103 protein-coding genes, 2 pseudogenes and 1 riboswitch are annotated in these 113494 nt (G+C 65.5%); of the genes and pseudogenes, 53 read left to right on the top strand and 52 right to left on the bottom strand.

Features of this window, described 5'->3' with window-relative positions; translation table 11 throughout:
- Positions 1-342: 342 nt before the first annotated feature.
- Entirely contained in the window at positions 343-1395 is a 1053-nt protein-coding gene (gene cobW / locus RQI28_RS18245; protein WP_311223732.1) for a cobalamin biosynthesis protein CobW, read from the bottom strand.
- A gap of 163 nt (positions 1396-1558) precedes the next feature.
- A riboswitch (cobalamin riboswitch) is annotated at positions 1559-1873 on the bottom strand.
- Between the two features lie 232 nt (positions 1874-2105).
- Between cobW and RQI28_RS18240 the strand changes: the two genes are divergently transcribed.
- The gene (locus tag RQI28_RS18240) at positions 2106-3338 is read left to right on the top strand and encodes a multidrug effflux MFS transporter (protein WP_311223733.1); all 1233 of its coding nucleotides are present in this window, start codon (positions 2106-2108) and stop codon (positions 3336-3338) included.
- Positions 3339-3364: 26 nt separating this feature from the next.
- Here the strand turns inward: RQI28_RS18240 and RQI28_RS18235 are convergent, their stop codons facing one another.
- The 3 genes from RQI28_RS18235 to orn all read right to left on the bottom strand — a co-directional run bounded on the left by RQI28_RS18235 (position 3365) and on the right by orn (position 7825).
- Entirely contained in the window at positions 3365-4828 is a 1464-nt protein-coding gene (locus RQI28_RS18235; RefSeq protein ID WP_311223734.1) for a sensor domain-containing diguanylate cyclase, read from the bottom strand.
- A gap of 166 nt (positions 4829-4994) precedes the next feature.
- Positions 4995-6968, bottom strand: a complete 1974-nt coding sequence (locus RQI28_RS18230; protein ID WP_311223735.1) for a DEAD/DEAH box helicase — start codon at positions 6966-6968, stop codon at positions 4995-4997.
- A gap of 269 nt (positions 6969-7237) precedes the next feature.
- Positions 7238-7825 carry an oligoribonuclease gene (orn, locus tag RQI28_RS18225; RefSeq protein ID WP_311223736.1) on the bottom strand — a complete coding sequence of 196 codons (588 nt, stop codon included), beginning with the start codon at positions 7823-7825 and terminating at the stop codon, positions 7238-7240.
- Between the two features lie 97 nt (positions 7826-7922).
- On the opposite strand from orn, the gene RQI28_RS18220 reads away from it, so the two are divergent.
- The 3 genes from RQI28_RS18220 to rsgA are packed head-to-tail and all read left to right on the top strand — an operon-like array spanning position 7923 to position 10636.
- On the top strand, positions 7923-9260 hold the full coding sequence (locus RQI28_RS18220; RefSeq protein WP_311223737.1) for a M48 family metallopeptidase: 1338 nt from the start codon (positions 7923-7925) through the stop codon (positions 9258-9260).
- Positions 9257-9598 carry a 4a-hydroxytetrahydrobiopterin dehydratase gene (locus RQI28_RS18215; RefSeq protein WP_311223738.1) on the top strand — a complete coding sequence of 114 codons (342 nt, stop codon included), beginning with the start codon at positions 9257-9259 and terminating at the stop codon, positions 9596-9598. Before RQI28_RS18220 ends, RQI28_RS18215 begins: the two co-directional genes overlap by 4 nt.
- Before the next feature lie 30 nt (positions 9599-9628).
- Complete coding sequence (gene rsgA, locus RQI28_RS18210) at positions 9629-10636, top strand: ribosome small subunit-dependent GTPase A (RefSeq protein WP_311223739.1); 1008 nt, start codon at positions 9629-9631, stop codon at positions 10634-10636.
- Between the two features lie 107 nt (positions 10637-10743).
- Here the strand turns inward: rsgA and RQI28_RS18205 are convergent, their stop codons facing one another.
- The 6 genes from RQI28_RS18205 to rpsP all read right to left on the bottom strand — a co-directional run bounded on the left by RQI28_RS18205 (position 10744) and on the right by rpsP (position 14937).
- On the bottom strand, positions 10744-11745 hold the full coding sequence (locus RQI28_RS18205) for a CobD/CbiB family protein (protein ID WP_311223740.1): 1002 nt from the start codon (positions 11743-11745) through the stop codon (positions 10744-10746).
- A gap of 75 nt (positions 11746-11820) precedes the next feature.
- Positions 11821-12516, bottom strand: a complete 696-nt coding sequence (locus tag RQI28_RS18200) for a CoA pyrophosphatase (RefSeq protein ID WP_404976935.1) — start codon at positions 12514-12516, stop codon at positions 11821-11823.
- Between the two features lie 133 nt (positions 12517-12649).
- Complete coding sequence (gene rplS, locus RQI28_RS18195) at positions 12650-13060, bottom strand: 50S ribosomal protein L19 (RefSeq protein WP_311223741.1); 411 nt, start codon at positions 13058-13060, stop codon at positions 12650-12652.
- Between the two features lie 121 nt (positions 13061-13181).
- Positions 13182-13964 carry a tRNA (guanosine(37)-N1)-methyltransferase TrmD gene (gene trmD / locus RQI28_RS18190; RefSeq protein ID WP_311223742.1) on the bottom strand — a complete coding sequence of 261 codons (783 nt, stop codon included), beginning with the start codon at positions 13962-13964 and terminating at the stop codon, positions 13182-13184.
- Between the two features lie 41 nt (positions 13965-14005).
- Positions 14006-14578: a ribosome maturation factor RimM gene (gene rimM / locus RQI28_RS18185; RefSeq protein ID WP_311223743.1), complete on the bottom strand. Its 573-nt coding sequence runs from the start codon at positions 14576-14578 to the stop codon at positions 14006-14008.
- A gap of 104 nt (positions 14579-14682) precedes the next feature.
- Positions 14683-14937, bottom strand: a complete 255-nt coding sequence (rpsP, locus tag RQI28_RS18180) for a 30S ribosomal protein S16 (protein ID WP_311223744.1) — start codon at positions 14935-14937, stop codon at positions 14683-14685.
- A gap of 122 nt (positions 14938-15059) precedes the next feature.
- On the opposite strand from rpsP, the gene RQI28_RS18175 reads away from it, so the two are divergent.
- Together RQI28_RS18175 and RQI28_RS18170 are read left to right on the top strand one after the other, a co-directional pair.
- On the top strand, positions 15060-15614 hold the full coding sequence (locus RQI28_RS18175; protein WP_311223745.1) for an N-acetyltransferase family protein: 555 nt from the start codon (positions 15060-15062) through the stop codon (positions 15612-15614).
- Complete coding sequence (locus RQI28_RS18170) at positions 15611-16057, top strand: NINE protein (protein ID WP_311223746.1); 447 nt, start codon at positions 15611-15613, stop codon at positions 16055-16057. The genes RQI28_RS18175 and RQI28_RS18170 overlap by 4 nt, the downstream gene beginning before the upstream one ends.
- Before the next feature lie 114 nt (positions 16058-16171).
- Here RQI28_RS18170 and RQI28_RS18165 read toward each other — a convergent pair whose 3' ends face one another.
- A complete protein-coding gene (locus tag RQI28_RS18165; protein ID WP_311223747.1) occupies positions 16172-17182 on the bottom strand; it encodes an inorganic phosphate transporter in 1011 nt (336 codons plus the stop codon).
- A 28-nt stretch (positions 17183-17210) separates the two neighbouring features.
- Positions 17211-17858: a DUF47 domain-containing protein gene (locus tag RQI28_RS18160; RefSeq protein WP_311223748.1), complete on the bottom strand. Its 648-nt coding sequence runs from the start codon at positions 17856-17858 to the stop codon at positions 17211-17213.
- Between the two features lie 260 nt (positions 17859-18118).
- Between RQI28_RS18160 and RQI28_RS18155 the strand changes: the two genes are divergently transcribed.
- Positions 18119-18727 carry an outer membrane beta-barrel protein gene (locus tag RQI28_RS18155; RefSeq protein ID WP_311223749.1) on the top strand — a complete coding sequence of 203 codons (609 nt, stop codon included), beginning with the start codon at positions 18119-18121 and terminating at the stop codon, positions 18725-18727.
- Between the two features lie 76 nt (positions 18728-18803).
- On the opposite strand, the gene RQI28_RS18150 is transcribed toward RQI28_RS18155, so the two are convergent.
- The 6 genes from RQI28_RS18150 to RQI28_RS18125 form a co-directional block, all read right to left on the bottom strand.
- The gene (locus tag RQI28_RS18150; RefSeq protein ID WP_311223750.1) at positions 18804-19166 is read right to left on the bottom strand and encodes a DMT family protein; all 363 of its coding nucleotides are present in this window, start codon (positions 19164-19166) and stop codon (positions 18804-18806) included.
- A gap of 204 nt (positions 19167-19370) precedes the next feature.
- On the bottom strand, positions 19371-20099 hold the full coding sequence (locus RQI28_RS18145; protein WP_311223751.1) for an ABC transporter ATP-binding protein: 729 nt from the start codon (positions 20097-20099) through the stop codon (positions 19371-19373).
- Positions 20100-20101: 2 nt separating this feature from the next.
- On the bottom strand, positions 20102-20884 hold the full coding sequence (locus tag RQI28_RS18140) for an ABC transporter ATP-binding protein (RefSeq protein ID WP_311223752.1): 783 nt from the start codon (positions 20882-20884) through the stop codon (positions 20102-20104).
- 21 nt (positions 20885-20905) lie between these two features.
- Entirely contained in the window at positions 20906-21982 is a 1077-nt protein-coding gene (locus RQI28_RS18135; RefSeq protein ID WP_311223753.1) for an ABC transporter permease subunit, read from the bottom strand.
- 12 nt (positions 21983-21994) lie between these two features.
- A complete protein-coding gene (locus RQI28_RS18130) occupies positions 21995-22924 on the bottom strand; it encodes a branched-chain amino acid ABC transporter permease (RefSeq protein ID WP_311223754.1) in 930 nt (309 codons plus the stop codon).
- 282 nt (positions 22925-23206) lie between these two features.
- Positions 23207-24541: a replication-associated recombination protein A gene (locus RQI28_RS18125; protein ID WP_311223755.1), complete on the bottom strand. Its 1335-nt coding sequence runs from the start codon at positions 24539-24541 to the stop codon at positions 23207-23209.
- A 118-nt stretch (positions 24542-24659) separates the two neighbouring features.
- On the opposite strand from RQI28_RS18125, the gene RQI28_RS18120 reads away from it, so the two are divergent.
- Positions 24660-25025, top strand: coding sequence for a DUF1304 domain-containing protein (locus tag RQI28_RS18120; protein ID WP_404976934.1), 366 nt, complete (start codon positions 24660-24662; stop codon positions 25023-25025).
- Between the two features lie 11 nt (positions 25026-25036).
- Here RQI28_RS18120 and lolA read toward each other — a convergent pair whose 3' ends face one another.
- Entirely contained in the window at positions 25037-25651 is a 615-nt protein-coding gene (gene lolA, locus RQI28_RS18115) for an outer membrane lipoprotein chaperone LolA (RefSeq protein WP_311223832.1), read from the bottom strand.
- Positions 25652-25794: 143 nt separating this feature from the next.
- The gene (locus RQI28_RS18110) at positions 25795-28128 is read right to left on the bottom strand and encodes a DNA translocase FtsK 4TM domain-containing protein (protein WP_311223756.1); all 2334 of its coding nucleotides are present in this window, start codon (positions 28126-28128) and stop codon (positions 25795-25797) included.
- A 225-nt stretch (positions 28129-28353) separates the two neighbouring features.
- Between RQI28_RS18110 and trxB the strand changes: the two genes are divergently transcribed.
- From trxB to rpmG, 3 genes are all read left to right on the top strand, one after another.
- Positions 28354-29313 (top strand): thioredoxin-disulfide reductase, encoded by a 960-nt coding sequence (trxB, locus tag RQI28_RS18105; RefSeq protein ID WP_311223757.1) that lies wholly within the window; start codon positions 28354-28356, stop codon positions 29311-29313.
- A 183-nt stretch (positions 29314-29496) separates the two neighbouring features.
- Positions 29497-29730 (top strand): 50S ribosomal protein L28, encoded by a 234-nt coding sequence (gene rpmB, locus RQI28_RS18100; protein ID WP_056667014.1) that lies wholly within the window; start codon positions 29497-29499, stop codon positions 29728-29730.
- A gap of 15 nt (positions 29731-29745) precedes the next feature.
- Positions 29746-29916 (top strand): 50S ribosomal protein L33, encoded by a 171-nt coding sequence (rpmG, locus tag RQI28_RS18095; RefSeq protein WP_311223758.1) that lies wholly within the window; start codon positions 29746-29748, stop codon positions 29914-29916.
- Between the two features lie 63 nt (positions 29917-29979).
- Here rpmG and RQI28_RS18090 read toward each other — a convergent pair whose 3' ends face one another.
- Positions 29980-31509: a PLP-dependent aminotransferase family protein gene (locus tag RQI28_RS18090; protein WP_311223759.1), complete on the bottom strand. Its 1530-nt coding sequence runs from the start codon at positions 31507-31509 to the stop codon at positions 29980-29982.
- 211 nt (positions 31510-31720) lie between these two features.
- On the opposite strand from RQI28_RS18090, the gene RQI28_RS18085 reads away from it, so the two are divergent.
- Complete coding sequence (locus RQI28_RS18085) at positions 31721-32158, top strand: hypothetical protein (protein ID WP_311223760.1); 438 nt, start codon at positions 31721-31723, stop codon at positions 32156-32158.
- A 21-nt stretch (positions 32159-32179) separates the two neighbouring features.
- On the opposite strand, the gene RQI28_RS18080 is transcribed toward RQI28_RS18085, so the two are convergent.
- Both RQI28_RS18080 and RQI28_RS18075 read right to left on the bottom strand, forming a co-directional pair.
- Positions 32180-33394, bottom strand: a complete 1215-nt coding sequence (locus RQI28_RS18080; RefSeq protein WP_311223761.1) for a fatty acid desaturase — start codon at positions 33392-33394, stop codon at positions 32180-32182.
- Between the two features lie 70 nt (positions 33395-33464).
- Positions 33465-34739, bottom strand: coding sequence for an RsmB/NOP family class I SAM-dependent RNA methyltransferase (locus RQI28_RS18075; protein WP_311223762.1), 1275 nt, complete (start codon positions 34737-34739; stop codon positions 33465-33467).
- A 188-nt stretch (positions 34740-34927) separates the two neighbouring features.
- Here RQI28_RS18075 and RQI28_RS18070 point away from each other — a divergent pair, with 188 nt between their 5' ends.
- Entirely contained in the window at positions 34928-35176 is a 249-nt protein-coding gene (locus RQI28_RS18070) for a DUF1653 domain-containing protein (protein ID WP_311223763.1), read from the top strand.
- A gap of 250 nt (positions 35177-35426) precedes the next feature.
- Positions 35427-35882 carry a hypothetical protein gene (locus RQI28_RS18065; protein WP_311223764.1) on the top strand — a complete coding sequence of 152 codons (456 nt, stop codon included), beginning with the start codon at positions 35427-35429 and terminating at the stop codon, positions 35880-35882.
- A gap of 94 nt (positions 35883-35976) precedes the next feature.
- Here RQI28_RS18065 and purN read toward each other — a convergent pair whose 3' ends face one another.
- Positions 35977-36555 (bottom strand): phosphoribosylglycinamide formyltransferase, encoded by a 579-nt coding sequence (gene purN, locus RQI28_RS18060; protein ID WP_311223765.1) that lies wholly within the window; start codon positions 36553-36555, stop codon positions 35977-35979.
- A gap of 24 nt (positions 36556-36579) precedes the next feature.
- Between purN and RQI28_RS18055 the strand changes: the two genes are divergently transcribed.
- From RQI28_RS18055 to RQI28_RS18040, 4 genes are all read left to right on the top strand, one after another.
- On the top strand, positions 36580-37290 hold the full coding sequence (locus tag RQI28_RS18055; protein WP_311223766.1) for a YceH family protein: 711 nt from the start codon (positions 36580-36582) through the stop codon (positions 37288-37290).
- 66 nt (positions 37291-37356) lie between these two features.
- Entirely contained in the window at positions 37357-38562 is a 1206-nt protein-coding gene (locus RQI28_RS18050) for an acyl-CoA dehydrogenase family protein (RefSeq protein WP_311223767.1), read from the top strand.
- A gap of 36 nt (positions 38563-38598) precedes the next feature.
- The gene (locus RQI28_RS18045) at positions 38599-39714 is read left to right on the top strand and encodes an acyl-CoA dehydrogenase family protein (RefSeq protein WP_311223768.1); all 1116 of its coding nucleotides are present in this window, start codon (positions 38599-38601) and stop codon (positions 39712-39714) included.
- Positions 39715-39792: 78 nt separating this feature from the next.
- Positions 39793-41172, top strand: coding sequence for an alpha/beta fold hydrolase (locus tag RQI28_RS18040; RefSeq protein WP_311223769.1), 1380 nt, complete (start codon positions 39793-39795; stop codon positions 41170-41172).
- 109 nt (positions 41173-41281) lie between these two features.
- On the opposite strand, the gene RQI28_RS18035 is transcribed toward RQI28_RS18040, so the two are convergent.
- The 3 genes from RQI28_RS18035 to RQI28_RS18025 all read right to left on the bottom strand — a co-directional run bounded on the left by RQI28_RS18035 (position 41282) and on the right by RQI28_RS18025 (position 45646).
- The gene (locus RQI28_RS18035; RefSeq protein ID WP_311223770.1) at positions 41282-41821 is read right to left on the bottom strand and encodes a DUF3617 family protein; all 540 of its coding nucleotides are present in this window, start codon (positions 41819-41821) and stop codon (positions 41282-41284) included.
- Positions 41822-41916: 95 nt separating this feature from the next.
- Entirely contained in the window at positions 41917-44787 is a 2871-nt protein-coding gene (locus RQI28_RS18030; protein WP_311223771.1) for an IPTL-CTERM sorting domain-containing protein, read from the bottom strand.
- Between the two features lie 175 nt (positions 44788-44962).
- A complete protein-coding gene (locus tag RQI28_RS18025; protein WP_311223772.1) occupies positions 44963-45646 on the bottom strand; it encodes a response regulator transcription factor in 684 nt (227 codons plus the stop codon).
- 103 nt (positions 45647-45749) lie between these two features.
- Between RQI28_RS18025 and RQI28_RS18020 the strand changes: the two genes are divergently transcribed.
- The 3 genes and pseudogenes from RQI28_RS18020 to RQI28_RS18010 all read left to right on the top strand — a co-directional run.
- Positions 45750-47780, top strand: a complete 2031-nt coding sequence (locus RQI28_RS18020) for an ATP-binding protein (RefSeq protein ID WP_311223773.1) — start codon at positions 45750-45752, stop codon at positions 47778-47780.
- 84 nt (positions 47781-47864) lie between these two features.
- Positions 47865-49181, top strand: a complete 1317-nt coding sequence (locus RQI28_RS18015) for a tetratricopeptide repeat protein (RefSeq protein ID WP_311223774.1) — start codon at positions 47865-47867, stop codon at positions 49179-49181.
- A 258-nt stretch (positions 49182-49439) separates the two neighbouring features.
- Positions 49440-49649, top strand: a pseudogene (locus RQI28_RS18010) (transposase); the annotation flags it as partial.
- A gap of 226 nt (positions 49650-49875) precedes the next feature.
- Here the strand turns inward: RQI28_RS18010 and RQI28_RS18005 are convergent.
- The 5 genes from RQI28_RS18005 to RQI28_RS17985 all read right to left on the bottom strand — a co-directional run bounded on the left by RQI28_RS18005 (position 49876) and on the right by RQI28_RS17985 (position 54244).
- Positions 49876-50595, bottom strand: coding sequence for a bestrophin family protein (locus RQI28_RS18005; RefSeq protein WP_311223775.1), 720 nt, complete (start codon positions 50593-50595; stop codon positions 49876-49878).
- A gap of 22 nt (positions 50596-50617) precedes the next feature.
- The gene (locus RQI28_RS18000) at positions 50618-51901 is read right to left on the bottom strand and encodes a TRAP transporter large permease (protein ID WP_311223776.1); all 1284 of its coding nucleotides are present in this window, start codon (positions 51899-51901) and stop codon (positions 50618-50620) included.
- 24 nt (positions 51902-51925) lie between these two features.
- A complete protein-coding gene (locus tag RQI28_RS17995) occupies positions 51926-52441 on the bottom strand; it encodes a TRAP transporter small permease (protein WP_311223777.1) in 516 nt (171 codons plus the stop codon).
- Positions 52442-52522: 81 nt separating this feature from the next.
- A complete protein-coding gene (locus RQI28_RS17990; RefSeq protein ID WP_311223778.1) occupies positions 52523-53521 on the bottom strand; it encodes a TRAP transporter substrate-binding protein in 999 nt (332 codons plus the stop codon).
- Positions 53522-53686: 165 nt separating this feature from the next.
- Positions 53687-54244, bottom strand: a complete 558-nt coding sequence (locus RQI28_RS17985; RefSeq protein ID WP_311223779.1) for an HNH endonuclease — start codon at positions 54242-54244, stop codon at positions 53687-53689.
- Between the two features lie 156 nt (positions 54245-54400).
- Between RQI28_RS17985 and RQI28_RS17980 the strand changes: the two genes are divergently transcribed.
- The 5 genes from RQI28_RS17980 to RQI28_RS17960 all read left to right on the top strand — a co-directional run bounded on the left by RQI28_RS17980 (position 54401) and on the right by RQI28_RS17960 (position 61373).
- Entirely contained in the window at positions 54401-55456 is a 1056-nt protein-coding gene (locus tag RQI28_RS17980) for a bifunctional riboflavin kinase/FAD synthetase (protein ID WP_311223780.1), read from the top strand.
- Between the two features lie 129 nt (positions 55457-55585).
- Positions 55586-58465, top strand: a complete 2880-nt coding sequence (gene ileS, locus RQI28_RS17975; protein ID WP_311223781.1) for an isoleucine--tRNA ligase — start codon at positions 55586-55588, stop codon at positions 58463-58465.
- Complete coding sequence (gene lspA / locus RQI28_RS17970) at positions 58465-58974, top strand: signal peptidase II (RefSeq protein WP_311223782.1); 510 nt, start codon at positions 58465-58467, stop codon at positions 58972-58974. Before ileS ends, lspA begins: the two co-directional genes overlap by 1 nt.
- Before the next feature lie 327 nt (positions 58975-59301).
- The gene (locus RQI28_RS17965; RefSeq protein ID WP_311223783.1) at positions 59302-60972 is read left to right on the top strand and encodes a Na/Pi cotransporter family protein; all 1671 of its coding nucleotides are present in this window, start codon (positions 59302-59304) and stop codon (positions 60970-60972) included.
- A gap of 227 nt (positions 60973-61199) precedes the next feature.
- Positions 61200-61373, top strand: a complete 174-nt coding sequence (locus RQI28_RS17960; protein ID WP_311223784.1) for a hypothetical protein — start codon at positions 61200-61202, stop codon at positions 61371-61373.
- Between the two features lie 23 nt (positions 61374-61396).
- On the opposite strand, the gene RQI28_RS17955 is transcribed toward RQI28_RS17960, so the two are convergent.
- Positions 61397-62278 carry a LysR substrate-binding domain-containing protein gene (locus RQI28_RS17955; protein ID WP_311223785.1) on the bottom strand — a complete coding sequence of 294 codons (882 nt, stop codon included), beginning with the start codon at positions 62276-62278 and terminating at the stop codon, positions 61397-61399.
- A gap of 113 nt (positions 62279-62391) precedes the next feature.
- On the opposite strand from RQI28_RS17955, the gene RQI28_RS17950 reads away from it, so the two are divergent.
- Entirely contained in the window at positions 62392-62790 is a 399-nt protein-coding gene (locus tag RQI28_RS17950) for a 4-oxalocrotonate tautomerase (RefSeq protein ID WP_311223786.1), read from the top strand.
- A gap of 105 nt (positions 62791-62895) precedes the next feature.
- Complete coding sequence (locus tag RQI28_RS17945; protein ID WP_311223787.1) at positions 62896-63957, top strand: NAD(P)-dependent alcohol dehydrogenase; 1062 nt, start codon at positions 62896-62898, stop codon at positions 63955-63957.
- Positions 63958-63976: 19 nt separating this feature from the next.
- Here RQI28_RS17945 and RQI28_RS17940 read toward each other — a convergent pair whose 3' ends face one another.
- Positions 63977-65038, bottom strand: coding sequence for a bile acid:sodium symporter family protein (locus RQI28_RS17940; RefSeq protein ID WP_311223788.1), 1062 nt, complete (start codon positions 65036-65038; stop codon positions 63977-63979).
- Positions 65039-65136: 98 nt separating this feature from the next.
- On the opposite strand from RQI28_RS17940, the gene RQI28_RS17935 reads away from it, so the two are divergent.
- On the top strand, positions 65137-66054 hold the full coding sequence (locus RQI28_RS17935; protein WP_311223789.1) for a LysR family transcriptional regulator: 918 nt from the start codon (positions 65137-65139) through the stop codon (positions 66052-66054).
- 73 nt (positions 66055-66127) lie between these two features.
- Here the strand turns inward: RQI28_RS17935 and RQI28_RS17930 are convergent, their stop codons facing one another.
- Positions 66128-66991: an NUDIX domain-containing protein gene (locus tag RQI28_RS17930; RefSeq protein ID WP_311223790.1), complete on the bottom strand. Its 864-nt coding sequence runs from the start codon at positions 66989-66991 to the stop codon at positions 66128-66130.
- Positions 66988-67974: a quinone oxidoreductase gene (locus RQI28_RS17925; RefSeq protein ID WP_311223791.1), complete on the bottom strand. Its 987-nt coding sequence runs from the start codon at positions 67972-67974 to the stop codon at positions 66988-66990. Before RQI28_RS17925 ends, RQI28_RS17930 begins: the two co-directional genes overlap by 4 nt.
- 129 nt (positions 67975-68103) lie before the next feature.
- Here RQI28_RS17925 and RQI28_RS17920 point away from each other — a divergent pair, with 129 nt between their 5' ends.
- Complete coding sequence (locus RQI28_RS17920; RefSeq protein ID WP_311223792.1) at positions 68104-69003, top strand: DMT family transporter; 900 nt, start codon at positions 68104-68106, stop codon at positions 69001-69003.
- 79 nt (positions 69004-69082) lie between these two features.
- Here the strand turns inward: RQI28_RS17920 and RQI28_RS17915 are convergent, their stop codons facing one another.
- The 11 genes and pseudogenes from RQI28_RS17915 to RQI28_RS17865 all read right to left on the bottom strand — a co-directional run bounded on the left by RQI28_RS17915 (position 69083) and on the right by RQI28_RS17865 (position 81713).
- Entirely contained in the window at positions 69083-71785 is a 2703-nt protein-coding gene (locus RQI28_RS17915; protein ID WP_311223793.1) for an EAL domain-containing protein, read from the bottom strand.
- Entirely contained in the window at positions 71782-72987 is a 1206-nt protein-coding gene (locus RQI28_RS17910) for a TRAP transporter substrate-binding protein (protein ID WP_311223794.1), read from the bottom strand. Before RQI28_RS17910 ends, RQI28_RS17915 begins: the two co-directional genes overlap by 4 nt.
- A gap of 159 nt (positions 72988-73146) precedes the next feature.
- Positions 73147-73977, bottom strand: a complete 831-nt coding sequence (locus RQI28_RS17905) for an SDR family oxidoreductase (protein ID WP_311223795.1) — start codon at positions 73975-73977, stop codon at positions 73147-73149.
- A gap of 112 nt (positions 73978-74089) precedes the next feature.
- Complete coding sequence (locus tag RQI28_RS17900) at positions 74090-75019, bottom strand: DMT family transporter (protein WP_311223796.1); 930 nt, start codon at positions 75017-75019, stop codon at positions 74090-74092.
- Positions 75016-75126 (bottom strand): annotated as a pseudogene (locus RQI28_RS17895) (MYXO-CTERM sorting domain-containing protein); the annotation flags it as partial. The gene RQI28_RS17900 and the pseudogene RQI28_RS17895, both read right to left, overlap by 4 nt.
- 205 nt (positions 75127-75331) lie before the next feature.
- Entirely contained in the window at positions 75332-76843 is a 1512-nt protein-coding gene (locus RQI28_RS17890; protein ID WP_311223797.1) for a tripartite tricarboxylate transporter permease, read from the bottom strand.
- Positions 76844-76861: 18 nt separating this feature from the next.
- Positions 76862-77350, bottom strand: coding sequence for a tripartite tricarboxylate transporter TctB family protein (locus RQI28_RS17885; RefSeq protein ID WP_311223798.1), 489 nt, complete (start codon positions 77348-77350; stop codon positions 76862-76864).
- 177 nt (positions 77351-77527) lie between these two features.
- Positions 77528-79345, bottom strand: coding sequence for an ATPase, T2SS/T4P/T4SS family (locus RQI28_RS17880; protein ID WP_311223799.1), 1818 nt, complete (start codon positions 79343-79345; stop codon positions 77528-77530).
- Between the two features lie 30 nt (positions 79346-79375).
- Positions 79376-80107, bottom strand: coding sequence for a spermidine synthase (locus RQI28_RS17875; RefSeq protein WP_311223833.1), 732 nt, complete (start codon positions 80105-80107; stop codon positions 79376-79378).
- Between the two features lie 104 nt (positions 80108-80211).
- Positions 80212-80802: a DNA-deoxyinosine glycosylase gene (locus tag RQI28_RS17870; RefSeq protein ID WP_311223800.1), complete on the bottom strand. Its 591-nt coding sequence runs from the start codon at positions 80800-80802 to the stop codon at positions 80212-80214.
- A gap of 65 nt (positions 80803-80867) precedes the next feature.
- Positions 80868-81713, bottom strand: a complete 846-nt coding sequence (locus RQI28_RS17865; RefSeq protein WP_311223801.1) for a TatD family hydrolase — start codon at positions 81711-81713, stop codon at positions 80868-80870.
- A 138-nt stretch (positions 81714-81851) separates the two neighbouring features.
- Between RQI28_RS17865 and RQI28_RS17860 the strand changes: the two genes are divergently transcribed.
- From RQI28_RS17860 to RQI28_RS17825, 8 genes are all read left to right on the top strand, one after another.
- Positions 81852-82787, top strand: coding sequence for a trypsin-like peptidase domain-containing protein (locus RQI28_RS17860; RefSeq protein ID WP_311223802.1), 936 nt, complete (start codon positions 81852-81854; stop codon positions 82785-82787).
- A 25-nt stretch (positions 82788-82812) separates the two neighbouring features.
- Positions 82813-83850, top strand: a complete 1038-nt coding sequence (locus RQI28_RS17855; RefSeq protein ID WP_311223803.1) for a MoxR family ATPase — start codon at positions 82813-82815, stop codon at positions 83848-83850.
- Positions 83843-84823 (top strand): DUF58 domain-containing protein, encoded by a 981-nt coding sequence (locus RQI28_RS17850; protein WP_311223804.1) that lies wholly within the window; start codon positions 83843-83845, stop codon positions 84821-84823. Before RQI28_RS17855 ends, RQI28_RS17850 begins: the two co-directional genes overlap by 8 nt.
- Positions 84824-84849: 26 nt before the next feature.
- Positions 84850-85908: a VWA domain-containing protein gene (locus RQI28_RS17845; protein ID WP_311223805.1), complete on the top strand. Its 1059-nt coding sequence runs from the start codon at positions 84850-84852 to the stop codon at positions 85906-85908.
- A gap of 257 nt (positions 85909-86165) precedes the next feature.
- Positions 86166-86543 carry a DUF3649 domain-containing protein gene (locus RQI28_RS17840; RefSeq protein WP_311223806.1) on the top strand — a complete coding sequence of 126 codons (378 nt, stop codon included), beginning with the start codon at positions 86166-86168 and terminating at the stop codon, positions 86541-86543.
- On the top strand, positions 86540-88246 hold the full coding sequence (locus tag RQI28_RS17835) for a PepSY-associated TM helix domain-containing protein (protein WP_311223807.1): 1707 nt from the start codon (positions 86540-86542) through the stop codon (positions 88244-88246). The genes RQI28_RS17840 and RQI28_RS17835 overlap by 4 nt, the downstream gene beginning before the upstream one ends.
- Complete coding sequence (locus tag RQI28_RS17830; RefSeq protein ID WP_311223808.1) at positions 88243-88599, top strand: DUF3325 domain-containing protein; 357 nt, start codon at positions 88243-88245, stop codon at positions 88597-88599. Before RQI28_RS17835 ends, RQI28_RS17830 begins: the two co-directional genes overlap by 4 nt.
- A gap of 140 nt (positions 88600-88739) precedes the next feature.
- Positions 88740-89018, top strand: coding sequence for a DUF3606 domain-containing protein (locus tag RQI28_RS17825; RefSeq protein WP_311223809.1), 279 nt, complete (start codon positions 88740-88742; stop codon positions 89016-89018).
- Between the two features lie 147 nt (positions 89019-89165).
- On the opposite strand, the gene lolD is transcribed toward RQI28_RS17825, so the two are convergent.
- Both lolD and RQI28_RS17815 read right to left on the bottom strand, forming a co-directional pair.
- Positions 89166-89885, bottom strand: a complete 720-nt coding sequence (lolD, locus tag RQI28_RS17820; protein WP_311223810.1) for a lipoprotein-releasing ABC transporter ATP-binding protein LolD — start codon at positions 89883-89885, stop codon at positions 89166-89168.
- 4 nt (positions 89886-89889) lie between these two features.
- The gene (locus tag RQI28_RS17815; RefSeq protein ID WP_311223811.1) at positions 89890-91143 is read right to left on the bottom strand and encodes a lipoprotein-releasing ABC transporter permease subunit; all 1254 of its coding nucleotides are present in this window, start codon (positions 91141-91143) and stop codon (positions 89890-89892) included.
- Between the two features lie 80 nt (positions 91144-91223).
- On the opposite strand from RQI28_RS17815, the gene RQI28_RS17810 reads away from it, so the two are divergent.
- The 5 genes from RQI28_RS17810 (at position 91224) to RQI28_RS17790 (ending at position 95731) form a co-directional block, all read left to right on the top strand.
- On the top strand, positions 91224-92183 hold the full coding sequence (locus RQI28_RS17810) for a phosphoglycerate mutase (RefSeq protein ID WP_311223812.1): 960 nt from the start codon (positions 91224-91226) through the stop codon (positions 92181-92183).
- Entirely contained in the window at positions 92180-93895 is a 1716-nt protein-coding gene (gene recJ / locus RQI28_RS17805) for a single-stranded-DNA-specific exonuclease RecJ (protein ID WP_311223813.1), read from the top strand. The genes RQI28_RS17810 and recJ overlap by 4 nt, the downstream gene beginning before the upstream one ends.
- A 135-nt stretch (positions 93896-94030) precedes the next feature.
- Positions 94031-94702 (top strand): CsgG/HfaB family protein, encoded by a 672-nt coding sequence (locus RQI28_RS17800; protein ID WP_311223814.1) that lies wholly within the window; start codon positions 94031-94033, stop codon positions 94700-94702.
- Positions 94699-95076, top strand: coding sequence for a DUF4810 domain-containing protein (locus RQI28_RS17795; protein WP_311223815.1), 378 nt, complete (start codon positions 94699-94701; stop codon positions 95074-95076). Before RQI28_RS17800 ends, RQI28_RS17795 begins: the two co-directional genes overlap by 4 nt.
- Before the next feature lie 13 nt (positions 95077-95089).
- Positions 95090-95731: a DUF799 domain-containing protein gene (locus tag RQI28_RS17790; protein WP_404976933.1), complete on the top strand. Its 642-nt coding sequence runs from the start codon at positions 95090-95092 to the stop codon at positions 95729-95731.
- 255 nt (positions 95732-95986) lie between these two features.
- Here the strand turns inward: RQI28_RS17790 and RQI28_RS17785 are convergent, their stop codons facing one another.
- Positions 95987-97846: a methyl-accepting chemotaxis protein gene (locus tag RQI28_RS17785; protein WP_311223817.1), complete on the bottom strand. Its 1860-nt coding sequence runs from the start codon at positions 97844-97846 to the stop codon at positions 95987-95989.
- Positions 97847-98047: 201 nt separating this feature from the next.
- Here RQI28_RS17785 and RQI28_RS17780 point away from each other — a divergent pair, with 201 nt between their 5' ends.
- Positions 98048-98911 (top strand): 3',5'-nucleoside bisphosphate phosphatase, encoded by an 864-nt coding sequence (locus RQI28_RS17780; RefSeq protein ID WP_311223818.1) that lies wholly within the window; start codon positions 98048-98050, stop codon positions 98909-98911.
- A gap of 23 nt (positions 98912-98934) precedes the next feature.
- The gene (locus RQI28_RS17775; RefSeq protein WP_311223819.1) at positions 98935-99570 is read left to right on the top strand and encodes an L-threonylcarbamoyladenylate synthase; all 636 of its coding nucleotides are present in this window, start codon (positions 98935-98937) and stop codon (positions 99568-99570) included.
- A gap of 77 nt (positions 99571-99647) precedes the next feature.
- Here RQI28_RS17775 and RQI28_RS17770 read toward each other — a convergent pair whose 3' ends face one another.
- A complete protein-coding gene (locus RQI28_RS17770; RefSeq protein ID WP_311223820.1) occupies positions 99648-100850 on the bottom strand; it encodes a methyl-accepting chemotaxis protein in 1203 nt (400 codons plus the stop codon).
- Between the two features lie 176 nt (positions 100851-101026).
- Between RQI28_RS17770 and RQI28_RS17765 the strand changes: the two genes are divergently transcribed.
- The 8 genes from RQI28_RS17765 to RQI28_RS17730 all read left to right on the top strand — a co-directional run bounded on the left by RQI28_RS17765 (position 101027) and on the right by RQI28_RS17730 (position 112759).
- Positions 101027-101695, top strand: a complete 669-nt coding sequence (locus RQI28_RS17765; RefSeq protein ID WP_311223821.1) for a site-2 protease family protein — start codon at positions 101027-101029, stop codon at positions 101693-101695.
- Between the two features lie 52 nt (positions 101696-101747).
- The gene (locus RQI28_RS17760; RefSeq protein ID WP_311223822.1) at positions 101748-103055 is read left to right on the top strand and encodes a tryptophan--tRNA ligase; all 1308 of its coding nucleotides are present in this window, start codon (positions 101748-101750) and stop codon (positions 103053-103055) included.
- A 269-nt stretch (positions 103056-103324) separates the two neighbouring features.
- Positions 103325-104071, top strand: coding sequence for a response regulator transcription factor (locus RQI28_RS17755; RefSeq protein ID WP_311223823.1), 747 nt, complete (start codon positions 103325-103327; stop codon positions 104069-104071).
- A complete protein-coding gene (locus RQI28_RS17750; RefSeq protein WP_311223824.1) occupies positions 104068-105819 on the top strand; it encodes a FecR domain-containing protein in 1752 nt (583 codons plus the stop codon). Before RQI28_RS17755 ends, RQI28_RS17750 begins: the two co-directional genes overlap by 4 nt.
- 28 nt (positions 105820-105847) lie before the next feature.
- Complete coding sequence (locus tag RQI28_RS17745; protein WP_311223825.1) at positions 105848-108205, top strand: CHASE2 domain-containing protein; 2358 nt, start codon at positions 105848-105850, stop codon at positions 108203-108205.
- 89 nt (positions 108206-108294) lie between these two features.
- Complete coding sequence (locus RQI28_RS17740) at positions 108295-109293, top strand: SdiA-regulated domain-containing protein (RefSeq protein ID WP_311223826.1); 999 nt, start codon at positions 108295-108297, stop codon at positions 109291-109293.
- Positions 109294-109419: 126 nt separating this feature from the next.
- The gene (locus RQI28_RS17735) at positions 109420-111831 is read left to right on the top strand and encodes a catalase (RefSeq protein ID WP_311223827.1); all 2412 of its coding nucleotides are present in this window, start codon (positions 109420-109422) and stop codon (positions 111829-111831) included.
- A gap of 370 nt (positions 111832-112201) precedes the next feature.
- Positions 112202-112759: a hypothetical protein gene (locus RQI28_RS17730; RefSeq protein WP_311223828.1), complete on the top strand. Its 558-nt coding sequence runs from the start codon at positions 112202-112204 to the stop codon at positions 112757-112759.
- 22 nt (positions 112760-112781) lie between these two features.
- On the opposite strand, the gene RQI28_RS17725 is transcribed toward RQI28_RS17730, so the two are convergent.
- On the bottom strand, positions 112782-113147 hold the full coding sequence (locus RQI28_RS17725; RefSeq protein ID WP_311223829.1) for a hypothetical protein: 366 nt from the start codon (positions 113145-113147) through the stop codon (positions 112782-112784).
- Positions 113148-113494: the final 347 nt, after the last annotated feature.

The following is a 113494-nucleotide window of genomic DNA, read 5'->3' as shown; positions in this document are numbered from 1 at the left end:
CTGTGTCGGGCAGGGCGTGGGGTGGCGCGTGCGCCGCAGGACGCACCCGCATCGTTGTCTAGCTCGCCGCGGCTGTCTGAACGTAGCTGCAAAGCAGCGCAGTGAGTTCCGCGGCGCACCCCGCGCCCTGCCCGACACAGGTTGCCCCGCTCGCCGCAGGCGAAGGGGTCGCAGACAGTCGGGTCGCCTTTTCTTTGCCTACTTTCTTTTGGCGAAGCAAAAGAAAGCAGGTGCGCCGCCGGGCGCACATCCCGGCCCCGGAAAACAACCAACCAGCAACCATCAAAAAAGATAGCTACCAGCGCTTACACAACAAGCGCTAGAGCCAAAAAACACCAAAAATCAGGCAGCAACCCCACCCAACCCCGCCCTCAAAACCCCCTCATCCAACCCCTGCCCAATAAACACCAACCGCGTCCCCCGCACCTCCCCCTCGCGCCAAGCCCGATCAAAGTGATGATCAAACCTGCGCCCCACCCCCTGCAGCAACCACCGCATTGGCTTGCCCGGAATCTCCGCAAACCCCTTCACCCGCAAGATCGCATGGTCGGCCACCAGACGCTGCAACGCCGCCAGCAGGCGATCCCGATCCACCGCCGGCAGGTCGATCACCAGCGCATCGAACGCATCATGGTCATGGTCCTCATCGTGGTCGTGGTGGCTCACCCGCTGGTCGATGGTGGATTCGGCAGCGCGCGAGAGGCCCAGCAACACGTTCAGCGGCAGGCGCCCCTGCTCGGACTGCACGATCTTCACCGACGCCGGAATCTCCTCGCGCACCAGCGCCTGCACCTTCGCCAGCGCGGCGGCGTCTACCAGATCGGTCTTGTTCAGCACCACCAGGTCGGCCGCAGAGAGCTGGTCTTCGAACAATTCGTGCAGCGGCGATTCATGGTCCAGGTTCGGGTCGGCGCGGCGCTGCTCGTCGACGGCGACGGGGTTGGCCGCAAACTGCCCGCTGGCCGCAGCCGGCGTGTCCACCACCGTCACCACGGCATCCACCGTGAACACGTTGGCGATCTCGGGCCACTGGAAGGCCTGCACCAGCGGCTTGGGCAGCGCCAGGCCCGAAGTCTCGATCAGCACCGCATCGATCTGGTCGCGCCGCGCGGCCAGCTGCTGCATGACGGGAAAGAACTCTTCCTGCACGGTGCAGCACATGCAGCCGTTGGCCAGTTCATACAGCGCGCCTTCGCGCTCGTTGCCATCGTCGTCGCAGCCGACGCCGCAGCCTTTGAGGATCTCTCCGTCGATGCCCAGCTCGCCGAATTCATTGACGATGACGGCGATGCGCAGGCCATTCGCGTTGTCGAGGATGTGGCGCAGCAGCGTCGTCTTGCCGCTGCCGAGGAAGCCGGTGACGATGGTGGCGGGAATCTTGGCGGTCGTTTGCATGCAGGTGCCTTTCTGGCAAAGCGGCGCCCCGCACTCCCGCAGGGCACCAACACAGGAACATCATCATCATCATCACAACGCTCCGGTGCACGCACCTGCGGGCAGCCTGCAGCCATTGGTCAACGGTTGCGCAGCATGCCCGGACGTGTGCACTCCCGCAGCGTCTGGAGGCGGTTGCGAAGGCCGGTATCCGGGCTTGCGGATGGCACGCGAAGCACGACGATCCGGCTGGTGGATCCACCGGCAGATACGTCGCTCCTTGAATGCCGAAGATCCTCGCCTTCCCATGCACCGCAGGTGCACAGTGGCTGCCGACACATCCCAGTGCGCCGGACATGAGGTTCTTGCGATCCGCTGACCGTTGCGGGGGCAGCGCAGGACTGGCTGGGCCCGACCCATGGTCTGGCTTTCAAGCGCACCTGCTTCCCGTTGAACCCACGCCCATCAAGGCGGGGGCACCTTCGAACCGGGAACGGATGGAATGCCACGGCAGCCCATCTGTCCCGCAGCCATTATCCGTGCCCCATGCGCCGGCGCACCGGCTAGCCGACGGCCGGGCGGGGGCATCCATGCAGCGCGCTCAAGCAAAGCGCTGCACGCAAGCCGGCGCGAAAGCCTTCCACCATAATCAGCAGACGAGCCGTGCCCCTCTCATCGGTGACCTCTCATTCGCGCACCGACCCTTGCAGGGCGATCTCTTCCCCTTCCCCATGAATCCACAAGCCACCGAACTCTGGCGCGGCCCGCGCTGGACCCTTGCTGTCCTCCTCGCGCTGCTGGGCATGCTCGGGCCGTTTTCCATCGACACCTACATTCCGGCTTTTTCAGGCATTGGCGCGGCGCTGGGCGCTACGCCGGTCGAGATGCAGCAGACGCTGTCGGCCTACCTGTTCGGCTTTGCGTTCATGACGCTGTTTCATGGCGCGCTGTCGGACAGCGTGGGCCGCCGCCCGGTGGTGCTGTGGGGCATCGCGGTGTTCACCATCGCCTCGGCCGGATGCGCGCTGTCGCAGAACATCGGCCAGCTGGTGCTGTTCCGCGCGCTGCAGGGGCTGTCGGCGGGTGCGGGCATCGTGGTGTCCCGCGCGGTGATCCGCGACATGTTTCCGCCGGCGCAGGCACAGCAGGTGATGAGCCAGGTCACCATTTACTTCGGCGTGGCGCCGGCGATCGCGCCCATCGTGGGCGGCTGGCTGTTCGTGCACCTGGGCTGGCACAGCATTTTCTGGTTCCTGACGGGCGTGGGCCTGTTTCTGTGGATCGCCAATTTCCGCTTGCTGCCCGAGACGCTGCATGCCAGCCAGCGCCAGCCGTTCAACGCCCGGCACCTGATGCAAGGCTACTGGCAGCTGGGCTCCAGCCCGCGCTTTCTGCTGCTGGCGCTGGCCAGCGGCGTTCCATTCAACGGCATGTTCCTTTACGTGCTGGCTGCGCCGGCATTCCTGGGCGACCATCTGCAACTAGCTCCCACGCATTTCTTCTGGTTCTTCATCCTGACCATCTCCGGCATCATGGGCGGAGCATGGCTCAGTGGCCGACTGGCCGGGCACATCGCGCCCAAGCGGCAGATCCGGCATGGCTTTCTGATCATGTTCGCCGTGGCCCTGGTCAACCTGGCGGCCAATGCCCTGTTCCCGGTGCACGTGGCGTGGGCGCTGCTGCCCATCGCAGTGTTTGCTTTTGGCTGGGCGCTAATGGTGCCGGTGGTCACCCTGCTGGTGCTCGATCTCTACCCCGCGCGGCGCGGCATGGCCTCATCGCTGCAGGCCTTCGTGGGCTCGACCGCCAACGGCATCGTGGCCGGCGTGATCGCCCCGCTGGTGATGCACTCCACCTTGCTGCTGGCAGGTGCGTCGCTGGCCATGCTGTGCGTCGGCCTGGTGGCCTGGGTGTATCTGCACCACCGCTGGCCGGAAGTGGGTCGCACGGCCACGGTGGCCTGATGCGCTTTGGAGCCAACAAACGCTGATCAGACTCGGCGGCGCTCGACACCCATTTCTTCGTAGTAACGCGCCTTCTCCGCATACATCGCCTGGTCAGCACGGTTCACGGCCGCCTCGATCTGGTCGCCCGTCGCCGCAATGGCCATGCCCATCGACAGGCTCAGCGGCTTGCCCGGGTAGAACTGGTTGTTCAGCTCCAGCAGCGAGGCGATGCGATCGATGACTGCCTGCGCACCGCGATCCTCTGCTGCGGGCAGCAGCACCGAGAACTCGTCGCCACCGATACGGGCCGCGCAGGCCGGCGCATCCACCGCCTTGGCCAGCACCTCGCCCACGCGCCGCAGCATCGCATCCCCAGCGGCGTGGCCCGATTCGTCGTTGATGGCCTTCAGGCCATTCATGTCGATCACGATCACCGCCACCGGCCACGGCCCCTTGCGGGTCAGGCGGTTGAGCTCTTCCACATAGAAGGCCCGGTTGCGCAACTGGGTCAGCACGTCGTGCTTGCCGAGGTACTCGAGATACGCCTCGGCCTTCTTGCGGGCGGTGATGTCCACCAGCGACAGCAGCACCATCGACCAGTCGTGGCGGTGTTCTTCCAGGATGGAGAACTGCATGTGTATGTTGACCGCCTCGCCCGACAGGCTGTAGTTCACCACCTCGCGCTGCTGGAACAGCTTGCCGTCCCACAGGTCGAGCAACTGTTCGGTAAATGACTCGTGCATCTCGCCCCGGAACACCTTGCCGATCTGGTTGAGCAACTGCTCTTTGCTGTCCGCACCGAACATGTACAGCGTCTGCTGGTTTACGTCGATGACGCGGATCTCGTGCATGCAGCGGGTAACAAACTCCGGATGCACTTTCAGAAAAGTCTTGAAGTCGCGAATGCCCTGCCCGCGCACATCGTCGAGCAGCCGCCTCACCGCGCTGAAATCTTCCACCCACAACGACACGGGCGAATGCTCGAACAGACCGCGCGCGTAATGCTCGCTGCGCTGCAGTTGCGCGCGGCTGCTCATCTGGGGCGTATTGTCTTCCAATGAAACCAGTACACGATCCCAAAGCGCCTCATGACCAGGCAGGATGCGGCCACGGATGTGCACGTCCAGGCGTCGCCCATCCAGCGCGTAATTGACCGTCTGGTTTGAAAACTCCAGCGAGCCGGACCAGAGCTGTCGCAACTCCTGAATCGCCTGCTCGTGCATGTCGCCCCGGAACACCTGCCCCAGCGACGCCACCAGCGTCGCCTGATCAGGTGCCGCGAACAATTCGAGCGTGCGCTGATTCACCTTCAGCACCTTGAGCGATGCGCCGTACTGCTGCATGCGTGCCGGGTCGGCCCGCACGAAGGCCTCGATATCGACCACGCCCTCGGCGCGCCAGCCGTCGAGCAAGACTTTCAGTGCACTGAAATCTTCCAGCCACAGAGAGACAGGGGCGATGTCGAACATGTGCTCGAAATCGTTGTCCAGCGAAGGAATAGAAGACATCCGAAGAACTCCAATCATGCGTGCTCGCAAGGGCCACACGGCCTCACGCGGCAATGCCGAATTATTGCCCGGCCGAACCGGCGCGCCACTGGGGCCCCTAAAAGCCGCCCACAAAAAAGCCAGCCTCAAGGGCTGGCTCTTTCAGGAGCGAAGTTCGCGAACGAGCTTAGCGTGCGGGGCGCGCAGGACGCTTGCGTGCGTCATGGGGTGCAAAAGGCTTGGCACCGCCGCCCACGCCGGGCTTGGCGAAAGCAGGCTTGCGTGGTGCGAAATCGCCGCCGCCACGGTTTGCGCCTTCAGGGCGGCCACCACCGAAACCACCGCGTGGCTGCTGGTCGCCGAAACCGCCGCGTGCGGGTTCGCCGAAGCCTGGCTTGCGGCCGTAGCCTTCGCCGTCGCGACGGGCACCGCCGCCGAAGCCGCCGCGCTGGTCGTCACCACGTGGGGCAAACTGGCCGCCACCAAAGCCACCGCCATCGCGGGCTGCTGGAGCACCGCGGCCGAAACGGTCGCCGCCGCCATTGCGGTCGCCGCCACGATCACGGTCGCCGAAGCCACCGCCAAAGCCGCCACGGCCTGCGCCGCCGCCCGCTGGGCGACGATCGCCACCACGGAAACCACCACCGTCACGCGCACCGCCACGGCCACCGAACTCGGGGCGTGCCTGAGGCGCGCGTTGCTGGGGTTCCAGGCCTGGGACCACTTCCGACTTGAACTGCTGCTTGCTGTAGCCTTCGATGTCGAAGATCTTGCGGCGATCACGGAACTCGGCGAACGTGACGGCCAGGCCGTCGCGGCCGGCGCGGCCCGTACGGCCGATACGGTGGGTGTAATCCTCGGCCTTCATCGGCAGGCCGTAGTTGAATACGTGGGTGATGGTGGGCACGTCGATACCGCGCGCTGCCACATCGGTCGCCACCAGAATCTGCACCTGGCCGCTGCGCAGGGCCATCAGGCGGCGGTTGCGCAGGCCCTGGCTCAGGGCGCCGTGCAATGCCACGGCCGAGAAGCCTTCTTGCTGCAGGTCGGCGGCAAGGCCGTCGCACTCCACTTGCGTGCTGGCGAACACGATGGCCTGGTTGATCGTCGTGTCACGCAGCCAGTGGTCCAACAGCTTGCGCTTGTGCTGGGCGTTGTCCGCCCAGAACAGCACTTGCTTGATGTTGACGTGCTTTTCCTGCGGGTTGTCGATCTGCACCTTTTGCACTTGCGAGCCACCGTCGTGCATCACTCGCATGGCGAGCTGCTGGATGCGCGGCGCGAACGTGGCGCTGAACATCATGGTCTGCTGGCGTTGGCTGGTCATCTGGTTGATGTCGGCCAGGTCGTCGGAGAAGCCCAGATCGAGCATGCGGTCGGCCTCGTCGACCACCAGGAATTTCACCTGGTCGAGCTTGATCTGCATCGAGCGTTGCAGATCCAGCAGACGGCCTGGCGTTGCAACCACCAGATTGGCGTTTTGCAGCTTGGCGATCTGCAGTTGGTACGGAATACCGCCCACTACGTTGGCCACGCGCAGGCCGCGGCAATGCTTGACCAGTTCGATCGCGTCGTGTGCAACCTGCTGCGCGAGTTCGCGCGTCGGGCACAGGATCAGCGCGCCAGGGGTGGCGGCCTTGAAGTTGCGGCTGTTGGTGGGGTCCTTGCGCTTGGGGCGCTTCGGAGCGGCTTCGCCACGTGCCACGGCCTCAGCGGCCGCTTGTTCAAATTCGACGCGGGCCGCTTCTTCGGCAGCGGCTTGTTCACGAACCAGCGTGTGCAGCACAGGCAGCAGGAAGGCCGCGGTCTTGCCGCTGCCGGTCTGGCTGGAAACCATCAAATCGATGAAGCGCGTGGACTCGGCGCCAGAACCCATGGCCAGAGGAATGGCGCGGGCCTGCACTTGCGTCGGCTGCGTGTAGCCGAGGTCGGCCACGGCTTGCACCAGCTCGGCGGCAAGGCCCAGTTCGACGAAACCATTGGGTTCGGCGGGAGCGGCTTCTTCCGATGCCACGGTATCGGCGGCTTCGGTCAAGTCGGCCACGGCAGCGGCTTCAGCCACAGGAGCGGTTTCAACCACGTACGACACGACGGTGTCAGCAGCGGCAACGGAAGTATCAGCAGGCGCGAATTCGCCCTGCACTTGGAGAGTGTCAGTCATATTTTTTCTCACACGAAAACAGCCGCAGGCGTGGCCTGCGGAGGCTTCGTTTATGGTTAAAAAACATCAACCATCAAACGAAACCAGCGCTGCGAGGAGCAGAGCAGGTGGGCATTTTTGCGGTGTGCGGTTGAAGGACTCAACCGCCCGCAGGCCCAGTGTGTGAAGGGAGATGCACAAGCTGCGTGAAACCAACAGGTCATTTCACGCAAGCCGCCGATTATTGCACGCTTCGGGTTTTCCCGCAATCACCTTGCGGGTATCGAACGTCAGATCGCCAGAAAGTGCGTGCGGTAGTGGGCCATTTCGTCGATCGACTCATGCACGTCGGCCAGCGCGGTATGTCGCTGCGCCTTCTTGAACGACGAGTACGCCTCAGGCTTCCAGCGCTTGGCCAGCTCTTTGAGCGTGCTGACGTCCACGTTGCGATAGTGGAAGAAGGCCTCCAGCTTGGGCATGTAGCGCACCAGAAAGCGCCGATCCTGCCCGATGCTGTTGCCGCACATGGGCGCCGTGCCCTTGGGAACATGGCGCGCTAGAAATTCGATGACCTGCCGCTCGGCCTCGGCCTCGGTGATAGTCGAGGCGCGCACCTTGTCGATCAGACCACTGCGGCCGTGGGTGCCCTTGTTCCAAGCGTCCATGCCACCCAACAGCGTATCGGACTGGTGAATGGCAAAAACAGGCCCCTCGATGCGCGGCTCCAGGTTCGGGCCGGTGACGACCACTGCGATCTCCAGCAGGCGGTCGGTTTCCGGGTTCAGGCCGGTCATTTCACAATCGAGCCAGATCAGGTTCTGGTCGGACTTGGACAATACGGGCACCGCAGGCGGGGGAGTTACATCGATCTCGGACATGGTGCGAATTGTCGCCGATGGGTGCACCTCGCCTGGCCAGGCCCGCCATTCCTGCGCAGCCTGCAGTGCAATCCACAGGCCCTACACTCCATCGCACATGCCCTCCTCCACGCCCGCCCTTTCATTCCAGCCCCCGTTCCTGTCGCCGTCCGTGCTGCTGACACTGGTGTTCGCCGCCTTGCTGCTCGCGGGACTGGCGCTGCGCTTTTGGCTGGCGTCGCGCCAGATACGCCACGTGGCGCAGCACCGTGGCGCCGTGCCGGCCGCTTTCGCAGGGCGCATTCCGCTGGCGGCCCACCAGAAGGCGGCCGACTACACCATCGCCAAGGCCCGTTTTGGCCTGCTGGAAATGGCGCTGGCCGCCGCTGTGCTGCTGGGCTGGACGCTGCTGGGCGGCCTGGACCTGCTGAACCGCGCGCTGCTGTCCTGGCTGGGCGGCGGCATGGTGCAGCAACTAGCGCTGCTGGGCGCTTTCGCGCTCATCAGCGGCCTGATCGATCTGCCCGCCACGCTGTACCAGACCTTCGTGATCGAGCAGCGCTTCGGCTTCAACAAGATGACGCCGCGCCTGTGGGTGGCGGACTTGGCCAAGTCCACCGTGATGGGCGCCGCCATCGGCCTGCCCATCGCAGCGCTCATTCTGTGGCTGATGGGTGCGGCAGGCCCGCTGTGGTGGCTGTGGGCGTGGGGCGCCTGGATGGGTTTCAACCTGCTGCTGATGGTGATCTACCCGCTCTTCATCGCGCCATTCTTCAATAAGTTCAAACCGCTGGAAGACGAGTCGCTGAAGGCGCGCGTGAAGGCGCTGATGCAGCGCTGTGGCTTTGCAGCCAAGGGCCTGTTCGTGATGGACGGCAGCCGCCGCAGCGCGCACGCCAATGCGTATTTCACCGGCTTCGGCGCGGCCAAGCGCGTGGTGTTCTACGACACGCTGCTGCGCCAGCTGAACCCGGGCGAGGTCGAGGCCGTGCTGGCGCACGAGCTCGGCCATTTCAAGCACCGCCACATCATCAAACGCATCGTGAGCCTATTCGCGCTGAGCCTGGCCGGTTTCGCGCTGCTGGGCTGGCTGAGCACCCAAGGCTGGTTCTACACCGGCCTGGGCGTGGCGCCCAATCTGATGCTCGATGGCGTCGCCGGCTCGGCGCCCAACGATGCGCTGGCGCTGCTGCTCTTTTTGCTGGCCGTGCCGGTGTTCACGGTGTTCATTTCGCCGGTGTTCGCGCAACTCTCGCGCCGCCATGAATTTGAAGCCGACGCCTACGCCATGGCCCAGGCCAGCGGGCACGACCTGGCCACCGCCCTGCTCAAGCTGTACGAAGACAACGCCTCCACGCTGACGCCTGACCCGGTGTACGTGAAGTTCTACTATTCGCATCCGCCCGCCATCGAGCGGCTGGCGCGCATGCCCATCGCCAACGCATCGCCCACATGACGACTTCCATGCTCCCGAAAAAAGACTGGTCCCAACAAGCACGCCGCGCGCTGACCGCGACCGAAGTCGTCGCCCGCCTGGCCGACCTGCAAGGCTGGACGCTGAGCGGCGACGGTGACGCGGTGGCCATCGAAAAGACCTACCACTTCGCCAATTACTACGAGACGATCTCGTTCGTGAACGCGGTGGCTTTCATCGCCAACGCGCAAGATCACCACCCCGACCTGTCGGTGCACTACAACCGCTGCGTGGTGCGGCTGAACACGCACGACGTGCATGGCATCTCGGCCACCGACATCGACTGCGCAACGCGCTTCGACGCGCTGCTGGCCGCATGACACGCACCGCCGCAACATCGCCGCCACACCATGGCTGAGCGCAGCGCCCTGTACGAAGGCCTGGTGGTTGCCAGCCACGGCCGCCACTGCCTGGTCGAATCGCCCGACGGCGCTCGGCGCATCTGCCACCCGCGCGGCAAGAAAAGCCAGTCGGTGGTGGGCGACCGCGTGCTCTGGCAAATGCCGGCGCCGGGGCAAGGCGATGAGGGCACCATCGAGCGCGTGCACGAGCGGCGCAACCTCTTCTACCGCCAGGACGAGATCCGCACCAAGTCGTTCGCGGCCAATCTGGATCAGGTGCTGATCCTCATCGCCGCCGAGCCTGTCTTTTCCGAAAGCCAGCTGGCGCGCGCGTTGATCGCGGCAGAGGCTGCACGTATCCACCCGATCATCGCGCTGAACAAGAGCGACCTGGTCGAGCCGTTCGCCCGCGCGTGGGGCCGCCTCTTGCCGTATCGGCACATGGGCAGCAAAGGCACCGGCGAAGGCACTGAGAACGGGGCCGATCAAGCCGCCCACCATTACGGCGTGCTGCCGCTATCGCTCACGCTGTCCGCAGAGGTCGACCGGCAGGCGCTGCTGGAGCATCTGCGCGGCAAGACAACCCTGGTGCTGGGCCCGTCGGGCTCGGGCAAAAGCACGCTGATCAACCTGCTGGTGCCCGGCGCCACGGTGCTCACCGGCGAGATCTCGCAGGCGCTCAACTCCGGCAAGCACACCACGACCAGCACCAGCCTGTACTGGGTCGACAAGGACGAGCGCACCACGGCGCTGATCGACTCACCCGGGTTCCAGGAATTCGGCCTCAACCACATCGGCCCAGCGGACCTGCCCCGCTACATGCCCGACATCGGCCAGCACGCAGAGCACTGCAAGTTCTACAACTGCACGCATCTGCACGAGCCCGGCTGCGTGGTGATGGACCATGTGGATGGCTTGCAGGGCAAATCGCGCACCGGCCCAGGCGCCATCAGCGCCAGCCGCTACCAGATCTATTCCAATCTGTTTGCCGAGCTGAGCGAGACGCGGCGCTGGTGACCGGCGGCTTCATCGGCCGACCCGCCAGATTCAAGCATCAAATCAGGCTCTCGCGCTTATCCACCAAGCGCAAGCAGCTATGATTATTATAGCAATATGGCTATAACCTAGCCAAGCAGGCGCGCCAGGGTCAGAAGTGCCAGCAGCAGCATCCAGACCACCACCGACCGCCAGACCAAGCCCACCACGCTGCGCAGGTGGCCAATCTCTGGGGCCCGGCCGGGGGTGCTGTCGCTATCGGCATCGGCCTCTGCGGCGTCGGCTGCCGCGAAGTCGACCACTGCGACCTGCGGGTCGATGCGCGCGCGCAGTGCCTCGCCGCCCAGGCGCACGTTGATCGCACCGGCGGTGGCGGCCAGCACCACGCCATCGTTGTCGTTGGGAAAACGCTGCGCGTGAAACCGCCAGCCTTCGATGGCCTCTTCAAAGCTGCCCACGGCCGCAAAGCTCAGCGCCGTCATGCGGGCCGGCAGCCAATCGATGACCATCCAGGCCCGTGCGGCTGCACCTTGCAACGCCGGGCTGGGTGGATGGGCGCTCACAACGATTGAGCGCTCGCCCCAGTGGCGCGACACGAATTCCGCCAGCCGATAGAGCACGGCGCCCGCAGGCCCCAGGCCCAGCGCGGCCAGTACCGAGAACCAGCCGAGCACGCCGAACACATGGCGGTGGGCCGCGATGACGGAGTATTCGATGACGTGGCGCACGATCTCGCTGCGCGGCAGATCCCGCGCATCCACCTGCTGCCAGGCGGCCAGTTGCGTGCGCGCGCGGCTCTCGTCGCCCTCTTCCAGCGCATCGCGAATACCGGTGAAATGGTGGCTGAACTGCCGAAAGCCCAGCGTGACGTACAGCACCGCCACGTTCCAGAGCATGGCCACCGGCCAGCCCACCCATCGCATCAGCGCCCAATGCACAGCCAGCGCCACCAGCGTGGGCACCAGCACCGCCAGGCCCCAGGCCACCCAGCCATGGCGCACGCCGCCAGCGTCGAAGTTGCGACGCACCGACAGCGCCCAGGCGCGCACGCCGGCGTGGATGGTGTTGGTTCGGGCCAGCGGGCGGGCCTGCTCGATGAGCAGCGCGAACAAGATGGCGAAGAAACTCATGGGGAGCAATGATAGCGAGGCAGGGGGCCAGGGCAGCACCCCGCAGCGCATGCGTCTCGCCCGGGCAGCCGCGCACTACGCGATCAGAAACCGATAGAAGTTGCGCAGCATGCCGGCGGTTGCGCCCCAGATGTAGCGCTCTTTGGCGCCGTCGGTGTAAGGCATGGCGAACCATTCGCGCTGCGCGCCCTCCCATTCGAGCCGGTGGCGCTGGTGATGCGCCGGGTCGAGCAGGAAGTCGAGCGGCACCTCGAAGACGTCGGCCACCTCGTACGGGTTGGGCTTCAGCACGCAGTCGGGCTGCACCAGCGCCACGACAGGCGTGATGATGAAGGCGCTGCCGGTCACATAGGTCGGCAGCGCGCCCAGCACTTCTACAAAGCGGGCTTCCAGCCCCACCTCTTCCCACGCCTCGCGCAACGCGGTGGCAGCAGCGTCTGCATCTTCCGGGTCGGCCCGCCCACCCGGAAACGCCACTTGGCCCGAATGCTGGGACAGGTGCACGGTGCGTTCGGTCAACAACACCGTGGGACGATCGCGCAGCACGATGGGCACGAGCACGGCGGCGTGCGAGGGTGCCCGGTCGGTGAATGGCCGCTCCAGCACCACTTCAGGCGTCCACACGGGCGACTGGGCGAAACGCTGGCGCAGCGCGGCAGGCGTCTGCGCTGCCAGCGGCACGGCGGGCAGGTGCGCGTCGGTGCCGACAACCGGCACGGTGCGCGGATCGAACGTTGGCAGCCGGGCCGCCGGCGGAATGACGGACGACACGGACACGACGGGCGGCAGCGGAGTGGAAGGCGGCAAGGTCACGTGTTGAGCATCCAACAAAAAGCCGCTACGGCTTGCGCGGTAGCGGCTGAAGGCCAATCACTGGCGAAGGGCCTTGCAGCCCCAGGGCCGATCAGGCGGCCGTTGCCGGCGCTGCTGCTGCTGCAGCAGCCGCTTGCTTGTTGACGCGCGAAGGCAGCTTTTCCTTGATACGAGCCGACTTGCCACTACGGTCACGCAGGTAGTACAGCTTGGCACGGCGCACGTCGCCACGGCGCTTGACTTCAATACCGGCGATCAGCGGGCTGTAGGTCTGGAACGTACGTTCCACGCCTTCACCGCTGGAGATCTTGCGCACGGTGAAGCCGCTGTTGAGGCCACGGTTGCGCTTGGCGATCACGACGCCTTCGTAAGCCTGCACCCGCTTGCGGGTACCTTCGACCACGTTCACGCTCACGATGACGGTGTCACCGGGGGCGAATACGGGAATGGTCTTGTTCAAGCGGGCAATTTCTTCCTGCTCGAGAGTCTGGATCAGATTCATGTTGATTCACCTGCGATCATGTCCGCGCCAGGATTGGCAGGGGCGCCACGATTGGCGCCTAAAGGCTGCAGGAACGTTGCGGTTGCGCAGCGGCCGGCCAGAGGATCGAAAGAGCCCGCGATTATAGCAAGCCAACCTGCTGCGCGACAACTGCTTCATCGGCGTGGCTCAGCAGGCCTTGTTGGCGTGCGTTGTCGATGAGGTCGGGGCGGTGGCGCGCGGTGAGCGCCAGGCGCTGATCGCGGCGCCAACGCTCGATCTGCGCATGGTGGCCCGACATCAAAGGCGTGGGCACTGAGCGACCGGCCCACTCTTCGGGGCGGGTGTAGTGCGGGCAGTCGAGCAGGCCGTCGAGCGCGGGGTTGAAGCTGTCCAGTTGGTGACTTCCCTCGTCGCCCAGCACGCCGGGCTGCAGGCGCGCGACCGCGTCGATCAGCGCCATCGCGGGAATCTCGCCACCAGACAGCACGAAGTCGCCCAGACTGAGCTGCACATCGACATGCGCATCGATGAAGCGCTGATCGATCCCCTCATAGCGCCCGCACAACAAGATGGCGCCAGGCCCGGCGGCCCAGTCAGCCACGCCCGCATGATTCAAAGCGCGGCCGATGGGCGAGAACAGCACCAACGGCACCGCCGCAGCAGCCGAGCCATCGGCCGAAGCGGCTGCGTGCTCAGCGCGAATGGCGACCAGGCAGCGCGCCAAAGGCTCGGCCATCATCACCATGCCCGGGCCGCCGCCGAAGGAGCGGTCGTCGATGCGCCGGTAATTGCCCTCGGCGTAGTCGCGCGGATTCCACAGCCGCACGTCGACCTGGCCGCTGGCGTAGGCACGCCGCGTCACGCCGCTCACCAGGAAGGGCGCGAACAGTTCGGGAAACAGGGTGATGATGTCAAAACGCATGGACTGTGCACGCCGGCGGCCATGCCGCCGGCAGAGCCATCTCAGTAATCGGGTTGCCAGTCGACGGTGATGCGCCGCTCGGGCAACTCCACCTTGTCGATGAAGGCCGACACGAACGGGATCATGCGCTCCAGCGTCTTGCCTTCATGTTCGTAGGCCAGCACCAGGGTGGTCTGCGGGCCGGTGGCCAGCAACTCGCGCACGGCGCCCAGCGCCACGCCTTCGCGATTGACCACGTCCAGGCCGATCAAATCGACCCAGTAGAACTCGTCCTCGGCCGCCACAGGAAAGCCCGAGCGCGGCACGAAGATGCGCGCACCACGCAGGGCCTCGGCCGCATCGCGATCGGCCACGCCGTCCGCCATGGCCACCACCGAGTCGGAATGCTCACGCGCCTGGCGCACGGCCAACACCACCGTGCTGGTGAAGAAACTCTTGGCGCCCTTTTCGGCAGGCTGCAAATACCAGCGCTTGGCCGACAGAAGCGCCTCGGGCGAAGCGCTGTAGGGCATGACCTTGAACCAACCCTTCACGCCCCACGCATCGGCAATGCGCCCGACCTCGACCGCGTCGGCGGGCAGTTCTGCAGCTTCAAGAACGGGCAACTGGGGCATGGCTAGACCACTGAAATTAGATGAATGACGGAGCACAAAGAAAAAGGGCGGGACCCGTCAGCAGAACCAACGGAGCCCGCCCCTTTTACAGGAGTGCAGATCGATCAGGCAGCTTGCTTGGAAGCAGCTTGCTTGATCAGGCGATCCACGGTAGGGGATGCCTGGGCACCCACGCTCTTCCAATACGTCAGGCGGTCCTGAGCGATGCGCAGGCCTTCTTCGCTTTCCTTGGCCGTGGGATTGTAGAAACCCAGGCGTTCGATGAAGCGGCCGTCGCGTCGCACGCGCTTGTCGGCAACGACGATGTTGAAAAACGGACGGCCTTTGGAGCCTCCGCGGGAGAGCCGAATCACGACCATAATGAATCCTTCGGGTGGTCGCAGCGTAACGCTGCTGAAATTTTGCTGCGTTTGAGACACGCGACATGGCCACCCGGCCAGCGACACGCTGCAAAGTCCGCGATTATATCCAGTTCCTGCCCATGCCTCTTATCCGATTGAGCCGCGACGAAGACATCGTTGCCATTACAGCCATTTATGCCCACCACGTGCTGCACGGCACGGGCACTTTCGAGACCACTCCGCCCACCGAAGCCGACATGAGCGCGCGGCGCGCCGACGTGCTGGCGCGCGGCCTGCCCTATCTGGTGGCCGAGCAGGGCGGCCAGGTGCTCGGCTTCGCGTACTGCAACTGGTTCAAGCCACGCCCGGCCTATCGCTTTTCGGCGGAAGACTCGATCTACGTGGCCGATGCCGCACGCGGCATGGGGCTGGGCCGCAAGCTGCTGGCGGCGTTGTGCGATGCGGCCGAAAGCGCCGGCGTGCGCAAGCTGCTGGCAGTGATCGGCGATTCGGCCAATGGGGGCTCGGTGGGCGTGCACCGTTCTGCGGGCTTTACCGACATCGGCGTGATGCGCTCGGTGGGCTGGAAGTTCGGCGCCTGGCGCGACGTGGTCTTGATGGAAAAGACCCTGGGCGAAGGCGACACCACGCCGCCCGAACCTGTCGATGCAGCAGCCGGCGCCGCAGCCGCATGAAGAACAAATCCGTCGCCGCCTGGCTGGCCTTTGTGGGCGGGCCGCTGGGGCTACACCGTTTTTACCTGCACGGCCTGGGCGATTGGCTGGGTTGGCTGCTGCCCGTTCCCACTGCGCTGGGGGTCTATGGCATTCAGCGGGTGCAGGCGATGGGGCAGGACGATCACATCAGCTGGATGCTCATTCCGCTGCTGGGCTTCACGATCGCGGGCTGCGCGCTGCGCGGCATTCTGTACGGCCTGATGACGCCGGAAAAGTGGAACGCCCGCTTCAATCCGTCCGCGGAGCCAGATGCCGCACCGGGCCGCACGAACTGGTTCACCATCTTCGCCATCGCGCTGTCACTGCTGGTGGGCACGGCGGTGCTGATGGCCAGCCTGGCCTTCAGCTTTCAGCGGTATTTCGAATACCAGATCGAGGAAGCGCGCAAAATTTCACAATAGTGCGCCGCCCGCCCTCAATCATGGTGTTTTAGGCCTCTAGCGCTTATCCATCAAGCGCTGATAGCTATTAAAACAATAGCAAACGACCATCCTGACACCTGCCAGGGCGATCACTTAGAAGATGTGCAGGCTGACCCAGTAGGCGATGGCCGCGACGAATGCGCTGGCCGGAATGGTCAGCACCCAGGCCCAGACGATGTTGCCCGCCACGCCCCAGCGCACGGCACTTGCGCGCTGCGTGGAGCCCACGCCGACAATGGCGCCGGTGATGGTGTGGGTGGTGGACACCGGAATGCCCATTGCCGTTGCGACGAACAGCGTCATCGCGCCGCCGGTTTCCGCGCAGAAGCCGCCCACGGGCTTGAGCTTGGTGATCTTCTGGCCCATGGTCTTGACGATGCGCCAGCCACCGAACATCGTGCCCAAGCCGATGGCCGCATAGCAGGCAATGATGGTCCAGGTCGGCGGAGCTGCATCGCCAGCTGACGCGTAGCCGGTGGCAATCAGCAACAGCCAGATGATGCCGATAGTCTTTTGCGCATCGTTGCCGCCGTGGCCCAGGCTGTACGCCCCGGCCGACACCAGCTGCAGGCGGCGAAACCACTTGTCCACCCGGCCCGGCCGCGCGCGGCGAAAGATCCACGCCACGGCCACCATCATCAGTGAGCCGAGCAAAAAGCCCAGCAGCGGCGACACGAAGATGAATGCCACCGTCTTCATGATGCCGCTGGATATCAGCGCGCTGGCGCCGGCCTTGGCGATCACCGCGCCCACGATGCCGCCAATGAGCGCATGCGACGAGCTGCTGGGAATGCCGTAATACCAGGTGATCAGGTTCCAGCTGATGGCGCCCACAAGCGCACCGAAGATCACGTGCGTGTCGACCACGCCCGGCTGCACGATGCCCTTGCCGATGGTGGCCGCCACGCTGAGGTGGAAAACGAAGATGGCGATGAAGTTGAAGAAAGCGGCGAATACCACGGCCTGCCCGGGCTTGAGCACGCCGGTGGACACGACGGTGGCGATGGAGTTGGCCGCGTCGTGGAACCCGTTCATGAAGTCGAACAGAATGGCCAGCGCGACGAGCAGCATCACGACCCAGAGGGCGGTTTGTACGGTTTCCATGGTGACTTGAAAGCGGAGCCGCTGCGCCTTAAGAGTTCTCGAGGATGATGCCCTCGATGTGGTTGGCGACGTCTTCGCACTTGTCGGTGATGGTTTCCAGCAGCTCGTAGATGGCCTTGAGCTTGATCACCTCGCGCACATCGGGCTCTTCGCGAAAGAGCTTGCTCATGGCGGCTCGCATCACGCGGTCGGCATCGGATTCAAGTTTGTCGATCTCTTCGCAGGTCTTGAGGGCCGCTTCGGCCACGGCGGGATCGGCGATCTTGTCGAGCAGCTTGACGGCGTCACGCACGCGCTCGCAGCATTTCAGGCTGATGTCGGTCAGGCGCGTGATCTCTTCGGTCATGTGCCGCACGTCGTACAGCGCCATGGTTTCCGCCGAATCCTGAATCAGGTCTGCCACGTCGTCCATCGTGTTGATCAGCGAGTGGATCTGCTCGCGGTCAATGGGCGTGATGAAGGTCTTGTGCAGCGTGCGGTTGACCTCGTGCGTCACACGGTCGGCCGCGCGTTCGGCGTTGTCCACATCCTGGTTGTACTTGTCGCGCAGGTGCGGGTCGTTGTAGTTGGCAACCAGTTGGGAGAAGGCGCGCGCCGCCTCCACGATGCGATCCGCATGCTGATTGAACATCTCGAAAAAATTGCCCTCGCGGGGCAACAGCTTTCCAAACAACATGCGGACTCCTGAGCAGATCGGGGGGCTTGAAAGCCACCGAAAACATGACGCCGCCGTGACACTTTCGTGACGATACCGGCGAAAGGCGGCAGTGTACCTGCCGCACCCGCTGTCATCCCGGGACTACAGCCCGGCGCCGCTGGTGCCCACACCCCACACACGGAGGGGAGCGCTAAATTGGGGCGTGCGCGCTCATCCACATCGATGGGACGCAATCGCGGCCTGCCCCTCTCGCCATTTTCTCCACCAGGATCTCCACCATGAAAGCCTCGCTTCGCCTCATACCGTGCCTCGTCGCCATCGCCTGCGTCGCAGGCACCGCGCACGCCCAGATGCGCACCACCAGTGCGGGTACGCCCACCCAGCGCTCGTATCTTCCCGGTACGACGGAAGGCTACGTCGGCCTGAACGTCGGCCAGTCGAAATACGACCTGCGCAGCGGCACTGGCGGCTTCGGCTTCGACGACAACGACACGAGTTTCAAGATCTACACGGGTGGGTACTTCCACCCCAACCTGGGCGTTGAAATCGGCTACCTGAACATGGGTTCGGCCGACCGGATCGGGGGCCGGACCAAGGCCCAGGGCGTGAACCTGAGCCTGATCGGCCGCGCACCGCTGAGCGAGCAGTTCGACGTGTTCGGCAAGGTTGGCACGACCTACGGCCGCACGCGCACCAACGGCTTTCAAGGCTTTGACGTGGCCACGGGCAAAGACGATGGGTTTGGCCTGTCATACGGCCTGGGCGTGCGATGGAACTTCACGCCGCAGTGGTCCGCCGTGCTGGAATGGGAGCGCCACCGCTTCCACTTCGCCGACGGCCGCAACGATGTGGACCTGACGTCGGTGGGTGTGCAATACCGCTTCTGACGTTGAGGGGCAGGCGGGGCGGCATGACAACCGCCTCTGCCTGCCGCATTTGGTATCTATCTTCCAACGCCAGGCATCAGGCGCTGCGAAAGATGAAATACACCGCACCGACCAGGCACAGCCCGGCCCACAAATAGTCGAGTTTGAGCGGCTCATTCATGTAGAACACCGCGAACGGCACGAACACCGTGAGCGTGATCACTTCCTGCATGATCTTGAGCTGACCCACGCTGAACATGGTGTGGCCGATGCGGTTGGCCGGTACCTGCAGCGCATATTCGAACAGCGCGATGCCCCAGCTGACCGCTGCGGCGATGTACCAGGGCGAGGTCGCCAGATTCTTCAGGTGGCCGTACCACGCGAAGGTCATGAAAACGTTGCTGGCGACCAGCAACAGGATGGTCTGCAACGGAATCGGCAGGGACTGCAGGGCGGTCATGAGGGGACGGGCGGATGCGCCGCGAGTTGAAGCGAAATCGCACTCTAGCGCTTTTGCACCGGGCGCATGGCGCTCATAAAAACATAGCGCAATCCGCCTACAGTGGCGCCAGCCACTTCAGGCACAAAAACGACAAAGGCACCCCGAAAGGTGCCTTTGCTGCCATGCCCGGCCGCGATGGGGCCGAGTTCGATTGCCGGACCTTTACTCGCCCAGGTAAGCGGCACGTACGCGCGGATCGCTCAGCAGGTCCTGGCCAGCGCCAGTCATGCCGATCAGGCCCGACTCCATCACGTAACCCCGGTCGGCAATCGCCAACGCGCGGCTGGCGTTCTGCTCGACCAGCAAGATGGTCACGCCCAGCGCATACACATCGCGCACCACCTCGAAAATCTTGTCGACCATGATGGGCGACAGACCCATGGAGGGCTCGTCCAGCAGCAGCACCTTGGGCTGGCTCATCAGCGCGCGGCCCATGGCCAGCATCTGCTGTTCGCCGCCGGACATGGTGCCGGCCAGTTGGTCCTTGCGTTCGCGCAGGCGCGGGAAGATGTTGAACATCTTCTCGACGTCCGCGGCGATGCCGGCCTTGTCGTTGCGAATGTAGGCGCCCATCAGCAGGTTTTCGGTGATGGTCATGCGCGCAAACACGCCTCGGCCTTCCGGCACCATGACCAACCCCTTCTTGACCAGATCCCAGGCGCCCTGGCCCTTGATGCTCTGGCCCAGGTATTCGATGTCGCCATCGGCAAAAGGCAGCGTGCCGGTAATCGCCTTCATGGTGGTGGTCTTGCCGGCACCGTTGGAGCCGATCAGCGAGACCAGCTCGCCTTCGCGCACCTCAAAGTCCACACCCTTGACGGCCTGGATGCCGCCATAAGCAACCTTCAGCCCCTTGATGGCCAGCAATACGTTGTTCGATTTCGCCACCATGCTCAATGTCCTCCGGTGCCCAGATAGGCCTCGATCACTTTTTCGTTCTTCTGCACATCGGCCGGGTGGCCTTCGGCAATCTGCTTGCCATAGTCGAGCACGGTCACACGGTCGCACAGGCCCATCACCAGCTTCACGTCGTGTTCGATCAGCAAGATGGTGCGGTTGTCGCGGCGGATGCGGTCGATCAGCTCGCGCAGCTGTACCTTCTCGGTGGCGTTCATGCCGGCGGCGGGTTCATCCAGCGCGATGAGCTGAGGGTCGGTGGCCAGGGCGCGTGCGATTTCCAGGCGACGCTGATCGCCGTAGCTCAGCGTGCGCGCCTTGTAGTCGGCGAACTTGCCGATGCCGACATAGTCCAGCAGCTCTTGCGAACGGGCGCGGATTTCCAGCTCTTCCTGCTTGAACTTTTTGGTACGAAAGACCGCGCCCAGCAGGCCCGACTGGGTGCGAATGTGGCGGCCGACCATCACGTTCTCCAGCGCCGTCATGTCGGCAAAGAGCCGAATGTTCTGGAACGTGCGGGCAATGCCCGCCTTGGCCACTTCATGCACCGCCGTGGGTTCATAGGGCTTGCCAGCCAGCGCGAAGCTGCCGCTGTCAGGCGTGTACAGCCCGGTAATCACGTTGAAGAAGGTGGTCTTGCCGGCGCCGTTCGGGCCGATCAGGCCGTAGACCTGACCGCGCTGGATGGTGATGCCTACGTCGGACAGGGCTTGCAGCCCGCCGAAGCGCTTGGAAATGCCGGCGACCTTCAGCACCACATCGTTGGAATTTTCTGCCATTGCTAACTTTCCGTGGTGTTCTCAGATCTTCTGCGTCAGGCTCTTGCCATGTTCAGGCGCGGGCCAGAGGCCACGGGGGCGCAGCAGCATGATGATGATCATGGCCAGTGCGATGAGCAGCTGGCGCAGGATGGCCGAGTCGAGCCGCCCGTCCGTCATGGACTGTAGCGGGCCCGCCACGTAGCGCAGCACTTCGGGCAGGGCCGACAGCAGCACAGCACCCAGGATCACGCCCGGGATGTGGCCGATACCGCCCAGCACCACCATGGCGACGATCATGACCGACTCCATCAGGCTGAACGATTCGGGCGAGACAAAGCCTTGGAACGCGCCGAACATGCTACCCGCCACGCCGCCGAACGAAGCGCCCATGCCGAAGGCCAGCAGCTTCATGTTGCGGGTGTTGATGCCCATGGCCTTGGCGGCGATTTCGTCTTCACGAATGGCCATCCAGGCACGCCCGATGCGCGAGTCTTGCAGGCGATAGCAGATGACCACGCTGACGACGACCAGCAACAGGAACAGGTAGTAGTACAGCGTGACGGAATTGATGTCGAAGCCGAACAGCTCCAGGCGCTTGCCCAGGTCCAGGCCGAAGATCTTGACCGAATCGATCTGGCCGATGCCCTTGGGGCCGTTGGTCAGGTTGACGGGGTGGTCCAGGTTGTTCAGGAAGATGCGGATGATTTCGCCAAAGCCCAGCGTGACGATGGCCAGGTAGTCACCGCGCAGCTTGAGAGTCGGCGCACCCAGCACCGCCCCGAATATCGCGGCGACCAGCGCCGCGAGCGGTATGACGATCCAGAGCGAAGTGTGCAGCCCGTTCGGGAACATCGCGGCAAAGCCGGCGAAGGTGTCGGACAGATGCGGCGATGCCATCAAGGCGAAGAGGTACGCCCCCACGGCATAGAAAGCCACGTAACCCAGGTCGAGCAGGCCGGCATAGCCGACGACGATGTTCAGGCCAAGAGCCAGCAGCACGTAGAGCAGGGCCAGGTCGGCGATACGCACCCAGGCGTTGCCGAACGATTGCAGGATCAGCGGCAGGATCAGCAGCGCGAGGGCGCCAAGAATCCATTGGACTTTGGTGTTCTTCATGGTGGAAGTCCTTTAGGCGCGGTCTGCCACACGCTCGCCCAGCAGGCCCGATGGGCGCAGGGTGAGGATGATGATCAGCACGATGAACGCGAAGATGTCGGTGTAATGGCTGCCCAGCAGGCCGCCCGTCAGGGTGCCGATGTATCCCGAGCCGATGGCTTCGATCAGCCCCAGCAGGATGCCGCCCACCACGGCGCCGGCCAGGTTGCCGATGCCGCCAAACACAGCCGCCGTGAAGGCCTTCAGACCCGGCAAAAAGCCCATGGTGTGCTGGGCCGTACCGTAGTTGGACGCATACATGATGCCGGCGATGGCCGCCAGCACCGCGCCGATGATGAAGGTGGCAGAAATCACCATGTCGGGCTTGACGCCCATCAGCGAGGCAACGCGCGGATTCTCTGCGGTGGCACGCATCGCGCGGCCCAGCTTGGTGTAGTTCACCAGGTACATCAGCGAGGCCAGGGCCACCACCGTCACGCCCAGGATCAGGATCTGCGTGGAGGTGATCACCGCGCCGCCGACGTTGAACGGTGCGGCAGGCAGCAGCGTGGGATACGGCTTGTAGTTGGGCTTCCAGATGATCATCGCCAGCGTTTGCAGCAAGATGGACATGCCGATGGCGGTGATGAGCGGGGCCAGCCGGGGGCTGCTACGCAGCGGCCTGTAGGCCACCTTTTCGATCACGAAGTTGAGTGCGGCCGCCACAATGCAGGCAATGATCGTGGCGAGCAGCAGGATGACCCAGCCAGGCGCGCCGGGCATGGCCCCTTGCATGAGGCCGATACAACTCCAACTCGTGAGAGCGCCGATCATGAGCACCTCGCCGTGGGCGAAATTGATCAGCTGAATGATGCCGTACACCATCGTATAGCCCAGGGCTATCAATGCGTACATGCTGCCGAGTACCAGACCATTGATGATCTGTTGCAGCAAGATATCCATAAGAAAAGGTCCTTCGTTTGTGACGCACCCAACATGCAGGCACCGACTTTGGTGCAGCCTTGTGGGCCAACTGCCATCTAGCAAAAAACCCGCCAGGACAAATGCTGTGCGGGTTTAGGTGGCGGGATTGTAGCCAGTTGCTTCCCGCGCTCGGCGCCGCGCCGGCCGGGGTTTTCCCTTGAAAACGCGAGCCATCAGCGGCGCGATTGAGTCATTAGCAATTCTGATGACACACCCAGCAGCCGAGGCCGGACTTATGCATGGGCAGCGCTGCAACCGGATTCAGTCGCTGCCGCCCTCGGGTGGGGCCATTGCGTCGTTACGGGCGCGCAATTCGTCCATCTTTTGCGCGATCTTGATCTCCAGACCGCGCGCCACAGGCTGATAGAAATTGGGAGGCTCCATCCCATCGGGCAAGTAGGTCTCCCCCGCTGCAAAGCCGCCTTCCTCGTCGTGCGCGTATCGGTAGCCCTTCCCGTAATCGAGCTGTTTCATCAGCTTGGTCGGAGCATTGCGCAAATGCATGGGCACAGGCTGGGTGCCCTCTTTCTTGATGTGGGCGCGAACCGCGTTGTAGGCCTTGTAGACGGCGTTGGACTTGGGCGCCACCGCCAGGTAGATCACGCATTCGGCCAGCGCCAGCTCGCCCTCGGGCGTGCCCAGACGCTCGTACACCTCGGCCGCGTCCAGCGCAAGGCGCAGGGCGCGCGGGTCGGCCAGGCCGATATCTTCGCTGGCCATACGCACCAGGCGCCGCGCCATGTAGCGTGGGTCGGCGCCGCCGTCGAGCATGCGCACGAACCAGTAGAGCGCGGCGTCCGGGTCAGAGCCGCGCACCGACTTGTGCAGTGCGCTGATGGTGTCGTAGAACTGCTCGCCGCCCTTGTCGTAGCGGCGCATGCGCTCGCCCAGCACCTTGAGCACCCAGTCGTCGGCAATGGCCTCCATGCCCTCTTGCGCGGCGGCCATGGCCAAGGTTTCCAGCGTGTTGAGCAGGCGCCGGGCGTCGCCGTCGGCATAAGCCACCAAACGGTCTATTGCTACATCTTCGATAGCTGGAAGCGCTTTATCCGCTTGCGCTAGAGCCACAATTTGCTTCAAATCGTCAACAGACAAGGGCTGCAGCACATAGACCGCCGCCCGCGACAGCAGCGCTGAGTTCACTTCGAACGACGGGTTCTCGGTGGTGGCGCCGATGAAAGTAAACAGCCCCGATTCGACGTGCGGCAAGAAGGCGTCCTGCTGGCTTTTGTTGAAGCGGTGCACCTCGTCCACGAAGACGATGGTGCGCTGCTGCATCAGCCCGTCGCGGGCGGATTCGGCCCGCTCTACCGCCTCGCGGATGTCCTTCACACCACCCAGCACCGCGCTGATGCTGATGAACTGCGCGTCGAACGCATCGGCCATCAGCCGAGCGATGGTGGTCTTGCCCACGCCCGGTGGCCCCCAGAGGATGCAGCTGTGCGGCCGACCTGATTCGAATGCCAGGCGCAGCGGCATGCCCGGCCCCAGCACATGCTGCTGGCCGATGACCTCGCCCAGCGTGTGCGGGCGCAAGCGTTCGGCCAAGGGCTGATGGGCAGGCGCTGCGGAGGAAGCGGAGGTTCTGGCGTTCATGTTGCGAGGAAGGAATCGATCGGTCGGGCGTGGTACCGCGGCATCACCGCACGCGGGCGACAGAGCGGCGCAGCGCTGACCCGCTATGCTGCCAGCCCTTTACTGCCCAGGAGGCTCCATGCTGTCCACTGCCGCCACCATCGTTGTTGCGCTGATCGGCCTGCTCCACATCTATATCTTGGTATTGGAGGTATTCCTGTGGGACAAGCCCGCCGGTCTGCGCGCCTTCGGCATGAGCCAGGAAAAGGCCACCGCCACCAAGGTACTGGGTGCGAACCAGGGGATCTACAACGGTTTTCTGGCGGCCGGGCTGCTGTGGGGCTTGTGGCTGGGCGACGACTTCGGCCGGCAGGTACAGGTCTTCTTCCTGCTGTGCGTTCTGGTGGCCGGCGTTTTTGGCGCCCTGACGGCCAGCCGCAAGATTTTGTTCATTCAAGCGGTGCCGGCCACCGTCGCGCTGCTGCTGGTGGCCATGGCGAAGTAGCGCCAGCGCTTTTACTGCTTGACCACATCGGCGCCCGCCGGCGCCTTGAACTGGAAGGTGGATGCGGGCAGCGCTGCGTTGGCCTGCATGGACGCGAACCGGATCTGCGAGCGCTGGCCAAAGCTGTCGAGAATGTCCAGCGCGGCCAGGTTGTCACCCTGAAAACCCACACGCACGCTCTTCAACTGCCCATCGGCTGCCTTGGGCGTGGCGACCACCCACTGCAGGTTGTCCTGCTCAGGCGCGGCCTCCAGCGCGAAGTCTTTCTGCAGGGCCTTCAAGTCGGGGGCAGAGGCTAGCAACGCGGCAGGCGTGGAGCCCAGAGCCTGGTCCTGCGCACGCTGGGTGACCTGGTTCAGATCCGCGTCATACAGCCACAGCGTCTTGCCGTCGGCCACGATGGTCTGCTCGAACGGCTTCTTGTAAGCGAACTTGAACCGCCCGGGGCGCTGAAATTCAAAGGTGCCCGTGGACGTCTTCACGCGCGGAGCCTGCCCGTCCTTGGGCGGTGAGGTGACTGTCTGCGTGAAGTCGGCCCGGCCGGACTGCGCGCCACGCATGAACGATTCAAGGCTTTTCAGGCCGTCAGCGCTTGCAGACTGGGCGCCAGCAGCTATTAAAAACATAGCAATCCACTGTTTCACGGAATCTCCTCGAACGAACGGCGTATAGCTTCAAGTGGGGCGCCGGGCGGGCCATTCAAGTCGCCAGGCGGGTGGCGGGCCCGGTGCGCCTTGCAAAAGGCTAGGCCAGCCGGATTGCCACCGCCCTACTCGCCGCCCCGGTGCGGCACCAGCACCTCGCGCTGACCGCTGGTCGTCAGCGCGCTCACCAGGCCGGCTTTTTCCATGTCTTCCAGCAGGCGCGCGGATCGGTTGTAGCCAATGCGCAGCTTGCGCTGCACATACGAGATGCTGGCCTTGCGGTCCTTCAGCACCACCTCCACCGCCTGGTCGTACATGGGGTCTTTTTCGCCGCCAGCATCGCCGTCGCCCAGCGGCCCGTCTTCGCCATCGACCGTGCCGCCTTCCAGCACGCCCTCGATGTAGTCGGGCTCGCCTTGGCTCTTGAGGTAGTTCACCACGCGGTGCACTTCTTCATCGGACACGAAAGCGCCGTGCACGCGAATCGGCAGGCCCGTGCCGCTGGCCATGTAGAGCATGTCGCCCATGCCGAGCAACGCTTCGGCGCCCATCTGGTCCAGGATGGTGCGGCTGTCGATCTTGGAGCCCACCGAGAACGCAATGCGGGTGGGAATGTTGGCCTTGATCAGGCCGGTGATCACATCCACGCTGGGGCGCTGGGTCGCCAAAATAAGGTGGATGCCGGCCGCGCGCGCCTTCTGCGCCAGGCGGGCGATCAGCTCTTCGATCTTCTTGCCCACCACCATCATCAGGTCGGCCAGCTCGTCGATGATGACCACGATGTGCGGCAGGCGCTGCAGCGGCTCGGGCTCTTCGGGCGTCAGGCTGAACGGGTTGTAGATGAACTCTTCGCGCGCCTTGGCCTCGTCGATCTTGACGTTGTAGCCTGCCAGGTTACGCACGCCCAGCTTGGACATCAGCTTGTAGCGGCGCTCCATCTCGGCCACGCACCAGTTCAGGCCGTGCGCCGCCTGCTTCATGTCGGTGACCACGGGCGCCAGCAGGTGCGGAATGCCTTCGTAGACCGACATTTCCAGCATCTTGGGGTCGATCATCAACAGGCGCACGTCGCGCGCCTCGGCCTTGTAGAGCAGCGACAGGATCATCGCGTTGATCCCCACCGACTTGCCCGAGCCCGTGGTACCGGCCACCAGCACATGCGGCATCTTGCCCAGGTCGGCCACCACCGGGTTGCCCACGATGTCTTTCCCCAAGCCCATGGTGAGCATGCTCTTGGCCTCGTGGTAGACCTGCGAGCCCAGAATCTCTGACAGGCGAATCGACTGGCGCTTGGCGTTAGGCAACTCCAGCGCCATGAAATTCTTGCCCGGAATCGTCTCAACCACGCGGATGGACACCAGCGACAGCGAGCGTGCCAAGTCCTTGGCCAGGCCCACGATCTGCGAGCCCTTCACGCCCGTGGCAGGCTCGATCTCATAGCGCGTGATCACCGGGCCGGGCATGGCGGCCACCACGCGCACCTCCACGCCGAAGTCCTTGAGCTTTTTCTCGATGAGACGGCTGGTCATCTCCAGCGTCTCGGGCGCCACGGTTTCCTGGCGCTGCAGCGGGCCGTCCAACAAGTCCACCAGTGGCAGCTTGCTGTCGGGCATTTCGGTGAACAACGGCTTCTGGCGCTCTTTCACCACCCGGGTGCTTTGCTGCACATCGTTGAACACGGGCTCGATGATCTGAACCGGCTGCGGGTGGTGTTCTTCGATGTCGTGGCGCCCTTCCTGGAGCACCTCTTCGCGCTCGCGTGCCGCCCGCTTGCCCACGGCCACGTCTCGCGCCTTCTCGCGCTTGGCGCGCCCCAACTGCACCATGGCGTCGATGCGCCCACCCAGGCGCTCTGCCAAGTGCCCCCAAGAAAAGCGGAACACCAGCGCCGCGCCCAGCACCACCAGCATCACGCCTAGCAGGCCAGACCCGGTAAAGCCCAGCCACTTCACGCCCATCGGCCCGATCGCGTGACCCAGTACGCCGCCGGCCTTGCCGGGCAACAGGCCTTCAAAGCGATACAGACGCGACCACTCCAGCCCGGTGCTCGCGCACAGCAAGATCGCCAGGCCGCCCCAGAACAGCAGGCGCCGCACCCAAGGGCCGCGCGCACCGTCACCGCCCGACTCGCCCCCACCCATCCACCGGGCCAGCGATGACAGCCAGGCGCGCACACCTGCCGCCACGCACCACCATACGGAAAAGCCGAGCGCGAAGTAACTGCAGTCCGCCAGCCACGCGCCGAAGCGGCCCGCCCAGTTGCCCATGACACGGCCGTCATTCGCCCCGGAGGTGGACCAGGCCGCGTCCTGCCCCGAATAGCTGGCCAGCGCAAGCAGCCAGAAAACCAGGGCCAGCAGGCCCAGCACCAGGCCAATTTCATGGCCAAAGCGCGCCGCTCCGGTACGGGGAGCGGACTTTGCAGACGAAGCGTTGAGGGTATTGAGGGAATAGGTCATAGAGAATGCGCGGCCGAGCTTACCCCATGCTCCAGGCAATTCCCGCGCACCGCCGATTGCGCCCGGCAGCTGCCAGAAGACCATGGGTTCTTACAATCGGCGCGATTGAGAAACAGCCGGCCCCTGCGATGCGGGGCGGGTTGATACTCGCCGGTCATCACCCCATCTGCAACCGTGCGCGGACAGCTATTCCAGCTGGGCGCCCCTTCACTATTCATTGCTGCCATGTCGAACTCCCAACACGCCAAAGTCATGATTCTCGGCTCCGGCCCGGCCGGCTACACCGCTGCCGTCTATGCCGCGCGCGCCAACCTGAACCCGGTGCTGATCACCGGCATCGCCCAGGGCGGCCAGCTGATGACCACGACTGAGGTAGATAACTGGCCTGCCGACGTGAACGGCGTGCAGGGCCCCGAGCTGATGCAGCGGTTTCTGGAACATGCCGAACGCTTCAAGACGCAGATCGTGTTCGACCACATCCACACCGTGGACTTCAGCAAGCGGCCTTTCACCCTGACCGGCGACAGCGGCACCTACACCTGCGACTCGCTCATCATCGCCACCGGCGCATCGGCCAAATACCTGGGCCTGCCATCGGAAGAAGCGTTCATGGGCAAGGGCGTGTCTGGCTGCGCCACCTGCGACGGTTTTTTCTACCGCGAGCAGGACGTGTGCGTGGTGGGCGGCGGAAACACCGCTGTCGAAGAAGCGCTGTACCTGTCGAACATCGCCCGCAAGGTCACGCTGGTGCATCGACGCGATCGCTTCAAGGCCGAGCCGATCCTGGTGGACAAGCTCAACGAGAAAGTCGCGGCCGGCAAGATCGAACTCAAGACCTTCCACACACTCGACGAGGTGCTGGGCGACGCCACCGGCGTGACAGGCATCCGCGTCAAGAGCACGGTGGACGGCAGCACGCAAGACATCGCGCTGCAGGGCTGCTTCATCGCCATTGGCCATGCGCCCAATACCGAGATCTTCAACGGCCAGCTGACCATGGAAAACGGCTACATCGTCACGCAGGGCGGCCTCAAGGGCTTTGCCACGCAGACCAGCGTGCCGGGCGTTTTTGCTGCGGGCGACGTGCAGGACCATGTCTATCGCCAGGCCATCACCAGCGCCGGCACCGGCTGCATGGCGGCGCTGGATGCGCAGCGCTTCCTTGAGCAAGATGGCGTGATCTGACGCTCTCGGGCTATAATCCGCGGCTTTGCTGATTTCAATGCGCTCATCTCATGAGCGCTGCGACTGAAAAGCAATCGGGTTACCGCCACCCCTTCTGGCGAGGTGAGGCCGTGATGCACGCCCCGCAGTCTTGACTGCAGGGCCCCCGCAAACCGGCCGTTGAAAATATATCGGAGTGTCCTCATGGCACGCGTATGTGAAGTCACGGGCAAAGGCCCCATGGTCGGGAACAATGTTTCCCACGCCAACAACAAGACCAAGCGCCGGTTCCTGCCGAACCTGCAATACCGCCGTTTCTGGGTGGAGAGCGAAAACCGCTGGGTGCGTCTGCGCATTTCCAACGCCGGTCTGCGCTTGATCGACAAGAACGGTATCGACGCTGTGCTCGCAGATCTGCGTGCACGCGGCCAGGCTTAATACAGGAGACCGACCATGGCAACCAAAGGCGGACGCGACAAGATCAAGCTGGAATCCACTGCGGGTACCGGCCACTTCTATACCACGACCAAGAACAAGAAGACGATGCCCGAGAAGATGCTGATCATGAAATTTGATCCCAAGGCTCGCAAGCACGTCGAGTACAAGGAATTGAAGCTGAAGTAATCAGCCTCGCACCTTGCAAGAAGAAACCGCCCACTGGGCGGTTTTTTTATGCGCGCTATTTTTTTATCGTTGCTGCGCAGCCAGCAACTCACCCAGCGTGCGGTAGCCGGCCTCGACCCGTGGGGTGAAGGGCATGCCGCAGCTCATGCGCAAAAAGTGTTCATAGCGCCCCGTGTTGGAGAACATTGAGCCAGGTGCCACGCGAATGCCGCGCGCCAGGGCGTCGTCGTAGAGCCGGCTGGTCGACAGCCCCGCTGGCAGTTCCATCCATAGGCTGATGCCGCCTGGCGGCAAGCTGAGCCGGGTTCCTGGTGGAAAGTAGCGGGCGATGGCGTGAGCGCCCGCTTCGCGCTGCTCGCGCAATTGGGCGCGCATGCGACGCATGTGACGCTCATACGCGGGCGAGTCCACGCTGCGCGCGGCCAACAGCTGCGACCACGATTGCATGTTGCGCGTGCGGGCGAACTTGATCATCTGCACCCGTGCGTGCCAGCGGCCGGCACTCATCCAGCCCTGCCGCAAGCCCGGCGCAAAACTCTTGCTGAGCGATGCGCAATAGATCACCTGGCCCGCGTCGCCCGGCCGGTCCCACGCCTTGGCCGGCCGCTGGGGCGCGGGCGACTCGACGAATTCCCGGTAGATGTCGTCCTCGATCAGCGCCAGGCCGTATTCAACACACAGCGCCACCAGTCGCTCCTTGTGGCTCTCGGGCATGACACTACCCAGCGGCATCTGCAGATGCGGCACGACCACCACGCCCTTGAGGCGCGGCTCGTTGCGCGCAGCCAGTTCCAGCGCCTCCAGCGAGATGCCGGTGCGAGGACTGCTCGGAATCTCCAGCGCCCGCAGACCGCGCACCTCAATGGCCTGCAGGATGCCAAAAAATGTGGGGGATTCCACCGCGATGACGTCCCCCGGGCTGGCAACGGCATCCAGCGCTAGGTTGACCGCTTCCGAATTGCCGTGCGTCGCGCCGATTTCTTCTGGCGCCAGATTGACGCCGAAGCTGAGCGCATGGCGCGACATGGCCTGTTGAAATTCGGGGTGCGTGGTCGGCGCGGAGGGGCCATAGACCAGCACGTCGGGCTGTTCACGCAGCAGCCGCGTGGCAAGCCGGTTCAGAGCCGCTGCATCGAACAGGCTGGGCGCGGGCATGGCGCTGCCCAGGTCGAGCACGCCGGGCCCGGCCAGGCGAGCCTTCTCCAAAAACACCGAAATACGCTCGTTGATGCCCGCGAAGATTTGCGGGTCTGGTGGCAGCGGTTCGTGCACCTCGGGCTCGCGCACGGCAGGCAGGGAATCGGTGCGGTGTGCACTGCGCACGAAGTAGCCCACCCGCTCGCGGGCTTCCACGCAGCCCTGCGACTCCAGATGCCGCAGCACCTGCAGCGCCGTGGTCAGGCTGACATCATGGCGCTGGCACAGCTCGCGCACGGAAGGCAGCCGCATGCCCGGCGCCAGGCTGCCGGCGGCAATGGCCTGTTCGTAAAGAGCCGCCAGCTGGCGATAGCGCGGCCCCTTGCTCGCGGGTGGCGCCAGGGGCGCCTCACCGGCGATGGCCGACGGAAAGGAATCGACGGATTGAAGAGTCATGGAATTCAGCGCAGGCATAACGGCGGCGAGATGATGATGCCCCAGCCGCTGGTGACAGAACAGATACAGGCAGGCGCACAAAGCACCATAACAGCGTAGAAAAAATCGATGCTGTTATGGGCCCGTGTGGATGAGTGTGTGCCTGCCGCCGACCAGCGATGCGTCCTACGCTGGAGGCTGTTTCATAGCCCTTCGCACCGAGGACATTCCCATGCCTTCCAGCCCCGCCGAACTACCCCTTGAACAGCGCAGCAGTTCCACCCTGCCCCCTGGCGCGTCACGCAAGGCCCTGCCCGCCCGGTCCAGCACATGGCTGTGCTTGCCACCAGGCGCCACGCTGCGCGCAGAACGCGGGCGCCTGGCAGTGTCTACCGGCCCAGTGATGTGCGGACAGGTGCTGCTCACCCACGCGATGTCCCAGATGCTGGATGCGGGCCATTGCTGGAACGCCCAGGCAAAGAGCGGCGCGACCTGGGTGCACCTGGCGAATGCCGGCCCGGGCGCAGCATGGGTGACCATGACGCTGCCCGAGCAGGCCGTGGAGCGGCAGGGCGCGGGATGGATCAGCGCTGGCCTGGCCCTGGCGATCCGCGTGCTCCGCCGGCGGGCGGGCTCCCATCCCATCTCGGGCACGGCGCCGCAGGCCTGATTCGCAAAAAGCGCAGCGACTTCAGGCTTGGGCGGCGCGCAGCCGCAACGAGAAGTCGCGCAATGCCGCCACGCCGCTGTCTTCCGCGCGCCGGCACCAGGCCTGCAGGTCGGCCGTGAGCTGTTCGCGCGAGCGCGAGGTGTTGAGCCACAGCTGGCGCAGCTCTTCGCGCATGGCCACCATCTTGTCGAGCACCGGATAGGCCTGCCGGGCCAGAGCGATCTGCTCGCGCGCCTGGGCGGGCACCTTGTCGTCGTCGCGGTGCAGCCAGCGTCGTGCGGCCTGCAGCACGGAGGCGTCGGCCTTGCGGGCCTTGAGCGCAGCCAGTTCTTCGCGGCAGGCCTGGCGCACGCCGCGGGCGTAGCCGGCCATCACCTCGTAGCGGTGGGCGATCAGGGCTTCCAGCGTCTTTTCGTCGGCTTGCTGTTTGACGTCGCCCAGCCGCAGCTTGGGCGGCACCTTTTTCACCGTGGCCCAGCCGACGGAGCGCAGCAGGCGGATGTACATCCAGCCGATGTCGAATTCGTACGGCTTGACCGAGAATTTGGCGGCCGTGGGATACGTGTGGTGGTTGTTATGCAGCTCTTCGCCACCTATGACCAACCCCCAGGGTACGAGGTTGGTCGATGCGTCGCTCGCCTCGAAGTTGCGGTAGCCCCAGTAGTGGCCCACGCCGTTGACGATCCCCGCCGCCCAGAACGGAATCCAGAGCATTTGCACCGCCCACACCGTGGCGCCCAGCGCGCCGAACAGCGCCAGGTTCAGCAGCAGCATGAGAGAGATGCCCAGCGCGCTGAATCGGGTGTAGACGTTGCGCTCGATCCAGTCCTGCGGCGTGCCGTGGCCGAACTTGGCCACTGTCTCCGCGTTGTGCGACTCGGTGCGGTACAGCTCGGCGCCGCGCCACATGACGGTGTCGAGCCCGCGCGTCTGCGGGCTGTGCGGGTCTTCTTCGGTGTCGCATTTGGCGTGGTGCTTGCGGTGAATGGCGACCCATTCTTTGGTGACCATGCCGGTGCTCAGCCACAGCCAGAAGCGAAAGAAATGCGACGGCGCCCGGCCCAGTTCCACCGACCGGTGGGCCTGCGCGCGGTGCAGGAAGATGGTGACGGCAGCGATGGTGATGTGGGTGGTGGCCAGCGTGTACAGCAACACTTGCCACCAGGCTAGGTTCCACGCGCCGTGGGCCAGCCAGTCGATCGCGGCATCGAGCACCGCCCAGTCAGGTAAAGACATCGTGACTCCGTCTTGAAAATGAGCAGGTGGCCCGAGGCCGGTCAGCCATTGACGGTGGCCGCCAGCAGCCTCAGCCCTTGCGCGTCCACACCGCGGCGAAGAAGCCGTCGGTTTTGTGGACATGAGGCCACAAGCGCAGATTTCCAGTGCCCGTGGCGCCGCCGCTGCACAGGCGCTCTGCGTTCTCCACCTTCAGCTGGGTCAGCAGCGCACCCGCGTCGGTGGGCTCGAAGTCGGAGTGCGCAGCGGTGAAGGCATCGGCGATGGCCTCGTTTTCCTGCGGCAGCACGCTGCAGGTGGCGTACATCAGCCTTCCGCCCGGCTTCAACAGCCGTGCCGCACTGTCCAGAATGGCGGTCTGCTTGGCCGCCAGTTCCTGCAGCGCTTCGGGCGACTGGCGCCACTTCAAATCAGGGTTGCGGCGCAGCGTGCCCAGGCCCGAACAGGGCGCATCGACCAACACGCGGTCGATCTTGCCGGCCAGGCGCTTGACGCGGTCGTCGCGCTCATGCGCGATGGCGGCCGGGTGCACGTTCGACAGCCCGCTGCGTGCCAGGCGCGGCTTGAGCGCGTCGAGCCGGTGGCCCGACACGTCGAAGGCATAAAGACGCCCGGTGTTGCGCATGCTGGCACCCAGCGCCAGCGTCTTGCCGCCGGCGCCAGCGCAAAAGTCGACCACCATCTCGCCACGCTTGGCATCCAGCAGCAAGGCCAGCAGTTGCGAGCCTTCGTCCTGCACCTCGATGGCGCCGCGCACGAAGGCCGGCAGCTTGGTCAGCGCAGGTTTGCCGTCCACGCGCAGGCACCAGGGCGAATACGGCGTGGCGACGGCCTTGATGCCGGCTTGCGACAGCTCTTTTTGCACCTCGGCACGTTTGTCCGACAAGGCGTTGACGCGCAAATCGAGCGGCGCGCTTTGCTGCAGGCTCTCGGCCAGCGCCCAGAAGCCGTTGCCCAGCTGCTCTTTGAGCGGCGGCACCAGCCATTCGGGCAGGTTATGGCGATGGCGCTCCATCAGATCGTCCGGCGGCACGGCGTCGCACTGCTCCAGCCAGTTCTTTTCCTGGTCGTTCAGAGCGCTTTTCAGAAAGTCGCGCGGGCCGTGAAAGCCCAGAATGGCCAGGCGCCGCTCCTTGGGGCCGCTGCCGGACCGGGCCAGCTGCTCGAACAGCAGCTTCTTGCGCAGTACGGAATAAGTGGTTTCTGCCAGGGTCGCTCGCTCGCGCGGGCCCAGCGACTTGTGGTCGCGAAAGAAACGGGAAACGACGGAGTCCGCCGGGTGTTCGAAGGTCAACGTCAGCCTGATGAGTTCAGCGCAGGCGTCCAAAAGGGCTTTAGGGTGCATGGGGCGATTGTCCCATTGCAACCCGCCGTGCCGGCTGGGCACCCCCGCAAGCCCGGACAGGACAGCACGGCAGACCCGGTGGAATGGAGGAGCCCACCATCATTTCAAGCATGAAAAACGGCTGTAGCGTTTGTTCATAAAGCGTTTATAGCTATAATTTTAATAGCAACTGAAGAAAATACATGGAAATGACCATCCCCCAAGACGACGACCTGCCGGCCCTGCCCCATCTGCCCGCAGGGCGTTACCGCCATTACAAAGGCGGCCTTTATGACGTGGTGGGACTGGCGCGGCACAGTGAAACGCTGGAGCCGATGGTGGTGTACCGCGCGCTCTACGGCTTCCATGGCTTATGGGTGCGGCCGGCGGCAATGTTTCAGGAAACGGTGGTCATCGAAGGGGTGACGCAGCCCCGGTTTGCGCCCATCGCGCAGTGACGGCTTGGGCTTGGCGCACAACCAAAGCAGCGCTGGCAGCACACGGGGCTTGACGCCAGAAGTTACTCGATCAACAGCGGCTTGAATGAGTTTTTATGGCGCACCTGCTTGCCAGCACCCTTCGCCCGGTCCTACAGACGCAGGCGGGCATCAGCGCCATCCTTCAGGCTTCGCAGGCGTTTCGCAATGATGACCCACTGGGGTGCATGCAAGTTACAACGCATGCCGTTTTTTCGAAAGAACATTCCCCATGGGCTATTTGCTGCAATGCCGTGCAGGCGAGACACCGCGCACCAAAGTAGCTGGTTTCTATCGCACCCAGGCCCTGGCCGAGGCGATGGTGCACCGTGCCTTGCGGCTGCCAGGAATGAAGTTGGGCCAGGTTCGCATGCTGGGACCGCATGACGCGCACCACTCCGGCCGTGACCTGATGCTCAGCCCGCCTGAAGCGCGACGCAAACGCGGGCTCGTGCGCACGGTGATGCGTGCCCGCAGTCTGGCCGGCTTGGCAGGCGCGTTGGCTGGCCTGCTGGTGGGAGGCCTGATTTCTGTACCACCTGCCCACGTGAAGCTGATTCACCAACTGCGCTCGGCACTGCGCGCGGGCGAATGGGCGGTGGTGCTGCATCCGTCCGATGCGCACCAGGCAACGCTGTCGAAAGACCTGCTGGACAGCAGCATCGAGCCGATGATTCGCCCGGCCTAAAACCTGGTCCAACGGCCGGCGGCGCAACGCGCCTGGCCTCGAAAATACAAGCCAAATCAGGCTCTAGCGCTTGATACATAAGCGCAGGCAGCTATCAATTAATGAGTAGTCCCAGTACGGCCGGCGGATAGATCGCGTGCTCTTGCGCCAGCACCCGCGCGGCCAGGGTCTGCGCCGTGTCGCCTGCCAGCAACGGCACCACGCCCTGCGCCACGATGGGGCCGGCATCCAGATCGGCCGTCACCTGGTGCACGGTCGCACCCGCCACTTTGCAGCCCGCGTCGATCGCCCGCTGGTGCGTATGCAGGCCCGTGAACGCCGGCAGCAGCGACGGGTGGATGTTCACCAACCGGCCGGCGTAATGCGCCACGAAGCCTTCCGTCAGGATGCGCATGAAGCCTGCCAGCACCACCAGCGCGGGCTGGTGCGCGTCGATGGCGGCGGCCAGCGCGGCATCGAACGCCTCGCGCGTGGCGTGCTGGCGGTGGTCGACAACCTGCGTGGCAATGCCCTGGCGACGGGCGAATTCCAGCCCCTCGGCGCTGTCCTTGTTGCTCAACACGGCGGCCACCCGCACGCCGTGGCGTCCCGCCCAATCCTGCTGGTGCGCCGCCTGAACGATGGCCGCCATGTTAGAGCCAGCGCCGGAGATCAAAATCACGATGTTCTTCATTTGTCCGCAATTATCCCGCCCACCATGCCCTTCGATCCCCGCGTTCAACCCCTCACCCCTGCCCAGGCCCGCGTGCTCGCCACGCTGATGGAGAAGTCGCGCACCGTGCCCGACAGCTACCCGCTCACACTCAACGGCGTGGTCTCCGGCTGCAACCAGAAGTCCAGCCGCGAGCCGGTGATGCAGCTGACCGATGGCGAGGCGCAGGAGGCGCTGGACGGCCTGCGCCAGCGCACGCTGTCAGTCGAGATAGGCGGCAACCGCGCCACGCGCTTCGAGCACAACTTTCCCCGCGGCGTGGGCGTGCCCGACCAATCGGCCGTGCTGCTGTCGCTTTTGATGCTGCGCGGGCCGCAAACCGCGGGCGAGTTGCGCATCAACGCCGAGCGCTGGCACCGCTTTGCCGACATCTCGTCGGTGGAAGGGTTTCTGAACGAGCTGGCCGAGCGCAATGAAGAAAAAGGCGGCCCGCTGGTCGTGCTGCTGCCCCGCGCGCCCGGTGCGCGCGAGCCGCGCTGGGCGCACCTGCTGTGCGGCCCGGTGGACGTGGCCAGCCTGGCGGCGTCGGCGCAGGCAGGTGGCGACAGCGGTGGCGGTGGCAGCAACGCCCTGGCCGGCCGCGTGGCCGCGCTGGAGGAAGAAGTCGCCCAGCTGCGCGGCGTGGTGCAGCAGCTGTGCCGGGAGCTAGGCATCGAGTCGCCGGCCGCAGCCGTGTCACCGCCCGGACAGGAGTGAAAAGAACGACCGTGCTACAACGGCGGGATCGGTCGACAAAGGCCTTCCAGACTGGAGACAAGCCGCATGGATCTCGCATTCACCCCTGAAGAACAGGCTTTCCGCGACGAGGTGCGCGACTGGGTTCACGCCCATCTGCCGCAAGACATCGCCCACAAGGTGCACCACGCGCTGCGCCTGTCCAAGGACGACCTGCAGCGCTGGGCCAAAATTCTGGGCAAGAAAGGCTGGCTGGGCTACGGCTGGCCCAAGGAGTTCGGCGGCCCGGGCTGGACGGCCGTGCAAAAGCACCTGTTCGAGGAAGAGTGCGCGCTGGCCGGTGCACCGCGCATCATTCCGTTCGGCCCGGTGATGGTCGCGCCGGTGATCATGGCCTTCGGCAATGCCGAGCAGCAACAGCGCTTTCTGCCCGGCATCGCCAGCGGCGAGGTCTGGTGGAGCCAGGGCTACAGCGAGCCGGGCTCGGGCTCGGACCTGGCCTCCGTCAAGACCCGCGCCGAGCGGGTGGGCGACAAATACATCGTCAACGGCCAGAAGACCTGGACCACGCTGGGCCAGCACGGCGACTGGATGTTCAACCTGGTGCGCACCAGCACCGAGGGCAAGCCGCAGACCGGCATCTCCTTTTTGCTGCTGGACATGAAGTCGCCCGGCGTCACCGTGCGCCCCATCAAGCTGCTGGACGGCGAGTGCGAGGTCAACGAGGTTTTCTTCGACAACGTGGAAGTGCCCGCCGAGAACCTCATCGGCGAAGAGAACAAGGGCTGGACCTACGCCAAGCACCTGCTCAGCCACGAGCGCACCAACATCGCCGACGTGAACCGCAGCAAGCGCGAACTGGAACGCTTGAAGCGCATCGCCCAGGCCGAAGGCGTGTGGGAGGACGCTCGGTTTCGCGACCAGATCGCTCTGCTGGAAGTGGACGTGGTGGCGCTGGAAATGCTGGTGCTGCGCGTGCTCTCGGCCGAGAAGTCGGGCAAGAACTCGCTCGACATTGCCGGCCTGCTCAAGATCAAGGGCAGCGAGATCCAGCAGCGCTATGCGGAGCTGATGATGCTGGCGGCCGGGCCGTTCAGCCTGCCCTTTATCGAAGAGGCCATGGAGGCCGGCTGGCAGGGCGACGCGGGTGCTGGAGCCCTGGGCGGATTTCCCGGCGGCGAGGTGGCCAATGCGCCGCTCGCATCGACGTACTTCAACCTGCGCAAGACCACGATCTACGGTGGCTCCAATGAAGTGCAGCGCAACATCGTCGCTCAAACCGTGCTGGGCTAAGCCCTTCGACAAGCTCAGGACGAACGGAGACAAAAAATGGATTTCGATTTCTCTGAAGACCAGCAATCCCTGCGCGACGCGGTGCGCCGCTGGGTGGACAAGGGCTACACCTTCGAGCGCCGCCGCGGCATCGTGGCGGCGGGCGGGTTCGACCGGGCGGCCTATGCCGAACTGGCCGAGCTGGGCCTGACGGCGCTGACGGTGCCCGAGGCCCATGACGGCCTGGGCCAGGGCGCCGTCGATGCGATGGTGGCAATGGAGGAACTAGGCCGCGGCATCGTGCTGGAGCCTCTCGCCCAGACCTTCGTAGTCAGCCGCGTGCTGGCCGACTACGCGCCCGAAGCCCTGCAGGCCGACTGGCTGCCCCGTATCGCCAGCGGCCAGGCGCTGGTGGTGCTGGCCCATCAGGAACGCAAGGCACGCTACCGCCTCGACGTTTGCGAATCAAAAGCGGACCTAGCGCCCGATGGATATGCGCTGACAGCTATCAAAAGCATAGTACCTGTCGGCGATCAGGCAGACGCCTTTCTGGTGCCCGCGCAACTCGATGGCCGCATCGCCCTCTTCCTGGTTGAACGCTCTGCAAAGGGTGTGAGCACCAGCGGCTACCGCACGCAGGACGGTAGCCGCGCCGCCGAGGTGCGCCTGGACAACGCGCCGGCCACGCTGGTCACCACCGACGGCCTGGCCGCGCTGGAATTGGCAGTGGACATCGGCATCGCCACCACCTGCGCCGAAGCCGTGGGCGTGATGGACCAGACCGTGGCGCTGACCGTGGACTACATGAACCAGCGCAAGCAGTTCGGCGTGCCGATCGCCAGCTTTCAAGCGCTGCGCCACCGCGTGGCCGATGTGAAGATGCAGCTGGAACTGGCACGCTCGATGAGCTATTACGCCAGCCTGAAGCTGGGCGCAGCCCCCGAAGAACGCCGCCGCGCCCTCGCACGCGCCAAGGTGCAGCTGGGCCAGTCGATGCGCTTCGTGGGACAGCAGTCGGTGCAACTGCACGGCGGCATCGGCGTGACGGATGAATACATCGGCAGCCATTACTTCAAGAAGCTAACGCAGCTGGAAATGGCCTGGGGCGACACGCTGCACCACCTGGGCGAGGTGTCGGCCCGCATGCAAGAGACGGCTGGCGTGTTCGCCTAGCCGCTTGCAGACACCCCTTTGTCATGCCCGTGGATTCCACTGTTCACGGGCATTTCTTTTTTCCCCTGGAGCATTCACATGAGCAATCTCTTTTTGCAACGCCGATCCCTGCTGGCGGTCGCAGCAGCAGCCGGTATGGTTCTGGTGGGCTGCGGCGGTAGTTCCACCGAGGTTCGGCCCGTCGTCTTCGTGCATGGCAACGGCGACACGGCGGCGCTGTGGCAGACCACCGCATGGCGCTTCGAATCCAATGGCTGGCCGCGCGACCGGCTCTACGCCATCGACGTGCCCTACCCGCTCGCGCGGGACGACGACACCGTGGCCCAGGCGGGCCGCACGTCTACGGCAGAGCACATGGCTTATCTGAAGAGCGAAGTGGACAAGGTGCTGCAGGCCACCGGCGCCAGCCAGGTCGTGCTGGTGGGCAATTCGCGCGGTGGTTACGCCATTCGCAACTACATCCAGAACGGCGGGGGCGACAAGACGGTGAGCCACGTCATTCTGGGCGGCACGCCCAACCACGGCGTGTGGGCCATCCCCGGCTTTCGCGAGGGCAGTGAATTCGCGGGCACCGGGCCTTTTCTGCGAGGCCTGAACGCCCCCAAGAACGCCGCTGGAGACGAGGTGAGCGGCCCGGTGCAGTGGATGACCATCCGCTCGGACAGCAACGACAAGTTCGCGCAGCCCGACGGGGTGTGGATCGGCCTGCCCGGCACAGCCACCAACGTCACGGCGGCCGGACCGGAATTGAAAGGCGCCCAGAACGTGGTGCTGCCGCGCGTCGATCACCGCGAGACTTCGTTCTCACCCGCGGCCTTCGAAGCGACCTACCGCTTCATCACGGGCACCCCGCCGCTGCGCACGGACATCGCCACCGAAAATTCGGTGGTTCTGAACGGCAAGGTCACCGGGCTGGGACTGGACTCGACCAATCCTGCGTCTGGCAGCTTCAGCAACAACCTGCCACTGACAGGCGCGCAGTTGCAGGTGTATGCCACCGACCCGGCCACCGGCGCTCGCAGCGGTGCCGCATTGCTCAGCCGCACGGTCGGCACCGATGGCGTATGGGGGCCGTTGACCGTACCCGCTGGCGTGCCGGTCGAGTTCGCCATCTCCGCTCCAGGCTACGCCACGACGCACATCTACCGCAGTGGCTTTCCGCGCGGCAGCCAGCTGGTCCATCTGCGCGCCGAGCGCATCGCCGATGCGGACAAGGCAGCAGATTCCATCGTCACCCTGAACCGCCCCCGCGGCTACCTGGACCCCGCCCGCGACCAGATGCTGCTGGACGGTGCGCCGCCTCCCGGTGTGCCTGCAGGCGCCGGGGTGTCGTCCGCCAAGGTCAAGCCTGCAGGGGGCCAGCGCCCCATCACCGCAACGTTCAACGGCGAACGCGTGACCGGGCAGACCTGGCCTGCCGCGCAAGGGCATGTGGTGCTGCTGGAGATCACCCGATAACACCGGGCTTTGATTGGCTGCGCGGAGAGCGCATGCCACTAAAAAGCCCCGCAGGGCGCACCTGCGGGGCTTTTTTCTTGCTCGGTCGGCCAAGAAGCCGCTTAGCCTGTCAGTGCCGATGCCCCTCGTGGCTCGCGCTCTGCTTGAGGCTCTCCACGATGTTCACCGTGATGCCATTGGGCAGCACCATGTCCGAGGGCTTCATGCCCGCCTTGCAGTCCCCCAGGCGGCGCCCGCTGAACTGGGTCACCCCCGGGCTGCTGTTGGCGACGGGCTTTGAATAAGCCACTTCAAATTCACCCTGGTAGGACTGCTGAAAGTCACCGCTGAGCCGAATGCGCGCGGTGACCCGGTTGTCATGCACGAAGCACACTGTCTGCACGGTGAATTGGGCGCCCTTCTTCTTGACCGCCGTCTCGTGGCAATGCTCCTGGCCAGGCACCACGGCCAACATGGTCACGGCATCCACGTCGTTCGTCGTGCACTGCAGAACCTTCTGCTGGCGCATGACGGACTGGCCGGCTCCGACGATCGACACCTCCCACAGGCCGGGCTTACGCACCGGCAGGACATCGGCATGGGCCAGCGGCACCACGACGACGCCGAACGACAGTGACACGGCGGCAACGGCAAAGGGGATTTTTTTCATGGATCGAGACAAGTAGAGTGCCAGAGACCCACACAGGGGCTCTGGCACGGTTCGAAAGTGCACCTGTGCACTTCGGATCGAGGGCTTCGGCTGCGTCAGCCGCCGAATCGGCGCCGGTGCACCCAGGCCATCAGTGCCAGCAGGGCCGACAGAATGATCATGCCCCACTCGGACAAGGTGGGGATGGACGCAGGGCCTGCCGCCATGGCCGGTGCGAACCGGAACACCGCCGTGCAATCAGCCGCCACCGCTGGCACGGTGTAGGTGGTGAAGTCTGCGTTGAAGCTGCCGCCCGTGCAGGTGCTGGAGGCATCCAGCGCCGCACGCATCCCGGCCCCGGGAGCCAGCGTGAACACGGCGCTGGCGCCGGGCATCACGGACTGGGACGCCGGCGACACCGTGCCGGTGCCCGACAGCACCGATCCGGTCACCACCGGGTTGGGCACGAAAGCGAACGCTGCGGAGCAAGCGCCTGCCACTGCGGGGATGGTGTAGACCGTGGTGTCGGCACTGAAGCTGCCGCCGGTGCAAGTGCTGCCGGCCGCAAGGGTGGCGCGCTGCCCGGCCCCAGGGGTGAGCGTGATCACCGCCGTGCCGCCCACGGCCACCGACTGCGATGCAGGGCTGACTGTGCCGCTGCCCGAGGCCACCGATGCAGTGACCGCCACGGGGCCGATGAACACGAAGTTCACCGAGCAGTTAGCCGCCACCGGGGCGATGGTATAGGTCGTGCCGGACCAGGTACCTGCAGGGCAAGTGCCGGTGGGCGTGCCGCGGGTGTAGCCAGTGATGGGCGTGACCACGTAGGAGGCAGAGCCACCGGTCACCACCGTCTTGGGCGCGTTGGGCGTGATGGAGCCCCCGGTGCCGACGGTGGGCGTGACCGTGGCCACGCCGGTATTCACAAAGCTGAAGTTGACCGTGCAGTTTTGCGCGATGGCGTTGGTGGTGTAGGTGCTGCCCACCAGGGCGCCACCGGTCTGCGTGCCACCGGCTGCACAGCTGTCGGTGATGACGGGGGCGTAGCCCGCGTTGGGTGTCACGGTGAACGACGTGGTGCCGCCCGGTGCCACGGGCTGCGTGACCGCAGGGCTGACCGAGCCGTTCGCGCCCACAACGGGCGTCACGTCCAGAGGCACCGTGAAGTTGGCCGTCACGGTCTTGGAGGCATCCATGGACACGGTGCAACTGGTGGCGGTGCCCGAACACCCGCCGCCGCTCCAGCCCGAGAAGATCGAGCCCGAGGGCGCAGTGGCGTACAGGATGACCTGCGAGCCGCCCGGCGCGTCGGTGGTGCAGGTGGCGCCGCAGGTGATGCCCGAAGGCACCGACGTCACCGTGCCCGTGCCGATTTTGTTGACTGCGAGATTGAACAAACCCAGGCCCACGGGGTCGGAATCCGTGGCGGTGTTGTTGGAGCTTTCACGGTCCTTCACACTCACCGGCGCGGTCACCGTGGCGGTGTGCAGGATAGTGCTGGCGCCGCTGCCGGCAGGGTCGGCCTGCGCGGAGATCGTGTACGTGAGAGTGCCGCCCACCGGAACGGGGTCCGGCAGGATCTGGCTCACCGCGCCGGAGCCCGAAGGCACCGGGCAGACTGCGCCGCCGGTAGCAGCACAGGTCCAGGTGATGTTGGTCAACGAGGCGGGAGCGGACTCCTGGATCGTGGTGCCAGCCGGCACCACCGTGGGGCCGAGGTTGGTCACGGACATGGTGTACGTGAGGGCCTGGCCCCAGATCACTGCACTTTGCCCATCAGACAGGCTCACGCTCAGGTCGACCAGGGGGTCCGTCGTGATCTGGCTTTGCACCAGCGGCCCCAGCAAGGGCGAGATGGCATCGCCCACGATGGAATAGTTGCCGTGGTTGATGGGGCCCGTGGTGGTATCTGGTGTGATGAACGACAGCGGGATCGTTCCGTTGCTGCCCGGGTTGAGCGTTCCGACCGGGCACGACACCGTGTAGATCTGGTTGCCTGCCGCCCCGGACGTATTGACCGTGCAGGAGCCCGGCACGCTGGCCGTGTCCACACGCAGGTTCTTGGGGGTTCCGGCCGTGTTGTCTTGCGGAGACACGATGGTCACCACCGTGCTCGTCAGTGGCACGTCACCCTGGTTCGAATAGGAGTACGTGTACGCCACGCTGCTGCCGGCGGCTGCGTATTCAGGCGTATCGGCCTTGATGCCAGGGCCGGGCAGATTGGTGAGCCCTGCTCCGGAATCCACGTAGATGTGGCCGGAGTGCCCGCTCTGGCTGCAGCCCGCGGCGATCACCGTGACCTTGATCTGGTCGCCCACATCGAGCACACCCGCACCCGGCGCGATGTCGATGGTCTGCCAGTTGGTGTACTGAAAGCCGCCCACGGACTGCCATGGCACGCCCGACTGGCCGGAAAAGTTGAAGGTGTAGAACAGCTGCTTGTTCTTCGTGATGTTGTAGACCTCCACGAAGAAGTACGGCTGCTCTGCCCCCGGATGCCCGGGGTTCTGCAGCACCGGGGCGATAGCGAAGCGCACGTGCGCCTTGCCGTCCGAGGGGTCCACGTCGCCCAGCGTCATCACGGCCGTCTGGTCGATGGACGCAGCGCGGTTCTGGGCACCGAGGTAATTGATCCGCGCGCTCTTGGCGCCGTACAGCGGAAAACGCACCTGTCCGTTGACATTGGTGTCAGAGCCATTGCCCACCGCATCGGTCGGCGCCGGTGTGGAGGTGGTGTTGAATGTCAGCCCGAGATCACTTTCGGTATCCGGCGGGAAATTGGCCAACGGAATACCGGAAGCCGGTACACGCAGATGCCGGACGTTCCAGCTTGCCAGGTCGTTCTCGAAGCCGCCATTCAGGAAAGCCGCGCGCGCAGAGCCTGCCGTGGCCGCAAGGACCAGCAAACCCAACAGCAGCAGGCACCAGTGGCGCAAGAGCCTGGAAGGCCCTTCGCGCATTCCGAAAGGAAAAATCTTGGGGATCAATTTGCCATCTCCTCTGTGAACCAATCTCTGTTGTCAAACCTGCAGGCCGAGTTCGGCCCAGGCTGCGCCCTGCCTTGCGGCATGCACAACCAAATAAATGGGGGGGGGTGGGGAATAGGTGCGGTTGCTGAGGCGTTCGTCGCCCCGTCAACCGGCGGGCGCAAGGGGTGTCAATTCATATTGCAAACACGAGCCCTTTTCCAAAGACCGCCCGCACCGGCAATGCCAGGCCGGTGTCGGCCATCGTCTTGCGCCGCAGGCGCGTCAAGGCCGACTCGATGCGATGAAAGTCGTCGTCCAGATTGCGGTCGCCCACGGCCTGTACCAGCGCCTGTTTGCTGACGACCGCACCCGGCGTCTGCATCAGGCACCCCAGCAACTCCAGCTCGCGTGTGGTAAGGACGACCGCCTGCTGATTGGGAGCAAGCAGCACACGGCCCACGCCATCAAGTCGCCACGGAGCCACGGCGCCCGAGCCGCCGCCAGTGTGCTGGCGCTTTCGGCGCAATTGGGACCGGATGCCCGCCACCAGTTCCTGCATGTCCACAGGCTTGACGAAGTACTGAAGGGCTCCTGAATCCAGCCCGAGAATGCGGCTCTCGACCTCTGCGCGAGCAGTCATCAGAACGGTGGGAATGCCCTGGTCCGCCAGCCGTCGCACAAGGCTCAGCCCGTCTTCTCCCGGCAGTCCGATATCGATCACGGCGAGATCCACCTTGTTGCGCAACAATTGGACGTAGAAGTCCTCTGCAGACTCCGCGCCCCACGAGTCGAATCCGCAATGTGCGAGATAGCGCCCCACGTTGACGCGGATGTCTTCATCGTCTTCGACAACGGCAATCGTGAATTCAGGGACCATGGACCAACGAGAAACAACGTAAACAAGGGATGCTTAAATTGTCACAGCGAGTTAGCTGCGCAGCCACGCACGAAGACTCACAAATACTCACATTCCAATTCCCATGGCCTATTTACAACGCTCGCATTACCGGCTTTTGATCCGTCTTCTGATGTGCTGGTTGTTGGTGGTGGCGGTAACCGGTGTCGGCACCTCTGCTGCCGCCGCAGCTACGGCTACAGCACCTTTGGAGTTGGGATGGGACATTCCCGTCCAGCGTATTGACGACCGAGACAACGCACTCACCCCTGACGAGGTCGTGCGCATGAGCGCCGGGGCCGGCGCCCCCGAGCTTCGGCACCCACTTAATGCCGGCTACATCCATCACACGGTCTGGCTCAGGTTCCAGGCGCCCGCTGCGCCCCCGCTTGAGGAACGCTCCTTGTGGCTGCTTGCAGAGCCGACCTACGTCGATTCCATCACGGTCTACCAGCCCAGCGGAGCCGACGGGGCATGGCGCGCGCAATCCGGCGGAGACTTTGTGCCCGGAAATCTCAAGCATGGCGTGAGGCAGCCGCTGTTTGAATTGGTACCCAACCAAGTGACTTTGGTGCGTATCCACACCACCAGCGCCATGCAGTTGCGCGCGCAGGTGCTCACGTTCACAGCGCTGCAACAAACCCTGCTGGCAGACGAGCGCACCCTGGGCGTGTTTTTCGGCGTGCTGCTCGCGATGCTGACCGGCATCATCGGAACGGCCATGGTGGTGCGCATCCCCAAACTTTGCGGCCTAGCGGTGCTCTGCACCGTGAGCTGCGTGCACGTGTTCAACGTCCGCGGCTACTTCAGCCTCTGGACGCCAGCCGGCTGGACGGTGTGGGCAAGCCATGCCGTCGGCATGAGCGCCTTTGCGCTGACTGCGGCCCTCGCCTTCCAGATCAAGCTGCATTTGACGTCACCCCGGCAGTACCCTAAAACGCGCGGCTTGTTGAATGCGCTCATCGCCCTAGCCTTGGTGGGCATGGCCAGCCCGGCCATAGGCTTCTATGGCGCCGTGGCCTCGTTGAATTTGGTGATGCTGGCGCTGTGCGACATCGCCGCCATCGCTCTGTGCGTGACGGCCTTGCGCCGCAATCCCAAAAGCCTGCAGCACGCCTTTTTGCTGGCGGCCTATGCGATGCACGCAATTGCAGGAGGACCCATCGCCCTTGCTTTGATCGGACAGATGCGATCCAGCCTGGACGTCAACATCGTCTGGCAGGCGGAAATTTTTCTGTTCACCGTCTTGGTCGCATGCGCCATCGTCATCGAGATGGTGAAGCGGTACGGCCAGGCGGAAGCCGCCAAAGACCGGGCGCTGGAACACTTGGCGGAGTCCGAGCATTTGCTGGAAGCACGGATTGAGGAACGCACGTCGGAGCTGTCCATCGCCCAGGCCGCCCTTGCCCAGGCGCTTGACAGCGAGCGCACGCTACGGCAAGAGCAACGGCAGTTCTTCCAGATGATCAGCCATGAGTTCCGTACGCCACTTGCAGTGATCGACAGTGCTGCAGCCGAGCAACTGGCATTTCCCTCCGCTGACCTGAAAAACCAGAAGGAGCGTGCGGCTCAGATACGCCGGGCATGCAGGCGCCTGTCCTCGTTGGTGGACAGCTGCCTCATAAACGACCGAATGGACACCGTCGGCTTCAGCATCCATCCGTCGCCAGCCTCCGTCACCGAACTGCTTGAACACGCGGCTCAACTCGTCCACTGGTCACCACGCCATAGCCTGCATCTGTTTGCACACGCTGCACCGGAGTCGTGGATCTGCGATGCTGCTTTGATTCGCATCGCTTTGTCCAATCTCGTGGACAACGCCGTCAAGCACGCCAAAGCGGGAGAAATATTTATCAGTGCAGTCAAAAACGAAGCGGGTTTGCTGGAGTTTTCGGTGGCTGACGATGGCTCGGGCATTTCGCTCGACGTGATGGACAAGATGTTTGAACCGTTTGAACGCGGCAGCCGCACCGACCAAACGCGCGGATTCGGTTTGGGTCTGTGGGTAGCTCGTCGTGTGGCTAGGCTGCACGGTGGCGATCTTCAGTTGACGTCCAGCATGAACCAGGGGGCATGTTTCAAACTGACCATTGCGAATCAGCCAATTGGCCGCTGAAACGGGCATTCCAGATTCCGGGATAATCATGACCACCATTTCATGCAGCCGGGCCCAGCGCCCGGCTCTTACTTTTCAGAGTCCATGAGCGCTATCGCCCCCCAAGCCGACCCTAATCGCAAGCATCTCGAAACCGCGCGCACGCAGATCGCCGAAGGCAAACTGCAGGAGGCCGCCCTCACGCTCAACAAGGCGCAGCGGAACATCCCCAACGACCCTCGCGTCTTCATGCTCGCTGGCCTGATGGCGGAAAAAGCGGGCAACCTGCCCAAGGCCATCGAATCGTTGCGCCACAGCGTGGCTATCTCGCCGGACTGGGGCCCTGGCTTGCTGGAACTGGCGCTGATGCTGGCCCGGCACAACCAGAATCAGGAAGCCGTTGAACTGGCCGAAAAGGTTGCGGGCGTGGAGCCCGGCAATCTGATGGTGCTGGCAGGCGTGGTGGACATCGCCCATCGCGTGGGTCACACCGAAATGGCCGTGCGGCACCTGCAGCGCGGCCTTGAACTGGTGCCAGGCGATGTGCAGTTGCGCCGCCTGCTGGCGCGCGACCTGTCCACCCTGGGCCGGCATGCCGAGTCGCTGGACGTATGGAGCGCCCTGATCGCTCAAGACGGCGACGATACCGAGGCCCTGCTGGGCCGCGTGCAGGTGCTGCTGGCTGCCGAAAAGCCTTCGCAGGCCGTGACCGACACCACCCGCTTGCTGGAGCTGGCGCCTGGTGACTCCGTCTACGCCTACTACAACGCGCTGGCACACGGCGTGACGCCGGCACACCAGCCCACCGAACTGAACCGCAACTTGTTCGACAACCTGGCTGAAATTTACGACCAGCACACCGTGCGTGGGCTGGGTTACCAACTGCCCAAGATCGTGGCAGGCAAGATCCTGGCGCGCTTTCCGGACAAGAACCTCAACGTCCTGGACCTGGGCTGCGGCACGGGCCTGCTGGGCGTGTGCCTGGGCCGGCTGGACGGCTATCTGATCGGCGTGGACATCTCCAAGAAGATGATCGAGCAGGCATTCCGCCACGATGTGTACGACCGCTTCCACACGGTGAACCTGCTGGATGCACTGCGCGAGACGCCCGGCGACATTTACGAGGTGATGGCGGCGCTGGACGTGTTCATCTATGCCGGCGATTTACGCGAAGCCATTCCAGATGCCTTCCGCATCCTCAAGGCCGAAGGCGATCTGTTTTTCTCGTGCGAGAGCGCCGCAGAAGACGGCCCCGACCTGGTGCTGCAAGGCAATGGCCGTTACGCACACAAGCGCAGCCACGTGCAGCAGTTGTGCCGGGACGCCGGCTTTCAGCCAGTGGAGATCGAAGACATCGTGCTGCGCAACGAGGGCGGCACGCCGGTGAATGGCTTCTTGGTCACGGCCCGCAAGCCGGTCTGATCGACGTCACTGCCGGAGCCACAGAGAAAACGCCCGCACCGGGCAATGCCAGTCAGTTAAGCCCCAAGGCAAACTGATCCGGTGATCCAGTAACAAGGGAATGTGTTTAACACGTTCCCTTTTTTGCTTGATGAGCCTGCTTGAAAGCGCTTTGCGCGAGACCCTTTCCCTGAGTGCCTGATCGACTCGATCAACTCAGCGCATTGATAGACCCCGACTGGTGAGCTGCCCAGTCACTGGCAGGCACGCCTGATCGAAGTGCGCGTGGGCGGTCGGGTCCGGCGCTTCATCACCTCCTTGCCGGATCACCGCACGCATCCGGCGCATGACCTGACCGAGTTCTACCGCCAGAGCTGGGAGATCGAGTTGGGGTTCCGGGAGATCAAGCAGTCACTGCACGAGGGTGAGCCGGTGCTGCGCAGCAAGCAGCCCGCGCTGGTGCGTCAGGAGCTGTGGGGTGGGCTGATCGCCTACACGCTGCTGCGGCGCTGGATGCGCGAGATGGCAGCGCACGTCCAGCTCGAGCCCCAGCGCATCAGCTTCCATACGGCCAGCTACGCCATCGTCAACTTGCTGGCGGTCCCCAGCCTAGACTCTGCGGGCACTTTGCCCAGGCAGTTAGCGGCCCTGTTGGCGCAGGCCTGGCACTTCGTGTTGCCCCCGCGTCGCACCGAGCGCAGCTTCACACGTGTCGTCAAGAAACGTGCTTCCAAATTCCCAACGAAAAAAAGCAAGTCAGCGTTAACAGTAGCGTGTACGAAAACGGCACGGGCGTGTGGCGGATGCGCTCGCAGCCGGCGGCGGTACTGGCCAGCGCGGTCAGGGTTTGATCGATCGGCACCGCCAGGCACTGGTCGATGCGGCCTTCGCGCACGCACTCGCCCAGGTCGCGCCCCATGGCCTGCATGAGCGCGTCGGCCCGGTTGCTCGACGGTTGAATGCGGGCCCCGTCTTGCCGCGTGATCCAGCGCTGCAGCAGCGCGTCGTCCTGCTGGCCGCGCAACTGCAGCCGCAGGGCATGCGCGAAGGCCACGGCGCGGCGCACCATGCGCACGCGCACATCGCCCTCCACCGCGTTGGGATCCACCGGCTCATCCACCCGGATCAGGCCCAGGCACTGCCGCGACAGCGAACGCGAGCGGAAGATGATCTCGCCCCAGAGGTTGCGCGCTTCCCAGTAGCGGGCATAGGCCGTGTTGTTGCGAAAGCCCAGAAAGATGGCGATGGGCAGGCCGATCAGCGTGAAGGGCGCCATCGTCACCACCACCTTGGTGTTGAAGACGTAGCCGTGCAGCCCCGTGACCACCACGGCCAGCGCCACGTTGACCGCCAGCGTGAAGCGAATACGGTGCAACACCGACCCGCGCAGTATCCAAAACAGCTGAAAACCGGTGGGGCGGTCGTGGACGATCATGGCGCTGCGGCAATGGCTCGAATCAGAAGCCCAGGGCGTGCGGCAACCAGGTGGAGATAGCAGGCACGAAAGTCAGCAGGATCAGCACAATCAGATGCGCCAGCAGAAACGGCGGCAATTCGCGCGTGAGTGCCGCCAACGGCACTTTGGTGGCTACCGAGGTCACGAACAGCAGCCCACCCACCGGCGGCGTGATCATGCCCAGCGTGAGGTTCACGATCACCACCATGGCGAAGTGGATAGGGTCAATGCCCAGCGCTGCCGAGATGGGCGCGAGGATGGGCACGAGGATCATCACGCCCGGCAGCGGCTCCATGAAGATGCCGAAGAGCAACAGCAGGATGTTGACCGCGATGAGGAAGGTGACGGGCGACAGGTTCCAGCCGACGATGGTCTCGGCCAGTTGCTGCGGCACGCCCTCCACCGTCAGCACCCAGGCGAATGCGGCTGAGGCCGCCACCACCAGCAGCACCGATGCGGTGAGCAACGCCGAGCGCGCGGCGATGTGCGGCAACGCCTTCCACTCCAGCGTGCGATAGATCCACTTGCCGCAGATCAGCGCGTAGAACACGGCGACGACCGACGCTTCCGTCGGCGTGAAGATGCCGAAACGGATGCCGACCAGAATCAGCACGACGAGCATCAGCGCGGGAATGGCGCGGAAGCTGTTGAGCAGCATCTCGCGGCCGCTGGGGCGCGGCTCGCGTGATCGGTAGTCGCGCTTGACGCAAACGCGCCAGTTGACAATGGCCATGGCCACGGCGATCAGGATGCCCGGCGCGAAGCCGGCAATGAAGAGCGCGCCGACCGACACCTGCTCGTCCTGCAGCGCGTAAATGATCATGATGATCGAAGGCGGAATGATCGGTCCCACGATGGCCGTGCTGGCCGTGAGCGCGGCCGCATAGGCACGCGAATAGCCGGCCTTGTCCATCATCTTGACCATCATCGAGCCCGGGCCAGCCGCATCGGCCAGAGCCGAGCCGGAGATGCCCGAGAACAGCGTGAGCGACAGGATGTTGGCATGCCCCAACCCACCACGCAGGTGGCCCACGAACTGCGCCGCGAAGCGCAGCAACACCACGGTGAGCGCACCGCCAGACATGATCTCGGCCGCGAGGATGAAGAACGGCACGGCCATCAGCGGAAAGCTGTCGATGCCGGTGAACATCTCCTTGAAGACGATGAGTTGCGGATAGCGCCCGCTCACGAAGACCGCGATGGCAGCCGACATGGCCAGCGCGAACGCGACGGGAAAGCCAAGCGCCATCAGGACGATGGCGGAAACGAAAAGGGTGATGGCCATGGTGTCAGTGCTTTGGGGTCGTCGTCACAGCGAGGCCGCCGACTCGGCGTCCATCTCGTCGGAAGGGACGTAGCGGCCATCGCGGATGTAGCCGCGCCCCATGAACAGCAGGTGCACGAAGAGCAGCACGAAACCTGCCGGCATGGCCGAATAGATCCAGGCGAAGGCGATGTCCGTGGCCGGTGTGGTCTGAAAGCGCGTGGCCCACACGTACTGCACTGAGAACCAGGCCATCACCAGGAAGAACACGCCCAGCGCCACCACGATGAAGCCGCGCAGCACCCGAGCGCCCCGCTCGCCCAGCACTGGGTGCAGGTTGTCGATAGCCACATGCCCGCCAAAGCGCAGCACCAGACCAGCGCCCAGGAAGGTGCCCCAGATCATCAGGTGCCGCGCCACCTCTTCGGCCCAGACGATGGAGTCACCCGTGGTATAGCGCAGCACCACGTTGGCAAACACGATGCAGGCCATGGCCAGCAGCAAGATGATGAGCAGCCAGCGGTTGCCGGCCACCAGTGCGCGCTCGAAGCGTTGGAGCATGGGTGTGGATTCTTGAAAAAACAAAGCCCGGCCAAGCCGGGCAATAAGGACTCGCAGGGCCTCGCCGCCCCGCCTGCCTCGTCACTTCACGCTGGTGATCTGGTCCAGCGTCTTCTGGCCGAACTTGGTGGCGTACTGCTTGTAGGCAGGCTCCAGCGCCTTCTGGAAGGCGGCCTTGTCGACCGACTCGACCACCTGCATGCCGCCGGCCTTCACCTCGGCCAGGCCCTTTTGCTCGACGTCGTCGACGAACTTGCGCGAGGCCAGTGCGCCGGCCTTGGCGCCTTCGGTGAAGGCAGCCTTCTGCGCGTCGGTCAAACCACCCCAGAACCCGGGAGAGACGATGAGCGCCATGGGCGCGTACACATGGCCGGTCAGCGACAGGTGCTTTTGCACCTGTGCCAGCTTGGCCGACACGATCACCGACATGGGATTTTCCTGCCCGTCGATCGTGCCCTGTTGCAGCGCGCCGATCACTTCGGGCCAGGACATGGGCGTGGGCGATGCGCCCAGCGTGCGGAAAGCCGTGATGTGCACCGGGTTCTCGGTCACGCGGATCTTCAGGCCCTTCAGGTCGGCCGGCGTCTTCACCGCGTGCTTGTTGTTGGTCAGGTGGCGAAAGCCCTGCTCGCCCCAGGCCAGAGCGATCAGGCCGCGCGCCTTGAACTTGCCCAGCAGTTCCTGGCCGAAGGCGCCGTCCAGCACCGCGCGAGCATGGGCCGTATCGCGGAACAGGAAGGGAATGTCCACCACGCCCACGTCGGGCACGAAGTTGCTCAAAGCCCCGGTGGAGACGATCACCGCCTCCACAGTGCCCAGTTGCAGGCCTTCGATCAGCTCGCGCTCGCCGCCCAGCGCGCTGGACGGAAACTGCTTGAACTTGATGGCGCCATTGGTGCCCTTGTCCACCGCGTCGGCCCAGGCCTGGGCGGCAGCGCCGTAGTGCGAATTGACGGCCAGCGCGTAGCCGAGCTTGATTTCCTTGGCCTGCTGGGCGAAGGCGGAAGTGGCTGGCAGGCCGGCGATGGCGACAACGGAGGCAGCGGCCAGGGCCAGGCGGCGAGAAACTACAGTGCGCATGAAAACGATCCGATCTGTGGAGCCCGCAGGCCCGATGGCGATGAATGGCGTGAATGCCGGTACATACCGGCGAAAGCGAGGCGGAATTATCTCCCCGCTAGCGCGCCTGCCATGTACGGGAAACCACGCGCCACCGGCGTTGGTGCCGCACCAAGTCCAGGCCGCTCAGTCCAGCAGGCGCGACGACTTGGGCACGTGCGCCATCAAAAACTCCATCTGGTCCACCAGGATGCGCCGGTTGCGCAAGATGAAGTCTTCCCACAGGCTGGGAACGTACGGGGCGTACAGCAGCGGCATGTTCGCCTGCTCAGGCGTGCGCGGGCCCTTGCGGTGGTTGCAGGGGCGGCAGGCGGTGACCACGTTCATCCAGTGGTCTACGCCGTTGCGGGCGTAGGGCACGATGTGTTCGCGCGTCAGCGCTTCTTCGTGGAAGTGGCCGCCGCAGTAGGCGCAGACGTTGCGGTCGCGCGCGAAGAGCTTGTGGTTGGTGAGGCTGGGTTTCAGCTCGAACGGGTTGATGGCCGGCACGCCCCGGGTGCCGATGATGCTGTTGATGGCAATCACCGACTGTTCGCCCGTGATGGCGTTGTGCCCGCCACGAAAGCGCGCCACCTGGCCACCCGATTCCCAGCGCACCTCGCCCGCGGCGTAGTGGATCACCGCCTGCTCCAGCGTGATCCACGACTGGGGCAGCCCCTGTGCCGACAACTTCAAGACCTTCACTACACGCCTCCTGCTGAAAAAACAAGAATCGGAACGCTGATGTCTCAAGGTGACCATGCCCGGCCACCCTGACGCACAATATACTCTTTTCATGACAAATTGGCGTCTAGCGCTTGATTTACCTGCGCTGTACGCTATCAAAAGCAGAGCAAACGGATGAAGATCTTCCGCGGCATTCACCACCCCGGCATCGCACAGGCCTGCGCGCTCACCATCGGCAACTTCGATGGCGTGCACCGCGGGCACCAGGCCATGCTGGCGCTGCTGAACAGCGAGGCCACGCACCGGGGCGTGCCCAGCTGCGTGCTCACCTTCGAGCCGCATCCGCGCGACTACTTCGCCGCCGCCCGCCAGCGGCCGGAACTGGCGCCGGCCCGCATCGGCACCCTGCGCGACAAGCTGGTCGAGCTGGCCGCCTGCGGTGTGCAGCAGGCCGTGGTGCTGCCCTTCACCGAACGGCTGGCCAGCCAGCCTCCGCAGGCTTTCATCGACGAGGTGCTGGTGCGGGGCTTGGGCGCACGCTACGTGCTGGTGGGTGACGACTTCCGCTTTGGCGCTCAGCGTGCGGGCGACTACGCCTTGCTGGATGCCGCCGGCCGCGCGCAGGGCTTTGACGTGGCGCGCATGAACAGCTACGAGGTGCACGGGCTGCGCGTGTCCAGCTCGGCCGTGCGTGATGCGCTGGACCGGGGCGACATGGAGGCCGCCGCGCGCCTGCTGGGCCGCCCCTACGCCATCAGCGGCCACGTGGTGCACGGGCGCAAGCTCGGGCGCGACCTGGGCGCCAGCCGCGCAGGCGCGGGCGACGGCTTTCGCACGCTGAACCTGCGCTTTGCCCACTGGAAGCCGGCCGCCAGCGGCATTTTTGCCGTGCGGGTGCATGGCCTGGGCGACGAACCCCTGCCGGGGGTGGCCAACCTGGGCGTTCGCCCGTCGCTCGACCCCACTGACGTGAACGGGGGCCGGGTGCTGCTGGAGACGCACTGCCTCGAATGGCCGACCGGCCTGGGGGCCGAAGGGGCGTACGGTAAAATCATTCGGGTGGAACTCCTGCACAAACTGCACGACGAGCTGAAGTACGACAGCTTCGACGCCCTGACGACCGGCATCGCCAAAGACTGCGATGACGCGCGGGCGTACTTCGTCGGCACCGGCGCTGCGGGCGCGGCCCATGCCGGAACCCGTCGCCAGACCACGCGCGACCGAATTTGACGGCCTTCCAGCCGCTGCCTCCGCTGCAGCCGCGGTACCGTCCGCTCCCCACCGCCCTCTTCCTCTCCTCCCCCGCCTCCCCGCTTTCCGGGCCCATGCCCGGCAACAGCCCGCCCCTCAGGTCCTCCCATGTCCGATCAGAAAACCGCTGCACCCACCGCATCCCCTGCGCCATCCGGCACGGATTACCGCGCCACGCTGAACCTGCCAGACACCCCTTTCCCGATGCGTGGCGACCTGCCCAAGCGCGAGCCGGGCTGGGTCAAGGAATGGGAAGACAAGGGCCTGTACAAGCGCCTGCGCGATGCGCGCTGCGGGGCGCCGAAGTTCATCCTGCACGACGGCCCGCCCTATGCCAACGGCCAGATCCACATGGGCCACGCGGTCAACAAAATCCTGAAGGACATGATCACCAAGGCGCGCCAGCTCGAAGGCTTCGACGCGCTGTACGTGCCCGGCTGGGACTGCCACGGCCTGCCGATCGAGAACGCCATCGAAAAAAAGCACGGCCGCAATCTCTCGCGTGACGACATGCAGGCCAAGAGCCGCGCTTTCGCCACCGAGCAGATCGCGCAGCAGCTGGGCGACTTCCAGCGCCTGGGGGTGCTGGCTGAATGGGACAACCCCTACAAGACGATGAACTTCGCCAACGAGGCGAATGAGATCCGCGCGTTCAAGCGCGTGATGGAGCGCGGCTTCGTCTACCGGGGCCTCAAGCCCGTGTACTGGTGCTTCGACTGCGGCTCGTCGCTGGCTGAATTCGAGATCGAATACCAGGACAAGAAGAGCACCACGCTGGATGTGGCCTTCAAGGCGCATGAGCCTGCCAAGCTGGCCGCCGCGTTCGGGGTGCCCGCACTCACGAAGGAAGCCTTCGTGGTGATCTGGACCACCACCGCCTGGACCATCCCCGCCAACCAGGCGCTGAACCTGAACCCCACCATCACCTACGCGCTGGTGGACACCGAGCGCGGCCTGTTGGTGCTGGCCGAGTCGCTGGTCGAAGACTGCATGGCGCGCTACGGCCTGACCGGCCAGGTGCTGGCGACCGCCCTGGGCGAAAAGCTGGGCGGGCTGGAGTTCGAGCACCCGCTGTATGACGTCGATGCCGGCTACCGCCGCCTGTCGCCCGTCTACTTGGCCGACTACGCCACGGCCGACGACGGCACCGGTATCGTGCATTCCTCGCCCGCCTACGGGCTGGAGGATTTCAACTCCTGCGTGTCCCACGGTCTGGCGCTGGACGACATCCTGAACCCCGTGCAGGGCAACGGCACCTATGCGGCCGACTTTCCGCTGTTTGGCGGCCAGCACATCTGGAAGGCCGTGCCGGTCGTTATCGAGGCGCTGCGCAATGCCAGCCGCCTGATGGCCACCAAGGACATCACGCACAGCTACCCGCACTGCTGGCGCCACAAGACGCCGGTGATCTACCGCGCTGCCGCGCAGTGGTTCATTCGCATGGACGAAGGCGAAGGCGTTTTCACCAAGGACAAAGCGCCCCAAACGCTGCGCAAGACCGCGCTGCAAGCCATCGAGCACACGAGCTTCTACCCCGAGAACGGCAAGACCCGCCTGCACGACATGATTGCCAACCGGCCCGACTGGTGCATCTCGCGCCAGCGCAGCTGGGGCGTGCCGATCCCGTTCTTCTTGCACCGCGATTCGGGTGAGCTGCACCCGCGCACCATGGAAATCATGGACCAGGCGGCAGCCATCGTCGAGCAAGGCGGCATCGAGGCCTGGAGCCGCGTGACGTCCGAAGAGATTCTGGGCGCCGAAGACGCGGCCTGCTACACCAAGAGCACCGACATTCTGGAAGTGTGGTTCGATTCCGGCTCCACCTTCTTTCACGTGCTGCGCGGCACACACGCGCCGCAGTTCCACACCGAAGGCCCCGAGGCCGACCTGTACCTGGAAGGCCACGACCAGCATCGCGGCTGGTTCCACAGCTCGCTGCTGCTCGCCTCCGCGCTCTACGGCCGCGCGCCGTACAAGGGCCTGCTGACCCACGGCTTCACCGTGGACAGCCGGGGCCGCAAGATGAGCAAGTCGCTGGGCAACGGCATCGACCCGCAGGAGATCAACAAGAAGCTGGGCGCCGAGATCATCCGCCTGTGGGTGGCCGCCAGCGACTATTCGGGCGACATTGCGGGTGACGAGAAGATCCTGGCGCGCGTGGTGGACGCGTACCGCCGCATCCGTAACACGCTGCGCTTCCTGCTGGCCAACGTGAGCGATTTCGACCCGGCCGTGGACGCCGTGCCGTTCGACCAGATGCTGGAGATCGACCGCTACGCGCTCACCCGCGCGCAGCAGTTCCAGGACGAAGTGCTCGCGCACTACAAGGTCTACGAATTCCACCCGGTGGTCGCCAAGCTGCAGCTCTATTGCTCGGAAGACCTGGGCGGCTTCTACCTCGACGTGCTCAAGGATCGCCTCTACACCACGGCACCCAAGAGCCTGGCGCGCCGCAGCGCCCAGACCGCGCTGTACCAAATCACGCACGGCATGCTGCGCTGGATGGCGCCGTTCCTGTCATTCACGGCCGAAGAGGCGTGGAAGGTGTTCGGCAGCTCCGACTCGATCTTCGTGGAGACCTACGGCAACGTCGCAGGCACGGGGGCCGGCGCCGACGAAGGCCTGCTGGCCAAGTGGTCGCGCATCCGCGAGATCCGCGATGTGGTGAACAAAGAGATCGAGGCGCTGCGCGCCGAAGGCCAGGTGGGCTCTTCGCTGCAGGCCAACGTCACGCTGACCGCAGGCGCAGAAGACCACGCGCTGCTGGCCAGCCTGGGCGACGACCTGAAGTTCGTGTTCATCACATCCGCTATCGAATTAATAGCTGGAAGCGCTTTATCCATAAGCGCTAGAGCCAGTTCTGATGCCAAATGCGAACGCTGCTGGCATTACCGGGCCGATGTCGGCCAGGATGCCGCCCATCCCACGATCTGCGGCCGGTGCGTGAGCAACCTGCACGGCGCAGGCGAACAGCGGGAGCATGCGTAATGGCGCGCGGCATCTCCACTGTTTCTTCGTCCAAAGGCGGCTCTGTCTGGCCGTGGCTGGCCTGGGCCGTGCTCATCTTCGTGGCCGACCAGTTCACCAAGACGCTGATCCTGGGTTACTACCGTCTGGGCGACGCCACCTACATCACCAGCTTCTTCAACATCGTGCGGGCGCACAACACCGGGGCGGCCTTTTCGTTCCTGGCGGACGCGGGCGGCTGGCAGCGTTGGCTGTTCACGGGCATCGGCGTGGTGGCCGCGCTCTTCATCGTCTGGCAGCTGCGTGCGCACCCGGGGCAAAAGCTGTTTTGCTTCTCGCTGGCCAGCATTCTGGGCGGAGCCGTCGGCAACGTGGTCGACCGCATGATGCACGGCTATGTGGTGGATTTTTTCGACTTCCACCTGCGCGGCTGGCATTTTCCGGCCTTCAACATTGCCGATGCCGGCATCACGGTGGGTGCGGTTTGCCTGATCGTGGATGAACTGCTGCGGGTCAAGCGCGGGCGCTGAGCTCCCTGCTGTTTGAGCGCACCTTTCGCGGCCCGCCCTGTGCGGGCCGTCTTGTTTCCCGTGGCGCGCTCCGCTGTCGTGCAACTGTCCCACCCCAAGGCTGCGGAGTAGTCCCACTCCTACAAGGATGGGGCAACTGGCGGCGCATACTCTCGCCCCCGACGAGCGTGAACTCCGACCCAGCGGCCCCGCGCCGCACTGGTCAGCGCTCTGGTTCGCTATCGAATCAGGAGTATGCTGTCCCGCTTGCCCGGGAGCCCACCGCCCGCTTTTCGCACGCTCCACGTGCCCTTCGCACTCCCCGGCACAGGACCCAATTTTCCGTTCATGAAGCACTTGTTGAATCTCTTGGCAGCCGTGGCGCTGCTCGTCTGGGGCACCCACCTGGTGCGCACCGGCGTGCTGCGCGTGTTCGGTGCCAACCTGCGCTCCATGCTCGCGCGCAGCATGGGCAACCGGTTCACGGCCGCCTTGTCGGGCATGGGCGTGACGGCGCTGGTGCAGTCGAGCACGGCCACCTCGCTGATGACGTCGTCCTTCGTCGGCCAGGGTCTCATCACCCTGCCCGCCGCGCTGGCGGTGATGCGCGGGGCCGACGTGGGAACGGCGCTCATGTCGGTGCTGTTCTCGTTTGATCTGTCTTGGCTGTCGCCGCTGTTCATCTTCGTGGGTGTGGTGCTGTTCATCTCACGGCAGGACAACACCGCTGGCCGCGTGGGGCGTGTGCTGATAGGTCTGGGCCTGATGCTGCTGGCGCTGGAAATGGTGGTGCAAGCCAGCGGACCGATGCTGTCGTCTCCCATCATCAAGGCCATGCTGGGCTCGCTCAACAGCGACCTGGTGCTGGAAGTGTTCATGGGCGCGCTGCTCGCCATCCTGGCCTATTCCAGCCTGGCAATCGTGCTGCTGATCGCCGCGATGGCCGCCTCCAGCGTGGTGCCGCTGGATGTGGCGCTGGGCCTGGTGCTGGGCGCCAACCTGGGCAGCGGGCTGCTGGCAGTGCTGACCACCGCCAAATCGGCGGTCGAGGTGCGCCAGGTCACCGTGGGCAACCTGGTCTTCAAGCTGATGGGCGTGGTGCTGGTGGCACCCTTCATCGGCCTGTGGCTGCGGCATGTGCACCCGCACCTGCCGGGCGCGGCGCAAGGGGTGGTGATGTTCCACCTGGCCTTCAACGTGGTCATCAGTCTGGGGTTCATCGCGTTCACACAGTGGGTGGCGCACTGGGTGACGCGCCTCTTGCCCAAGCCGGCCGGCGTGCAAAGCCGCCGGCCGCACCATTTGGACCCTTCCGCGCTGTCCACGCCTTCTCTGGCCATCTCGTGCGCCGCGCGGGAGGCGCTGTATCAGGCCGACGTGGTGGAGACCATGCTGGTCGGGGTCATGGACGTCATTCAGAAGAACGACGTGCAGCTGGCCGAGCGCCTGCGCCAAATGGACGACGAGGTGGATGAGCTCTATTCGTCCATCAAGTACTACATGACCAAGATCTCGCGCGAGGCCCTGGGCGAAGAGGAAAGCCGGCGCTGGACCGACATCATCAGCTTCACCATCAACATGGAGCAGGTCGGCGACATCATTGAGCGCGTGTTGCTGGACATCGAAGACAAGAAGATCAAGAAGGGCCGCAAGTTCTCCGAAGCCGGCATGGCCGAGATCACCGAGCTGCACCGCCGCCTGATCGACAACCTGCGCTTAGGGATGAGCGTGTTCCTCAACGGCAACGTGCGCGACGCACAAAAGCTGCTGGAAGAAAAGGCGCGCTTTCGCGACCTGGAACGCGCCTATGCCAACACCCACCTGGTGCGGCTCTCAGACAACACGTTGACCAGCATGGAAACCAGTTCGCTGCACATTGACCTGATCAGCGAACTGAAGCGCATCAACTCGCACATCTGCTCGATCGCCTATCCCATTCTCGACTCAGCCGGAGCCCTGGCGCCCAATCGGCTGCGTGTTGCAAACCCCTCGCCCATTGAGGCTTCTGCCAATCAGTGAGCCATCAGTAGCGGGGTCATCGCACCCCGCCATAGCCTTGAGCAGGCCGCCAAAGTCAGACGCCGCCCTGCTGTAGCTCCACGGCCGTCCATGGCCGTCGCCACGCTCACCGCTCGGTCCGTGCAGAGGCTCCCTCTGTAAGACCTTGCGTTTGCCAAGGCACCCCGAAGCCCATACGCTGGCTGCTTCCCTGCCCGCTTTTTCTTCCTAATCGACCAGGAGCCGCCATGCCCAACACGCCGCGCGAACACGCAAACGACGAGCCCGAAATCACCCAGGAAAATGATGTTCCGCTGGACGGTACCGATCCCGTTGGTGAGGACATGATGAAAGAGGTCCGCAACGACCGCCTGAAGGTGCCGCCCGGCGAAGAAGAGCAAGCGGACCAAGCGCGGCAGTAATCTGTCGAGACGCGCTGGCCGCGTCAACCGAAGTCCGTCACCAGCAGTTGGCGGGCACGCTGCACGAAGTCCGATTCGCCCGCGCGCGGCGGCAGCACCATGAACCGCGCCTGGGGCAGCGCCGGCAGCTTCCACGCTGCAGGCAGCACCTGCACACCGTCGCACAACGCGGACGCATTCAGGCAGGCCACGCCCAGCCCCGCTGCCAGTGCGGACTGCAGCCCCGGCACGCCAGACGCCATCAGCGTGACCGCGAACGGCACACGCCGCCGCTGCAGCAAGGCCACGGTGAACTGGTGCAGCGAGCAGGTGTCGGGCAGCGCCAGCAGGCGCAGCGGAGCACCGGCGGCAGGCGGTGCATCCAGCGCCTGCACGGCACCCATCCAGTGCAATGGCTCACGCCGCAGCGTCTGGCCTGCAGCAGCGCTGGCGCCTGCGCCTGCGGCCGCCGCGGGCAGGCGCATGGTCAGGCCCACGTCAAATTCGCCCTGTCCGTAAGCCGATTCGATGGCGCCGCTTTTCTGCACCGTAACCTGCAGCCGCACGCCCGGGTGACGCGCCTGCAGGCGTGCCAACAAACCGGCCAGCTCGGCCGGGCGAAAGTAGTCGGTCACGCCCAGTCGCAGCGTGCCCTGCAGCGCCACGCCGCGCAGATCGAGCCAGGCTTCTTCGCTCATGGCCAGCAGGCGCCGCGCATGCACCAGCAGGCGCTGCCCGGCCACCGTGGGCACCACACCGGCCTTGGACCGCAACAGCAGCGCCTGTCCAACCTGTTCTTCGAGCTTGCGCAGCTGCTCGCTCACGGCCGACTGCGACAGGAACACCTGCGGCGCCCCGGCTGTCAGGCTGCCGGCCTCGGCCACGGCGACAAAGCTCTTGAGTTGCTCCAGATGAAAGTGGCGCATTAAATTTCTATCCAGCGGTTCTACCGATGATTGACATCAAATCATCCCGCTTTTCCGATGGAATGAAAAGCCGAAGAATACAGCCATATCCACAGCAGAACCTGGAGTTCTTCATGCCACACACCGTCATCCACCTCAGCGGCGAGCCCGACGCCGCACTGGCCCGCCTCGCCGTAGACACCATTGCCGAGCTGACCCAGCGCGTGCTGGGCAAGCAGTTGCCGGTGATCGCCACCACGGTGCAGTTCATTCCCGCAGCGCAGTGGTTCATCGGCGGCACGTCGCTGGCAGAGCTGAACCAGAGCGCCTTCCACCTGGATATCAGCATCACCGACGAGACCAACACCAAGGCCGAAAAGGCGCTCTACCTGCGCGAGGTCCACGCCGCCTTCTCCGCCCTGCTGCCCAGTCTGCACACGGTGAGCTACGTGCACCTGATCGACGCACGTGCTGCTGCTTACGGGTACGGCGGGCGCACGCAGGAGTGGCGGCATCAACAGGCCGGCGTCTGACCGTGCAACCGTAGACAGCCAGCGGTTGTAGGCCAGGCGACTGCGCATTCGGCGGCATTCGGCTATGGTCTGGCACTGTTCCCACTACACACACAAGACCTTGCCATGACCACGACCGCACTCGCCTACGGCGCCACATCGCCCACCAGCCCACTGGCTCCGCTCACCATCGACCGCCGCACGCCCGGCGAGCTGGACGTGGCGCTGGACATCCTTTATTGCGGCGTCTGCCATTCAGACCTGCACACCGCGCGCGGCGAATGGGGCGGCACCCAGTACCCCAGCGTTCCCGGCCACGAAATCGTCGGCCGTGTGACCGCCGTGGGCGCGCTGGTCAGCAAGTTCCGCGTGGGCGATCTGGTCGGCGTAGGCTGCATGGTGGACAGCTGCCAGCATTGCGAGCCCTGCGCCGAAGGCATGGAGCAGTACTGCGACAACGGCTTCACCGGCACCTACAACGGCCCCGAGCAGGGCACCGGCGCCAACACCTTTGGCGGCTATTCGTCGCAGATGGTGGTGCGCGAGAGCTTCGTGCTGAAGATCAGCCACGCGGAGAGCGACCTGGCCGCCGTGGCGCCGCTGTTGTGCGCCGGCATCACCACCTATTCACCACTGCGCCAGTGGCAGGCCGGCCCGGGCAAGAAGGTCGGCATCGTCGGCCTGGGCGGGCTGGGCCACATGGGCGTGAAGATCGCAGCCGCCATGGGTGCCGAAGTGGTGCTGTTTACCACCTCGGCGGACAAGCGCGACGATGCGCTGCGCCTGGGCGCGCATGCCGTCGTGGTGTCGAAGAACGCAGACGAGATGGCCGCGCATGCCAACAGCTTCGATCTGATCGTGAACACCGTCGCCGCGCCGCACAACCTGGACGCCTTCCTCGCGCTGCTCAAGCGCGACGGCACCATGACCCTGGTGGGCGCGCCGGGCAGCCCGCACCCATCGCCCAACGTGTTCAGCCTGATCATGAAGCGCCGCCGTCTGGCCGGCTCGCTGATCGGCGGCATTCGCGAGACGCAGGAAATGCTCGACTTCTGCGCCGAGCACGGCATCCTCGCGGACATCGAGACCATCCGCATGGACGCCGTCAACGACGCCTACGAGCGCATGCTGAAAAGCGACGTGCGCTACCGCTTCGTCATCGACATGGCGACGCTGAAGGCGGCCTGAGCGAACGCGCCGCGCCGCTTCAAACGCGGGGCGCCTCGCTGGCCGGCGCGGGCGGCGCGGTGATGATGGCCGTGGCCGCCACCGCATCGGCCTCGGCCAGCTCGGGCCGGCGTGCATAGCGCTGCGCCAGCACCGCGCACACCATCAGCTGCATCTGGTGGAACACCATCAGCGGCAGCACGATGGCGCCCACGGCGTGCGATGCGAACAGCACCTTGGCCATGGGCACGCCGCTCGCCAGGCTCTTCTTGGAGCCGCAGAACACGATGGTGATCTCGTCTTCTTTCGAGAAGCCCAGCCGGCGGCTGATCCACGTGGTGGAGACGATCGCCAGCGTCAGGATGATGGCGCACACCAGCAGCAGCCCGAGCAGCGCGCCCAGCGGAATCTGCTGCCACAGCCCCTGGATGACGGCCGCGCTGAACGCGGTGTAGACCACCAGCAGGATCGAGCCCTGGTCCACATACTTGAGCACCGCGGCGCGGCGCTTCACGAAGCCGCCGATCCACGGCCGCAGCAAGTGCCCGGCTACGAAAGGCGCCAGCAGTTGCAGCATGATGCGGCCCATGCTGGCCAGCGCGTCGGGCTGCTGCGCAGCACCGGCGGCGCCTCCTACCTTCGGCAGCAGCAGCCCCACCAGCAGCGGCGTGATGACGATGCCCAGCAGCGTGGAGGCCGACGCGCTGCAGATGGCCGCCGGCATGTTGCCGCGCGCCATCGCGGTGAAGGCGATGGCTGACTGCACCGTGGCCGGCAGCACGCAGAGAAAGATCACGCCCAGGTACAGATCGGGCGTGACGAGCGGCTCCAGCACCGGCCGCAGCGCCCAGCCCATCAGCGGAAACAGCACGAAGGTGCTGGCCACCACCAGCAGGTGCAGCCGCCAGTGGGACAGGCCAGCCACGATGGCCTCGCGCGAGAGCTTGGCCCCGTGCAGGAAAAACAGCAGCGCCACCGCCGCCACCGTCACCCCTTCGAACACACGCGCCACCATGCCGGAGGCCGGCAGCAGGCTGGCCAGCGCCACGGTGAACAGCAGCGCCAGCATGTAGTTGTCGGGCAGGAATTTGGATCGGGCCATGGTTTTCTCGGAGCCTGGAAGCGTCAATGGCCCCGATTGGACTGCATTGCGCACCCTGAGTGAAATGGATTTCACTGATGGTTCTATGATTCACACGCATGAATGTCACCCTGCGCCAACTGCATGTCTTCCAATCGGTGGCGGCGACAGCCAACTTCAGCCGCACGGGCGATGCGGTGGGACTGACGCAGCCCGCTGTCAGCCGATCCATCACCGAGCTGGAGGCACAGCTGGGCCTGAAGCTGCTGAACCGCACCACGCGCGAGGTGACGCTGACCGACGCAGGCCGCAGCCTGGCCGCGCGGCTGCCGCGTGTTCTTGACGAGTTGGAAGGCGTGCTGCTGGACGTGCGCGGCATGGCCACTGCGCGCCGGGGCCGCGTGCGCGTGGCCAGCAGCCCCACGCTGTCTGCCAACCTCATGCCCGACTGCATCGCGCGCTGCCGCGAGGCGATGCCCGAGCTAGACCTGATGCTGCTGGACCGCATGCAAAGCGACGTGCTGGCCAGCGTGCTGTCGGGCGAGGTGGATTTCGGCGTGGTGATTGACCCAGGCGAGCGCGACGCGCTGCATTGCGAGACTATCCTGACCGACCCGTTCTGCCTGGCCTGCCCGCCCGGCCACCGGCTGGCAGCGCGCAAGCGGGTGCGCTGGAGCGACTTGAGGGACGAGTCGCTGGTGCTGCTGGACCACGCCTCGGGCAGCCGCCGCCTGATCGACCGGGCACTCGCCGCGCATGCGGTGCCGCACACCGTGGCGCAGGAGGTGGGCCACCCGACCACGATCTTTCGCATGCTGGATGCCGGCCTGGGCATCTCGGTCATTCCTGCGCTGGCGCTGCCACCCGAAGGCCTGTCCCGCCTGGCCGTGCGCCCGTTGCTGCCCCGCGTGGACCGGGACATCGTGCTGGTGCACCGCAAGAACCGAGCGCTGGTGCCGTTGGCGCAGGCGGCTTGGGATCTCGTCAGAGAAGTAGCGCGCCAGCGGACCGCAGCCGGCGGCAATCCCCAGATTTGAATGAAAACAGGCTGTAGCGCCCTATCCATAAGCACTACCAGCTATTTATTTAATAGCAATCGATGGCAACTACCTACCAGCCATAAAACCCGGCCAGCACCAATGCCGCCTCTGGCGTGAACGCCCCCGCTGCCAGACGCGTATGTACCTCCGCCGGTGACCAGGCCTCGAAGCGTTCGACCTCGCCGTCCTGGTTGACGGGCACCACGCCCTGCGGCAGGGTCGCGCGGAACCAGTCGATGCGCTCGACCATGTAGCCGGTTTCCGCGTGCTGCCCGCCGTCGCCACCCGCCTCGCACGGCCGAGCGAAATCCACATGGCCGCCATGCGCCACGCCATGCAGCGCGGTGATTTCAAGCCCCGCCTCTTCCCAGGTTTCGCGCGCCAACGCCTGCGGCAGGGTGTCGGCGGCAGACACCATGCCGCCCATGGTCGTGTCCCACAGGCCCGGGTTGGAGGGCTTGGTGAAGGCGCGCTGCTGCACCCACATGGCGCCACCCGGCGCGCAGGCCACCAGATGGACGGCGCGGGTCGTTATGCCCAGCGGGCGCACGGCGCCGCGCTCCACCGTGCCGATGCAATCGCCCGCTGCGTTGTGCACCGCCAGCTGCTCGTCGCGCCAGGGGCCGCAATGGCCGGTGGTGCGCAGGGCGCGGGCCAGGGCGTTCAGTGCGTCGGTGGTGCCGGTGGCGTCGATAAGGCCTTCATCGGTGTTGAGCAGCTGCCAGCACTGCGCACCGCCAAACTCCTTTTTTGATAGCTGCCAGCGCTTATCCAATAAGCGCTGCAAGGCTATTTCATCAAAAATCTCGGCATCGACGGAGCCCACCATATGCCCCACCACCGCGAAGGGCAGGCGGGGCCTGGCAGGCGGGCGCAAGGCACGCGCACGGGCGGCGTCCACCCAGTCGGGACGCCCGTTCAGCGCCGCACTCACGACAGCGTGAGGATGGTGCAGCCGGTGGTCTTGCGCGCTTCAAGGTCGCGGTGGGCCTGCTGCACGTCGGCCAGCGGGTAGCGCTGCGCGATGTGGATCTTGACCTCGCCGCTTTCCACCACCTTGAACAAATCTTCCGCCATGGCCTGCGTGGCCTCGCGCGTGGCGATGTGGGTGAACAGCGTCTGACGGGTGACGTAGAGCGAGCCCTTGGCACCCAGCACGCCGGGCGCGAACGGCGGCACGGGGCCAGAGGCATTGCCAAACGTGGCCATCAGGCCGAAGGGGCGCAGGCACTCGAGGGACTTGTCCCAGGTGTCCTTGCCGACCGAGTCGTACACCACTTTCACGCCGCGCCCGCCGGTGATCTCTTTCACCCGTGCGGCGAAGTCTTCTTTGGCGTAGTTGATGGCATGCGCCGCGCCGTTGTCCTGCGCCAGCTGGCATTTGGCGTCGGAGCCGGCGGTGCCGATCAGTTGCAGGCCCAGCGCCTTTGCCCACTGGCAGGCGATCAGCCCGACACCGCCTGCGGCCGCGTGGAACAGCACGAAGTCGCCGGGCTCCAGTCCTTCGACCGGCCGCACTTTTTTCAGCAGGTACTGCGCCGTCAGGCCCTTGAGCATCATTGCGGCGCCCGTGTCGAAGTCGATGCCATCAGGCAGCCGGCACACGTTGTGCGCAGGCATCACGCGCACTTCGCAATAGCTGCCAGGCGGGTTGGCGGCATAGGCAGCGCGGTCGCCTGGCTGCAGGTGCGTAACGCCTTCGCCCACCGCCTCGATCACGCCAGCGCCTTCCATGCCGATGCCGGCCGGCATCTGCAGCGGATACAGGCCCGTGCGGTGATAAACGTCGATGAAGTTCAGGCCGACCGCATGGTGGCGAATGCGCACCTGGCCGGCGCCGGGTTGGCCCACCTCGACGTCGGTGACATGCAATTCTTCGGGACCGCCATGCTGGCGGATCTGGACGGCGAGGCTCATGGGGCAAGGTCTCCTGCGGGGCTCGTTGATCAAAGAGGACGGCCTGCACGCACGGCGCAGGCGCGAAGGGCATCCTGCCATGTTTCAGCCGGCTTTGCAGGGCTCTGGCTGCGGCTACAGTTGCTGCCCATGACGCAACGACTCTCGCCCGCCACGGTGGGCATGCTGGCTCTGGCTCCGCTGCTGTGGGCCGGCAACGCGGTGGTGGGCCGCCTGGTGCACACGCTGGTGCCACCCCTCACGCTGAACTTCATTCGCTGGGCGCTGGCCTTCGCCATCTTGCTGCCGCTGGCGCACCGTGTGCTGCGGCCCGGCAGCCCCGCGTGGCCGCACTGGCGCCGCTTCGCATTGCTGGGCCTGCTGGGCATCGGCTGCTACAACGCGCTGCAGTACATGGCGCTGCAAACCTCCACGCCGCTGAACGTCACGCTGGTCGGCTCGGGCCTGCCGGTGTGGATGCTGGCCATCGGCGCGCTGTTCTTCGGCGCGCCGGTCACGCGGCGGCATGTGGTGGGCGCGCTGCTGTCGATTGCCGGCGTGCTGGTGGTGCTGAGCCGGGGCGAATGGTGCCAGTTGCTGGCGCTGCGGCTGGTGCCGGGCGACTTGTACATGGTGCTGGCCACCATGTGCTGGGCGTTCTACAGCTGGCTGCTGTCGCGCACCACGGAGCCCGCATCGGTGCGCGGCGACTGGGCCGCCTTTCTGATGGCGCAGATGGTGTTCGGCCTGGCCTGGTCGGGCGCGTTCACCGCCGCCGAATGGGCGCTGGCGCCGCGCCACATCGAATGGGGCTGGCCGCTGGCCGCGGCGCTGCTGTTCATCGCGGTAGGGCCGGCCTTGCTGGCCTACCGCTGCTGGGGCGTGGGCGTGCAGCGGGCCGGGCCGGCAGTGGCGGGGTTTTTCATCAACCTGACCCCGCTCTTCGCAGCCGTGCTGTCGGCGGCGTTTCTGGGCGAGGTGCCGCACCTCTATCACGCCGTGGCGTTCGCGCTGATCGTGGTGGGCATCGTGGCGTCGTCGCGGCGCTGACCCGTCACACTTTTAGATCAAATCAGACTCCAGCGCTTATCCCAAAAGCGTAAGTAGCTACTATTTCTATAGCAAACTTTCAGGTGGCAGGCTGGCCTGCGCTCTCGGCGGCCAGCGCACGCAACTGGGCTGCCGGCATGGGCCGGCCCAGCAGATAGCCCTGGTACAGATCGCAGCCGTGGCTGGCCAGAAAGTCGCGCTGTGCCTCGGTTTCCACGCCCTCGGCGATGACTTCCAGCTCCAGGTTGCGCGCCATGCCGATGATGGTCTGCACGATCACATCGTCGGTGTGGCGCACGCCCAGGTTGCGCACGAAGGACTGGTCGATCTTCAGCTGGTGCAAGGGCAATTGCGTAAGGTATGCCAGCGACGAATAGCCAGTGCCGAAGTCGTCCACCGAAAAGCGCACGCCCTTGGTGCGCAGCAGATGCATCTTGGCGACCGACTCCTGAACGTTGTCCAGCACCAGCGATTCGGTCAGCTCCAGCTCGAGCAGGTGCGGCCTCACCCCCGTCTCTTGCAAAATCTGGATGACCTGCGCCACGAATTCAGGCTGGTGGAACTGCCGCGCGCTCACGTTGACCGACAGGTGCACGTCGCGCAAAAAGGGGTCGCGTTGCCAGAGGGCGAGCTGTTCGCAGGCGGTACGCAGAACCCATCGGCCCAGTGGAACGATGAATTCGCTGTCTTCTGCCACGCCGATGAACTGGCCCGGCAGCACCATGCCGCGCTCGGGATGCTGCCAGCGCAGCAGCGCCTCGGCACCCACCAGCGCGCCGCGCAGCGTGAACTGCGGCTGGTAGTGCAGCACGAACTGCCCTGCAACCAGGCCCGCCTGCAGATCGGACTCGAGCCGCGCGCGGGCGCTGATGGCCTCTTGCATGCCGGGGTCGAAGAAGCACAGGCCGTTGCCGCGCTGGGCCTTCACCTGGTACATGGCGATGTCGGCCTGCTTGAGCAGCTCTGCAGCGGACTGGGCCTTTTGACCAAACAGGGTTGCGCCGATGCTGCAGTTGCTCTGGTGGGTATACGCGCCCAACTGGTAGGGCTGATTCAGGTTTTGCAGGATCTTTTCGCCAATGCGCTTGGCCGATGCTGCGGCCTCGTCGCTGTCGGTGGACAGATCGCGCAGCATGACGACGAATTCATCCCCGCCCAGGCGCGCAACGGTGTCGGTGGTGCGTACGTTCGCGCTCAGGCGCCGCGCCACCTGTTGCAGCAACTGGTCGCCCACTTCATGGCCCAGCGTGTCGTTGAGCGTCTTGAACTGGTCCAGGTCCAGGAACAGCAGCACACCCCGCTCGCCCGACCGCTCGGCGGCTGCTTCGGCCTGATGCAGCCGGTCGAGCAGCAAACGCCGATTCGGCAGGCCGGTGAGCGGGTCGTAGAAGGCGAGGTTCTCGATCTCGGCAGACGCCCTGCGGATGTCGGTCACGTCGTGGTACGAAATGACCACGCCGCCGTCGGGCGTGGGGCGCTCGGTGATCTGGATGCAGTGGCCGTTGGGCATCTCCTGCTCGTGCGTGCCGCGCGGGAAGCGCTGCAGCAGCATGCGTTGCTCGACCCATTCGCGCCGGGCGGCGTCGCTGCCGGTGGGCAAGTGTTGGGACACAGAAGCCTCCAGCAGTTCACGGAACGGCATGCCCACTCGCAGCGACGGCGTCATCCACGGAAAGATTTCTTCGAAGCGCAGGTTCCACTGCCGCACGCGCTGGTCGGAGTCGAGCAGCAGAAAGCCGGTCACCAGAGATGACAAGGCCTGTTCGAGCGTGGCCTGCGATTGCGACATGGCGCGCCGGGCGCGGTGAATGCGGTTGAGATAGGCCACCGAAAAACCCGCGATGGCCAGCAACGTGACGCCGAACAGCAACGCCACCAGCACGATGGCATTGCGCTCGGTGCGGCGGTTGTCCAGGGCCGCACGCGCGGGCAGGCTGGCGGATATCCACAGGTCCGGATACAGGATGGAGCGCGCAACCACCATGGCTGGCACACCCGTCAGCCGCGCCCGCTGATCCCAAGGGTCGGCTGCCGCTGCGCCTACGGCTGCCGACGTAGCTGCGCTGTCCGAGCCATGACCGTGTTCGCCCAGCGGGTACACGGTGGCCGAGCGGCGCAGCTCGCCCCGGCTGGAGATGCCCAGCAGCACGTCGCCCCCGCCGTGCTCCATGGTCACCTCCAGCGCGGGAATGTCGACGCCCTGCATCAACACCGACACCAGCATGCTGGAGGGCACCTGCGCCAGCGCCAGCAATCGCTTTCCGCCGGCCATCGTCACGTGCCGCGCGAAGAAGATCACCCGCTCCGAGCTGGAAAAGCTGACCGTGGGCGGGCTGGCCATCAGCACCGGCACAGCCTGGCCCATGGCCTCTTCGAAGAAACCGGAAGGCAAGTCGCGCGCCGCATTGAAGCCGGCCTGATCGGACGCCGCCACCACGTTGCGGTTCTCATCCATCAGCACCACGTAGCGCACCATCAGGTTCTGCCTGGCCGCACTGCGCAGCAGTTGCCGCGCGCCCTGCCCGCCCAGTTCAACGCGCGGGCTGGCCGACAGATCGAGCAGGTCGCCGGTGCTGGCCAGCAGCACATCGAACGAGAGCAAAGTGCGGTTCATGGCGGCTTCGGCACCAGAGGCAAACCGCTTGACCTGCGCTTCGCTTTCCGCCAAGGCGGTAGTGCGCGCATTCCATACCAGCGACGTAGTGGCCAGCACCAGCGCGGCCAGCATCAGCGAAACGCCGGTCCAGACAGCAAAGCGGGTGCGGGAGGTGGCACGCATCATGGAACACCGCCTCGCACGGCCGGGCGGCCGGCGGCACCGATGGTGCGATCCCAGATTTCATCGCAGCGTACGGCGCAACGGCGCTGCCACTTGGGCAGCACCGAAGTGCGAAAGACCTCCATGCGCCGACCCTCGTCCTGCGCAGACACGGGCACCAGCACCATGGAGCCCTTGCGGCCTGTCTGGCAACCGGACTGGCCGGTATTGCAGGCGACGCCTTCCACCGTCTCGCGTTCGGCCTGGGCCCAGATGGCAGCTTCCAGGCGAGCCAGCTCGGTGCGCAGCAGGGTGCGCGCATCGGGCGGCAGCGCGTTCCATGCAGCCATGTTGGCGCCGAACACCGCCATGCCCCAATTCAAGGGCAGCGGGTAGAGGTGGGTGGTGATCGTGTCCAGGCCCAGCGTGTTGCCGGACATGGCACCCGTGACGGCACAGTCGCTGTCACCGGACTCCAGGCTGCTGCGTTGTTGGGCGAAGCCGGTCAGCACCGGCTCCGCACCCAACGCGGTGATGAAGTCGGCCTGCGCGGGAGAGGACACCCGCACGCGCCGGCCCGCCAGGTCGTCGAGCCGCGCCAAAGGCCGCTTGCAGAAGGTGATCTGTGCGGGATAGACGTAGACCGCCAATACCTCGACGCCATGCTCGTCGCGCAGGGCCTGCTCCAGGTAAGGGCGAAACGCGGCGGCCGCCACGCGCAGGCTGGGAATGTCGTTGCTCAAGCCCGGCAGATCCACGGCGGTGTATTGCGGGTACTGGGCTGAAAACGAACTCATCAGCGCGGTGCCGAACGGCACCACCCCCAGTTGCAGCAGGCGCAGCATTTCCACGCCGGGCACGCCTGCTCGGTCAAAGGGAACGATGTCAGCGGTCAGGCGGCCACCGGTCAGGCGCGGCAGGTCACGGGTCCAGAAGGGTTGCTCGAACTGTGTGTATTGCGTGATGAGGCCCAGGCCACCCACCACCCGCAGGCGAATGGGAGTAGCGCCAGGTGGTGAGACACGGCTGGCGGTGCTGGATGCCGAGGGCGATGCCGATGCAGCTGTCTTGCCTTTGGCCGGCGGCACCGGGGCCGCGCCCTGGCTGCGCGCGGGCTCTTGCCGTTCCTGCCCGAGCGCTGCCCACGGCAGCAGGGCCACGCTCAGGCCTAGAGCCAGCTGGCGCAGCACGCAGGGGACGGAAGGACGGAACGGCAACAACGGCATGACAAGTCCCCTGGATTCAAGTGAACGGCAGGCGAGCCGAAGCCATTGTTGACCACATTCCACTCTGCGGCAGGCGCAACAGCGGGGAAAAAATGGATTTTCCAGCCAGAGGGACGATTGCTGGACCGGTGACCAGCGTTACCGAAAGCGCTTACTTCTTCAGAAAGTGCCCGGGTAGGCCCCGCCGTCTGCCAGCACGTTCTGCCCCGTCATGTAGCCGGCATGCACACTGCAGAGGAAGGCGCAGATGGCGCCGAATTCCTGCGGATTGCCGTACCGCCCGGCCGGTATGGAGGACTGCTGGCTGCGGCGCACGTCTTCCACGCTCTTGCCCGACTTGGACGACGCCGCCTTGACGGTGGCGGCCAGCCGGTCGGTGTCGAACTTGCCAGGCAACAGGTTGTTGAGAGTGACGCCCCGAGCGGCAATCCCGCTGCGCGACGCGCCGGCCACGAAGCCGGTCAAACCGCTGCGTGCGCCGTTGGACAGGCCCAGGATGTCGATGGGCGCCTTGACCGCGCTGGAGGTGATGTTGACGATGCGCCCGAAGCCGCGTTCGGCCATGCCGTCCACCGTCGCCTTGATGAGCTCGATGGGCGTGAGCATGTTGGCGTCCACGGCCTTGATCCACGCGTCACGATCCCAATCGCGAAAGTCGCCGGTCGGCGGCCCGCCTGCATTGGTCACCACGATGTCGAACGCCGTGCCAGGACCGCCCGCCACCTCGAACGCGGCCGCACGGCCTTGCGGTGTGGTGATGTCGGCAGCCACTGCCAGCACCTGGGGTTGAGGGCCTTTTATGCCTCCAGCCCTTGTGGAGTCAGCGCTGGCAGCTATCAAAAAAGCAGCAGCTTGTTCCAACGCATCGGCGTTGCGTGCATTGATGACCACGTTCACGCCCTCGCGCACCAGTGCCTCGGCGCAGCCCAGGCCCAATCCCTTGCTGGCGCCGCAGACCAGCGCCCATTTTCCGGCAATGCCCAAATCCATAAGTCTTTCGCTCCGTTGGTGTGGTGGCCCGGCCAGGCGAGCCATTGATAGTTCAAAAAGATGATAGTGCGAGGCGCCAGGCCCACAAGCATGGCAGCACGTGCTTTGAGGGCTACCCGGTTCGGCGGCGCGCCATGCGGGTAAAGACGTAGATCCCCGTCATGACCAGCACGGTGCCGGCGGCGATGGTCAGGGTGAAAGGCTCGTCCAGCAGCCACACCCCCATGAGGATAGTGGAGAGCGGCCCGATCATGCCGGTCTGCGCGGTAAGGTCGGCGCCGATGCGTTCGATGGCCAGCATCACCAGCAACACCGGCACCGCCGTGCACAGCGTGGCGTTCAGCAGCGACAGCCACAGCACTTGCGGCGCAACCAGCGCGGCAGACAGCGGCCGCAGCAGCACGAACTGCAGCAGGCAGCACAGGCAGGCCACGGTCGTCGCCAGTCCCACCAGCCGCAGGGCGCCCAGGCGCCGCACCATCTCGCCGCTGTAGACGAGGTAGATCGCGTAGCTCACCGCCGACAGGAACACCAGCAGCACGCCCCAGCCCACGTGCGCGCCCTGCAGATTCGCTTCGGAGCCGAACACCAGCAAAACGCCGCAGTAGCTGATGCCCATGCCCACCACCTGCAGCCAGCGCACGCGGCGCCGGTACAGCACCCAGCCCAGCAGCACCACCAGCGTGGGGTTGAGATAGAGAATCAGCCGCTCCAGGCTGGCGCTGATGTAGGCGAGCCCGGCAAAGTCGAGAAAGCTGGCGAGGTAGTAGCCCGTGAAGCCCAGCCATGCCACACCCAGCCAGTCGCGCCGCGTCAGCGGTGGCTTGCCCCGGCTGGCCCACCATGCCATGGCTGCAAAGATGGGCAGCGCGAACAGCATGCGGTACATGATGAGCGTGACCGCGTCCACGCCGTGCCGGTACGCCAGCTTGACGATGATGGCCTTGGCGCTGAACGCGATGGCGCCGACGAAGGCGAACACCAGCCCTGTCACCGGCGATGGCGATGGCGATGGCGATGCAGGTGTTGCGGGACCGCTCATCGGTGGCGCGCTGCAAAGACGCGATGGTGCAGGCGCCGCAGCGACCACCACACGCCCAGCGCCACCACCGGAATGGCGATGGCGGCGGAGGTTTCCGGCGACAAAGGGTGTTGCTGCGGATGCTGGCGAGGATGAGGGTCTGGCGGCATGGAAAGCGGGGGTGCGGGGGAGCATGGCCGAAGGGAGTCGGCAGCGCCCATTGTCGTCGCCCCGCCCGGACCGCCCATGAAAAACGGCACCCGAAGGTGCCGTTGGTTGTCAGCCCAGCCATCGTCGCGGAAGACGGCCGCAGGGCTTGAGAGCGGCAGCGCCTTACTCTTCGACGAAAGCCTCTTCGCGCTTGCGGCTGACTGCGGGCAGCAGCACGATCACCAGCAGCAGCACGGCGGCAGCCAGCAGGCCGGCGGAGATCGGACGCGTGACGAACACGCTCCAGTCGCCGCGCGAGAGCAGCAGCGCACGGCGCAGGTTCTCTTCCATCATCGGGCCCAGGATGAACCCGAGCAGCAGTGGCGCCGGTTCGGTGCCCAGCTTGTGGAAGGTGTAGCCCACCAGGCCGAACAGACCCACCAGCCATACGTCGAACGTATTGTTGTTGGTGGAATACACACCGACCGCGCAGAACAGCACGATGGACGGGAACAGCCAGCGGTAAGGCACCGTCAGCAGCTTGATCCACAGGCCGATCAGCGGCAGGTTCAGGATCACCAGCATCGCGTTGCCGATCCACATCGAGGCGATCAGGCCCCAGAACAGTTCGGGGTTGCTCGTCATCACCTGGGGACCAGGCTGGATGTTGTGGATGGTCATGGCACCGACCATCAGCGCCATCACGGCGTTGGGCGGAATGCCCAGCGTCAGCAGCGGGATGAAGGACGTTTGCGAGCCTGCGTTGTTGGCCGACTCTGGCGCCGTCACACCGCGGATGTTGCCTTGGCCGAAGGGCACTTCGCCGGGCTTCAGCTTGGTCTTCTTCTCGATCGTGTAGGCCGCGAAAGCGGACAGCAGCGCACCGCCACCGGGCAAGATGCCCAGGCAAGAACCCAGGGCCGTGCCGCGCAGCATTGCAGGGAACATGCGCTTGAAGTCTTCCTTCGTGGGCATCAGGCCCTGCACCTTGGCGGTGAACACCTCGCGGTCTTCTTCCGGCTTGGCCAGGTTGGCGATGATTTCGCCATAGCCGAACACCCCCATGGCGATCACGGTGAAGTTGATGCCGTCGGTCAGCTCAGGAATGTCGAAGCTGTAGCGGGCCACACCCGAGTTCACGTCGGTGCCGACCAGGCCCAGCAGCAGGCCCAGCACGATCATCGAGATGGCCTTGAGCAGCGAGCCCGAAGCCAGCACGACAGCGCCGATGAGGCCCAGCACCATCAGCGAGAAGTACTCGGCCGGACCGAACTTGAAGGCGACTTCGGTCAGTGGAGGCGCGAAGGCCGCAAGGATCAGCGTGCCCACGCAACCGGCAAAAAACGAGCCGATACCGGCGGCGGCCAGCGCCGGCCCAGCCCGGCCCTTGCGCGCCATCTGGTAGCCGTCGATCACGGTCACCACTGAGGACGATTCGCCCGGCAGGTTCACCAGAATGGCGGTGGTCGACCCACCGTATTGCGCTCCGTAGTAGATGCCGGCCAGCATGATCAGCGCCGACACAGGTGGCAGCGCGTACGTGGCGGGCAGCAGCATGGCGATGGTCGCCACCGGGCCGATGCCCGGCAGCACGCCGATCAGCGTGCCCAGCAGACAGCCGACAAAGCAGTAGATGAGGTTCTGAAACGTGAAGGCGACGCCGAAGCCGATCGCCAGGTTGTCAAACAATTCCATGGTTTTCTATGCTCCGCCTTAACCCACGATGAAACTGGGCCACACGGGGAACTGCAGCTTGAGCGCCCACACGAAAGCCACGTAACTGCCGACCGCCAGGAAAGTCGCCAGAACGAAGACCTCCAGCGGACGGAACTTGTCGCCGGCGAGACTGGCGATGAACGTCAGCGCGTAGATGGCGACGATCAGGCCCATGGCCGGCACACCCAGGGTAGGCAGTCCTGCCAGCAGTACTCCGAAGGCGAAGTTGGAAGCCAGCACGAAGAACAGCGGCTTCCAGGCCCACTTGCCCACCTTGTCGCCGTCGGCACTTTCCACCACGGTGGAATAGAACACGATGGCGCCCCCCAGGATCGACAGCAGGATGCCGAGGATCAGCGGAAAGTAGCCGGGGCCCATGCGAGCGCCCGTACCCACCGTGTAGTTGGTGGCGCCGATGGCGAAAGCGACCCCAATGCTCATGAACATGAGCCCTGCAAAAAAGTCTTTCTGACTCTTGATTTTCACGAAAAAGTCTCCTTACGCGAACTTGACGGGCGATTGTGCAGGCGCCCCTTCCCGCAAGCGTTGTGGATACCACCTACCGGACGCCTAGGGAAAACCGCAGGTTCCACCGAGCCCCGCACCCGGAACACGCAAACCGCACCAAACGCGTGCAGGAATACCGCCGATGGTGCGCACACCTCAATCGAGCGGAGGCGTGGAGGCAATGACCTCGTCGAGCGTGGTCAGGCCCTCGGCCACGCGCAGCGCCCCGGCCAGGCGCAGCGGGCGCATGCCGTCCTGCACGGCCTGGCGGCGCAGGTTGTCGATGGACGGCGTCTGGTTGATCCGCTCCTTCAGCGCTTCGCTAACAGTCAGCAGTTCATACAGTCCCATGCGGCCACGAAAGCCCGTCATGCGGCAGTCCACACAGCCCACCGGCTTGAAAGGCTGGTAATTGCCGTTGATCTTCCAGGGCTTGACGACCTCGGCCAGCGTCTCGGGGCGGGCTTCTGTGTTAGGAGCGCGGCACTGCTTGCACAGCGTGCGCACCAGCCGCTGCGCCAGCACCCCCAGCAGCGTGGCGTTGATGAGGTAGGGCGGCACGCCCAGCTCCATCAGCCGGGTGACGGCGCTGGGCGCGTCGTTGGTGTGCAGCGTGCTGAACACCAGGTGGCCGGTGAGTGCGGCCTGCACCGCCATGTCGGCGGTGGCCAGGTCGCGGATTTCGCCCACCATTAGCACGTCGGGGTCTTGCCGCATCAGCGCGCGCAGGCCCTCGGCGAAATTGAAGTCCAGCTGCGGCTGCACCTGCGTCTGGTTGAAGCTCGGCTCGATCATCTCGATCGGGTCTTCCACCGTGCTGACGTTCACGGCTTCGGTAGCCACGCGCTTGAGCGTTGAATACAGCGTCGTGGTCTTGCCCGAGCCGGTGGGCCCAGTCACCAGAATGATGCCGTGCGGGCGCTTGACCAGTTGCTCCCAGCGCTGCGCGTCGTGCTGCGAAAAGCCCAGAGCGTCCAGATCTTTCACGGCGTTGTCGGGGTCGAAGATGCGCATCACCATCTTCTCGCCGAAGGCCGTGGGCAAGGTTGAGAGGCGCATTTCAACCTCGTCGCCTCGGGGGTTTCGGGTCTTGATGCGGCCGTCCTGCGGGCGCCGGCGCTCCACCACGTCCATGCGGCCCAGCAGCTTCACGCGGGCCACCATCGCATTCAGCACGCCCATCGGCATCTGGTAGACCGGGTGCAGCATGCCGTCGATGCGAAAGCGGATCACGCCCTGCTCGCGGCGCGGCTCCAGGTGAATGTCGCTCGCTCGCTGGTCGAACGCGTACTGCCACAGCCAGTCGACCACCTTGACCACGCCCTGGTCGTTCGCGTCCAGCTGCTTGTTGCTCTTGTTGAGCTCCACCAGCTGCTCGAAGCTGCTGGAACTGGCGCTGCCGCCCGCCTTCTGCGCGGCGCGTACCGACTTGGCCAGTGCGTAGAACTCGGCCGTGTAGCGCTGAATGTCTTGCGGGTTGGCGACCACGCGGCGCACGGTGCGGCGCGCCTGGCGCTCCACCTCCGCCACCCAGTCGTCGATGAAGGGCTCGGCCGTGGCCACCACCACCTCCTGCGCGGTCACCTGCACCGGCAGCACCTTGTGGCGTTCGGCGTAGCTGGCGCTCATGGCGTCGGCCACGCGGCCCACGTCCACCTTCAGCGGGTCGATGCGCAGATAGGCCAGGCCGCTGCGGCCGGCAACGTACTGCGTCAGCAGCTCTGCATCCAGCGGCTTGCCGTCGGCCTGGCGCGTCATGGCCACGTTGGCCAGGCGCACCAGCGGGTGTTGCTGGCTTTCAGCCTGGGCGCAGCGGGCCACCGTGCGGTCCGCCTCCTCGGCGCTGATGACGCCGTCGGCCCGCAGCCACTGGACGATGCGGCGCCACTCCAGCGGCCCCGGCGGCTGGGCGGCCAGCGGCGCGGCAAGCGCCGGGCCGGCGGCCTGGAGGCCAGGTGGTGGGGTTGCGGTCATGCGTGGGGTTTCTTTCGGAACGTGGCGTTCTCAGCTCACCGGTTTGAACACGCGCATCCACTTGGTGGCGGGCAAGTCCCAACGGGCCTGCACAGCCTCTGCGCGGTCCAGCAGCTCCGCACGTTTGAGCGCTTTGGGCGTGCGCTGGGCCAGCACGATGGTGTTGCCTTCGCGCGTGGGCTTGAAGGCCCAGAGCGCGTCGGCACCGAAGGCCTGGGCCATCTTGTCCAGGCTGCGGTCGTAGCTGGAGGCACGGCCGAACAGGTTGACCGTCATGATGCCGTCGTCGGTCAGCAGCGCGCGGCAGTCGGCGTAGAAGTCGGCACTGTCGAGCACCGGCGCAGCGGCGTCGTGGTCGTACAAGTCCACCGCCAGCGCATCGACCGTGCCCAGCCATTCGGCTTGGCGAATCTCTCGGGCGGCGTCGGCCAGCACCACGCGCAGCTTGGGGCCGTCGGGCGGCAGCTTGAACCAGGTGCGGCAGACCGACACGACCTGCGGATTCAGCTCGATGGCAGTGCAGCACATGCGCAGCTTCTTGTGGCAGAACTTGGTGATGGCGCCCGCGCCCAGCCCCAGCTGCATGGCGTGGCGCTTGCCCACGCTGGCCGGCTCCATGAACAGCAGCCAGGCCATCATGCGCTGCACATATTCCAGTTCGATATCGAAAGGCTCGGCCACGCGCATGGAGCCCTGGATCCACGGCGTGCCCAGGTGCAGGTGGCGCACCTCGCCATCTTCGGAGACGCTCACTTCGGGCAACTCGACCGCTGCGGCGGGCTTCTTGCGGGGCGCCTTGGCCGTAGCCGGAGCGGTTGCGGTTGCGACTGCTTCGGCAGCCGTCTTCTTTGTCGTCGTCAAAATCGTCACACCGATCCAAAAGGGGCCAGGGCGTCGGCCCAGGCATTGCGTTTGCGCTCAAAGCTCCACGCCGCGTTGGCCGGGCTGGTGGAAGGCAGCCGCAGCGATGCGATGCCCGCGCTGCTGCCATCCGACTCTTCCAGGCCGAGGCTGGCGCGCACTGCCCAGGCGTGGCGAAAGCTTTCCCCGCCATTGTGGGCGATGGCGGCCAGCCCGGGCGCCACGGCGTGCAGGCCGGCAAAGTCATTCACCTGGGCGTTGCGGATGTCGGCGTCCAGGCTGCCTTCGCGTTCGCAGGCCGCATACACGTCCCACAGACCCAGCCCGCGCGCCAGCAGCCAGGCGCAGCGGCCCGCGTAGTCCTGCGGCCCGGGCTGCACGTGCTGCGGCCACAGCGCCTGCAGGATGCGCCAGAACTGGTTCTGCGGGTGGCCGTAGTACTGCCCGGCACGCAGCGACGCCGCGCCCGGAAAGCTGCCCAGAATGAGCACGCGCGTTGCGCCGGACACCACGGGCGGCAGGCCGACCAGCCGTGGTGGGGGCAGCGCTGACGGCGCGTTGACCGCCGGCGCTACAGAAGGAAGAACAGTCGTCATGCTATATAAATAATAGCTACTAGCGCTTGATGGGTAAGCGCTAGGGGCCAAAAACGCTCAAAACTTCAGCCCTGCGCCTCGGGCAGCAATGCCTGCAGCCGAGGCAAGGCCGCACAGGCGTTGGCGCGGCTGGCGCGGGCCAGCTCGTGCACGGGCATGTCGCGCAGCGCGGCGATCACCTCGGCAATGCGCGGCAACTCGCCCGGCGTGTTGCGCGCGGGGGGCATGCCGGCGGCGCGGTCGGCGGCGGTCACGTACAGCCAGTGCGGCGGAATGTCGGGCGCGTCGGTTTCCAGCACCAGCGATTCGAACGGCAGATCGGCCGCCAGGCGGCGCAGCTGCAGCGCCCGGTCGTACGTTACGGCGCCGCCGAAGCCCAGCTTGAAGCCCAGCCGGATGAACGCCTCGGCCTGCTGCAGGCTGCCGTTGAACGCATGGGCGATGCCGCCGGCCACGGGCACGTCGCGCAGGCCCTTGAGCACCTTGTCCACCGAGCGGCGCGTGTGCAGGATCACCGGCAGCCCCAGCTTGCGCGCCAGTTGCAGTTGCGTGCGAAAGAACCGTTCCTGCCGCGCCGCATCCAGCCCGGGCACGAAGAAATCCAGGCCGATCTCACCGATCGCCACCAGGCGCGGGTCATTGATGTGCGCCTGCACCGCGTCTTCCAGCACCTGCAGGTCGCCGTCCTCGGCCCGGCCGGTGAAGAGCGGGTGAATGCCCAGCGCGTAGCTGTCGCCATGCCGGTGGGCCAGCGTGCGCACCGCCTCCAGATTGGCGCGCTCCACCGCCGGCAGCACGCAGTGCGCCACGCCCGCGCGGGCGGCGTCGGCGCGCACGCCGTCCAGGTAGGCCAGGCCGGCGTGGGCCTCGAATTCGTCGAGGTGGCAATGGGTGTCGATCCAGACCGTCATGCGCCCGATGATGCCGCAGGAAGCGGCAGTGGCCGTAGGTGGATACCGTCTGTCACGCGCAGGCCGGCGCGTTCCGTGCTACTGTGAATGCAGCCCGCCCAGCCACCTTCCGCCACCCTTTTCACAAAAGGTGCCCGCATGCCCCGGCCCGCCCGCTACAGCCCGTCCCGCCGCAATGCCGCCGGCAGTGCCCTGCCGGGCGAGAGTGTGGCTGAGGCGTCGGCCGATGCATCGCCGACGAACGCATCGAACGCTGCTCCAGAGCCTTCTCCCGCCCCGCCGGTCGGCCGGCGCCGGCGCACCGAAATCGCACTCTGGTCCACCGTCTTCCTACTGTCCGCGCTGATGGCCGCTGCGCTGTGGGCCGGGCGCCAGCCCCCACCCCAGCGCCTGACGCAGGACGACATCGACGCCGCCGTGCTGCGCACGATGGAAACGCGCAGCCTGCCGTCAGCCGCCGCACGCGCCGCGGCGGCGGTGGCGCCTTCGGTGGTGCGCGTGGTGGGCTACGCCCGCAACAAGAAGGGCAAGGAGGTGGAGCGCGGCATCGGCACCGGCGTGGTGATCGTCGACAAGGGCGTGATCCTGACCAACCTGCACGTGGTGCAGGGCACGCACCGCGTGCAGGTGACCTTTGCCGACGGCACCGAAACGCCTGCGCGCATCACCGGCATGCAGCCGCAGAACGACCTGGCCGTGCTGCAGGCCAAGCAGGTGCCCGACGACCTGCAGTCCGCACCGCTGCGCTCCACGCAGAACCTGCGCCCGGGCGACCAGGTGGTGGCCATCGGCTTTCCGTTCGGCATTGGCCCGTCGGTGTCGGCGGGCGTCGTCTCGGGCCTGCAGCGCGAATTCGACTCACCCGAGAGCGGCCAGGAGATGCGCAACCTGATCCAGTTCGACGCGGCTGCCAACCCCGGCAATTCCGGTGGGCCGCTGGTCACCATGGACGGCGAGGTGGTGGGCATCGTCACCGCCATCCTCAACCCCACGTCGGCGCGCACCTTCATCGGCATCGGCTTTGCCGTGCCTATCGAGAACGCCGCGTCCGCCGTGGGCATGCCCCCCTTCTGATCGCCACGCCCACAGGAGCCTTCACATGACCCAGCCCCAAGCCGCCGACACCGCCACGCTAATGGAACAGATCCTCTACGAGGTCAAGCGCGTGGTGGTCGGGCAAGACCGGTTTCTGGAACGCGTGATGGTGGCCATGCTGGCCGGCGGCCACCTGCTGGTCGAAGGCGTGCCGGGCCTGGCCAAGACGCTGACGGTGAAGACGCTGGCGCGCGCCGTGCAGGGCGGTTTCAAGCGCATCCAGTTCACGCCCGACCTGGTGCCGGCCGATCTGATCGGCACGCGCATGTACCACCAGCGCACGGGCGAATTCGCCACCACGCTGGGCCCGGTCTTCACGCACCTGCTGCTGGCCGACGAGATCAACCGCGCACCGGCCAAGGTGCAGAGCGCGCTGCTGGAGGTGATGCAGGAGCGTCAAGTCACCATCGCGGGCGAAACGCATCTGCTGCCCGCCCCGTTCCTCGTCATGGCCACGCAGAACCCCATCGAGACCGAAGGTACCTACCAGCTGCCCGAAGCGCAGGTGGACCGTTTCATGATGAAGGTGCTGGTGGACTACCCCAGCGAGGAAGAGGAATTCGTCATCGCCCAGCGTGCGCTGCAGCCCGCCGTGGCCGTGGCGGCCGTCGCCAGCACCGAACAGCTGGCCGCGCTGCAGACCGAATGCCGGCGCGTCTATGTGGACCCCGCCCTGCTGCAATACGCAGTGCGCCTGGTGGCCGCCACGCGCGCTCCCGCCCAGCACGGCCTGCCTGAACTGGCCAGCCGCATCGCCGGCGGCGCCAGCCCGCGCGCCACCATTGCCCTGGCCGAAGGCGCGCAGGCACTCGCCCTGCTGCGCGGTCGCAGCTACGCCCTGCCCGAAGACATGGCCGACCTGGCGCCCGACGTGCTGCGCCACCGCATCGCGCTGTCGTACGAGGCCCTGTCGGACGGGCAGGACGCCGACGCGCTCATCGCCCGCATCATGGCCCGCGTGGCCGCACCGCCGCGCCCGCTGCACCATTCGGCCGACGAGGCCGCTGCGGCAGCCGCCACCCCCGAAGCCCGCCGTGCCTGACACCGCCGCCCCCTCGTCCACTGCGCCCGCCGCTGCCGAGCGCCTGCTGCAGCGCCTGGAATGGACGGTGCTGCGCCGCCTGGATGGGCTGCTGCAGGGCGACCACCGCACGCTGCTGCGCGGCACCGGCATCGACCTGGCCGACCTGCGCGAATACCAGTCGCATGACGACGTGCGCCACATCGACTGGAACGTCACCGCGCGGCTGGGCGAGCCGCACGTGCGCGTGTTCGCCGAAGACCGTGAGATGACCGCGTGGTTTGTGCTCGACCTGAGCCCCTCGGTGGACTTCGGCCCGCCCGGCCAGGCCAAGCGCGATGTGCTGGCGGGCTTCGTCGCCGTGCTGGCGCGGCTTTTGACGCGGCACGGCAACCGCGTAGGCGCGGTGATCCACCACGGCCGGGGCGCCGGAGCCGACCACGTGCTGCCCGCGCGCGCCAGCCGCCGGCATGTGCTGCATCTGCTGCACCAGTTGCTGGAGCCCGCGGGCGCGCCCGCCGCATCCGGCACTCCGCCACCCGGCGCGACCGAGCTGCATCGGCTGCTGCAGTCCGCCCACGGCGTGCTGCGCCGCCGCAGCACGGTGTTCGTCGTGTCTGATTTCTTGAGCGCACCGGGCTGGGAACGGCCGCTGGGCCAGCTGGCGCAGCGGCACGACGTGCTCGCCGTGCGCCTGCTCGACCCGCTGGAGCTGGAATTGCCCGACGTGGGCCTGCTGCTGCTGCGCGACCCCGAGACCGGCGAGCAGCTGCAGGTCGACACGCGCGACCGCGCCTTTCGCCACCGCTTCGCCCGCCTCGCGGCCCAGCGCGAGGCCGATCTGCGCGCCAGCTTGGCCAAAGCGGGCGCCGACACGCTGGAGCTTTCTACCGACGACGATCTGCTGGACGCGCTGGTGCGCTTCATGGAACTGCGCGGCCACCGCCCGCGCTCGCTGCGGCGCCGCCCCGGCACAGCCGCTGCCGCTGGCTGACCCCCACAACGACGGAGCACGACGCGATGGTGTTTCTCTGGCCCACTTTCCTCTGGCTGCTGCTGGCCTTGCCGCTGCTGGTGCTGCTCTACGTATGGGTGCTGCGCCGCCGCCGCGCCACCGCCATTCACTACCCCGGCCTGGGCCTGGTGCGCGCGGCGCTGGGCACCGGCAACCGCTGGCGGCGCCACGTGCCGCCCGTGCTCTTTCTGTTGGGGCTGGCCGCGCTGCTGGTGGCGGGTGCCCGGCCGCTGGCGGTCATCACGCTGCCCTCGCAGCAGCAGACGATCATGCTGGCCATCGACGTGTCGGGCAGCATGCGCGCCACCGACGTCAAGCCCGACCGCATGGTCGCCGCGCAGAACGCGGCCAAGGCTTTCATCGCCGACCTGCCGCGCCATGTGCGTGTGGGCATCGTCGCCTTCGCCGGCAGCGCCCAGCTGTCGCAGTTGCCTACGCAAAGCCATGAAGACCTGACCCGCGCCATCGACAGCTTTCAGCTGCAGCGCGGCACCGCCACGGGCAACGGCATCCTGCTGTCGCTGGCCACGCTGTTTCCTGATGCGGGCATCGACATCTCCGCACTCGGTGGCCGCCAGGCCATGCCCACGCGCCCGCCGCAGGCCATCGACGAGGCCGGCCGCCCGCCGCGCGGCGAGGCCAAACCGTTCACGCCGGTGGCGCCGGGCTCGTACAACTCGGCCGCCATCATCATGCTGACCGACGGCCAGCGCACCACGGGCGTGGACCCGATCGAGGCCGCCAAGTGGGCCGCCGACCGGGGCGTGCGCGTGTACACCGTGGGCGTGGGCACGGTGGAGGGCGAAACCATCGGTTTTGAAGGCTGGTCGATGCGCGTGCGGCTGGACGAAGACACGCTCAAAGCCATCGCGCTACGCACCAACGCCGAGTACTTTCACGCCGCCACTGCGGCCGACCTGAAGAAGGTCTATGAAACGCTCAGCTCGCGCCTGACGGTGGAGAAGAAAGAAACCGAGGTGTCGTCCTTGCTGGCGCTCGCCGGCGCTGCGCTGATGGTGCTTGCGGCGGGGCTGTCGCTGCTGTGGTTCGGACGGGTGCTCTAGAAAACCGCTGCATATATTTGAGGTCTTTTTGGCCTCCAGCGCTTATCCATAAAGCGGTAGCAGCTATCAATAACAGAGCATTCATAAAACTGCTGTTATTGATAACGAGTTGCATTTAGAATACGCGCTCACCCTCCGCCCGCGCCGCACTCAGCCGCCCCTGCTGCGCGCCATCACGGCCTCTGTGCTGCCGTGGCGGCCGGAGCAGACCTCTCCGGGGGTCGACCCTTTTCCCGTTGACGCTCTCCCCGTCCGCCATGACCGCTCATTCATCCAGCCCCTCCGCTGAGGGCACGCCCCGCTCGCGCCTTCGCCTGCCTCTGTCGTTGAGCGGCTCCGCCCGCCACCGCTGGGGCGTCGCATCGCGCGCGCTCGCGGCCATCGTGGGCGGCTATGTGCTGTCGGCCCTGTGCGCCACGGCCATGGCGCTGTGGCTGCCGCTGGCGCGGGCCGAGGCGGTGACGACCGGGGCGCTGGCCTCGTTCGCGGTGTATGCCGGCGCGGTGGTGTGGGTGTTTGCCGCCCGCAGCGCAGGGCGCGCCTGGGTCGGCCTGGCGCTGCCGTCGGCGGTGCTGGGCGCAGCGCTGTGGCTGGTGCTGCGCGGCGCGGCGCCCGCCGTGGGGGCGGCATCATGAAGGACGGTTTCCGCCAATCGATGGCGTGGCTGCACACCTGGTCGGGCCTGCTGGTGGGCTGGGTGCTGTTCATGGTGTTCGCCAGCGGCACATCGGCCTATTTCCGCGACGAGATCAGCCACTGGATGAAGCCCGAGCTGCACGGCACGCCGGCCGCATCGCAGACCAACCGGGCGCAGGCGGCCGGCCAGGCCGTGCGCTTTCTGGAGCGCGAAGCACCCACCAGCCCGCGCTGGAACATCGGCCTGCCGAGCGAGCGCGAACCCGACGTGCGCGTGACCTGGACGCGGCCCCAGCCCGCTGCCGGCGGCGCCCGCCAACGCCCGCTCGCCGTGCAGCTGGACCCAGCCACCGGCGAGCGGCTGGCGGCGCCCCGCGCCACCCGTGGCGGCGACTTCTTCTACCGCCTGCATTTCGACCTGCACTACATGCCCGCCATCTGGGCGCGCTGGATCATCGGCTTTTGCGCCATGTTCATGCTGGTGGCGATCATCAGCGGCATCGTCACGCACCGGCGCATCTTCAGCGACTTCTTCACCTTCCGGCCCAAGAAGGGCCAGCGCTCGTGGCTGGACGCGCACAACGCCACCGCCGTGCTGGCGCTGCCCTTTCACCTGATGATCACCTACACGGGCCTGGTCACGCTGATGTTCATGTACATGCCCTGGGGCGCGCAGGCGGTCTACCAAGGCGACCAGAAAACCTTCTTCGCCGAGGCCTTCCCCAATGCGGGCGGCAGCGCGCCGCAAAAGGCCGCCGGCCAGCCCGCAGCGCTGACGCCGCTGGGCCCGCTGGTCGAGCAGGCGCAAGCCCGCTGGCAAGGCGCGGCCGCCTCGCGCGTGGTGGTCACCTTCCCGGGCGATGCCAACGCCGCCATCACCGTCTACCGCGACGGCAAGGCGGGCCTGTCGTCCAACCAGGCGTCGATGGTGTTCAGCGGCACCACCGGCCGTGTGCTGGAAACGCGCGGCGAAGACGTGCCTGCCGCGTCGCAGACGCGCGGCGTCTTCGTCGGCCTGCACATTGCCAATTTCGCCGGGCCAGTGCTGCGCTGGCTTTTCTTCCTCTCGGGCCTGGCCGGCTGCGTGATGGTGGCCACCGGCCTGCTGCTGTGGTCCGTGAAGGAACGGCAAAAGCATGCCAAGGCGATCGCCAAGGGCGGGCGCATCGGCTTCGGCCTGCGGCTGGTGGACGGGCTCAACGTGGGCGCCATCGCCGGTCTGCCGCTGGCCATGGCGTCGTTCTTCTGGGCCAACCGGCTGATTCCCGTGAATGCCGCCGACCGGCCCGCCGCCGAGATCGCCGCCTTCTTCACCGTCTGGGGCGTGGCCGCCGTGGCCGGCATCGCCTGGCCTGCGCGCCGCATGTGGCAGACGCAACTGGCGCTGGGCGGCTTGCTCTTCGCGCTGGTGCCGGTGCTCAATCCGCTGACCGGTGGCGCAGGCTTCTTCACCGCGGCCGCCAGCGGCCACTGGAACCTGGCCGGCTTTGACGCTACGTGCCTGCTGCTGGGCGCCGCCTTGATCACCAGTGCCTGGTGGGTCGGCCGCCGCAAGCCATCGGCCCGCACCGGCGCCGCCAGCCGCGCCCCACGGGCCACCCCGGCACACACACCGGGTGCCAATGCACCGCAGCCGCAGGGCGAGCCGGGCCTGTCGCCTGCGCGCAATGCCCTCGGCTCGGCAGAGGCCACGCCGTCATGACTGGGCAGTACTTGGCACTGGCCCTGTCGTCCTGCCTGGCCGCCTTCGCCGCCTTGGGGCTGGCCATGGACCGCCACTACGAAGACAGCTACGGCCGCGGTAAGGAACCCAGCCCCGGCCTGCGCCGCGCGCTGCGGCTGGCCGGCACGGCAGGGCTGCTGCTGTCGCTGTGGGCCTGCCTGAAGGCGGCCGGCACATCGCAGGGCTGGGTTTTCTGGTTCGGGGTGATGACGCTGTCGGCACTGGCCGTGGTGCTGGTGCTGAGCTATGCACCGCGCCGGGCCATAGGGGTGATGAAGGCGGGGGCATGGCTGGCCGTGCTGTTTTCTGGCATGGCCGTGTTCAGGCAGTGAGCGGAGCCTGCCAGCTTCCGCGATGCTGGGGCTGCAGCGAGATGAAAAGATAGCCTGATGGCCCCGCGCGGAAGGCAGTGCGTCCTACAAAATCCACGGTGGCGTTGACTCAGCATGGCCGGTCTACCGCAAGGACTGGAATGGCTTACGACAATTTGAACCCCGAGGTGGACTGGCGACAAATTCATGTGGCCGAAGAGCACGAGATCGCCTACTGGACTCAGACGTTCGACTGCACCGAAGGCCAGTTGCGCGACAGCGTGAACACGGTCGGCACGTCGGCGGAAAAAGTGCGCCGCCACCTGCGCGGCGGCGCCGTGCGACGGCTGGAGCGCTGTGCGGATCTGCTGGCCATTGCAAGCATGCTGCCGCCCGTGCCGGACGCCACAGCCTATCCGGTCCGGCGTCATGAGGGTTGATCGATCCACGTGCGCCCGCCGCTGCTGGCCCCGATGACCGAGCGCAGGCCCTCCTTCAACACGGGTCTGCATACCCACGAAAATGCGCGGGATTTGCTACTTTTTTTATAGCTTCCAGCGCTTATCCAACAAGCGCTGGAGCCCTATTTAACTCAAGACCCCAGAATTCATCCGCACCACGCGATCGCAGCGCCCGGCCAGTTGCTCGTCGTGCGTGACCATCACGAACGCCGTGCCCTGATCCCTAGCCAGACGCAGCATCAGCTGAAACACGCCGTCGGCGGTACTGCGGTCCAGGTTGCCGGTGGGTTCGTCCGCCAGCACGCAGGCCGGGCGGGTGACCAGGGCGCGGGCGATGGCCACGCGCTGGCGCTCGCCGCCCGACAGTTCCGCTGGCCGGTGCAGGGCGCGCTCGCCCAGGCCCACGGCGGTCAGCGTCTGCAGCGCCTGATCCAGGCAGTCGGCATACGGCATGCGGCGAATGCGCAGCGGCATGGCGACGTTGTCCTGCGCACTGAATTCGGGCAGCAGGTGGTGAAACTGGTAGATGAAGCCCAGGTGCTGGTTGCGCAGCTGGCCCTGGCGCTGGGCCGACAGCGTGTTCAGCGCCTGGCCCTTGAGCTGCACGGTGCCGGCGGTGGGCGCATCGAGCCCGCCCAGCAGGTGTAGCAGCGTGCTCTTGCCCGAGCCCGAGGCGCCGACGATGGCCAGCGTTTCGCCGGCGCGCACATCCAAATCCACGCCCTTGAGCACGGTGACATCCAGCCGCCCTTCGGTAAAGCGCTTGGTCAGGCCGCGAGCCTGCAGCACGACTTCGGCATGGGAGGAATAGCCTCCAGAGCCGCCGCCGGCCGAAGGAGTCGTCATTGCATCACTCATAGCGCAGGGCCTCCGCCGGGTTCACACGGCTGGCGCGCCAGCTGGGGTACAGGGTGGCGATGAACGCCAGAATGAGCGAGATGACGCCGATGGGCACGATGTCGCTGGACTGCGGCTCGCTCGGCATCTTGCTGATGAGGTAGATGTCCTTGGGCAGGAAGTTGGCGTGCAGCGCGCTTTCGATGGCCGGCACGATCACATCGATGTTGAAAGCGATTCCCAGACCCAGCAGCAGGCCGGACAGCGTGCCGATCACGCCGACCATCGCCCCCTGCACCACGAAGATGCCCATGATGCTGCCGGGGCTCGCGCCCAGCGTGCGCAGGATGGCGATGTCGGCGCGCTTGTCGGTCACCGTCATCACCAGGGTGGAAACAAGATTGAACGCGGCTACTGCCACGATCAGCGTGAGGATGATGAACATCATCCGTTTTTCAAGCTGCACGGCGGCGAACCAGGTGCGGTTCTGCTGCGTCCAGTCGCGGATCAGCAGGTCGCCCGACAGCGAATGCGCCAGCTGCTGGGCTACGTCGGGCGCGGCATGCAGGTCTTTGAGCTTCAGGCGGATGCCAGTGGGGCCTTCCAGCCGAAAGATGCGCTCGGCGTCTTCGTGGTGCAGCAGCACGAGGGCAGAGTCGTATTCGTAGTGGCCGGAATTGAAGGTGCCCGCCACCGTCATCTGCTTTAGCCGCGGAACCACGCCGGCCGGCGTGACCTGGCCGCCCGGGGCGATCAGCGTGACCGCATCGCCCACCCGCACGCCTAGGGCGCGCGCCAGTTCCGAGCCCAGCACCACGCGGAATTCGCCAGCCACCAGGGCCTTGATGGCTTCTGCATTGCTGGCGGCCAGCTCGGTCACCTCGCCCTCCCGTGCCGGGTCGATGCCGCGCACCAGCGTGCCCTTCATGTCTTCACCGCGCGCCAGCAGCGCCTGCGAGGCCACGAACGGCGCGGCGCCCACCACGTTGGGATTGGCGCGCGCCTCGGCCAGCGTGCGGGGCATGTCGGGCATGGCGGCGCCCTGCGGCGCGAAGATCTCGATGTGCGAGACCACGCTCAGCATGCGGTCGCGCACTTCTTTCTGAAAGCCGTTCATCACGCTCAGCACGATGATGAGGGCTGCCACGCCGAGCGCGATGCCCAGCATGGACACGCCGGAGATGAACGAGATGAAGCCGTTGCGCCGCGTAGCGCGGCCCGCCCGGGTGTAGCGCCAGCCCAGGGCCAGTTCGTAAGGGATTTGCATGAATGTGAAGAGGCCTGGCGCCGCGCAGGAATTGGCGGCAGCCGGGCGGCGCCGATTGTGGCATCCCCGAGAATGCGCGGATGTCGGACGCCAACCATTTGCTGATTCCCTTCGCTTGCAGTACCGCCGAGGGGTGCCGCCACGCGCTGCAGGGCCTTGCCCTGCCCCACCTCGACCGGCTGCTGGGCCGGCTGTCCACACCACCGGCCGTCGATGCGGGTGAAGAAACCGACTTCACCCCGCCGCATGAACGCGCGCTGGCCCGCCATATGGGCCTGCCCGCCGCGGCCAACGGCACGACGCCCTGGGCCGCCTGGCACCAGCGCCAGGGCGGCGATGCCACGGGCGCCGGTGCGGTGGCTGCCGCTTTCATCAGCCCCTGCCAGTGGCAGGTGACGGTCGACCGCGTCACCCTGGCCGACCCCGCCATGCTGGCGCTGGACGAGGCCGCATCGCGCCAGCTGCTGGACATCCTCGCGCCCTGGTTCGCCGAAGACGGCATCACGCTGACGTACGACCAGCCCACGCGCTGGCTGGCCAGCGGCGCGGTGTTCGAGGGCCTGGCCACCGCGTCGCTCGACCGCGTGGTGCAGCGCGACGTGCGCGCCTGGATGCCCGACACCACCCGGGCCCGGGTGCTGCACCGCCTGCACAGCGAAATGCAGATGCTGCTGTACACGCACCCCTTCAACGACGAGCGCGCCGCGCACGGCCTGCCGCCGGTCAATTCGTTCTGGGTGCATGGCGCCGGCCGGCTGGAGTCGCCCCCCACCCCGGTGCCCCCGCCGGAAATGCCGCTCGCCCTGCGCGACGCCGCGCTGCGCGAAGACTGGCGCGCCTGGGCTGCGGCCTGGGCGCAGATCGACGCCGGCCCGGTGGCCCGCCTGGCCGACCACGTGGCGGCCAGCGGCATCGCCCGGCTGACGCTGTGCGGCGAGCGCAGCGCCCTGGCCTGGCACACCGCGCCGCGTGGGGTGTGGAAGAAGATTCGAAGCCTTTTCAAGCCCCAGCGCTTTCAGGACGTGCGCGAGCAGCTATGAAAATAATAGCAAGAGACATTCCGCCCCGCGCTGCCTGGGCGCTGGAGCAGGCCGGCGTGCACCCGCTGCTGGCACGCCTGTACGCCGCGCGTGGCATCTGCGTGCATGACGACCTGAACGACGCCCTGGCGCGCCTGCTGCCGCCTGAAACGCTGCTGGGTGCACGCGAGGCCGCCGTGCTGCTGGCCGACTCCATCGCCGCCGACCGCCGCATCGTCGTGGTGGCCGACTACGACTGCGACGGCGCCACCGCCTGCGCCGTGGCCGTGCGCGGCCTGCGGCTGCTGGGCGCGCGCCAGGTCGATTACCTGGTGCCAGACCGCGTGGCCGACGGCTACGGCCTGACGCCGTCCATCGCGCGGCGCGTGCACGAACGCGGCGCCGACCTGCTCGTCACCGTGGACAACGGCATCGCCAGCGTGGACGGCGTGGCCGAAGCGCGCGCGCTGGGCCTGTCGGTTCTCATCACCGACCACCACCTGCCCGGCCCCGCCTTGCCGGTGGCCGAGGCCATGGTCAACCCCAACCAGCCCGGCTGCGCGTTCGAGAGCAAATCCATCGCCGGCGTGGGCGTGATGTTCTACGTGCTGATGGCGCTGCGCACCGAGCTGCGCCAGCGCGGCGTGTTCGATGCGGCCACCCAACCCGACCTGCGGCCGCTGCTGCCGCTGGTGGCGCTGGGCACGGTGGCCGACGTGGTGAGGCTGGACAGCAACAACCGCCGCCTGGTCGCGCAGGGTCTCAAGCGCATTCGCGCCGGCCAAATGCAGGCCGGCATCGCCGCGCTGTTCACCGCCGCCGGGCGCAAATCCGACGTGGCCACCACCTTCGACTTCGGCTTTGCGCTGGGCCCGCGCATCAACGCCGCCGGCCGGCTGGCCGACATGACGCTGGGCATCGAATGCCTGCTGACCGACGACCCCGGCCGCGCTGGCGAACTGGCGCGCCTGCTGGACACCATCAACCGCGAGCGCCGCGAAATCGAAGGCGGCATGCGCGAACAAGCCCTGCTGATGGCCGAGAGCCTGTTCGACGAAGGCGCCGAGCCGCCGCCCGCCATCAGCGTGTTCGACCCCGACTTTCATGAAGGCGTGGTCGGCATCGTCGCCTCGCGCATCAAGGACAAGCTGCACCGCCCCACCTTCGTGTTCGCCGCCAGCAGCGCGCCGGGCAAGTCGCATGAAATCAAGGGCTCGGGCCGGTCGATTCCCGGCTTTCACCTACGCGACGCGCTGGACCTGGTCGCCAAGCGGCACCCCGGCGTGCTGCTGAAGTTCGGCGGCCACGCCATGGCGGCCGGCTGCACCGTGGCGCGGGAAGCGTTCGAGATCTTCGAGCGCGCCTTTGCCCAGGTGGCGCAGGAATGGCTGGACGCCGCCACGTTGACCCGCCGCCTGGACACCGACGGCCCGCTGGCGCCCGAATATTGCCGCGCCGACATCGTGGACACGCTGCACCGCGAGGTCTGGGGCCAGGGCTTTGCGCCGCCCACCTTCAGCGAAGAGCTGGAGGTGGTTAGCCAGCGGCTGGTGGGCGAAGGCAAGAACCACCTGTCGCTCAAGCTGCTGCACCAGGGCAGCCCCGTGGACGGCATCTGGTTCGGCCACACCGACCAGCTGCCGCCCCGCGTGCTGCTGGCATTCCGGCTGGATGTGAACGAGTGGAAGGGCGAGCGGCGAGTGCAGTTTCTGGTGGAGGGGGCGCAGCTTTAACCAGCTAAAAATCACGTGGCAAGCTCACCACAGTGCGGAATATCACAGTTAGTTTCAAGAAAGAAATAATGGTTACGATTCCAGCCCTGCGCCTTTCTTCGGGGCGCGGTCATCCATTTCTCTCTTGGAATTTCTATGAACCAACGCACATGGTTGCCTGCTGTGCTGGCATTGGCAGCCTTGACCGGCTGCACGACCGTTGAGCAGTCCCGGGCGCTCGACACGCCCAAGCCAGCCGCTGCCACCCGCGCCTACCAAGGCCCTCGCGATCCCATCACCGTGGGCAAGTTCGACAACCGTTCCAGCTATTTGCGCGGAATCTTTTCGGACTCGACAGACCGGCTCGGGGGCCAGGCCCGCACCATCCTGATCACGCATCTGCAGCAAAGCGGCCGATTCAACGTCCTCGACCGCGACAACATGACCGAAACGCGGCAGGAAGCCGCTCTCAAGAACCAGGCGCAGGTTTTGAAAGGTGCCGACTTCGTGGTGACTGGCGACGTCAGCGAGTTCGGCCGCAAGGAAGTCGGTGACCGGCAGTTCTTCGGCGTGCTGGGCCGGGGCAAGGAACAGATCGCCTATGGAAAGGTCAGCCTGAACATCGTGAAGGTCCAGACTTCCGAGGTCGTCTACTCCGTTCAGGGCGCAGGGGAATACAGCCTGTCCAGCCGGGAAGTCGTGGGTTTCGGCAGCACGGCCAGCTATGACTCCACGCTCAACGGCAAGGTGCTCGACCTGGCGATCCGCGAGGCCGTTGACAAGCTGGTGGCCGGCATCGACTCCGGCGCCTGGAAGGCTTCGCAATGACCAGAGCGACCGTTCGAGGCAAGGCCGCCCTGGCCGCCGCCACGCTGGCTTTGCTGGCTGGGTGCGTCACGCCCCAAAAGCAGCTGTACTCCTGGGAAGGCTATCAGCCGCAGGTCTATGCCTACCTCAAAGACAACGGCGTTGCCGGTCCGGAAGAGCAGATCGTCGCACTGGAGGCCGCCGCCGAGAAGGCGCGAGCCAACGGCACTGCATTGCCGCCGGGCTACCACGCCCACTTGGCGATGCTCTATTCCAAAACGGGACAAATCGACAAGACCGCTCTGCACTTCGCAGCGGAGAAAGAGCAGTTTCCCGAGTCGTCCACCTTCATGGATTTTCTGATGAAGACCTCTGCCACCAAGGGAGGCAACTGAGATGCGCTCCACTATGAAACGGCTTGCCTGGATCGCCGCCGCATTGGTGATGACGGGTTGCGCCACGACCCAGCCATACGACTACACCGCGCTGCGCCAGAACAAACCCCGGTCCATCCTGGTGATGCCCCCACTCAACCAGACGCCTGAAGTGCAGGCGCCGGCGGGTGTGCTGTCGCAGATTGCGCTGCCGTTGGCGGAAGGCGGCTATTACGTGCTGCCAGTGGCTGTCACGGAAGAAACCTTCCGGCAAAACGGCATGACCACCGCTGTCGATGCGCAGGCGGTTCCCATCGCGAAGCTGCGCGAAATCTTCGGTGCCGACTCGGCGCTTTACCTGGACGTGCAGCAATACGGCTCGGTCTACACCGTGGTCAACAGCGCTGCGGTGGTGACGCTGAATGCCAAGCTCATCGACTTGCGCAGTGGAGACACTTTGTGGACGGGCCAAGCGTCGGCATCCAGCGCAGAAGGGCAGAACAGCGGCCAGGGACTGGCAGGCATCCTGATCACCGCGCTCATCAATCAGATCATCAATACGACGATGGATCGCAGCCTCCAGGTGGCCGGCGTCGCAAGCCAACGGCTGCTGACGCCCGGGATGCGGAACGGCCTGCTGCATGGCCCACGCTCACCCAAGTACGGCACTGACTGAAGCGCAGACGCCATCTCCATCCACTGCTCAGGCGGAATGGCGGGCGGTGCTGGATGTGCCCCCTGATCACTCCAGCGTTGCCGGTCCCGGCACGCTGGCGGTTTGGGGCATGAATGTGAGCGCCAAAGCGCTCTCTCTTTGGTCCATCAACCTGAAGTAAAAAGACCTCCAACGCAATAACCCCAATCAAAATTTGCTGTTAATTTAATAGCAAATCTCTTTTCAACGGGACGCGTGGACATATCCCGTCGCTGATCAGAATGTCTCCCAATCGTCCTCCGAGCCGGCCGCGGGCTTGGACGCTGACGGGCGCGGCGCAGCGGCCCCACTGGCAATGCGCGGGGTGCCCGCTGGAGCGGACGCGCTGGAAGAAGTTGGCTTGGGCCTGACAGGTTTTTTGTCGGCCGTTGCAGCCAAAGCGGCCTTTACGCCGGAAGATCCCAGCGCAGCGGGAGCGACTGCAACGGACTTGACCGCGGCTGGAACCTTGACGGCACGGCTCAGCGCCGCAGCAGGCGCTGGCCTTGGCGCCGCAGTCCGCACCGGTGCCGCGATAGGCGCGCGCGCTACCGCCACCGCACCCACGTTGAACACCGACACCACCTGCGACAGCCGCTGGGCCTGATCGCGCATGGCCGTGGCCGCCGCGCTGGACTGCTCCACCAATGCGGCGTTCTGCTGGGTCATCTGGTCCAGCTGGGTGACGGCCTGGTTGACCTGCGAGATGCCATCGCGCTGTTCGGTGGACGACGCGGTGATCTCGCCGATCAGGTCGGACACGCGCTGCACGCTGCCGACGATCTCTTCCATGGTCTGGCCGGCCTGCGCCACCTGCTGCGAGCCCGACTCCACGTTCTTGACCGAGGTATCGATCAGCAGCTTGATCTCTTTGGCGGCTTCGGCCGAACGCTGCGCGAGGCTGCGCACTTCGGACGCCACCACCGCGAACCCCCGGCCTTGCTCGCCTGCGCGGGCCGCCTCCACGGCAGCGTTCAGCGCAAGGATGTTGGTCTGGAAGGCGATGCCGTCGATCACGCCGATGATGTCGCCGATCTTGCGCGAGCTGTCGGTGATCTGCTGCATGCTGGTGACCACCTGGCCGACCACTGCGCCGCCGCGCCCGGCCGCCTGCGCCGCGGTCGAAGCCAACTGGTTGGCCTGCCGCGCCGTGTCAGCCGACTGGGTGACGGTGGCGGTGAGCTCTTCCATGCTGGCAGCGGTCTGCTCCAAGTTGGCGGCGGCCTGCTCGGTGCGCGCCGACAGATCCTGGTTGCCCGTGGCGATTTCGTGCGAGGCGGTGGACACGGATTCCACGCCCGAGCGCACTTCGGCCACCACGCCGCGCAGCCGCACGGCCATGGCCGAGAGCGAGCGCAACAGGTGGCCCAGCTCGTCCTTGCGCTCGTCGTGCACTTCCACGGTCAGATCGCCCTGAGCAATGGCGTCTGCCACGCCCACGGCGCGCATCAGCGGCTGGGTGATGGAGCGCACCGCAAAGTGCGCCAACAACACGCCCAGCAATGCCACCAGCGCAGCGATGCCGCCACCGACCCAATGCGCCTGCGTGCGCTGGCGCCGCCCTTCGGCCTTGACGGCCTCGCGTTGCGCCTCTTGCTGCTCGATGAAAACTTCCTGCGCGCGGATGTACCGGGCTACCGCAGGCAGGACCGTTTCATCCACCAATTTACGGTTGGCCTCGACATTGGCTCGACCCTCCTGTGCCTGCGCGGTGACTTTCAGCACCACGCCCCGCTCGGCCGCGATGCGTTCGAGCTGGGCCTTGTCTTCAGGCGTGACAGCCTGGGCCACGATGGTCTTCTGGATCTCGGTGATGGCCGCGATGTCGGTCTTCACCAGCGCGCCCATGCGGGCACTCATGGCCTCATCGGTCGCCGTCGCGCCGACGACCACGCGCTCCACCGCCAATTGGGTCATGCCCTTCCAGCGCAAAGCCAGGCTGATGCGGTTCTCGTTCGCCTGCACGACGGCGGAGGTTGCCGCATCCACCCGGGCCGTGTAGCTGACAAGTGCCATAAGCAAGATCAGCATGCTGGCGACAAGACCAAGAATGATGAGCCACAGTTTGCGGCCGACGGAGAGGTTCTGGAATTGCATGGGACTGGAGAGGGGAAGAAAGCACGAGACAAAAGAAGGGTTCGGATACACCAGCCACGGACGGGCATTGACGCCAGCAAGCGATGTGCACTTTCTTACATTTTCCGCATTCACCCCGGTTGTCACACACGGGTTTTCCGCATTTGTGGCTTATTGCCACAGTGGACAGTGCGTAAAACCTGGGCGACCTAGAATGAAAGCGTGTCCATCCTTCTCAACGCCGACCTTCATTGCCACTCCGTCGTGTCCGACGGCACGCTCACGCCCGAGGCCCTGGCCGCCCGTGCGCGCGCCAACGGCGTGCAGCTGTGGTCGCTCACCGACCATGACGAGATCAGCGGCCAGCACCGCGCAGCCGCCGCGGCCCACGCCGAAGGCATGGCTTACCTGACGGGCACTGAAATCTCCGTCACCTTTGCCGGCACCACCGTGCACATCGTTGGCCTGGGGTTCGACCCCGACAACGAGCAACTGGCGCAGGGCCTCGCGGCCACGCGGGGCGGACGCGGCGAGCGTGCACAAGAGATGTCGCGCCAACTGGCCCAGGCCGGCATTCACAACGCCTATGAAGGCTCGCTGAAATACGTGGGCAACCCCGAACTGATCTCGCGCACGCACTTCGCCCGCTTTCTGGTGGAAACCGGGGTCTGCCGCGATACGCCCGAGGTCTTCCGCAAGTTCCTCACCGAAGGCAAGCCCGGTTTTGTGCCGCACCGCTGGGCGGCGCTGGGTGACGCGGTGCGCTGGGTGACCGAGGCCGGCGGCATGGCGGTGATTGCGCACCCGGCGCGCTACAAGTTCACGGCAAACGAGGAATACGCGCTGTTTTCCGAATTCAAGCAACACGGCGGCCGCGGCGTGGAAGTGGTGACCGGCAGCCATTCGCCGGCCGAATACCTCACCTACGCGGCCATGGCGCAAGAGTTCGGCTTGGCCGCCTCGCGCGGCAGCGACTTTCACAGCCCCGAAGAATCCCATACCGACCTGGGTGCGCTGCCCCACCTGCCCGGCCAGTTGACGCCCGTGTGGGACTTGCTGGCGGATCGTATCCGGCCGGCACCGTAACCAATGCGTTCAACGCTCCGACCATGGCCCAGTATTTCGAAGTTCACCCCGACAACCCGCAGCCCCGCCTGATCAAGCAGGCGGCTGCGCTGCTGCAAAAAGGCGGCATCGTCGCCGTGCCTACCGACTCCAGCTACGCCCTGGTCTGCCACCTGGACGACAAGGACGCCGTGGTGCGCCTGCGCCGCATTCGCGAGGTGGACGACAAGCACCATCTGACGCTGCTGTGCCGCGACCTGTCGGAACTGGCCAACTACGCACGCGTCGACAACCGGCAATACCGCCTGCTCAAGCTGGGCACGCCGGGGCCGTACACCTTCATTCTGGAAGCGACCAAGGAAGTGCCGCGCCGCGTCAGTCACCCGTCGCGCAAGACCATCGGCCTGCGCGTGCCCGACCGCAAGGGCCTGCAGTTGCTGCTGGAAATGCACGGCGCGCCGCTGCTGGCCACCACGTTGATCCCCGCGGGCGAAACCGAGCCGCTGAACGACCCGCAGGAGATTCGGGCGCGTTATGAAAAGCTGGTGGACGGCATCGTCGATGCCGGCGCCTGCCCGCTGGAGCCCACGACGGTGCTCGACCTGACGCCCATGGGCGACGGCGGCGAGGCAGAGGTGGTGCGCGAAGGCCGGGGCAGCCTGTCCGCGCTGGGGCTTTGAGTTGCTAAGACCTTATTAAAAGCCCGCTGCATACGCACGCGGAGCTTGTGACTCGCCTCCGTCGACCCATCCATTAATCAATCGAGCTTGAAGGCGCCCACGGCGCGCTGCAGGTCGTTGGCTCGGCCGCTCAGCGCTTCGGCGGCGCGCGCCGCCTGATGCACCAGCGCAGCGTTTTCCTGCGTAGCGCCATCCATCTGGGCGACGGACTGGTTCACGTGAGCAATGCCGTCGCTTTGCTCGTGCAGCGCATGTGAGATCTCGCCCAGCAGTGTGCTCACCTGGCCGACGGACTGCACGATGTCCTGCATGGTGCGGCCGGCCGCATCCACCAGTTGCGTGCCGCTTTGCACCTGCTCGACCGAGGTGTCGATCAGGCCCTTGATCTCGCGTGCGGCCACTGCGCTGCGCTGTGCCAGGCTGCGCACTTCCGTCGCCACCACCGCGAATCCCCGGCCCTGCTCGCCCGCTCGCGCCGCCTCCACCGCCGCGTTCAAAGCCAGGATGTTGGTCTGAAAGGCGATGCCTTCGATCACCTGGATGATGTCCACGATCTTGCGCGAGCTGCCGCTGATGGCCTGCATGGTCTGAACCACCTGCCCCACGGCCTGCCCGCCACGCGCGGCGGTGGACGATGCCGTCACAGCCAGGCCGCTGGCCGAACGCGCCCGGTCGGCGTTCTGGCGTACGGTGGTGGTGAGCTGGTCCATGCTGGCGGCGGTGTCGGCCAGCGAATTCACCTGCTCGCCCGTGCGACGGGCCAGGTCGCCATTGCCGGCGTCGATCTCGCCCGCGCTGGTGCCGATGGCGTCGGTGGACTGCTTGATGCCGGCCACCAGCTCGGTCAACGTGTCTTCCATGGTGCCCAGCGCGCCCAGCAACCGGCCGAAGTCGCCACACAACTCGGAGCTGAATTCCTGGCTCAGGTCGCCTGCCGCCACGGTTTCGGCGATCAGAATCGCCTGCTCCAAGGGCGCCACGATGTCCCGGCGCAGCAGCACGAAGGCAGCGCCGGCGGCCACGAACACGGCACAGCTGAGCCCCAGCAGCCAGGCGCGCATGCCCGACAGCTCGCCCTGCGCGGCCACCACGGCGCGTTCAATGGGTGCGCGCTGGGCGGCATCGGTAAGGGCCGTGGCTGCCTGCAGCGCCGCCTCGTGCGCCTGCTGAGCGCGGCCGATGTCGCTCAGACCCACGCCCATCAGTGCGGCCACCAGCAGCGCCAGCGCGCCGAATGCAAGCACCAGGCGCGTGCTGATTTTCAGACCATCCCAAGCCATAGAAGCAGACCCTGTCGGTGAATGTGGTGGTGGGTTTGTGCAGCCGCCGCAGCAGGCCGCAGCGCTGTTGCATTTCGCAACATATCGGCATCGTAAGCCGGTTTGCTGCACTGCGATCCGAGGGGTTCCCCTGCCCGCCCGGCCGGTGCACATTCAGGCTCTGAGACAATCCGCCCGTGGACTTCTCCAACCTTATCCAAACCGTTCTCATCTACGCGCTGCCGGTGCTGTTCGCCATCACCGTGCACGAAGCGGCGCACGGCTATGCCGCCCGCCACTTCGGCGACAACACCGCGCAGATGTTGGGACGCATCACGCTCAACCCGCTCAAACACATCGACCCGGTCGGCACCATCCTGATGCCGCTGCTGCTGTACTTTGCGACGTCAGGCGCATTCCTTTTCGGCTATGCCAAGCCGGTGCCGGTGAATTTCGGCAACCTGCGCAACCCCAAGCGCGACATGATCTGGGTGGCGCTGGCCGGCCCGGCCACCAACTTCTTCCAGGCCATTCTCTGGGCGGTGGTGCTGGTCGCGCTGGTCGGCTTCGACGTCGATGAGCGCTTCTTTCTGGAAATGGCCCGCGCCGGCATTCTGGTCAACCTGGTGATGTGGGCCTTCAACCTGTTTCCGCTGCCGCCGCTGGATGGCGGCCGCATTCTGGTGGGCCTGCTGCCCTGGCGGCAGGCGCATTTCGTGTCGCGCATCGAGCCTTACGGCTTTTTCATCGTGCTGGCGCTGGTGGTGGCGGGTGTGGTGGGCACGCTGTGGCTGCGCCCGCTGATGTCGCTGGGCTACAGCATCATCAATGTGCTGATCACCCCCTTGACCGCGCTGCTGCGCTGACCGGCTCGGGGCCACCACTGGCCCCACCTTCTTTCTCTTGCCCCTGGATCCCATGAGCACCACGCGTTTTCTGACCGGCATCACCACTACCGGCACGCCCCATCTGGGCAATTTTGTCGGCTCCATCCGCCCTTCGGTCGCAGCCAGCCTGCGCCCGGGGGTGCAAAGCTTTTACTTCCTGGCGGACTACCACGCGCTCATCAAGTGCGAAGACCCGGTGCGCATCCAGCGCTCCACGCTGGAGATCGCAGCCAGCTGGCTGGCGGCGGGGCTGGACCCGAAGCAGGTCGTGTTCTACCGCCAGTCCGACATTCCCGAAATTCCCGAACTGAACTGGCTGCTGTCGTGCGTGACCGGCAAGGGCGTGCTCAACCGCGCACATGCCTACAAGGCGTCGCAGGACAAGAACCTGGCTGCCGGCCGCGAGGCCGACGACGGCGTGACCGCGGGGCTCTTCATGTACCCGGTGCTGATGGGCGCCGACATCCTGATGTTCAAGGCCCACAAGGTGCCGGTGGGGCGCGACCAGGTGCAGCACATCGAGATGGCGCGCGACATGGCGGCCAGCTTCAACCACCTGTATGGCGAGCACTTCGTGCTGCCGGAGGCCGCCATCGACGAGCACGTCGCCACCCTGCCGGGGCTGGACGGGCGCAAGATGAGCAAGAGCTACGACAACACCATTCCGCTCTTCACGCCGCGCGATCAGTTGCGCAAGCTCATCGCCGGCATCCTGACCGATTCCCGCGCACCGGGCGAGGCCAAGGACACCGAAGGCTCGGCACTGTTCCAGATCTACCAGGCGTTCGCTACCGAGGCCGAAACCGCCGCGCTGCGCCAGCAATACGCCGAAGGCATTGCCTGGGGCGATGCCAAGCAGATTCTGTTCGAGCGCATCGACACCGTCGTCGCACCCATGCGCGAGCAGTACCAGGCGCTGATCGCCGACCCGGCGCAGATCGAAGACACGCTGCTGGCCGGCGCCGAACGCGCGCGCGCCCTGGCCACGCCCTTCGTGCGCGAATTGCGCTCCGCTGTCGGCCTGCGCAGCCTGCGCACCCAAGCCGCTGCGCAACCCGCCAAGGCCACCCGTGCCGCAGCGCTGCCCTCGTTCAAGCAATACCGCGAGTCGGACGGGCGCTTCTACTTCAAGCTGCTGTCGGCCGATGGCCGCCTGCTGCTGCAAAGCACCGGCTTCGATGCGCCCAAGGACGCTGGCCAGGCCATCGCCCGACTGCAGAAGGACCCGGACGTGGCAGCCACACTGGCCGCCCTCGCGCCGCACCTGTCCGCAGTGGACGGTGTGCTGCACGACGAGGTGCAGGCCGCGCTGCAGGCACTGCGCGAATCCGCGGACTGACACATGGGTTGCTATTAAAATAATAGCTGTCAGCGCTTTATTTATAAGCGCCAGAGGCCAAAAAGACATGAAATTCCAGGGCAGGGATGCTGCTTTTTGTACCGGACTGTGCGGTCACGCCTCCCTATCACATGGCAAGGTTTGCTGCATGGAAGCGGGCACGCTTGCCACACCCCAAGAAGGTGAACAACCGTCAACCCGCCGATCTCACCCAGAGAGTTTCGTGTGCCGTTCCTATACTTGATTTTCAGTAACTTGTAGGGATTCTCATGCGCATAGTGGCGTTAGATGACGATGCGCTCCAGTTGGAACTGTTTCGCCGGGCTACCGAAGCGATGGGCCATGCGTGCCGCACGCACCTGACGGGCGCGGCCCTGATGAAGGACCTTCGGCGAGAAACCTTCGACCTTCTGATCGTCGACTGGCAGTTGCCGGACACCACCGGCCCGGACGTGGTGCGCTGGGTGCGCGACAACGTCGGCCCGCAATTGCCCATCCTGTTCGTCACCAGCCGCCACGAGGAGCGGGACATCATCGAAGGCATGGGCAGCGGCGCCGATGATTTCATGATCAAGCCGGTGCGTGTGGGCGAGCTGACAGCCCGCGTCAGCGCCCTGCTGCGCCGCGCGTACCCCGCAGTCTCGGGCGCCACGACAGAGTTCGGGCCTTATAGATTTCAGCCAGAGTCACGCACACTGGAAATCGACGGCCGTCCGGTCGAGCTGAAGAACCGCGAATACGACCTTGCGCTTTTTCTTTTCCAGAACATGGGACGCCTGCTGTCGCGCGACCACCTGCGCGAAATCATCTGGGGCCACAGTGCCGACGTGATCTCCCGCTCGCTCGACACCCACATCTCGCGCCTGCGCTCGCAGTTGGACCTGCGGCCTGCCAACGGCTACATCGTGACGGCCGTGTACGGCGTGGGCTACCGGTTCGAGGCGGTGACGGCGCGCACGCAAGAGGCCGGCAGCACTGATGCAGGCGAACCCCATGGCCAAGCGCCCACGCCATGATCAAGAGCAGCGCCATGCGCCACCCGGCATGCCCCCAACCCCGCCGCCACGCGTTGTCGATCGCCCTGTTCGCGCTTGCCTGTGCCGCAGCGGCGCCCTCTGCGGCAATTGCGGACACCACCGCAACATTCGCTGATGCGGGGGACATTCCGCACACCGTGCAGCCAGGCGACACGCTGGAGGCCCTGGCCCTGCACTATTTCGGCGACCGACGCGCCTGGGTGCAACTCAGCGAGCTCAATCGGGTGCAGAACCCCCGTCGCCTGCAACCGGGATCGATGCTGCGCATTCCAGCCCATCTGTTGCCGCAAGAGGTGGCCATGGTGGACTTTGCCCAAGGGGCGATTGCCGCTGTGCAACCGGACGGCACCCAGCGGCCATTCAAGCCGGCTGCCGGCGACAAAGTGCCCGAAGGCTCGCGGCTTCAGGTGGGCGACGATGCGTTCATCAGCCTGCGGCTGGCAGACGGCACCGTCGTTCGCGTACGGGCTGCGTCGGACGTGCAACTGCAACAGTTGCGGCGCCGCGGGCGGGCCGGCAGCGTTCAATCGGTACTGGACGTGCGCGCTGGCGCAGTCGAATCGTCGGTCACGCCGCTGATCCAGCCGGACCGCCGGTTCGAGATTCGCACCCCGATGGCCAGCACCAGCGTGCGCGGTACCCGTTTCAGCGTGGAATTGTCCGCAGCGGGCCAGACCACCCTGTCGGTCGACGAAGGCTCGGTGGCCGTCCAACCCCAGGTCGCCAACGCTGCAGCGACCCCAACCTTGCTGGCACCAGGCCAGGGGCTGGCCGTGGCAGCCGACGGACGGGCGGGCCCTGCGCTCGCGCTGCTGCCTCCGCCCGACACCACCGCCGTGCCCGCTGCGCTGCACGACGCGGACAGCCTGGCCTTGTCCGTTGCGCCACTAGCGGGCGCAGTGGCCTACCAGGTTCAAATCGCACAAGACGCTGACTTCATCCAGGTGGTGCGCAGCCGCAGGTTTGCCACGTCGTCTTTCCGATTGCCCGGCCTGCCCGACGGGAGCTATCACCTGTCGGTACGCGGGGTGGACGAGTCCGGCGTTGCCGGGCGCGCCGCGCTCCGTGCCGTCATCGTGAAGACCCAGCCGGTGCCGCCGCTCTACCAATCACCGGCCCCAGGCGCAACGGTGTCGCGCACGCAAGGCGAGCTGCGTTGCACCGAGGTGAGCGGAGCGCGTTTCTATCGCATCCAGCTCGCAGCCGACGCGCAGTTCACCCAACCACTCATCGACGAGACCCGCCTGCCCGAGTGCCGCACCGCCGTCGCCCAGGTTCCACCAGGCGCGTACTTCTGGCGTGCGGCCAGCGTGCGTGAGCTGCCGGACGGCAGCGCAGACGAAGGCCCGTTCGCGCGGCCTCAGGCCGTCGTCGTCGGCGACAGCCCCCAAGCACTGAACGCGGCCGCGGTGCACACCAGTGACGGTGACGGGGCGCCGGGCGCCCGTTTGTACTGGCCAGCCAAATCAGGCCAGACCTTCCAGTTGCAGGTGGCTGCGACAGAAGATTTCGCCACCCCCCTGGTAGACGCCACATTGGCGCAGCCCACCTGGGCCTCCACCGAGCTGGCACCCGGCGTGTACTTGGTGCGCATTCGCACCATCGATCCCTCAGGCCTGCAGAGCGACTTTTCAACGCCACGCCGGTTCCGCGTCGGTGCGGCCATTCAAAGCGCCTTTGGCCTGCCCATCACCGCAGGCGACGGGCAACCGCTCAGGCGGCCGTGACGCAGCCGACTCCAGACTCGCGGCACCGATGAGCATGCTGACACGGGTCCACCATCGCACCCAGCTGCGGCGCCGGGAGTGGGGCCTGCTGTCCGTGCTGCTGCTGGCGTTGGTGGCATGGCTGAGCGCACCGGGCAGCCTGGACCGTTTGAACTTCTTGATTCAGGACGCGGGCCTGCGGCTGCAGGCCCGCCCTGGGCATCCCGACATCGTGCTGGTAACCATAGACGACCGTAGTGTGGAGGCGGTGGGCCGCTGGCCGTGGCGCCGCGTGCTGCATGCCCAGCTGCTCTCGCAGATATCGGCCCATTCGCCCCGTGCCATCGGCCTCGATGTCCTCTTCCATGAACCCGACGCAGACTACCCGGGCGACGATGCCTTGCTGGCACACGCGATTCGCGCCAGCGGCCGGGTCGTGCTGCCGGTGGTGCGCCGCAGCCAGACCAACGGCGGCGCGACCGACCTGCCGCTGCCGCAGCTCGCGCGCAACGCCAGCCAGCTGGGGCATGTGCACGTGGATGTCGACCCTGATGGGGTGACACGCCGTCTTTTTCTGCAGGAAGGCCCGGATGCGGCATGGCCACACTTCAGTGTCGCCTTGCGTTGCGCAGAGGGTGCGCCGTTGAATTTCTGCCGCGACGGGCGATCGTCCCCGCCACCAGACGCCGCCTGGCAAAAGGCAGAGCCGCGCATCATTGCCTTCGCGGCCGGGGCCACGCCGTTCACCACCTATTCGTATGTGGACGTACTCAAGGGCCATGTGCCCACCGATGCGTTTCGCGACAAGTACGTACTGATCGGTGCCACGGCCACCGGCCTGGGCGACATGTTTGCCGCGCCTGTCGGCCCGCAGGCGCGGCGAGTGCCCGGTGTGGAGTTGCTGGCCCATGTTCTGGGCAGTGAACTGGAGGGCATCCGTATCCGGCCGGCGCCCGCACTATGGAACACCGCCTTCTGCCTTCTGCCCGTGATTGCCGCGCTGCTCGCGGGCTTGCTGCTTGGCCCTTCTGCAGCGCTGATGACCACCGCCGGGCTTTTCATCGCCACCTTGCTGGCCGCCATCGCAAGCCCGGCGCTATGGGGCTGGCAACTGGCACCCGCCGCCGCCCTGGTGGGGTTGCTGCTGGCCTACCCGCTGTGGAGCTGGCGGCGCCTGAGCGCTGCCACGCATTTTCTGCGGCTGGAAATGCAGGCCTTGCACAACGAAGGCCTGCGCCCGTTGCAAACGCATGGTTTTTCAGAGGCCGCTCGCTCCGGCGACTTTCTGGACCGTCGCATCAATGCCGTAGCTCATGCCACGCAGCAGTTGCGGGAGTTGCATCAGTTTGTCAGTGACAGCCTGCATCAGCTGCCGTCGCCCACGTTCGTGTGCAATGGCGAGGGCAAGGTCACTCTGGCCAACGCCGCCGCCCTGCGCTATGCAAAAACGCTGGGCGACCCAGATCCAGTCGGGCACAGCATCGGCACGTTGCTGCACTCGCTGGTGCAGGTGGACACCGGCCAGGCGTTGCTGCCTATCGATCAAACACCTCTGACCCATTTGCCCATTCAACAGGAGGGACGGGACGCCCAGGGTCGCAGCATGCTGGTGCTGTGCAAACCGTTTGCCACGGCGCGCCCCAATGCGAGGCCGGGCTGGCTGATCACCCTGGTGGATATTACCGACCTGAATCTGGCGCTTCAGCAGCGCGACCAGGCCATGCATTTCATCTCGCACGACATTCGCGCACCCAACTCGTCCATCCTGACCTTGCTCGAGATGAAGCGCGAGTATCCCGACCTCCTCTCTCTGCCAGATCTGCTCACGCGGGTGGAGCGCTATGCGCGGGCGTCGCTCGGCATGGCAGAGAGCTTCGTCAGCCTGGCCAGTGCACAGGCACACATCTACCGCTTCGCACCCCTGGACTTGGCAGCCGTACTGGCCGAGACGGTGGACGATGCATGGGCGCCCGCGCAGGAGCATGGCGTGCACGTCGCCCTGTCGCTCGAGTTGGAATGCGCGCCCTGCATGGGCGACCGGGCACTGATCTGCCGTGCGATAGCCAACGTGGTGAACAATGCCATCAAGTTCAGCCCGTCCGGTGCGACGGTGGACTGCGCATTGCGCAGCGAGGGCGGATTTTGGGCAGCATGCGTGCGCGACGCGGGCCCCGGCATTCCCGAATCGATGCGGGGGCGCCTTTTTCAGCCCTTTCAACGGCTGCACGAAGAAAGCCATCCTTCGGTCGGCGGAATCGGGCTGGGACTGGCACTGGCGCGCACGGTGGTGCAGCGCCACGGTGGCCGCATTGAACTCTGGAGCGAAGTGGGTGCGGGTACCGAATTCCGCCTGCTCTTTCCGCAAGGGGAAGCGCCCGCCGAAGAGGAAAAAGCGCGGAAATACTGAGCGGGTACAGTACTCGTCCTCGTCCGGACGCCCTGGTAGCGGCTGCTGGATATCACCGTCTGCACATCTTCTGAGGCCCGTTTCTTCCGATGCGCCTGAGTCCCGCCTTCCGCCAGTTCTTGCGCTCGTGCTTATCGCACGCGCTTCGCTGGTCGTTCACACTGCTTGTTCTTCTCGTGTTCGGCTACGCGGTGTTCGTCGCCATCCGGTTTCACCACATCGATACACGCGCCTATGCATGGATGCGCCAGTTAGCGCACGCCCATGCCGCCGAGCCACCCTCTGGCGGCCGGGTGCTGGGCGCCTATGCCATGCAGCAAGGGCCCATCGAGGTTCAGGGTGTGCGGCGCAATCTGTCCGGGCTGGCGTTCGACGCCGACACGCAAACCTTGATTTCGGTCGTCAACCGCCCCGCACAACTGGTTCGGCTGTCGCTCGATGGCCAAGTGACTTCCACCCACCGATTGCTGAATGCTGCCGACGTCGAGGGGGTCGCCTACCTGGGCCAGGGCCGTGTGGCCTTGCTGGAAGAGGGTCGCCACCGCATCGTGCTCAGCACACTGCCCGCAACGCCGGATGCCGATCTGGATCTGCAGGGCGCCGTGGCGCTGCAGCTGTCCCTGAACAATTCTGCTTCGGCCGAAGGCGTGCTGGCGGGCAATGCGGGTTTTGAGGGCATTGGCTACGACCTGAAAAAAGACCAGCTGTATGTCGCAAAAGAGCACTCGCCCCGCGCGCTGTACCGCATTACCGGCCTGGGCCGGCCGGCGCCTGGCAAGGCCATGAACGTGTCTATCGAAAATCTGAGCGACTGGGTGCTGGACGCAGCGGTGGTAGGCACCGACCTCTCCTCTGTAGAGGTCGACCCGTCTTCTGGCCACCTGCTGCTCTTGAGCGACGAGTCGCAGACGCTCGTCGAGCTCGATGAGCAAGGGCTCCTACTCGGGCGCTTCAACCTGTCTGGCTGGCCCGGTGCGGGCCGGGCCGTGCCCCAGGCAGAGGGTACGGCGATGGCACCCAATGGGGACATCTTCATCGTCAGCGAACCCAACCTGTTCTATCGACTGGCGCCGTCGAAAGTGCGCTGACGCATCTGCGCGTGCCGCAGCCGTTGGCCGCGCATCCGGATGGACAGGCCCTGTGTGCGGCGTCCTACACCGTCGCTGCATATGCGCCCGTAGGTTGTGGCTTTCCCGCCCAGAGAAAGCTAAACCATGCCCCGCAAAAATGCTACCCCACCACCCAGTGCCAGCGACATTGCAGCGCGATCGGCAGCGCGCAATACCGATAGCGGCCCCGCACAGATACCTGCCACCGCTGGCGATGACGTGCACGTGCGCAAGGCGGCAGGCGCCAATGCGTTGGCTGCGTCCATGCCGAACAACACCCTCAAACCCCTTGAACACGGTGTAGGCAATGGCCTTGCCCCCAACGCCGGGCTGACGTCGGCGCCAGACCACCCTGATGCCACCGGAAGCACCTTGTCCGAAAAGGAGGCGACCGCCAAGACGGGCGCGGGCGCCACGCCGGGCCTGAACGCCAACAACGGCGTGCTGGATCGTGCACGCGTCGATTCGACGGGGCAGGTGCTCACGACCAATCAGGGTGTGCCGATATCTGACAACCAGAACTCGCTCAAGCAAGGCGTCCGTGGCCCAGTGCTGCTGGAAGACTTCGTGCTGCGCGAAAAGCTCACGCATTTCGACCACGAGCGCATTCCGGAACGCATCGTGCACGCCCGTGGGTCCGGCGCACATGGTACTTTCGAGTGCTATGAGCCGCTGACCGATCTGACCGTGGCTGCACCCTTTCAGGAAGCCGGAAAGAAGACTCCTGTCTTCGTTCGGTTTTCCACCGTGCAGGGCGAGCGTGGCTCGAAAGACACCGCGCGCGACGTCCGCGGCTTCGCTGTGAAGTTCTACACCGACGCAGGCAACTGGGATCTCGTTGGCAACAACATGCCGGTGTTCTTCATTCAGGATGCAATGAAGTTCCCGGACCTGGTGCATGCAGTCAAGCCTGAGCCGCACAACCAGATCCCTCAAGCTGCTAGCGCGCACGACACCTTCTGGGACTTCGTCTCGCTGATGCCTGAATCCACCCACATGCTCATGTGGGTGATGTCCGATCGGGGCATTCCGCGCAGTTACGCCACAATGCAGGGCTTTGGCGTTCACACTTTCCGGTTTGTGAATGCCGAAGGCACCTCGGTGTTTGTGAAGTTCCACTGGACGCCTTTGGCAGGCACACATTCGCTGGTGTGGGATGAAGCGGTCAAGATTTCTGGCGCAGACCCTGACTTTCACCGCCGCGACCTGTGGGAGCGTATCGAGTCCGGCGCGTTTCCCGAATACGAACTGGCTGTGCAGGTCTTCACCGAAGAGCAGGCAGAGTCTTTTAGCTTCGACATCTTGGATGCAACCAAGATCGTTCCCGAAGAGTTGGTGCCGCTGCGTCCGATCGGCAAAATGACACTGCACCGCAATCCTGACAACTTCTTCGCTGAAACAGAACAGGTCGCGTTCTGCACCGCACACGTGGTGCCAGGAATCGACTTTTCCAACGACCCCTTGCTGGCGGGCCGCATCCACTCTTATGTGGATACACAGATCTCTCGCCTGGGCGGGCCCAACTTCCACGAAATCCCTATCAACACCCCCTTGGCGCCGGTGCACAACAACCAGCGCGATGGCATGCACCGCCAGAACATTCCACGCGGCCGGGTCTCTTACGAGCCCAATTCACTGGCGGGAGGCTGCCCCTTCCAGGCCGGTGCAGTGCAAGGCTTCATGTCCGTACCTGCACGGGCTCAGGCCAAGGAAGAACAGGTCAAGATCCGGGCCAAGCCTGAAAAGTTTGCCGACCACTACACGCAAGCCAAACTGTTCTATGAAAGCCAGGCAGCCCATGAACAGGCCCACATCGCCGCGGCCTTTCGGTTCGAGTTGAGCAAGGTCACGGTGCCGGCCGTTCGCGAACGCACGGTCGCCATGTTGCGCAATGTGTCCGAGTCGCTGGCCACCAGCGTAGCGCATGGCATAGGCATTCGCACACTACCACCTGCCTTACCCAAGGCCATCGACAACCCGGCTGCGCCCGAAATCGATCAGTCGCCGGCTCTCTCGTTGCTGGCACGTCCGGGCGACGGCTCCATCAAGGGACGCAAGGTCGCCATATTGGTTGCAGACGGAGTCGCCGCCACTGCGTTGCTCGACCTGCAAGCGGAGTTGCTGCAACAGGGTGCAGTCGGACGCTTCGTGGCGCCGCACATCGGTCCGGTGGTTTTGGCAGACGGAACAGAAGTCGACGCGGATGCATCTTTGGAAAACTCGCCGGGCTTTCTATTCGACGGGCTTGTACTGCCCGACGGCGAGGCGGGTGTGGCACTGCTGGCTCGCGACGGTCACGCAGCCGAATTCGTGCGCGACCAATTTCGCCATTGCAAACCTATCCTGGTACTGGGCGCTTCACAAACCTTGCTGGTCGACTCGGGCATCCCGATGCTTGCAGAAGACCCGGCATTGATAGTGACCACGGCAGAACACTCCGCGGCAATGCAACGGTTCATCGCGGCCCTCGGTCAGCCCCGCAACTTTGCACGAGAGTCAGATCCACCGGCGGTGTAGAACGGGCTCATGGTCTTACCGTGGCTATTTGAGCGGACTTTGCAGGACGGCATGCAGACGCAGAGCGATGCCAGTAGGTTGTCGATTCGCAGGTGCGCCGCCATGCCATTAATCGTTTGTAGAGGCCCAACCCTCAGGTTGGAGCGAAGCGGGACACGGGAACGCTCCAATTTTTAGGGTAGGGGCATGAGTTCCCTGCGGAGTCCCTACGACTCCATCGTCATGCCCGCGCTCTGAAGAGCTTCTTACTTAAGTCCTGTCGTTTTAAAAGCAAACTGCCTGCGAGCTTGTCCGTTATCTGCCAGCCCTCTGATGTACGCCAGGGCTTGGCAGATAACAGCGGTAATGCTACCGGCATAGAGAAATGCGTATGCACCCAGTAATCGGCGTTCTTTTACAGGTTGTGTTGGCTTTGTGGATAGTTGCCGGATTTGCGGACTGGTGGTCCCACCGCCGCACCCAAATAGAGCGCACAAGCGGCATAGCTGAATCGCTGTGCCACTGGCTTTTGTTAATACAGATGGGCACGGCTATCGTGCTGTGCATTGCGTTTCGTCCCAACCTCCTGCTGCTGACCCTGCTGCTATTTCTTTGGGTAAGCCACCAAACCACCACCTTCTTGGAACTTCGTTGGGTTGCACCAGTGCGCGAGATCACGCCTGCAGAGCAGATGACTCACAGCTTCTTGGAGATTCTTCCGGTGGCAGGAATACTGCTGCTCAGCATTCCTGTCGTAGAACAAACCTTGCTCGGCTACCCCGTCGAGTGGACCATGGAGCACCGCGCAATCGCCGACATTCATTGGCAGACCGGAATATGGCCTTTACTGATCGCCGCATGCTTGGTATTCAATGGTTTGGCATACATGGAAGAAACCTGGCGCTGTCTGCGCTGGCGCCAACGGCGACGCCATAAACCATCGAACTAATAGTTTTTGCAAACTATGATAGTCAGGATTCTTCTGGCGTATCCCGGCGCTTTTCGTTGATTAATTCAGCCCCTTGGCGAGAAGACAAAGGTTCCTCCTTATGACGCTCGCCGCCATAGTCAAAACCCAACGCCCGAGCCGAACCACCCGCAGACACTTGTGCAATTGGTCCTTGCGGATCTTCAGTACGCTTGGCTGCAGCGTCTCGGTTCTCGTAGGTTTCAGGATCGCCACCCCCCCCAAAACGCCGAGGCCCCTCGCCCGTGCCGGGATTTTCTGGATTTGACGTTGTGACCTCGCGCGGGTCAGCGCGCAACCCGTATTGGTTGAAGTGCCCGTCATCAGCTGCACGGTCCGAATGAGGATCTTTTTCTTTTTCCGCGGTCATCACACATCCTTTCGAGAAAGACAAGCCCTATGCCAGCGCCCAAGGACCTATGGCCGACACAAACCCACGTAACTGGATTTCAGTGCATACCGGGGACTGACACCAGCCTCGCAATCCGTGCGGCTCAAGGCTGACGAAGCCGACGCTTTTCGCAGTCCCTTAGGGGCTATCGAGCAAAGCAATTCATAGAGTGGATTTGAAGATGCTAAGGCGCAGCGGAGAAATCAGGGCGTAGGACAAGCCCCTCACCCCCATCCCGCTTTGCATTAGGGCGCATGCTTACGTCCAACGGGCCAGATCTCGCCGTCTTCATCAACGTTGCTCTGCCGCCGGCTCATTTCACACAC

Origin of the sequence: Acidovorax sp. WCS2018Noco2-16 (assembly GCF_031843945.1) — a bacterium.
GTDB lineage: Bacteria > Pseudomonadota > Gammaproteobacteria > Burkholderiales > Burkholderiaceae_C > Paracidovorax.
Note: the sequence above shows the minus strand (reverse complement) of the source record. Positions and strands in the feature narration are given on the sequence as shown.

Bases quoted from the DNA above. Each gene is read 5' to 3' on its own strand.
- RQI28_RS18005 (WP_311223775.1), bottom strand. From the start codon at position 50,595: ATGATCGTCCACGACCGCCCCACCGGTTTTCAGCTGTTTTGGATACTG.
- rsgA (WP_311223739.1), top strand. From the start codon at position 9,629: ATGGCTGAGCGCAGCGCCCTGTACGAAGGCCTGGTGGTTGCCAGCCAC.
- RQI28_RS17980 (WP_311223780.1), top strand. From the start codon at position 54,401: ATGAAGATCTTCCGCGGCATTCACCACCCCGGCATCGCACAGGCCTGC.
- RQI28_RS17990 (WP_311223778.1), bottom strand. From the start codon at position 53,521: ATGCGCACTGTAGTTTCTCGCCGCCTGGCCCTGGCCGCTGCCTCCGTT.
- RQI28_RS18040 (WP_311223769.1), top strand. From the start codon at position 39,793: ATGAGCAATCTCTTTTTGCAACGCCGATCCCTGCTGGCGGTCGCAGCA.
- RQI28_RS17740 (WP_311223826.1), top strand. From the start codon at position 108,295: ATGCGCCTGAGTCCCGCCTTCCGCCAGTTCTTGCGCTCGTGCTTATCG.
- RQI28_RS18020 (WP_311223773.1), top strand. From the start codon at position 45,750: ATGGCCTATTTACAACGCTCGCATTACCGGCTTTTGATCCGTCTTCTG.
- RQI28_RS17760 (WP_311223822.1), top strand. From the start codon at position 101,748: ATGAGCACCACGCGTTTTCTGACCGGCATCACCACTACCGGCACGCCC.
- RQI28_RS17835 (WP_311223807.1), top strand. From the start codon at position 86,540: ATGAAGGACGGTTTCCGCCAATCGATGGCGTGGCTGCACACCTGGTCG.
- RQI28_RS17965 (WP_311223783.1), top strand. From the start codon at position 59,302: ATGAAGCACTTGTTGAATCTCTTGGCAGCCGTGGCGCTGCTCGTCTGG.
- RQI28_RS18160 (WP_311223748.1), bottom strand. From the start codon at position 17,858: ATGTTGTTTGGAAAGCTGTTGCCCCGCGAGGGCAATTTTTTCGAGATG.
- RQI28_RS17950 (WP_311223786.1), top strand. From the start codon at position 62,392: ATGCCACACACCGTCATCCACCTCAGCGGCGAGCCCGACGCCGCACTG.
- RQI28_RS17770 (WP_311223820.1), bottom strand. From the start codon at position 100,850: ATGGCTTGGGATGGTCTGAAAATCAGCACGCGCCTGGTGCTTGCATTC.
- RQI28_RS17935 (WP_311223789.1), top strand. From the start codon at position 65,137: ATGAATGTCACCCTGCGCCAACTGCATGTCTTCCAATCGGTGGCGGCG.
- rpmB (WP_056667014.1), top strand. From the start codon at position 29,497: ATGGCACGCGTATGTGAAGTCACGGGCAAAGGCCCCATGGTCGGGAAC.
- rpmG (WP_311223758.1), top strand. From the start codon at position 29,746: ATGGCAACCAAAGGCGGACGCGACAAGATCAAGCTGGAATCCACTGCG.
- RQI28_RS18145 (WP_311223751.1), bottom strand. From the start codon at position 20,099: ATGGTGGCGAAATCGAACAACGTATTGCTGGCCATCAAGGGGCTGAAG.
- RQI28_RS18170 (WP_311223746.1), top strand. From the start codon at position 15,611: ATGAAGAACAAATCCGTCGCCGCCTGGCTGGCCTTTGTGGGCGGGCCG.
- RQI28_RS17920 (WP_311223792.1), top strand. From the start codon at position 68,104: ATGACGCAACGACTCTCGCCCGCCACGGTGGGCATGCTGGCTCTGGCT.
- RQI28_RS18080 (WP_311223761.1), bottom strand. From the start codon at position 33,394: ATGTCTTTACCTGACTGGGCGGTGCTCGATGCCGCGATCGACTGGCTG.
- RQI28_RS18085 (WP_311223760.1), top strand. From the start codon at position 31,721: ATGCCTTCCAGCCCCGCCGAACTACCCCTTGAACAGCGCAGCAGTTCC.
- RQI28_RS18110 (WP_311223756.1), bottom strand. From the start codon at position 28,128: ATGACCTATTCCCTCAATACCCTCAACGCTTCGTCTGCAAAGTCCGCT.
- orn (WP_311223736.1), bottom strand. From the start codon at position 7,825: ATGTCCGAGATCGATGTAACTCCCCCGCCTGCGGTGCCCGTATTGTCC.
- RQI28_RS18070 (WP_311223763.1), top strand. From the start codon at position 34,928: ATGACCATCCCCCAAGACGACGACCTGCCGGCCCTGCCCCATCTGCCC.
- RQI28_RS18055 (WP_311223766.1), top strand. From the start codon at position 36,580: ATGCCCTTCGATCCCCGCGTTCAACCCCTCACCCCTGCCCAGGCCCGC.
- RQI28_RS17870 (WP_311223800.1), bottom strand. From the start codon at position 80,802: ATGACGACTGTTCTTCCTTCTGTAGCGCCGGCGGTCAACGCGCCGTCA.
- RQI28_RS17860 (WP_311223802.1), top strand. From the start codon at position 81,852: ATGCCCCGGCCCGCCCGCTACAGCCCGTCCCGCCGCAATGCCGCCGGC.
- ileS (WP_311223781.1), top strand. From the start codon at position 55,586: ATGTCCGATCAGAAAACCGCTGCACCCACCGCATCCCCTGCGCCATCC.
- RQI28_RS17995 (WP_311223777.1), bottom strand. From the start codon at position 52,441: ATGCTCCAACGCTTCGAGCGCGCACTGGTGGCCGGCAACCGCTGGCTG.
- RQI28_RS18155 (WP_311223749.1), top strand. From the start codon at position 18,119: ATGAAAGCCTCGCTTCGCCTCATACCGTGCCTCGTCGCCATCGCCTGC.
- RQI28_RS17830 (WP_311223808.1), top strand. From the start codon at position 88,243: ATGACTGGGCAGTACTTGGCACTGGCCCTGTCGTCCTGCCTGGCCGCC.
- lspA (WP_311223782.1), top strand. From the start codon at position 58,465: ATGGCGCGCGGCATCTCCACTGTTTCTTCGTCCAAAGGCGGCTCTGTC.
- RQI28_RS18215 (WP_311223738.1), top strand. From the start codon at position 9,257: ATGACGACTTCCATGCTCCCGAAAAAAGACTGGTCCCAACAAGCACGC.
- RQI28_RS18230 (WP_311223735.1), bottom strand. From the start codon at position 6,968: ATGACTGACACTCTCCAAGTGCAGGGCGAATTCGCGCCTGCTGATACT.
- RQI28_RS18120 (WP_404976934.1), top strand. From the start codon at position 24,660: ATGCTGTCCACTGCCGCCACCATCGTTGTTGCGCTGATCGGCCTGCTC.
- purN (WP_311223765.1), bottom strand. From the start codon at position 36,555: ATGAAGAACATCGTGATTTTGATCTCCGGCGCTGGCTCTAACATGGCG.
- RQI28_RS17955 (WP_311223785.1), bottom strand. From the start codon at position 62,278: ATGCGCCACTTTCATCTGGAGCAACTCAAGAGCTTTGTCGCCGTGGCC.
- cobW (WP_311223732.1), bottom strand. From the start codon at position 1,395: ATGCAAACGACCGCCAAGATTCCCGCCACCATCGTCACCGGCTTCCTC.
- RQI28_RS17810 (WP_311223812.1), top strand. From the start codon at position 91,224: ATGTCGGACGCCAACCATTTGCTGATTCCCTTCGCTTGCAGTACCGCC.
- RQI28_RS18125 (WP_311223755.1), bottom strand. From the start codon at position 24,541: ATGAACGCCAGAACCTCCGCTTCCTCCGCAGCGCCTGCCCATCAGCCC.
- RQI28_RS17890 (WP_311223797.1), bottom strand. From the start codon at position 76,843: ATGGAATTGTTTGACAACCTGGCGATCGGCTTCGGCGTCGCCTTCACG.
- RQI28_RS17900 (WP_311223796.1), bottom strand. From the start codon at position 75,019: ATGAGCGGTCCCGCAACACCTGCATCGCCATCGCCATCGCCATCGCCG.
- RQI28_RS17785 (WP_311223817.1), bottom strand. From the start codon at position 97,846: ATGCAATTCCAGAACCTCTCCGTCGGCCGCAAACTGTGGCTCATCATT.
- RQI28_RS17750 (WP_311223824.1), top strand. From the start codon at position 104,068: ATGATCAAGAGCAGCGCCATGCGCCACCCGGCATGCCCCCAACCCCGC.
- RQI28_RS18050 (WP_311223767.1), top strand. From the start codon at position 37,357: ATGGATCTCGCATTCACCCCTGAAGAACAGGCTTTCCGCGACGAGGTG.
- RQI28_RS17945 (WP_311223787.1), top strand. From the start codon at position 62,896: ATGACCACGACCGCACTCGCCTACGGCGCCACATCGCCCACCAGCCCA.
- RQI28_RS17845 (WP_311223805.1), top strand. From the start codon at position 84,850: ATGGTGTTTCTCTGGCCCACTTTCCTCTGGCTGCTGCTGGCCTTGCCG.
- RQI28_RS17775 (WP_311223819.1), top strand. From the start codon at position 98,935: ATGGCCCAGTATTTCGAAGTTCACCCCGACAACCCGCAGCCCCGCCTG.
- RQI28_RS18235 (WP_311223734.1), bottom strand. From the start codon at position 4,828: ATGTCTTCTATTCCTTCGCTGGACAACGATTTCGAGCACATGTTCGAC.
- RQI28_RS17755 (WP_311223823.1), top strand. From the start codon at position 103,325: ATGCGCATAGTGGCGTTAGATGACGATGCGCTCCAGTTGGAACTGTTT.
- RQI28_RS17940 (WP_311223788.1), bottom strand. From the start codon at position 65,038: ATGGCCCGATCCAAATTCCTGCCCGACAACTACATGCTGGCGCTGCTG.
- RQI28_RS18240 (WP_311223733.1), top strand. From the start codon at position 2,106: ATGAATCCACAAGCCACCGAACTCTGGCGCGGCCCGCGCTGGACCCTT.
- RQI28_RS18090 (WP_311223759.1), bottom strand. From the start codon at position 31,509: ATGACTCTTCAATCCGTCGATTCCTTTCCGTCGGCCATCGCCGGTGAG.
- RQI28_RS18175 (WP_311223745.1), top strand. From the start codon at position 15,060: ATGCCTCTTATCCGATTGAGCCGCGACGAAGACATCGTTGCCATTACA.
- RQI28_RS17905 (WP_311223795.1), bottom strand. From the start codon at position 73,977: ATGGATTTGGGCATTGCCGGAAAATGGGCGCTGGTCTGCGGCGCCAGC.
- RQI28_RS18150 (WP_311223750.1), bottom strand. From the start codon at position 19,166: ATGACCGCCCTGCAGTCCCTGCCGATTCCGTTGCAGACCATCCTGTTG.
- recJ (WP_311223813.1), top strand. From the start codon at position 92,180: ATGAAAATAATAGCAAGAGACATTCCGCCCCGCGCTGCCTGGGCGCTG.
- RQI28_RS17825 (WP_311223809.1), top strand. From the start codon at position 88,740: ATGGCTTACGACAATTTGAACCCCGAGGTGGACTGGCGACAAATTCAT.
- lolD (WP_311223810.1), bottom strand. From the start codon at position 89,885: ATGACGACTCCTTCGGCCGGCGGCGGCTCTGGAGGCTATTCCTCCCAT.
- RQI28_RS18135 (WP_311223753.1), bottom strand. From the start codon at position 21,982: ATGAAGAACACCAAAGTCCAATGGATTCTTGGCGCCCTCGCGCTGCTG.
- trmD (WP_311223742.1), bottom strand. From the start codon at position 13,964: ATGCGTTTTGACATCATCACCCTGTTTCCCGAACTGTTCGCGCCCTTC.
- RQI28_RS17910 (WP_311223794.1), bottom strand. From the start codon at position 72,987: ATGCCGTTGTTGCCGTTCCGTCCTTCCGTCCCCTGCGTGCTGCGCCAG.
- RQI28_RS17855 (WP_311223803.1), top strand. From the start codon at position 82,813: ATGACCCAGCCCCAAGCCGCCGACACCGCCACGCTAATGGAACAGATC.
- RQI28_RS17865 (WP_311223801.1), bottom strand. From the start codon at position 81,713: ATGACGGTCTGGATCGACACCCATTGCCACCTCGACGAATTCGAGGCC.
- RQI28_RS18015 (WP_311223774.1), top strand. From the start codon at position 47,865: ATGAGCGCTATCGCCCCCCAAGCCGACCCTAATCGCAAGCATCTCGAA.
- RQI28_RS18220 (WP_311223737.1), top strand. From the start codon at position 7,923: ATGCCCTCCTCCACGCCCGCCCTTTCATTCCAGCCCCCGTTCCTGTCG.
- rimM (WP_311223743.1), bottom strand. From the start codon at position 14,578: ATGCCCCAGTTGCCCGTTCTTGAAGCTGCAGAACTGCCCGCCGACGCG.
- RQI28_RS18140 (WP_311223752.1), bottom strand. From the start codon at position 20,884: ATGGCAGAAAATTCCAACGATGTGGTGCTGAAGGTCGCCGGCATTTCC.
- RQI28_RS18165 (WP_311223747.1), bottom strand. From the start codon at position 17,182: ATGGAAACCGTACAAACCGCCCTCTGGGTCGTGATGCTGCTCGTCGCG.
- RQI28_RS18000 (WP_311223776.1), bottom strand. From the start codon at position 51,901: ATGGCCATCACCCTTTTCGTTTCCGCCATCGTCCTGATGGCGCTTGGC.
- RQI28_RS18065 (WP_311223764.1), top strand. From the start codon at position 35,427: ATGGGCTATTTGCTGCAATGCCGTGCAGGCGAGACACCGCGCACCAAA.
- RQI28_RS17915 (WP_311223793.1), bottom strand. From the start codon at position 71,785: ATGATGCGTGCCACCTCCCGCACCCGCTTTGCTGTCTGGACCGGCGTT.
- RQI28_RS17925 (WP_311223791.1), bottom strand. From the start codon at position 67,974: ATGAGCCTCGCCGTCCAGATCCGCCAGCATGGCGGTCCCGAAGAATTG.
- RQI28_RS17840 (WP_311223806.1), top strand. From the start codon at position 86,166: ATGACCGCTCATTCATCCAGCCCCTCCGCTGAGGGCACGCCCCGCTCG.
- RQI28_RS17795 (WP_311223815.1), top strand. From the start codon at position 94,699: ATGACCAGAGCGACCGTTCGAGGCAAGGCCGCCCTGGCCGCCGCCACG.
- RQI28_RS18075 (WP_311223762.1), bottom strand. From the start codon at position 34,739: ATGCACCCTAAAGCCCTTTTGGACGCCTGCGCTGAACTCATCAGGCTG.
- RQI28_RS17880 (WP_311223799.1), bottom strand. From the start codon at position 79,345: ATGACCGCAACCCCACCACCTGGCCTCCAGGCCGCCGGCCCGGCGCTT.
- RQI28_RS17815 (WP_311223811.1), bottom strand. From the start codon at position 91,143: ATGCAAATCCCTTACGAACTGGCCCTGGGCTGGCGCTACACCCGGGCG.
- RQI28_RS17960 (WP_311223784.1), top strand. From the start codon at position 61,200: ATGCCCAACACGCCGCGCGAACACGCAAACGACGAGCCCGAAATCACC.
- rpsP (WP_311223744.1), bottom strand. From the start codon at position 14,937: ATGGTCGTGATTCGGCTCTCCCGCGGAGGCTCCAAAGGCCGTCCGTTT.
- RQI28_RS18130 (WP_311223754.1), bottom strand. From the start codon at position 22,924: ATGGATATCTTGCTGCAACAGATCATCAATGGTCTGGTACTCGGCAGC.
- RQI28_RS18205 (WP_311223740.1), bottom strand. From the start codon at position 11,745: ATGAGTTTCTTCGCCATCTTGTTCGCGCTGCTCATCGAGCAGGCCCGC.
- trxB (WP_311223757.1), top strand. From the start codon at position 28,354: ATGTCGAACTCCCAACACGCCAAAGTCATGATTCTCGGCTCCGGCCCG.
- RQI28_RS17790 (WP_404976933.1), top strand. From the start codon at position 95,090: ATGAAACGGCTTGCCTGGATCGCCGCCGCATTGGTGATGACGGGTTGC.
- lolA (WP_311223832.1), bottom strand. From the start codon at position 25,651: ATGTTTTTAATAGCTGCTGGCGCCCAGTCTGCAAGCGCTGACGGCCTG.
- RQI28_RS18045 (WP_311223768.1), top strand. From the start codon at position 38,599: ATGGATTTCGATTTCTCTGAAGACCAGCAATCCCTGCGCGACGCGGTG.
- RQI28_RS18025 (WP_311223772.1), bottom strand. From the start codon at position 45,646: ATGGTCCCTGAATTCACGATTGCCGTTGTCGAAGACGATGAAGACATC.
- RQI28_RS17745 (WP_311223825.1), top strand. From the start codon at position 105,848: ATGAGCATGCTGACACGGGTCCACCATCGCACCCAGCTGCGGCGCCGG.
- RQI28_RS17730 (WP_311223828.1), top strand. From the start codon at position 112,202: ATGCACCCAGTAATCGGCGTTCTTTTACAGGTTGTGTTGGCTTTGTGG.
- rplS (WP_311223741.1), bottom strand. From the start codon at position 13,060: ATGAATCTGATCCAGACTCTCGAGCAGGAAGAAATTGCCCGCTTGAAC.
- RQI28_RS17735 (WP_311223827.1), top strand. From the start codon at position 109,420: ATGCCCCGCAAAAATGCTACCCCACCACCCAGTGCCAGCGACATTGCA.
- RQI28_RS18035 (WP_311223770.1), bottom strand. From the start codon at position 41,821: ATGAAAAAAATCCCCTTTGCCGTTGCCGCCGTGTCACTGTCGTTCGGC.
- RQI28_RS17800 (WP_311223814.1), top strand. From the start codon at position 94,031: ATGAACCAACGCACATGGTTGCCTGCTGTGCTGGCATTGGCAGCCTTG.
- RQI28_RS17725 (WP_311223829.1), bottom strand. From the start codon at position 113,147: ATGACCGCGGAAAAAGAAAAAGATCCTCATTCGGACCGTGCAGCTGAT.